At 68.3% G+C, this 114190-nt stretch carries 104 protein-coding genes and 1 riboswitch (1 of these 105 cut by a window edge); of the genes, 49 read left to right on the forward strand and 55 right to left on the reverse strand.

Annotation, left to right across the window (positions count from 1 at the left end):
* Positions 1-185: 185 nt before the first annotated feature.
* Entirely contained in the window at positions 186-1631 is a 1446-nt protein-coding gene (locus ACVK00_RS11720; RefSeq protein ID WP_228905597.1) for a DEAD/DEAH box helicase, read from the forward strand.
* Here ACVK00_RS11720 and ACVK00_RS11725 read toward each other — a convergent pair.
* From ACVK00_RS11725 to ACVK00_RS11735, 3 genes are all read right to left on the reverse strand, one after another.
* Complete coding sequence (locus ACVK00_RS11725) at positions 1625-2134, reverse strand: hypothetical protein (RefSeq protein ID WP_284894742.1); 510 nt, start codon at positions 2132-2134, stop codon at positions 1625-1627. The genes ACVK00_RS11720 and ACVK00_RS11725 overlap by 7 nt on opposite strands.
* Positions 2135-2200: 66 nt before the next feature.
* The gene (locus ACVK00_RS11730) at positions 2201-3028 is read right to left on the reverse strand and encodes a ferritin-like domain-containing protein (RefSeq protein ID WP_006751307.1); all 828 of its coding nucleotides are present in this window, start codon (positions 3026-3028) and stop codon (positions 2201-2203) included.
* 315 nt (positions 3029-3343) lie between these two features.
* Positions 3344-4984, reverse strand: coding sequence for a gamma-glutamyltransferase family protein (locus tag ACVK00_RS11735; protein WP_284894740.1), 1641 nt, complete (start codon positions 4982-4984; stop codon positions 3344-3346).
* Positions 4985-5208: 224 nt separating this feature from the next.
* On the opposite strand from ACVK00_RS11735, the gene ACVK00_RS11740 reads away from it, so the two are divergent.
* Both ACVK00_RS11740 and ACVK00_RS11745 read left to right on the forward strand, forming a co-directional pair.
* Entirely contained in the window at positions 5209-5988 is a 780-nt protein-coding gene (locus ACVK00_RS11740) for a DeoR/GlpR family DNA-binding transcription regulator (RefSeq protein ID WP_012364650.1), read from the forward strand.
* Between the two features lie 300 nt (positions 5989-6288).
* Positions 6289-6486: a hypothetical protein gene (locus ACVK00_RS11745; RefSeq protein ID WP_228905601.1), complete on the forward strand. Its 198-nt coding sequence runs from the start codon at positions 6289-6291 to the stop codon at positions 6484-6486.
* An 89-nt stretch (positions 6487-6575) separates the two neighbouring features.
* Here the strand turns inward: ACVK00_RS11745 and ACVK00_RS11750 are convergent, their stop codons facing one another.
* Positions 6576-6944 (reverse strand): hypothetical protein, encoded by a 369-nt coding sequence (locus tag ACVK00_RS11750; protein WP_006751303.1) that lies wholly within the window; start codon positions 6942-6944, stop codon positions 6576-6578.
* 161 nt (positions 6945-7105) lie between these two features.
* Here ACVK00_RS11750 and glpD point away from each other — a divergent pair, with 161 nt between their 5' ends.
* The 3 genes from glpD to ACVK00_RS11765 all read left to right on the forward strand — a co-directional run bounded on the left by glpD (position 7106) and on the right by ACVK00_RS11765 (position 11038).
* Positions 7106-8629, forward strand: coding sequence for a glycerol-3-phosphate dehydrogenase (gene glpD / locus ACVK00_RS11755; RefSeq protein ID WP_284894739.1), 1524 nt, complete (start codon positions 7106-7108; stop codon positions 8627-8629).
* Positions 8630-8734: 105 nt separating this feature from the next.
* Complete coding sequence (glpK, locus tag ACVK00_RS11760) at positions 8735-10237, forward strand: glycerol kinase GlpK (protein ID WP_006751301.1); 1503 nt, start codon at positions 8735-8737, stop codon at positions 10235-10237.
* 84 nt (positions 10238-10321) lie between these two features.
* Entirely contained in the window at positions 10322-11038 is a 717-nt protein-coding gene (locus ACVK00_RS11765; RefSeq protein ID WP_014896123.1) for an MIP/aquaporin family protein, read from the forward strand.
* Positions 11039-11157: 119 nt separating this feature from the next.
* On the opposite strand, the gene ACVK00_RS11770 is transcribed toward ACVK00_RS11765, so the two are convergent.
* The 3 genes from ACVK00_RS11770 to ACVK00_RS11780 are packed head-to-tail and all read right to left on the reverse strand — an operon-like array spanning position 11158 to position 13843.
* Positions 11158-12408: an NAD(P)/FAD-dependent oxidoreductase gene (locus tag ACVK00_RS11770; protein WP_284894738.1), complete on the reverse strand. Its 1251-nt coding sequence runs from the start codon at positions 12406-12408 to the stop codon at positions 11158-11160.
* A 4-nt stretch (positions 12409-12412) separates the two neighbouring features.
* On the reverse strand, positions 12413-12721 hold the full coding sequence (locus ACVK00_RS11775) for a non-heme iron oxygenase ferredoxin subunit (protein WP_011657860.1): 309 nt from the start codon (positions 12719-12721) through the stop codon (positions 12413-12415).
* Between the two features lie 36 nt (positions 12722-12757).
* Positions 12758-13843, reverse strand: coding sequence for a fatty acid desaturase family protein (locus ACVK00_RS11780; RefSeq protein WP_435521210.1), 1086 nt, complete (start codon positions 13841-13843; stop codon positions 12758-12760).
* Positions 13844-14016: 173 nt separating this feature from the next.
* Here ACVK00_RS11780 and ACVK00_RS11785 point away from each other — a divergent pair, with 173 nt between their 5' ends.
* The 6 genes from ACVK00_RS11785 to ACVK00_RS11810 all read left to right on the forward strand — a co-directional run bounded on the left by ACVK00_RS11785 (position 14017) and on the right by ACVK00_RS11810 (position 19236).
* Positions 14017-15081: a LacI family DNA-binding transcriptional regulator gene (locus tag ACVK00_RS11785; protein ID WP_175656329.1), complete on the forward strand. Its 1065-nt coding sequence runs from the start codon at positions 14017-14019 to the stop codon at positions 15079-15081.
* Positions 15082-15224: 143 nt separating this feature from the next.
* On the forward strand, positions 15225-16259 hold the full coding sequence (locus ACVK00_RS11790) for a xylose isomerase (RefSeq protein WP_284894735.1): 1035 nt from the start codon (positions 15225-15227) through the stop codon (positions 16257-16259).
* A 35-nt stretch (positions 16260-16294) separates the two neighbouring features.
* Positions 16295-17125 carry a TIM barrel protein gene (locus tag ACVK00_RS11795; protein WP_284894734.1) on the forward strand — a complete coding sequence of 277 codons (831 nt, stop codon included), beginning with the start codon at positions 16295-16297 and terminating at the stop codon, positions 17123-17125.
* Positions 17126-17163: 38 nt separating this feature from the next.
* Positions 17164-17361: a hypothetical protein gene (locus ACVK00_RS11800; RefSeq protein WP_284894732.1), complete on the forward strand. Its 198-nt coding sequence runs from the start codon at positions 17164-17166 to the stop codon at positions 17359-17361.
* Between the two features lie 44 nt (positions 17362-17405).
* The gene (gene iolG / locus ACVK00_RS11805) at positions 17406-18392 is read left to right on the forward strand and encodes an inositol 2-dehydrogenase (protein WP_284894731.1); all 987 of its coding nucleotides are present in this window, start codon (positions 17406-17408) and stop codon (positions 18390-18392) included.
* A gap of 157 nt (positions 18393-18549) precedes the next feature.
* Positions 18550-19236, forward strand: a complete 687-nt coding sequence (locus ACVK00_RS11810; RefSeq protein ID WP_284894729.1) for an HAD family hydrolase — start codon at positions 18550-18552, stop codon at positions 19234-19236.
* A 90-nt stretch (positions 19237-19326) separates the two neighbouring features.
* Here ACVK00_RS11810 and ribB read toward each other — a convergent pair whose 3' ends face one another.
* The 3 genes from ribB to ACVK00_RS11825 form a co-directional block, all read right to left on the reverse strand.
* Positions 19327-20037, reverse strand: a complete 711-nt coding sequence (ribB, locus tag ACVK00_RS11815; protein WP_124621335.1) for a 3,4-dihydroxy-2-butanone-4-phosphate synthase — start codon at positions 20035-20037, stop codon at positions 19327-19329.
* Between the two features lie 118 nt (positions 20038-20155).
* Positions 20156-20304: riboswitch (FMN riboswitch) on the reverse strand.
* Positions 20305-20507: 203 nt separating this feature from the next.
* Positions 20508-21191, reverse strand: coding sequence for a helix-turn-helix domain-containing protein (locus ACVK00_RS11820; RefSeq protein WP_284894727.1), 684 nt, complete (start codon positions 21189-21191; stop codon positions 20508-20510).
* Positions 21192-21323: 132 nt separating this feature from the next.
* Positions 21324-22562: an MFS transporter gene (locus ACVK00_RS11825; RefSeq protein ID WP_284894726.1), complete on the reverse strand. Its 1239-nt coding sequence runs from the start codon at positions 22560-22562 to the stop codon at positions 21324-21326.
* 146 nt (positions 22563-22708) lie between these two features.
* Here ACVK00_RS11825 and ACVK00_RS11830 point away from each other — a divergent pair, with 146 nt between their 5' ends.
* The 8 genes from ACVK00_RS11830 (at position 22709) to lnt (ending at position 31103) form a co-directional block, all read left to right on the forward strand.
* Complete coding sequence (locus ACVK00_RS11830; protein WP_011657870.1) at positions 22709-23641, forward strand: LysR family transcriptional regulator; 933 nt, start codon at positions 22709-22711, stop codon at positions 23639-23641.
* A 271-nt stretch (positions 23642-23912) separates the two neighbouring features.
* Complete coding sequence (miaB, locus tag ACVK00_RS11835; protein WP_011657871.1) at positions 23913-25286, forward strand: tRNA (N6-isopentenyl adenosine(37)-C2)-methylthiotransferase MiaB; 1374 nt, start codon at positions 23913-23915, stop codon at positions 25284-25286.
* Between the two features lie 33 nt (positions 25287-25319).
* On the forward strand, positions 25320-26366 hold the full coding sequence (locus tag ACVK00_RS11840) for a PhoH family protein (RefSeq protein ID WP_284894724.1): 1047 nt from the start codon (positions 25320-25322) through the stop codon (positions 26364-26366).
* A 157-nt stretch (positions 26367-26523) separates the two neighbouring features.
* Positions 26524-27309: an rRNA maturation RNase YbeY gene (ybeY, locus tag ACVK00_RS11845; protein ID WP_284894723.1), complete on the forward strand. Its 786-nt coding sequence runs from the start codon at positions 26524-26526 to the stop codon at positions 27307-27309.
* 14 nt (positions 27310-27323) lie between these two features.
* Entirely contained in the window at positions 27324-27956 is a 633-nt protein-coding gene (locus ACVK00_RS11850; RefSeq protein ID WP_006755525.1) for a gamma-glutamylcyclotransferase, read from the forward strand.
* Positions 27957-28024: 68 nt separating this feature from the next.
* The gene (locus ACVK00_RS11855) at positions 28025-28174 is read left to right on the forward strand and encodes a hypothetical protein (protein ID WP_166725418.1); all 150 of its coding nucleotides are present in this window, start codon (positions 28025-28027) and stop codon (positions 28172-28174) included.
* A 300-nt stretch (positions 28175-28474) separates the two neighbouring features.
* A complete protein-coding gene (locus tag ACVK00_RS11860; RefSeq protein ID WP_006755523.1) occupies positions 28475-29362 on the forward strand; it encodes an HlyC/CorC family transporter in 888 nt (295 codons plus the stop codon).
* Between the two features lie 52 nt (positions 29363-29414).
* Positions 29415-31103, forward strand: coding sequence for an apolipoprotein N-acyltransferase (lnt, locus tag ACVK00_RS11865; protein WP_284894720.1), 1689 nt, complete (start codon positions 29415-29417; stop codon positions 31101-31103).
* A 16-nt stretch (positions 31104-31119) separates the two neighbouring features.
* Here lnt and ACVK00_RS11870 read toward each other — a convergent pair whose 3' ends face one another.
* Positions 31120-32757 (reverse strand): tetratricopeptide repeat protein, encoded by a 1638-nt coding sequence (locus ACVK00_RS11870; protein WP_284894718.1) that lies wholly within the window; start codon positions 32755-32757, stop codon positions 31120-31122.
* Positions 32758-33102: 345 nt separating this feature from the next.
* On the opposite strand from ACVK00_RS11870, the gene glyQ reads away from it, so the two are divergent.
* Genes glyQ through ACVK00_RS11895 form a run of 5 tightly spaced genes read left to right on the forward strand, consistent with a single transcriptional unit; the run spans position 33103 to position 38569 of the window.
* Positions 33103-34107, forward strand: coding sequence for a glycine--tRNA ligase subunit alpha (glyQ, locus tag ACVK00_RS11875; protein ID WP_228905629.1), 1005 nt, complete (start codon positions 33103-33105; stop codon positions 34105-34107).
* Between the two features lie 22 nt (positions 34108-34129).
* The gene (gene glyS / locus ACVK00_RS11880; RefSeq protein ID WP_456826950.1) at positions 34130-36229 is read left to right on the forward strand and encodes a glycine--tRNA ligase subunit beta; all 2100 of its coding nucleotides are present in this window, start codon (positions 34130-34132) and stop codon (positions 36227-36229) included.
* A 10-nt stretch (positions 36230-36239) separates the two neighbouring features.
* A complete protein-coding gene (gene gmhB, locus ACVK00_RS11885) occupies positions 36240-36803 on the forward strand; it encodes a D-glycero-beta-D-manno-heptose 1,7-bisphosphate 7-phosphatase (protein WP_228905635.1) in 564 nt (187 codons plus the stop codon).
* A gap of 43 nt (positions 36804-36846) precedes the next feature.
* Positions 36847-37611 carry a lysophospholipid acyltransferase family protein gene (locus ACVK00_RS11890; protein WP_284894717.1) on the forward strand — a complete coding sequence of 255 codons (765 nt, stop codon included), beginning with the start codon at positions 36847-36849 and terminating at the stop codon, positions 37609-37611.
* Between the two features lie 46 nt (positions 37612-37657).
* Positions 37658-38569 (forward strand): M48 family metallopeptidase, encoded by a 912-nt coding sequence (locus ACVK00_RS11895; RefSeq protein ID WP_228905642.1) that lies wholly within the window; start codon positions 37658-37660, stop codon positions 38567-38569.
* A 108-nt stretch (positions 38570-38677) separates the two neighbouring features.
* Here the strand turns inward: ACVK00_RS11895 and gloA are convergent, their stop codons facing one another.
* Positions 38678-39067, reverse strand: a complete 390-nt coding sequence (gene gloA, locus ACVK00_RS11900) for a lactoylglutathione lyase (RefSeq protein WP_006751482.1) — start codon at positions 39065-39067, stop codon at positions 38678-38680.
* A 363-nt stretch (positions 39068-39430) separates the two neighbouring features.
* Between gloA and ACVK00_RS11905 the strand changes: the two genes are divergently transcribed.
* Positions 39431-40366 (forward strand): DMT family transporter, encoded by a 936-nt coding sequence (locus ACVK00_RS11905; RefSeq protein ID WP_105785010.1) that lies wholly within the window; start codon positions 39431-39433, stop codon positions 40364-40366.
* A 155-nt stretch (positions 40367-40521) separates the two neighbouring features.
* Here the strand turns inward: ACVK00_RS11905 and rsmA are convergent, their stop codons facing one another.
* The 4 genes from rsmA to ACVK00_RS11925 are packed head-to-tail and all read right to left on the reverse strand — an operon-like array spanning position 40522 to position 46179.
* Complete coding sequence (gene rsmA / locus ACVK00_RS11910; protein ID WP_284894716.1) at positions 40522-41352, reverse strand: 16S rRNA (adenine(1518)-N(6)/adenine(1519)-N(6))-dimethyltransferase RsmA; 831 nt, start codon at positions 41350-41352, stop codon at positions 40522-40524.
* 55 nt (positions 41353-41407) lie between these two features.
* Positions 41408-42397 (reverse strand): 4-hydroxythreonine-4-phosphate dehydrogenase PdxA, encoded by a 990-nt coding sequence (pdxA, locus tag ACVK00_RS11915; protein ID WP_284894715.1) that lies wholly within the window; start codon positions 42395-42397, stop codon positions 41408-41410.
* A gap of 11 nt (positions 42398-42408) precedes the next feature.
* Entirely contained in the window at positions 42409-43767 is a 1359-nt protein-coding gene (locus ACVK00_RS11920) for a peptidylprolyl isomerase (protein WP_228905648.1), read from the reverse strand.
* A gap of 51 nt (positions 43768-43818) precedes the next feature.
* Complete coding sequence (locus tag ACVK00_RS11925) at positions 43819-46179, reverse strand: LPS-assembly protein LptD (protein ID WP_284894714.1); 2361 nt, start codon at positions 46177-46179, stop codon at positions 43819-43821.
* A 225-nt stretch (positions 46180-46404) separates the two neighbouring features.
* Between ACVK00_RS11925 and ACVK00_RS11930 the strand changes: the two genes are divergently transcribed.
* Entirely contained in the window at positions 46405-47454 is a 1050-nt protein-coding gene (locus tag ACVK00_RS11930) for an aminoglycoside phosphotransferase family protein (protein WP_284894713.1), read from the forward strand.
* 25 nt (positions 47455-47479) lie between these two features.
* Complete coding sequence (gene murU / locus ACVK00_RS11935) at positions 47480-48199, forward strand: N-acetylmuramate alpha-1-phosphate uridylyltransferase MurU (protein WP_284894712.1); 720 nt, start codon at positions 47480-47482, stop codon at positions 48197-48199.
* A 104-nt stretch (positions 48200-48303) separates the two neighbouring features.
* Here the strand turns inward: murU and ACVK00_RS11940 are convergent, their stop codons facing one another.
* Positions 48304-50175: an ABCB family ABC transporter ATP-binding protein/permease gene (locus ACVK00_RS11940; protein WP_284894711.1), complete on the reverse strand. Its 1872-nt coding sequence runs from the start codon at positions 50173-50175 to the stop codon at positions 48304-48306.
* A gap of 175 nt (positions 50176-50350) precedes the next feature.
* On the opposite strand from ACVK00_RS11940, the gene ACVK00_RS11945 reads away from it, so the two are divergent.
* A complete protein-coding gene (locus tag ACVK00_RS11945) occupies positions 50351-50746 on the forward strand; it encodes an acyl-CoA thioesterase (protein WP_105785017.1) in 396 nt (131 codons plus the stop codon).
* Positions 50747-50795: 49 nt separating this feature from the next.
* On the opposite strand, the gene ACVK00_RS11950 is transcribed toward ACVK00_RS11945, so the two are convergent.
* Positions 50796-51278, reverse strand: coding sequence for a nitrate reductase associated protein (locus ACVK00_RS11950; protein WP_284894710.1), 483 nt, complete (start codon positions 51276-51278; stop codon positions 50796-50798).
* 114 nt (positions 51279-51392) lie between these two features.
* Here ACVK00_RS11950 and fdhD point away from each other — a divergent pair, with 114 nt between their 5' ends.
* A complete protein-coding gene (gene fdhD, locus ACVK00_RS11955) occupies positions 51393-52223 on the forward strand; it encodes a formate dehydrogenase accessory sulfurtransferase FdhD (protein ID WP_284894708.1) in 831 nt (276 codons plus the stop codon).
* A gap of 51 nt (positions 52224-52274) precedes the next feature.
* Here fdhD and ACVK00_RS11960 read toward each other — a convergent pair whose 3' ends face one another.
* From ACVK00_RS11960 to ACVK00_RS12045, 18 genes are all read right to left on the reverse strand, one after another.
* Positions 52275-53042 carry an enoyl-CoA hydratase gene (locus ACVK00_RS11960; protein ID WP_284894707.1) on the reverse strand — a complete coding sequence of 256 codons (768 nt, stop codon included), beginning with the start codon at positions 53040-53042 and terminating at the stop codon, positions 52275-52277.
* 91 nt (positions 53043-53133) lie between these two features.
* On the reverse strand, positions 53134-54333 hold the full coding sequence (locus ACVK00_RS11965; protein WP_175672433.1) for an acetyl-CoA C-acyltransferase: 1200 nt from the start codon (positions 54331-54333) through the stop codon (positions 53134-53136).
* Between the two features lie 75 nt (positions 54334-54408).
* Entirely contained in the window at positions 54409-56844 is a 2436-nt protein-coding gene (locus ACVK00_RS11970) for a 3-hydroxyacyl-CoA dehydrogenase/enoyl-CoA hydratase family protein (RefSeq protein WP_354122862.1), read from the reverse strand.
* 113 nt (positions 56845-56957) lie between these two features.
* Complete coding sequence (locus ACVK00_RS11975; RefSeq protein ID WP_166724280.1) at positions 56958-58745, reverse strand: acyl-CoA dehydrogenase C-terminal domain-containing protein; 1788 nt, start codon at positions 58743-58745, stop codon at positions 56958-56960.
* Between the two features lie 58 nt (positions 58746-58803).
* The gene (locus ACVK00_RS11980; protein ID WP_006751498.1) at positions 58804-59403 is read right to left on the reverse strand and encodes a TetR/AcrR family transcriptional regulator; all 600 of its coding nucleotides are present in this window, start codon (positions 59401-59403) and stop codon (positions 58804-58806) included.
* Positions 59404-59593: 190 nt separating this feature from the next.
* On the reverse strand, positions 59594-60868 hold the full coding sequence (clsB, locus tag ACVK00_RS11985) for a cardiolipin synthase ClsB (protein ID WP_228905662.1): 1275 nt from the start codon (positions 60866-60868) through the stop codon (positions 59594-59596).
* The gene (nudB, locus tag ACVK00_RS11990) at positions 60865-61359 is read right to left on the reverse strand and encodes a dihydroneopterin triphosphate diphosphatase (RefSeq protein WP_284894704.1); all 495 of its coding nucleotides are present in this window, start codon (positions 61357-61359) and stop codon (positions 60865-60867) included. Before nudB ends, clsB begins: the two co-directional genes overlap by 4 nt.
* Before the next feature lie 156 nt (positions 61360-61515).
* Complete coding sequence (aspS, locus tag ACVK00_RS11995; RefSeq protein ID WP_011657896.1) at positions 61516-63318, reverse strand: aspartate--tRNA ligase; 1803 nt, start codon at positions 63316-63318, stop codon at positions 61516-61518.
* Positions 63319-63385: 67 nt separating this feature from the next.
* On the reverse strand, positions 63386-64036 hold the full coding sequence (locus tag ACVK00_RS12000; RefSeq protein WP_006751501.1) for a DUF502 domain-containing protein: 651 nt from the start codon (positions 64034-64036) through the stop codon (positions 63386-63388).
* 61 nt (positions 64037-64097) lie between these two features.
* Positions 64098-64433: an FmdB family zinc ribbon protein gene (locus ACVK00_RS12005; protein ID WP_284894701.1), complete on the reverse strand. Its 336-nt coding sequence runs from the start codon at positions 64431-64433 to the stop codon at positions 64098-64100.
* A 94-nt stretch (positions 64434-64527) separates the two neighbouring features.
* Positions 64528-65154 (reverse strand): class I SAM-dependent methyltransferase, encoded by a 627-nt coding sequence (locus tag ACVK00_RS12010; protein WP_284894699.1) that lies wholly within the window; start codon positions 65152-65154, stop codon positions 64528-64530.
* 17 nt (positions 65155-65171) lie between these two features.
* Positions 65172-66749 (reverse strand): ubiquinone biosynthesis regulatory protein kinase UbiB, encoded by a 1578-nt coding sequence (gene ubiB / locus ACVK00_RS12015; RefSeq protein ID WP_228905674.1) that lies wholly within the window; start codon positions 66747-66749, stop codon positions 65172-65174.
* A 12-nt stretch (positions 66750-66761) separates the two neighbouring features.
* A complete protein-coding gene (locus tag ACVK00_RS12020; protein WP_175730449.1) occupies positions 66762-67388 on the reverse strand; it encodes a ubiquinone biosynthesis accessory factor UbiJ in 627 nt (208 codons plus the stop codon).
* 162 nt (positions 67389-67550) lie between these two features.
* On the reverse strand, positions 67551-68585 hold the full coding sequence (locus ACVK00_RS12025) for a Tim44 domain-containing protein (protein ID WP_228905678.1): 1035 nt from the start codon (positions 68583-68585) through the stop codon (positions 67551-67553).
* 41 nt (positions 68586-68626) lie between these two features.
* Positions 68627-69358: a bifunctional demethylmenaquinone methyltransferase/2-methoxy-6-polyprenyl-1,4-benzoquinol methylase UbiE gene (ubiE, locus tag ACVK00_RS12030; protein WP_006751940.1), complete on the reverse strand. Its 732-nt coding sequence runs from the start codon at positions 69356-69358 to the stop codon at positions 68627-68629.
* 52 nt (positions 69359-69410) lie between these two features.
* Positions 69411-69824, reverse strand: a complete 414-nt coding sequence (locus tag ACVK00_RS12035) for a gamma-butyrobetaine hydroxylase-like domain-containing protein (RefSeq protein WP_059915371.1) — start codon at positions 69822-69824, stop codon at positions 69411-69413.
* Positions 69821-70264 carry an HIT family protein gene (locus tag ACVK00_RS12040; RefSeq protein WP_011657904.1) on the reverse strand — a complete coding sequence of 148 codons (444 nt, stop codon included), beginning with the start codon at positions 70262-70264 and terminating at the stop codon, positions 69821-69823. The genes ACVK00_RS12035 and ACVK00_RS12040 overlap by 4 nt, the downstream gene beginning before the upstream one ends.
* 85 nt (positions 70265-70349) lie before the next feature.
* Positions 70350-74372: a DUF3683 domain-containing protein gene (locus ACVK00_RS12045; protein ID WP_228905680.1), complete on the reverse strand. Its 4023-nt coding sequence runs from the start codon at positions 74370-74372 to the stop codon at positions 70350-70352.
* Between the two features lie 575 nt (positions 74373-74947).
* On the opposite strand from ACVK00_RS12045, the gene ilvA reads away from it, so the two are divergent.
* Both ilvA and queF read left to right on the forward strand, forming a co-directional pair.
* Positions 74948-76471 (forward strand): threonine ammonia-lyase, biosynthetic, encoded by a 1524-nt coding sequence (gene ilvA / locus ACVK00_RS12050; RefSeq protein ID WP_166725167.1) that lies wholly within the window; start codon positions 74948-74950, stop codon positions 76469-76471.
* A 12-nt stretch (positions 76472-76483) separates the two neighbouring features.
* A complete protein-coding gene (queF, locus tag ACVK00_RS12055; RefSeq protein WP_284894697.1) occupies positions 76484-77308 on the forward strand; it encodes an NADPH-dependent 7-cyano-7-deazaguanine reductase QueF in 825 nt (274 codons plus the stop codon).
* 496 nt (positions 77309-77804) lie between these two features.
* Here the strand turns inward: queF and ACVK00_RS12060 are convergent, their stop codons facing one another.
* The 5 genes from ACVK00_RS12060 to ACVK00_RS12080 form a co-directional block, all read right to left on the reverse strand.
* Positions 77805-78407, reverse strand: coding sequence for a peptidoglycan recognition protein family protein (locus tag ACVK00_RS12060; protein WP_456826951.1), 603 nt, complete (start codon positions 78405-78407; stop codon positions 77805-77807).
* A gap of 102 nt (positions 78408-78509) precedes the next feature.
* Complete coding sequence (locus ACVK00_RS12065; RefSeq protein WP_284894694.1) at positions 78510-78863, reverse strand: DUF1493 family protein; 354 nt, start codon at positions 78861-78863, stop codon at positions 78510-78512.
* Positions 78864-79161: 298 nt separating this feature from the next.
* Positions 79162-79548, reverse strand: a complete 387-nt coding sequence (locus tag ACVK00_RS12070) for a RidA family protein (protein ID WP_006751946.1) — start codon at positions 79546-79548, stop codon at positions 79162-79164.
* Between the two features lie 122 nt (positions 79549-79670).
* Entirely contained in the window at positions 79671-81152 is a 1482-nt protein-coding gene (locus ACVK00_RS12075; protein WP_228905685.1) for an N-acyl-D-amino-acid deacylase family protein, read from the reverse strand.
* 2 nt (positions 81153-81154) lie between these two features.
* Entirely contained in the window at positions 81155-82090 is a 936-nt protein-coding gene (locus tag ACVK00_RS12080; protein ID WP_284894688.1) for a MurR/RpiR family transcriptional regulator, read from the reverse strand.
* A 116-nt stretch (positions 82091-82206) separates the two neighbouring features.
* Between ACVK00_RS12080 and ACVK00_RS12085 the strand changes: the two genes are divergently transcribed.
* Complete coding sequence (locus tag ACVK00_RS12085; RefSeq protein ID WP_284894687.1) at positions 82207-83487, forward strand: amino acid deaminase; 1281 nt, start codon at positions 82207-82209, stop codon at positions 83485-83487.
* Positions 83488-83652: 165 nt separating this feature from the next.
* Entirely contained in the window at positions 83653-84234 is a 582-nt protein-coding gene (locus ACVK00_RS12090; protein ID WP_006751950.1) for a DJ-1/PfpI family protein, read from the forward strand.
* A 139-nt stretch (positions 84235-84373) separates the two neighbouring features.
* Here the strand turns inward: ACVK00_RS12090 and ACVK00_RS12095 are convergent, their stop codons facing one another.
* Together ACVK00_RS12095 and ACVK00_RS12100 are read right to left on the reverse strand one after the other, a co-directional pair.
* Positions 84374-84820, reverse strand: a complete 447-nt coding sequence (locus ACVK00_RS12095) for a MarR family winged helix-turn-helix transcriptional regulator (protein WP_284894686.1) — start codon at positions 84818-84820, stop codon at positions 84374-84376.
* A gap of 35 nt (positions 84821-84855) precedes the next feature.
* Complete coding sequence (locus tag ACVK00_RS12100; RefSeq protein ID WP_228905689.1) at positions 84856-86451, reverse strand: MDR family MFS transporter; 1596 nt, start codon at positions 86449-86451, stop codon at positions 84856-84858.
* 107 nt (positions 86452-86558) lie between these two features.
* Between ACVK00_RS12100 and ACVK00_RS12105 the strand changes: the two genes are divergently transcribed.
* The gene (locus tag ACVK00_RS12105) at positions 86559-87401 is read left to right on the forward strand and encodes an EcsC family protein (protein ID WP_011657912.1); all 843 of its coding nucleotides are present in this window, start codon (positions 86559-86561) and stop codon (positions 87399-87401) included.
* On the opposite strand, the gene ACVK00_RS12110 is transcribed toward ACVK00_RS12105, so the two are convergent.
* The 5 genes from ACVK00_RS12110 to ACVK00_RS12130 all read right to left on the reverse strand — a co-directional run bounded on the left by ACVK00_RS12110 (position 87371) and on the right by ACVK00_RS12130 (position 92718).
* Positions 87371-88333 (reverse strand): alpha/beta hydrolase, encoded by a 963-nt coding sequence (locus ACVK00_RS12110; RefSeq protein ID WP_284894685.1) that lies wholly within the window; start codon positions 88331-88333, stop codon positions 87371-87373. The two genes, ACVK00_RS12105 and ACVK00_RS12110, sit on opposite strands and share 31 nt — an antisense overlap.
* 102 nt (positions 88334-88435) lie before the next feature.
* The gene (locus tag ACVK00_RS12115) at positions 88436-88870 is read right to left on the reverse strand and encodes a CHRD domain-containing protein (protein ID WP_284894684.1); all 435 of its coding nucleotides are present in this window, start codon (positions 88868-88870) and stop codon (positions 88436-88438) included.
* Between the two features lie 289 nt (positions 88871-89159).
* The gene (locus ACVK00_RS12120) at positions 89160-89933 is read right to left on the reverse strand and encodes a class II aldolase/adducin family protein (protein ID WP_228905692.1); all 774 of its coding nucleotides are present in this window, start codon (positions 89931-89933) and stop codon (positions 89160-89162) included.
* Positions 89934-90177: 244 nt separating this feature from the next.
* Entirely contained in the window at positions 90178-91800 is a 1623-nt protein-coding gene (locus ACVK00_RS12125) for a phospholipase D family protein (RefSeq protein ID WP_284894683.1), read from the reverse strand.
* A gap of 204 nt (positions 91801-92004) precedes the next feature.
* On the reverse strand, positions 92005-92718 hold the full coding sequence (locus ACVK00_RS12130) for a FadR/GntR family transcriptional regulator (protein ID WP_166726735.1): 714 nt from the start codon (positions 92716-92718) through the stop codon (positions 92005-92007).
* Positions 92719-92858: 140 nt separating this feature from the next.
* On the opposite strand from ACVK00_RS12130, the gene ACVK00_RS12135 reads away from it, so the two are divergent.
* Genes ACVK00_RS12135 through ACVK00_RS12150 form a run of 4 tightly spaced genes read left to right on the forward strand, consistent with a single transcriptional unit; the run spans position 92859 to position 97574 of the window.
* Positions 92859-93659 (forward strand): (Fe-S)-binding protein, encoded by an 801-nt coding sequence (locus tag ACVK00_RS12135; protein WP_284894681.1) that lies wholly within the window; start codon positions 92859-92861, stop codon positions 93657-93659.
* On the forward strand, positions 93656-94381 hold the full coding sequence (locus ACVK00_RS12140) for a LutC/YkgG family protein (protein WP_284894679.1): 726 nt from the start codon (positions 93656-93658) through the stop codon (positions 94379-94381). The genes ACVK00_RS12135 and ACVK00_RS12140 overlap by 4 nt, the downstream gene beginning before the upstream one ends.
* On the forward strand, positions 94378-95823 hold the full coding sequence (locus ACVK00_RS12145; protein WP_284894678.1) for a LutB/LldF family L-lactate oxidation iron-sulfur protein: 1446 nt from the start codon (positions 94378-94380) through the stop codon (positions 95821-95823). Before ACVK00_RS12140 ends, ACVK00_RS12145 begins: the two co-directional genes overlap by 4 nt.
* A 50-nt stretch (positions 95824-95873) precedes the next feature.
* Positions 95874-97574 carry a lactate permease LctP family transporter gene (locus tag ACVK00_RS12150; RefSeq protein WP_284894677.1) on the forward strand — a complete coding sequence of 567 codons (1701 nt, stop codon included), beginning with the start codon at positions 95874-95876 and terminating at the stop codon, positions 97572-97574.
* A gap of 113 nt (positions 97575-97687) precedes the next feature.
* Here ACVK00_RS12150 and loiP read toward each other — a convergent pair whose 3' ends face one another.
* From loiP to ACVK00_RS12175, 5 genes are all read right to left on the reverse strand, one after another.
* A complete protein-coding gene (gene loiP / locus ACVK00_RS12155) occupies positions 97688-98449 on the reverse strand; it encodes a metalloprotease LoiP (RefSeq protein WP_006751965.1) in 762 nt (253 codons plus the stop codon).
* A 150-nt stretch (positions 98450-98599) separates the two neighbouring features.
* On the reverse strand, positions 98600-99406 hold the full coding sequence (locus ACVK00_RS12160; RefSeq protein WP_228905699.1) for a glycosyltransferase family 2 protein: 807 nt from the start codon (positions 99404-99406) through the stop codon (positions 98600-98602).
* A gap of 125 nt (positions 99407-99531) precedes the next feature.
* A complete protein-coding gene (locus tag ACVK00_RS12165) occupies positions 99532-100824 on the reverse strand; it encodes a chorismate transformation enzyme, FkbO/Hyg5 family (RefSeq protein WP_284894676.1) in 1293 nt (430 codons plus the stop codon).
* Between the two features lie 97 nt (positions 100825-100921).
* Entirely contained in the window at positions 100922-101638 is a 717-nt protein-coding gene (gene fabG / locus ACVK00_RS12170; RefSeq protein WP_284894675.1) for a 3-oxoacyl-ACP reductase FabG, read from the reverse strand.
* A gap of 107 nt (positions 101639-101745) precedes the next feature.
* Positions 101746-102006, reverse strand: a complete 261-nt coding sequence (locus ACVK00_RS12175) for a phosphopantetheine-binding protein (RefSeq protein ID WP_034177242.1) — start codon at positions 102004-102006, stop codon at positions 101746-101748.
* Between the two features lie 589 nt (positions 102007-102595).
* Here ACVK00_RS12175 and ACVK00_RS12180 point away from each other — a divergent pair.
* The 10 genes from ACVK00_RS12180 to ACVK00_RS12225 all read left to right on the forward strand — a co-directional run bounded on the left by ACVK00_RS12180 (position 102596) and on the right by ACVK00_RS12225 (position 112984).
* Complete coding sequence (locus tag ACVK00_RS12180; protein ID WP_284894673.1) at positions 102596-103240, forward strand: COG4648 family protein; 645 nt, start codon at positions 102596-102598, stop codon at positions 103238-103240.
* Between the two features lie 65 nt (positions 103241-103305).
* The gene (locus ACVK00_RS12185) at positions 103306-105066 is read left to right on the forward strand and encodes an AMP-binding protein (protein ID WP_284894672.1); all 1761 of its coding nucleotides are present in this window, start codon (positions 103306-103308) and stop codon (positions 105064-105066) included.
* Complete coding sequence (locus ACVK00_RS12190; protein ID WP_228905705.1) at positions 105063-106037, forward strand: LpxL/LpxP family acyltransferase; 975 nt, start codon at positions 105063-105065, stop codon at positions 106035-106037. The genes ACVK00_RS12185 and ACVK00_RS12190 overlap by 4 nt, the downstream gene beginning before the upstream one ends.
* Entirely contained in the window at positions 106034-106678 is a 645-nt protein-coding gene (locus ACVK00_RS12195) for an outer membrane lipoprotein carrier protein LolA (RefSeq protein WP_354122863.1), read from the forward strand. The genes ACVK00_RS12190 and ACVK00_RS12195 overlap by 4 nt, the downstream gene beginning before the upstream one ends.
* Complete coding sequence (locus tag ACVK00_RS12200; protein WP_284894667.1) at positions 106678-109158, forward strand: MMPL family transporter; 2481 nt, start codon at positions 106678-106680, stop codon at positions 109156-109158. Before ACVK00_RS12195 ends, ACVK00_RS12200 begins: the two co-directional genes overlap by 1 nt.
* A complete protein-coding gene (locus ACVK00_RS12205) occupies positions 109155-110039 on the forward strand; it encodes a polysaccharide deacetylase family protein (protein WP_284894666.1) in 885 nt (294 codons plus the stop codon). The genes ACVK00_RS12200 and ACVK00_RS12205 overlap by 4 nt, the downstream gene beginning before the upstream one ends.
* A 63-nt stretch (positions 110040-110102) precedes the next feature.
* On the forward strand, positions 110103-111326 hold the full coding sequence (locus ACVK00_RS12210; protein WP_284894665.1) for a beta-ketoacyl-[acyl-carrier-protein] synthase family protein: 1224 nt from the start codon (positions 110103-110105) through the stop codon (positions 111324-111326).
* A complete protein-coding gene (locus ACVK00_RS12215) occupies positions 111323-112141 on the forward strand; it encodes a beta-ketoacyl synthase chain length factor (protein WP_354122864.1) in 819 nt (272 codons plus the stop codon). Before ACVK00_RS12210 ends, ACVK00_RS12215 begins: the two co-directional genes overlap by 4 nt.
* The gene (locus ACVK00_RS12220) at positions 112138-112671 is read left to right on the forward strand and encodes a hotdog family protein (RefSeq protein ID WP_284894663.1); all 534 of its coding nucleotides are present in this window, start codon (positions 112138-112140) and stop codon (positions 112669-112671) included. Before ACVK00_RS12215 ends, ACVK00_RS12220 begins: the two co-directional genes overlap by 4 nt.
* A gap of 22 nt (positions 112672-112693) precedes the next feature.
* Complete coding sequence (locus ACVK00_RS12225) at positions 112694-112984, forward strand: hypothetical protein (RefSeq protein ID WP_228905712.1); 291 nt, start codon at positions 112694-112696, stop codon at positions 112982-112984.
* Positions 112985-113065: 81 nt separating this feature from the next.
* Here the strand turns inward: ACVK00_RS12225 and ACVK00_RS12230 are convergent, their stop codons facing one another.
* Positions 113066-113266, reverse strand: coding sequence for a hypothetical protein (locus ACVK00_RS12230; protein ID WP_006755826.1), 201 nt, complete (start codon positions 113264-113266; stop codon positions 113066-113068).
* A 198-nt stretch (positions 113267-113464) separates the two neighbouring features.
* A protein-coding gene (phbB, locus tag ACVK00_RS12235) for an acetoacetyl-CoA reductase (protein ID WP_228905715.1) crosses the window boundary here: on the reverse strand, positions 113465-114190 show its 3' portion. Its footprint extends 18 nt past the window's final position; 726 of the gene's 744 nt are visible here — the last part of the coding sequence; the start codon falls outside the window, past its right edge; its stop codon occupies positions 113465-113467.

The raw sequence follows: 114190 nt of genomic DNA on the forward strand, positions 1-114190 counted from the left end.
GCTGGCGGCAACGTCTCATGATCTGGCTGATGGCTTGAGCTTCCCCCGAACTCGGGCGGCGGCCCCCCCCCCGGGGGGGCGGGGGGGGGGCCACCGCGCAGCCGCGCCCCTTTGCTTTTTGCGACGCCATTCCCCGCGCAGGCCGCGCGAGGCGTCGCAGATCATAAAACTCCAGAGTGGTATCTATGTCTTTCGAATCTCTCGGCTTGGCCGAACCGCTGGTCAAGGCGGTCAATGAGCTCGGCTACACATCGCCGACCCCCATCCAGCAGCAGGCCATCCCCGCCGTCCTCGGCGGCGGCGACCTGCTCGCCGGCGCACAAACCGGCACCGGCAAGACCGCCGGCTTCACGCTGCCGATCCTGCAGCGCCTGCACACGTACTACGCCGAGCATCGCGGTGCGAAGCGCGCGGTGCGCGCGCTGATTCTCACGCCAACGCGCGAACTCGCCGCCCAGGTCGAGGAAAGCGTGCGCGCGTACAGCAAGTACGTGAAGCTGCGCTCGACCGTGATGTTCGGCGGCGTCAGCATCAATCCGCAGATCGACGCGCTCAAGCGCGGCGTCGACATCGTCGTCGCGACGCCGGGGCGTCTGCTCGACCACATGCAGCAGAAGACGATCGACCTGTCGAATCTCGACATCCTCGTGCTCGACGAAGCCGACCGGATGCTCGACATGGGCTTCATCCACGACATCAAGCGCGTGCTGGCGAAGCTGCCGCCGCAGCGCCAGAACCTGCTGTTTTCGGCTACGTTCTCCGACGAGATCAAGTCGCTGGCCGACAGCCTGCTCGATTCGCCGGCGCTGATCGAAGTCGCGCGCCGCAACACCACCGCGGAAAGCGTCGCGCAGAAGATCCACCCGGTCGATCGCGATCGCAAGCGCGAGCTGCTGACGCACCTGATTCGCGAACACAACTGGTTCCAGGTGCTCGTGTTCACGCGCACCAAGCACGGCGCGAACCGGCTCGCCGAACAGCTGACGAAGGACGGCATCAGCGCGATGGCGATCCACGGCAACAAGAGCCAGTCGGCCCGCACGCGCGCGCTCGCGGAGTTCAAGAGCAGCACGCTGCAGGTGCTGGTCGCGACCGACATCGCCGCACGCGGGATCGACATCGACCAGTTGCCGCACGTCGTCAACTTCGACCTGCCGAACGTGCCGGAAGACTACGTGCACCGGATCGGCCGCACGGGCCGCGCAGGCGCGACCGGTGAAGCCGTGTCGCTCGTATGCGTCGACGAGAAGCAACTGCTGCGCGACATCGAGCGGCTGATCAAGCGCGAGATTCCGCAGGAAGTGATCGCGGGCTTCGAACCCGATCCGAGCGCGAAGCCGGAACCGATCCAGCAGCGCCGCGGGCAGCAGCCGCGTGGCGGCAATGCCGGCGGCGGCGGCGGCAATCGCCAGCCGCGTGCAGGCGGCTCAGGCCAGCCGGCCGCGAAGCGCGAAGGCAGTGCACAGCCGAAGGCCGCGAAGGCAGCCAAGCCGCGCACGGCCGGCGGCGCGGGCGGCAATGCCGGCGGCGGCGCTCGTCCGTCCGGCGGCAATAGCGCACGCCCCGCGAGCGGCAACGCCGCGCACCCGAACCGCAACCGTTCGTCGCGCAGCGGCCAGCGCGGTCACTGAGCCCGCGCCGCCGCGCGCCGCAGGTGCTCGACCTGGCTTTGCCAGCGCGCGAGCACCTCGGCGCGCGCATCCCCTTCCAGCGCAAACGTGACGCCGGTCGCGAGACGCGCATAGCCGACCCGCTGCGCATCGCCGTGCGCGATCGTCGCAGCGAATCCGGCCAGCCCGCCGAAGTCTCCTTCGAGCGGCTCGATCCTCAGTTGTGCCTGAAAGAATGCGCCGTCCGCGACGAGCGTCAGCGCGGCCGCACGCCGTTGCGCGATCGCACGCGCCGCGCGCGATTGCGGCCATAGCGCGAGCAGCAGCGTATGCGCGTCGCGCGCATGGATCTCGCCGACGCTAAGCAGCGTCGTGCGCAACTGGCCGTCGTCGGTCGCGACGATCAGCGACGCGGCGAAGTCGGCGTGGCGCTCGAGCGCGGTGCCGTCGAACAGAGCGACGACGGCCGGCGGCCACGCGTCGAACGTCCATTGCTCGAGCGCGTGGCGATGGGAATCGGTCATGATGGCGGCCCCGGTGAAAAGCAGACGATGATGCCGCAGCATACGCGCTGGGCCGCGCGGTGACGATCAGCGCATGAACACGTGCCGCGTGATCTTCGTCAGCGGATAGTGGACGCCCGGCTGGATCTTCGCGGGCAGGTCGAGCGGCTTGAGCAGCATCTTCACGCACATGTCGGCCGACAGGTTGCGCCGCACGAGCGAGCTGATGCGGGCGACGCGCTCGCGGTTGTACTGGCTGTCGCCGACGCGATCCGGATAGCGGATCGCGAACACGTGGCGCAGCGCGATCTCCGAATCCTCGTTCTTGATTTCCATCACGCGGCGCATCAACGCGCCGAGCACCGCGAGCCGGCCGTTGCCTTCGAGCTTGTTGTACTTCTTGAAGAACTTGAAGAAGTGCTTGTAGTGACGCACTTCGTCGGTGCGGATGTTGTCGGTGATTTCCTTCAGCACCGGCTCGTCCGAGCATTCGTTGATCGCGCGATAGAGCGTGGCCGTGCCCGTCTCGACGACGCAGCGTGCGACCATCTCGAGCGCGCGGGTCTTCTCGAATGCGTCGACCGAGCAGGTCTTCGAATACTCGGCGAAGAAATTCGCGAACGCGGTATCCCAGTCGAACTCGGGCCACACGTGCGCGATGTACGCCTTCAGCGCGCGCCCGTGCTGCAGTTCCTCGGGCTCCCACGCACTGTTGAGCCACGCAGACACTTCCGGGTCGTCGTTGAAGAACTCGCTCAGGTTGCTCGTGTAGAGATCCGAGCCGCTTTCGATGAACGACGACGCGCACAGCAGCAGCAGCAGATCCTCGTTTGCGGCGGCACGCTGACGATCGATCCGGTTCAGGTCGATGTCCTCGATACGCCACGGCATGACATGCGTCGTTTCAGTAGGCATGGTGGTGCGCTCCCAGTCGTCGCGCGGCCGCGCGGCCGATGCCTTCGGCACGGGCCCGGCGCGCCCGCAGGCGACGTGTTGCTTGCATTTTTAGTGGATTGGTCCGGCCGAACCATGCTGGCATCTTAGCCGCACTTGAATGTTCGTGCTTCAAAGCACTGACCATGCCCAACAGGCGCAGTTCCGCCGCGGATGTTGCGGTTCGTTAGACGAGTTCTTCGAACCGGTTGCGCACGCTCGACGGTAGGCGCGGCACCAGGCAAAACGGGCGGCCATTCGGCCGCCCGTCGCGCGCAACAAACTGGAAGCGTTCCGTCAGAAACCGGCCGCGAGGCCATCGCGACGGCTGTCGCTCGCGGCCACGTAGCCGCGGTCGGGATCGTCGGGATCGAGGCGCCACACGAACTGCCCCGAGCCGAAATCCATATAAGGATCGTCGATCGACTTGATCGTATGGCCGCGCGCGGCAAGCGCCTCGACCGTCTCGCGGTTCATCGTCGCCTCGACGTCGAGCGTGAAGTCGCGATTGACCTTCCAGCGCGGCGCGCAGCAGGCGGCCTGCGGCTGCTGTCCATAGCCGAGCATCCGCACGATGGTCTGCAGATGGCCCTGCGGCTGCATGTCGCCGCCCATCACGCCGAAGCTCATCACGGCCTCGGTGCGGCCGTCGATCTCCTCGGTGACGAACGCCGGGATGATCGTATGGAACGGCCGCTTGCCGCCCGCGACGACGTTCGGCGAGCCCGGGTCCATCGAGAAGCCGTGCCCGCGGTTCTGCAACGCAATGCCCGTCCCGGGCACGACGAGCCCCGAGCCGAAGCCCATGTAGTTCGACTGAATGAAGCTCACCATCATCCCGCGCTCGTCCGCCGCCGACAGATAGATCGTGCCGCCCGAATGCGGGCGGCCGGCGGCGAAGTGCGTCGCGCGCGTGCGATCGATCAGCTTCGCGCGTTCGGCGAGATACGCGTCGTCGAGCATCTGCTCGGGCGTCAGTTCCATCGCACGCGGATCGGCGACGTAGCGATAGACGTCCGCGAACGCGAGCTTCATCGCCTCGATCTGCAGGTGCTGCGAGTCGACCGAATCGACGGGCCATTCGGTCACGCCCGCATGCTCGGCGATCCCGAGCGCGATCAGCGCGGCGATGCCCTGCCCGTTCGGCGGGATCTCGTGGATCGTGTGGCTGCCGAAGCGCTTGCCGATCGGCTCGACCCATTCCGGGCGGTACCCGTGCAGATCGGCTTCGGTCAATGCGCCGCCGCCTTCGCGCGCGAACGCCGCGAGCTGCCCGGCGAGCGCGCCCTCGTAGAAGGCGCGCGGGCCGTCCTTCGCGAGCGTGCGCAGCGTCCGCGCATGGCCCGGCAGGCATATGCGCTCGCCGACGAGCGGTGCCCGCCCGCGCGGCATGAAAGTATCGGCGAAGCCCGGCAGCCCCTGCAGCTCGGGCACCGCGGCCGCCCACTTGTGCGCGACGATCGGCGACACCGAATAGCCGCGCTCGGCGAGCTCGATCGCCGGCTCGAGCAGGTCCGCGAACGGCAGTGAACCGAACTTCGCATGCAGCGCCTCCCAGCCCGCGATCACGCCCGGCACCGTCACGGTGTCCCAGCCGCGCGTCGGCTTGTTCGCGATGCCGTGCGCGTCCTCGCCGTGGCGCTTGCGGAAGTAGTCGGGGTTCCACGCGGCCGGCGCGACACCCGACGCATTCAGCCCGGACAACCGCTCGCCGTCCCATACGAGCGCGAACGCATCGCCGCCGAGCCCGCACGACACGGGCTCGACCACGGTGATCGCGGCCGCGGCGGCCAGCGCCGCATCGACGGCATTGCCGCCCTTCCACAGCATCCGCAGCCCGGCCTGCGCGGCGAGCGGGTGCGACGTCGACACGACGTTGCGCGCAAACACCGGAATGCGGATCGTCGGATACGGGTTGTGCCAGTTGAAGCCAGTCATCGGTTCCACCTCGTCGAAAGCTGAATGAACGCGCCGCGCGCAAGCTCGGCGTGCGCGGACAGTCCGCCATTGCAGCGCGATCCGCACGATCGCGCAAATTCATTTGTCAAATGAATCCATGCACTTTCCGCATGAATGAAGGGCCACCGTGCGGCCTGCGCCGGCCGAACGCCCTTCCCGCCCCTTACAATACGCGCTCCGCCTCACGATCCGACCGCCCAGCCATGACCCGAGATCCCCGCCTCACCCTCAACGCGCGCCAGCAGGAATTGCTCGAATGGGTGCAGCGCGACGGCTTCGTGACCGTCGACGATCTCGCCGCGCACTTCGCGGTCACACCGCAGACGATCCGCCGCGACGTCAACTGGCTCGCGGACCTGAACCTGCTGCGCCGCTACCACGGCGGCGCAAGCCTGCCGACCAGCTCGGAGAACGTGTCGTACACCGCGCGCCAGCGGATGTTCCACGACGAGAAGCGGCGCATCGCGGCGCTGGCGGCGTCGCACATCCCCGACCAGGCCTCGCTGTTCATCAACCTCGGCACGACGACCGAGGAAGTCGCGCGCGCGCTGAATCGCCATCACGGGCTGCACGTGATCACGAACAACCTGAACGTCGCGTCGATGATGAGCGGCTATCCCGACTGCGAGGTGCTGATCACGGGCGGCATCGTGCGGCCGTGGGACAAGGGGATCGTCGGCGAACTCGCGATCGACTTCATCCGCCAGTTCAAGGTCGACTACGCGATCATCGGCACGTCGGCGATCGAGGCCGACGGCACGCTGCGCGACTTCGACACGCGCGAGGTGCGCGTGGCCGAGGCGATCATGCAGCATGCGCGCACGGTCTATCTCGTCGCCGACCACTCGAAGGTCGGCCGCCCGGCGCTGGTGCGCCAGGGGCATCTGAGCCAGGTCCATGCGCTCTTCACCGACAAGCCGCTGCCGCCGGAGATGGCCGACGCGGTGGCCGCCGCGGGCACCGAAGTGTACGTCGCCGAATGACACTTCCGATGCTGCACCGCACCCGAAACTTCAAGTGAAATCAAGAAGTTGGCGCACCGACCGAACCGCTAGCGACCCGCGTGCCTGTCAAACTGAAAATTAACGGGGCACGATTTGTCGTTGCCCGCGCGCTCGACTAGACTCCAGTTCCCCGGCCCGTTCGCACGATGCCCGTGCCAAGGCGTGTGCGAATCCCAAGGCCGGCGAATACAGCTTTCCCCCCAAGCCATACCCCGCGGGGTATCGCGCAGCGGCGTTCGCGCCAGCCGCGCGGGCATACTGGTCGCCATGGAGAGAACGATGCTGAGTCCGCATGAATTCGCCACGCTATTGCTTGTGAAGGATGCTCCCGATCAAACCAACATGGATCGGGACGAAATCGACGCACTGCTCGAGCAGCAGCTCGTCCGCCTGGAAGGGCTCGGCTCGGGACGCAAATACTGCGTGACCGAGACCGGCGACGCCGCGTTGCGATCTATCAGATACCGATATTCCTGAAACACCACTGATCCTGACCTGAGCGCGCCGGCCGGATTCCCGGCCGCGCCGCTTATCCCGCTTTTCCCGCCTCCCTCAGCTTTCCCGCGTCATCCGCCGCGCAACGTCGGATCGACCGCGGCCCGCCAGCTGACGGCCTGTGCGCGTGCGCCGTTGAAATACGCGACCCAGCCGGCGCGCCCCGCCGCATCGGGTGCCGCATAGCGCGCCGAAAGTTCGTTTACGAACGCGCAATAGTTCGCTTGCGTGAGTCCGCGATACCGTTTCGCCACGTACGCGTCGTACAGCGTCGAGTAGACCGGCTGCGCGTCCGCGCCCCAATCGTGGGCGGTGCCGCCGCACGACGTCTGCAGGTCGACGAATGATGGCGCACGCCAGTTGCCGGCAAGCGGCGGCGTGCCAGCGCTGCACCCTGCCAGAACGACGGCGCAAACGCCGGCCCACATCCCAATACGCATGATTCACCTCGCGAAACGGTCGATTCCGCCAGTATCGTCCGGGATCGCCGCGCGCGCTACTGGCCCCGCTTTTTCGAACTTTACTTTTTCGATTTCGTTCGTTAAATTTCGAATTCGAACATTTCATGTTCGCCCTTTCCATCAGACGATAAGGACAGCAGGTGACCCAACCGAATCGCTACGATCTGCTCGTCGTCGGCGGCGGCATCAACGGCGCGGGCATCGCGCGCGACGCGGCCGGCCGCGGCCTGTCGGTCCTGCTCTGCGAGCAGGACGACCTCGCGTCGCACACGTCGTCGTGCAGCACGAAGCTGATTCACGGCGGCCTGCGCTACCTCGAATACAACGAATTCGGACTCGTCCGCAAAGCGCTGCAGGAGCGCGAGACGCTGCTGCGCGCGGCGCCGCACATCATGTGGCCGCTGCGCTTCGTGATGCCGCACATGCCGAACCTGCGGCCGGCCTGGCTGATCCGCATCGGCCTGTTCCTCTACGATCACCTCGCGAAACGCGAACTGCTGCCCGGCTCGCGCGGCATCGACATGCGCCGCCACGCGGCCGGCACGCCGCTGATCGACTCGATCAAGCGCGGCTTCGTGTATTCGGACGGCTGGGTCGACGATGCGCGCCTCGTCGTGCTGAACGCGCTCGATGCGAAGGAGCGCGGCGCCGAGATCCTCACGCGCACGAAGCTCGTGTCGGCGGAGCGTCACGGCGACGAATGGGAAGCGCGGCTGCAGCACGCGGACGGCTCGATCCGCGTCGTGCGTGCGCGCGCGGTCGCGAACGCGGCCGGGCCGTGGGTCGGCGACGTGCTGCACGGCGCGCTCGGCCGCGGCGCGCAGCACAGCGTGCGGCTCGTGAAGGGCAGCCACATCATCACGCGGCGCCTGTTCGATCACGACCACGCGTACATCTTCCAGAATCCGGACAAGCGGATCATCTTCGCGATTCCGTACGAGCACGACTTCACGCTGATCGGCACGACCGACGTCGAATACACGAACGATCCCGCGAAGGTCGCGATCGATCGCGACGAGACGCAGTATCTGTGCGATTCGATCAACCGCTACTTCAAGCGCAAGATCTCGCCGGCCGACGTGCACTGGACCTATTCGGGCGTGCGCCCGCTGCTCGAGGACGAGAACGCGGCGAACGCATCGGCCGTCACGCGCGACTACCGCCTCGAGCTGGACGACGGCGCCGGCGCGCCGCTGCTGTCGGTGTTCGGCGGCAAGATCACGACCTTCCGCAAGCTCGCGGAAGAAGCCGGCGACCTGCTGTGCGGCGCGCTCGGCCGCGATGCGAAGACCTGGACCGCCGGCGCGCCGCTGCCGGGCGGCGACATCGCGAATGCGAAGTTCGACGTGTTCGCCGATGCGTTCGCGAAGCGCCATCCGTGGCTGCCCGCCGCGCTTGCGCGCCGCTATGCGCGTGCGTACGGCACGCGTGCCGAACGCGTGGTCGACGGCGCGCGCTCGCTCGCCGATCTCGGCACCGAAATCGCGCCGGGCCTGCACGACGCCGAACTGCGCTACCTGCGCGACGTCGAATGGGCGACCTGCGCGCAGGACGTGCTGTGGCGCCGCTCGAAGCTCGGCCTGCACGTCGCGCCCGGCACGCTCGACGCGGTGACGGCCGCGGTCGACGCATGGTTCGCGGCCGCGCACGCGCCGCACGCGTGATCCGTTTGCAGTTGCAGTTGCCTTACCGATGTTGATTCACCGACGCGCCGCCCGACATGCGGCGCGCATCACAACTACGCCGATCCACGGATGGAGATGAGAGACATGCAGGACCAGTACATCCTCGCGCTTGACCAGGGCACCACGAGTTCCCGCGCAATGCTGTTCGATCGCCAGGGCAATATCGTATCGATCGCCCAGAAGGAATTCGAACAGATCTACCCGCAACCCGGCTGGGTCGAGCACGACCCTCAGGAAATCTGGTCGACGCAAGCGGGCGTCGCGGCGGAAGCCGTCACGCGCACCGGCCTGAACGGCACGTCGATCGCCGCGATCGGCATCACCAACCAGCGCGAGACGACGATCGTCTGGGATCGCGAGACGGGCCAGCCCGTCTACAACGCGATCGTCTGGCAGGACCGCCGCACCGCCGACTTCTGCGATTCGCTGAAGAAGCAGGGCCTCGAAGCGAAGGTGCGCGCGAAGACCGGCCTGCCGATCGACTCGTACTTCTCCGCGACGAAGATCCGCTGGATCCTCGACAACGTGCCGGGCGCGCGCGACAAGGCGCGCCAGGGCAAGCTTGCCTTCGGCACCGTCGACAGCTGGCTCGTGTGGAACTTCACGAAGCACGAGCTGCACGTGACCGACGTGACGAACGCGTCGCGCACGATGCTGTTCAACATCCACACGCGCGAGTGGGACAGCGAGCTGCTCGAACTGCTCGACATCCCGCGCAGCATGCTGCCTGACGTGAAGGCGTCGTCGGAAATCTACGGCCACACGAAAACCACCGTGTTCGCATCGAAGATCCCGCTCGCGGGCATCGCCGGCGACCAGCACGCGGCGCTGTTCGGCCAGATGTGCACGACGTCGGGCATGGTGAAGAACACCTACGGCACCGGCTGCTTCCTGATGATGAACACCGGCGACAAGCCGATCGAGTCGAAGAACAACCTCGTCACGACGATCGCCTGGCAGATCGGCGACGACGTGCAGTACGCGCTCGAAGGCAGCATCTTCATCGCGGGCGCGGTCGTGCAGTGGCTGCGCGACGGCGTCGGCATCATCAAGACCGCCGCCGAAATCGAAGCGCTCGCCGCGAGCGTGCCGCATACCGACGGCGTCTATCTCGTGCCGGCGTTCGCCGGCCTCGGCGCGCCGCACTGGAACGCGCGGGCGCGCGGCTCGGTGTTCGGCGTCACGCGCGGCACGACGTCCGCGCACCTCGCGCGTGCGGCGCTCGATGCGATCGCGTACCAGTCGCTCGACGTGCTGGCCGCGATGGAGGCCGACTCGGGCATCAGCATCGGTGAGCTGCGCGTCGACGGCGGCGCGAGCGCGAACGACCTGCTGATGCAGTTCCAGGCCGACCTGCTCGGCGTCGACGCGGTGCGTCCGCAGATCACCGAGACGACCGCGCTCGGCGCGGCCTACCTCGCCGGCCTCGCGATCGGCTACTGGAAGAACCTCGACGAAGTGCGCAGCCAGTGGCAGCTCGATCGCCGCTTCTCGCCGTCGATGCCGAAGGAGCAGGTCGAGCAACGCATGGCCGGCTGGCAGCGCGCGGTGCGCGCCGCCAAGGCATGGGCCGACGACACGCAGTAACCGCAGCACACCTATACAAACGAAATACAACAACACCGGCGGACCGCGCGGCGCGCGAGTCCGCCGTCATCTACGAGAGACAACATGTCACCTTATATTGCGGAATTCATCGGCACGGCGATCCTCGTGCTGCTCGGCAACGGCGCGGTCGCAAACGTGCTGCTTGCGAAGACCAAGGGCAAAGGCGCGGATCTGATCGTCATCGTGATGGGCTGGGCGATGGCGGTGTTCGTCGCGGTCTACGTGACGGCTTCGTTCAGCGGCGCGCACCTGAACCCGATCGTCACGATCAGCCTCGCGCTCGCGGGCAAGTTCGCATGGTCGAAGGTCGGCGGCTACATTCTTGCGCAGATGCTCGGCGGGATGGCGGGCGCGTTGCTCGTGTGGCTCGCGTATCGCCAGCACTTCGCGAAGGAAGTCGATGCGGACCTGAAGCTCGCGGTGTTCTGCACGGCGCCCGCGATCCGCAGCGTCACGCACAACGTGCTGACCGAAGCGATCTGCACGTTCGTGCTGATTCTCGGCGTGCTGTACCTCGCGTCGCCGCAGGTCGGCCTCGGCGCGCTCGACGCGCTGCCCGTCGGCTTGCTCGTGCTCGGCATCGGCATCTCGCTCGGCGGCCCGACCGGCTATGCGATGAGCCCGGCGCGCGACCTGTCGCCGCGCCTGATGCATGCGCTGCTGCCGATCCCCGGCAAGCGCGACAGCGACTGGCGCTATGCGTGGGTGCCGGTGATCGGCCCGCTGCTCGGCGGCGCCGCCGCGGCCGGCCTGTATCTGCGTCTGCACGCGATGGCCTGAGCAACGTTTCACTCGAGTTCGAGCGCGCGGCGGCAGTTGCCGCGCGCTTCCGGTTCCTCCGCCCTTCTCCCTCTTCCCTCCTGGCACGGCCGCCGCTGCGCCGGCACTCCACACCGCCGCTAGCGCTCGCCCGCGGCCAGCACTAGCGACTTCAGCTTCACCCCCGCATCCGCGACCGCGGCCGGGCTCACGCCGATCCCGCGCTCGACCAGCAGGCGCGCGACACGCATCTCCTTCACGAATCCCGACGCACGGCCGAAGCCGCTCGCCGCGACGAGCCGCTCGCCCGCATCGAAGTGGAAATGGATTTCCGCGTCGTCGCCGAGCACGCGCGCGACCGTCCGCTCGCCGAGCGCAGGCTCGCCGGCGACCTGCAGCTGCGCGTCGTATTGATCGGACCAGAACCACGGCAGCTCGCGATACGGTTCGTCGGCGCCGAGCATGTTGCGGGCGGCGACGCGCGCCTGCGTTTCGGCGCCGTGCCAGGTTTCCTGACGCACGAGCCGCCCTGACGCCGCGCTCGGAAACACCGCGACATCACCGGCCGCATAGATGCCGCGCGCCGACGTCTCGAGCCGCGCGTTCACGACGATCCCGCGCTCGACGACGAGGCCCGCGTCGCGCGCCAGCTCGTCGGCCGGTTCGATCCCGATGCCGGCGACCACCGTATCGGCGATCAGCGTGTCGCCGTCGTCGAGCACGACGGCCAGCGTGCCGTCCGCCATCCGCTCGATCGCGACGGGCCGGCGGTTCAGGACGATCGACACGCCCCGCTGCACATGCAGCGCCTGCACGCGTGCCGCGATCGGCTCCGGCACCGCGCGCCCGAGCAGGCGCGGCGCCGCATCGAGCACGCTCACGCGCGCGCCGCGCGAGCGCGCCGACGCCGCGACCTCGAGGCCGATGAAGCCGCCGCCGATCAGCACGATCCGCGCATCGGGCACGAGCCGCGCGCCGAGCACTGCCGCATCGTCGAGCGTGCGCAATGCGAATACGCCGTCGAGTTGCGCACCCGGAATCGCGAGGCGGCGCGCGCGGCCGCCGGTCGCGAGCAGCAGTGCGTCGTAGGCGAAGCCGCGGCCGCCGGATACGTGTACCTCGCGTGCAACGGGGTCGATCCGCTCCACCGTCGCGACGAGCGGCTCGATGCCGTCCGCGCGCCACGCCTCCGGATCGCGCAGCCCGCATTGCGCCGCGCTGCGCTCGCCGGTCAACACCCCCTTCGACAACGGCGGCCGCTCGTACGGCAGGTGCGCCTCCGCGCCGATCAGCACGATGCGCCCGCGCCAGCCGCCCTCGCGCAGCACCTGCGCCGCTCGGCCGCCCGCATGTCCCGCGCCGACGATCGCCATCACCCGGTCGTTCGCCATCGCGTCACACCTCGATCAGGATGCGGCCGTCCTCAACCTTCGCGCGGTAGGTGCGCAGTTTTTCGCAGGCCGGCGCCGACAGCGCGCGGCCGTCGCGCACGTCGAAACGCCCGTTGTGCTTCGGACATTCGATCACGTGGTCGATCACGAGCCCGTCCGCGAGATGCACGTGCTCGTGCGTGCACAGCCCGTCGCTCGCATACACGTTCCCGTCGATCCGGTAGATCGCGTACGTGCGGCCGTCGTGGTCGAAGCGGGCGACGTCCTCGTCGTCGATATCGTCGAGGGCGCCGGTGTCGATCCATTGCGTCATGATGCGTGTCTCCTTCGTTGGAATCTTCGATGCCGGTCATGCACGCGCGGCGTCCGGCACCGGCCGCACGACGTGATGGGACGGGTCGCGCGTCTGCCGGACGAGCGCCGGCACGATCTCCGCATACGCGGCCAGCGTGCTGGGGTACGGCGGCGGCATGTCGGCCTTCACGGCGTCGTGCAGCTTCGGCAGCGCGTGGAACGGCACCATCGGGAACATGTGGTGTTCGACGTGGTAGTTCATGTTCCAGTACAGGAAGCGGAACACCGGATTCATCATCACGGTCCGGCAGTTGCGCCGGTGATCGAGCACGTTCTCGGGCATGCCCGCGTGCTGCGTGAGGCCGAAGTACAGGTACAGCCACGCGCCGTAGAGGCTCGGCAACCCGATATAGAGCAGCGGCAGGATCGTGTGCCAGTACAGCGCCGCGGCGATCACGACGGCATAAACGGTCAGATGAATCCGCGCTTCGCGCACGACCTTCGGCCACTCCGATTCGGGCACGTAGGTGCGCTCCGCGTCGTCGAGCCGGCCGGCGAACGCGAGCACGATCATCTTGCGCAGCTCGCTCGCCACATGCTTGAGCGCAATCACGTTCAGCGCGAGCCCGAGCCAGTCGGTCGGCTTCGGCGCGGCAATCTCCGGATCGCGCCCGACGACGAGCGTGTCGGTGTGATGGCGCGCGTGGCTCCAGCGCCATACCGTCGCGCGGCGGAACACCTGGAACGACGCGACCTGGTACAGCACGTCGTTCATCCAGCGCGTGCGGAACGCGGTGCCATGCCCGCACTCGTGCCAGCGCGAGTCGGCCGGGCTGCAGTAGAGCGTGCCGTACACGAAGAACGCGGGAATCGCCCACGCGGAATGCGCACGCCATGCGAGCCACGCGAGCACGCCGCTCGCGACGATCGCCGTGTACCAGACCAGCGTGTCGCGGATCGCGCGCGCGTCGTCGCGCTGCATCAGCTGCTTCATCAGCGGCCGCGGCACCGGGCACCGGTACCACTCGGCGTTGACGAGCCCCGCCGCCCGCGCGCGCTCGCCGGCGCCGCCGATCATTCGGTATTCCTGACGGCGCGCCGCCGCGCTGCGATCGTGCGCTTGGTCGTCCGTATGGGCCACGCGTGTCTCCTGGTTTATTCGTTCGCGGGAAGCGCGGCGAGCGCTTCGTCATGCATTCAAAATTAGGCGACGGCCCTGGCCCGCTCAATCGAAACGTTGACGAAATTTCGCCATCGCTTTAGCGTTCCGGACAGCGCCACGCATCGATGGCGACGACCCACATGGAGACGACCATGACCGACCCGTCCGGTCCGCGCTGGCGCAAGCGCACCGCGCGCTTCGACGAGATCGCGGCACTCGCCGGGGTCAGCACGACCACCGTCGACCGCGTGCTGAACGAGCGCGGCAGCGTGTCCGCGCAGGCGCGCGAACGCGTGGTGGCGGCCGCGCGCCAGCTCGGCGTGCCGCGCCAGTTGCCCGACACGCGGCACGGGCTGCTCCACGTCGACGTCCTGCTGCCGGACACCGACGCACCGTTCTTCCGGCGGCTGCAGCAGGCGCTGCAACGCTCGCTCCAGATGCTCGACCGGCGCGTGGTCGTGCACCGGACCATCCTGCCCGCCGCGGACGACGAACGCGCCGCCGCGCTGATCGAGCGGCCCGCCTATCGGCGCGCGGCGCTGATCGTCACGGCACGCGACACGCCGCGCGTGCGCGATGCGCTGGCCGGCGCGATCGCGCGCGGCGAAACCGTCGTCACGATGGTCACCGACATCGGCGGCGGCGCGCGCGTGCACTACGCGGGCATCGACAACTATCGCGCCGGGCGCACCGCCGGCTACTACATCGGCCGCCTCGCGGCGCGCCCCGGCCGCGTGCTGTTGCTGGGCGGACGCATGGGCTATCGCGCGCACGCCGACCGGATGGCCGGCTGCGTCGACCAGCTGAAGGAGGCGTTCGCCGCCCTCGCCTGCGACGATGCGCCGGTCGAAACGCTCGACCAGGACGACCGCTGCTACCGCGCGGTCACGAACGCGCTGCACACGTACGACGATATCGTCGGGATCTACAACAGCGGCGCCGGCTCGGCCGGCATCGAGGCGGCGCTGCGCAAGGCGGGAGCGGCCGGACGCGTCGTCTGGGTCGGGCACGAGATGATCGACCTGCACCGCACCTACATCGAGGCCGGCTCGATGGACATCGCGATCGACCAGGATCCGGACGGCCAGGCGATCTCCGCGCTGCAGCATGTGCTGCATGCGTGCGGCATCGTCGACCAGCCGCCGCCGGGCGACCCTGTCGAATTCCGCGTGTTCTGCTCGGCCAACGTGCGCACCAGCGCGTATCTGCAGACCTGACGCCGCGTCGCGCGTCGCGCGCAGGCGCGGCGCGAAAAAATCGACCGCCGCATTGGCGATTTTTCGTCAACGTTTGTCATGCGGCGCGCGCGGCATGTCCGTACATTTGGCAGCCATCCAGGGACCAGGACGGACGGGAGACGATGGCTGAAGCGATCCTCATCGGCGTGAACCTCGACGGCGTGCTCGAACACGACGGCCTGCCGCTGCCCACGCCCGCCGAGCGGTTCCGGATGATCGCCGGCGCCGGCGTGTTCGACTATGTCGAAAAGAATCCGGTGCGCGGCGAGGATCTCGCGCCGTACTTCGCGCTGGTCGACCGGCATGCGCTGCCGATTCGCGTGATCGGCGGCATCTGGTGCGCCGGCCGCGACGAAGCGCACGTCGACGCGATCATCGACGCCGGCGCGCGGTTCGGCAGCACGGTGCTCAACTGCCAGCTGTACGCTCATCATGCGGACGGTCATCCGTTGTCGGACCGCGAAGTCGCCGCCTTCTACCTGCGCGCGTACGAACGCGGCGAGCCGGTCGGCTGCCTGCCGAGCCTCGAAGTGCACGTCGACATGTGGAGCGAGGATTTCCGGCGGGTCGCGCGCGTCGCGCAATGCGTCGAGCAGGCCGGCGCGCCGTTCAGGATCACGCTCGACCATTCGCACCTGCTGTTCAAGATCGGCAATCGTGGCGAACTCGACGCGTCGGGCCTGCACGAGCCGGCCGGCAGCGCGCGCCACTTGCTCGACCCGGCGTCACCGTCGGCCGTCTACGCCGACTGGATCGCACGCGGCTGGGTCCGGCACGCGCATGCGCGCAGCGTGATCCCGAACAATCCGGCGAACCGCTGGATGCGCCGCGCGGACGGCCGGCCCGGCCGCGGAATCCAGTACCCGTTCGTCGAACCGGCGCCCGGCGCCTATCACGGCGATTGGCATGCGGCGGCGCTCGACACGTGGAAGACGGCGCTTCGGCAGTTGCTGCAGTGGCAGGTCCAAACACGACCGACACGGCTCGGGCAGATCAGCTGCGAGTTCATCCCGTTTCCGGACTACGGCGGCGGCGCCCGCTATTCGATCTTCGACAACAACGTCGCGTGCGCGCAGTGGCTGCGCGCCACGTGGCACGCGCTTGCCGCGCAGCCGCCGGACACGCCGGCCGGCGGCAGCGCGCGCAGCTTCACCTGATTCGCCCGCCCCACCCGAGACCTGAGGACCGAACGATGACGCAACCAGCATTCCATTTCTCGCTGAACCGGATGAGCGCGCCGCGCCTGCCGCTCGACCGCTATGTCGCACTGTGCCGGCGGCTCGGCGTCGACTCGATCGAGATCCGCAACGATCTCGACGGCGTCGAGATCACCGACGGCACGCCTGCGTCGGCCGTGCGCGCGACGGCCGAGGCCGGCGGCGTGACGATCCTGACGATCAACGCGCTGCAGCGCTTCGAGCAATGGAATGCCGAGCGCGCGGACGAAGCAACCGTGCTCGCCGACTACGCCGCGCAATGCGGCGCACGCGCACTGGTGCTGTGCCCGACCAACAGCCGCGCCGACACCCGCGACGCCGACACGCGCCACGCGGATCTCGTGAAGGCGCTGAACGCGCTCAAGCCGATCCTCGCTGCACGCGGCCTCCTCGGCTTCATCGAGCCGCTCGGCTTCGAGGAATGCGCGCTGCGCCGCAAGTCGGACGCGGTGAAGGGCATCTACGCCGCGGCCGGCGAACAGGTATTCCGCCTCGTGCACGACACGTTCCACCATCACCTGTCGGGCGAGGACATCTTCTTCCCGAACCTGACGGGCCTCGTGCACATCTCGGGTGTCGAGGAAAGCGACCTGCCGGTCGACCGGATGCGCGACGGCCATCGCGTGCTGGTCGGCATGGCCGACCGGCTCGGCAACGTCCGACAGCTGCGCGAACTGCTCGCACGCGGCTATCGCGGCGCGTTCTCGTTCGAGCCGTTCGCGAACGAGATCGCCGAAGCGGATGACATCGAACAGCGGCTGCGCGCCAGCATCGATTACCTCCGCGGCGAACTCACGGCTCGCTGAGCGTCGCGGCGGCGCACGATCCGTCCGGCCACGCGCCGATGTTCGCGCTCGGCGGCGCATACAGCCTGTCGAAGCGCACGCTGCGCTATGCGACGGTCGCGCAGGTGCGCAACGCGAGCGGCTCGAATTTCTCGGCCGCAAACAACAACCCCGGCACGGACAACGACAACCTCGCGAATCCGCTGCCGGGCCGTTCGCGGACCGGCGTGAACATCGGCATCAACCATTCGTTCTGACGCCGCGCGCTGTCGGAACCCAACGGAGTCAACAGGAGAACGGCATGATCGAATTCGCTTTGTTCGGTGCGGGAAGAATCGGGAAGATCCACGCGGCGAATCTGGCGCGCCACCCGGGCGCGAAACTCAAGTACGTGGTCGATCGGCATGCGCCGTCGGCCGATACGCTTGCGCACACGCACGGCGCGCAGGTCGCCGACATCGAACGCGCGCTCGGCGACACGTCCGTGCAGGCCGTCGTGATCGCATCGAGCACCGATACGCACGCGGACCTGATCGTCGCGGCGGCGAACGCGGGCAAGGCCGTGTTCTGCGAGAAGCCGGTCGACCTGAGCGTCGCACGTTCGCGCGAATGCGCGGAGGTCGTGCGCCGCCGCGGCGTCACCTGCATGATCGGTTTCCAGCGCCGCTTCGACCCGACCTTCGCCGCGCTGAAAGCGCGCGTCGAGCGCGGCGACATCGGCGTTCCGGAAATGCTGGTCGTCACGAGCCGCGACCCTGGCGCGCCGCCCGTCGACTACATCCGCAGCTCGGGCGGCATCTTCAAGGACATGCTGATCCACGACTTCGACGTGTTCCGCTGGATCCTCGGCGACGAAGCGCAGACGCTGCATGCGACCGGCAGCTGCCTGACCGATCCGGCCGTGCGCGATGCCGGCGATATCGATTCGACCGCCGTGACGATCCGCACGCGGCGCGGCCTGCTGTGCCAGATCAATACGTCGCGCCGCGCGGCGTACGGCTACGACCAGCGCTTCGAGCTGCTCGGCAGCACAGGCATGCTGCAGGCCGGCAATGTGCGGCCGACCGAAGTGACCGCGTGGTCGGCGAACGGCATCGCCACCGACGTGCCGGAGCCGTTCTTCCTCGAGCGCTACCGGCACGCCTACGCGGCCGAAATCGCGCACTTCGTCGATGCGCTGCGCGATGGCACGCCGGTCAGGACGACGATCGACGACGGGCTCGCCGCGCTCGAGCTGGCGGAGGCCGCGATGAAGTCGTGGCAGACGGGGCGCGTGATCGAGGTGTGACGCGCGCAGCGGCGCCGTGCGGCGATACCGGGCCGGATCCGGTACGCCGGCTCGGCCCGACCGCGCAAGCGGCTCGCCGAACGGTGCGCGGCACGGCCGCGAAAGCACGTATCATGGCGGCATGATCGGCGTCGCCGACACCCGCCTTTTCACCACCATGCTCGATCACCTTATCTGCGACTGCGACGGCGTGCTCGTCGACAGCGAAGTCATTGCCGACCGCGTGCTGTTCGAAACGCTGTCCGCCACCTTCCCCCACCTCGATTTCGAAGACGCCGCGAAGTCCGCGTTCGGCCAGCAGACGTCGCGCTTTCTCGCCGGGCTCGAAGCACATTTCGGGATCCGGATGCCGGATGACTTCATCGAGACCATCGAGCGCAACATCGAGACCGGTCTCGCGCAATCGCTCGCGCCGATCACCGGCGTGCGCGACGCGCTGCTGAAGGTCGGCCTGCCGGCCGCGGTGGTATCGAACAGCCGGCTCGTGCGCGTGCGCAGCTCGCTGAAGCGCGCGTCGCTCACCGAAATCTTCGGCGATCGCGTGTTCAGCTCCGAGCAGGTCGCGCGGCCGAAGCCCTACCCCGACGTCTACCTGCATGCGGCGCACACGCTCGGCGTCGCACCGGAGCGCTGCATCGTCGTCGAGGACAGCGTGTCGGGCCTGAACGCCGCGCGCGCGGCGGGCATGAAGACGATCGCGTTCGTCGGCGCGAGCCACATCCCCGACAACTACGCGGACGCGCTGCGCGCGATGGGCATCACGCGGATCATGCGCAGGATGGACGAACTGCCGGCGCTCGTCGCGGCCGGCCTGCGCGGCGAATTCGGCGACGTGCAGTCCTGACGAGCGGCCGCGCCGCAGCGACAGAACCGGCGTGCGGCGCGATGCGCACGCCGTACCGCGGGCGCATCGGCGCGCCCGCCACACCGGCTGTCAGGCCGGTTCGCAGCAGCGCTCGCGCGCGGCCGCAAGCGCCTCGCGGAATTCCACCAGCTCCGCGATCGTCAGCATCGGCAGCCCATGCTGCTGCGCGAAACGCTCGACGTCGTCGCCGCGCGTCATCGTGCCGTCCGGATTCATCAGCTCGCACAGCACGCCGGCCGGCTTCAAACCCGCGAGGATCGACAGGTCGACCGTCCCTTCGGTGTGACCGCGGCGCGCCAGCACGCCGCCCGGTTGCGCACGCAACGGAAACACGTGGCCGGGGCGCACGATGTCGTACGGCTTCGCGTCGTCGGCGATCGCCGCGCGAATCGTCGTCACGCGGTCGGCCGCGGACACGCCGGTATGCACGCCTTCGCGTGCCTCGATCGATACGGTGAACGCGGTGCCGTTGCGGCTTTCGTTGGTCTGCACCATCGGCGGCAGCTCGAGCGCGCGGACCTTGTCGTCGGTCAGGCACAGGCACACGATGCCGCTGCACTCGCGGATCAGGAGCGCCATCGTCTCGGGCGTGATGCGCTCGGCGGCGACGATCAGGTCGGCCTCGTTTTCCCGGTCGTGATCGTCCTGCAACACGACCGCGCGGCCCGCGCGCAACGCGTCGAGCGCGGCGGCGATGCGCGGCGGCACCGGTTCGGAGTCGAGCAACGGGAGATCGGCAAAGGCGTCGGCGGGTGCCGACGAAACGGACATGAAGGACATGTGAAACGCTCCTCGCAATTTCGATTTGGGCGAAAAACGTTTCAGGGCATTGCAAACAGACAGAACGACAACCCGCCTCGCACGCACGGCAAAGCGGCCCTGACGGACATGACTATCTGCACATCTTCTCTCATCCGGACTATGACCGTCGGCTCTGGCATTCGACCAGATCTGCTGACCCCGCGCGGATGCGCGGGCGCTCGCGGGCTCGCCGGCTTTCGCCAGCCTACCGCCGGTGGGGAATTTCGCCCCGCCCTGAAGACGCACTGATTACCGGCCGGGAACTGCCCCGGAACCGGCGGGCCAAGCATACATCAGCTGCGCGCGCCGCGCAGCGAACCACACCTAAAACCTTACTGACGACTCCGTCTAACGGCATCGTCCGAACGGCCGACACCAAGCCGACGCCAGGCCGGCGCGGCCGTCCCGAACGACACCGGCGCCGGTCCGACCCGGCAACCCGCACGCGCTCAGCCGGCCACGTGCGCGGCGTCGGGCACGAGCCAGCGCGGCGGCACTTCGGGGCTCACCGTCACGCGGAACGCGCGCGCCTCGGTGTCGCCCGGGTTGCGCAGGCTATACGGCTGGTCGGCATCGAACACGATCGCGTCGCCGGTCGCGAGCAACTGGCGGCGATCGTGCACGCTGACTTCGAGCGTGCCCTCGCTGACGACCAGGTTGACCGTCGTGCCGGGCGCGCGGCGGGTGCCGGGCTCCGTGTGCAGCGGCGCGATCCGCAGCTCGTGGAATTCGGCCGCGGCCGGCTCGCCCTCCGGATACAGCGCACGCGCCGAGAAACGGCCGCTCGAGCTGACGACGCGCGCCGCGCGCTCCGCCGCCAGATGCTCGAAGCCGTTCACCGCGTGGCGGCGCAGGAAGGCGGCGACCGACACCTTCAGCGCCGCGGCGATCTTGCAGAGCACCTTGATCGACGGCACGCTGCGCGCGGATTCGATCTGCGCGAGCATCGCGCGCGATACGCCGGACAGACGCGCAAGCGCATCGAGCGACAACTGCCGCTCGGCGCGCAAGCGCGCGAGGTTCACGCCGACGACCTGCTCGAGGACGTCGAGCGACGCGGACGTCCGCGCGCCGGCGGCCTCGCCGGACTCGAAGGAAGACACGTCGCGCACCAGCGCCAGGGATGAAGACATAGCATGGCCTCCGGGCCGCCGTGCGGCCCTGCGAATGGGGTGAGCCGGAATCGGGTTGCGCCACGAACGGCGCGTATCGAGACGCTATCACCCGGCCCTGCCCCGGCAAACGAAGTTATCTTCACACCGTTATCAGCATCGCGGAGGAATGCGTTCCTCGCGAACGTTTTCCCGTCGCCATGGCGTCGGCGCAGCGCCGCTCAATGCGCGGCCGGCGCCGCGCGCCGGCGCGCGCGCATCGAGCCGCATCGCGAACCACGTGACGACCAGCGCTGCGAACGTCACCGCCACGGCGACCCACGGCAGCGCATCGAGCGCGAAGCCGTGCTGCAGCGCCAGTCCGCCGAGCCACGCACCGCCCGCATTGCCGACGTTGAATGCGCCGATGTTCAGCGTCGACGCCAGATGCGGCGCGCTCGCGGCCTTCTCGACGACGCGCGCCTGCAGCGGCGGCACCGTCGCGAACGCGGCGATCCCCCACACGAACACCGTCGCCGCGGCCGCGACCGGCAGGTGGCTCGTCTTCGCGAACACGGCCATCACCGCCATCAGCGCGACCAGGATCGCGATCAGCGACGGCATCAGCGCGCGGTCGGCAAGCTTGCCGCCGAGCGTGTTGCCGACCGTCAGCCCGGCGCCGAACAGCACGAGGATCAGCGCGACCGCCCGTGGCGAATAGCCGGTGACGGTTTCGAGGATCGGCGCGATGTACGTGAACACGACGAACACGCCGCCGAAGCCAAGCACGGTCATCAGCAGGGCGAGCCAGACCTGCGGCTCCTTCAGCACGCGCACTTCGTGGCCGAGGCCGACGGGCCCGCCGTCATGACGGTTCGGCACCAGCAGCGCGACGCCGCCGAGCGACAGCACGCCGAGCGCGGCGACGATCCAGAACGACGCGCGCCAGCCGAGCAGCTGACCGACGAACGTGCCGAACGGCACGCCGAGCACGTTCGACAGCGTGAGGCCCGTGAACATCAGCGCGATCGCGCTCGCGCGCTTGTCGGCCGGCACGAGCGACGCGGCGACCACCGCGCCGATCCCGAAGAACGAGCCGTGCGCGAACGACGTGACGACGCGCGCGACCATCAGCATCGCGTAGCCGGACGCGGTCGCGCACAGCACGTTGCCGACGATGAAGATCGCCATCAGCAGCAGCAATGCGGCCTTGCGCGGCATGCGGCTCGTCAGCACCGCGAGCAGCGGCGCACCGACCGCGACGCCGAGCGCATAGCCCGTGACGAGCAGGCCGGCCGACGGCAGCGACACGGCGAGGTCGCGCGCGACTTCAGGCAGGAGCCCCATGATGATGAATTCGGTGGTGCCGATGGCGAAGGCGCTGATCGCGAGCGCCAGTAACGGGATGGGCATGACGTTCTCCGGAAGGCGGCGGACGCGGCGCCCGGTCGGTGCCGCACCGCACAAAAAGCGGGATGTGCGCGCATTGTCCCGAATACGCCTATCTTTGATAATTGGCGTGGCATTTGAACCATTTTCAAAAGATTCTGGAAAATCCAATGGATCGACTGGGCGACATCCGGCTGTTCGTCGAGGCGGCGGAACTGGGCAGCCTGTCCGCGGCCGGGCGCAAGCTGAACCTCACGCCGGCCGCCGCGAGCGCGCGCCTCGCGAAACTCGAGGCAAAGGTCGCGACGCGACTGTTCGAGCGCTCCACCAGGCAGCTGCGGCTCACCGACGAAGGCCGGCTCTACCTGAACTGCTGCCGGCAAGCGCTGCAGGCGCTCGACGACGCGCACGCGCTGCTGCAGGAAGGCCGCAACGTGGTGGCCGGCAAGGTGCGGCTGTCGTCGACGTCCGATTTCGGCCGCAACCAGCTACTCGACTGGCTCGACGAATTCACCACGCTGCATCCGGGCGTCACGTTCTCGCTGACGGCGTCCGATTCGGCGTCGAACCTGTGGCAGGACGAAATCGACCTCGCGATCCGCTTCGCCGCGCCGCCCGACGGCGCGTTGATCGCGCGCCGGCTCGCCGCGAACCGGCGCGTGCTGTGCGCGGCGCCGTCGTTCGTCGCGCGCCACGGCGTGCCGGCCGATCCGCACGATCTGGCCCGCTTTCCCTGCAACGTGATCACGATCGCGTCGGGCCCGATGAACACGTGGCGCTTCACGCGCGGCGACGAAGTACAGACTCACACGGTGCCGGTGTCGACCGCGTTCGAGACCAACGACGGCGGCCTCACCCGCGAATGGACGCTGCGCGGCCACGGCATCGCGCTGAAGTCGCTGTGGGACATCGCCGACGACGTGCGCGCCGGCCGGCTGCGCGTGCTGCTGCCCGACTGGCGGCACCAGGACGCGCCGCTGCACGCGATCTATCACAGCAAGCGCTACATGGCGCCGCGCGTGCGCGTGCTGCTCGACTTCCTCGCCGAACGCTTCGCGCGCGAGGAAGCGGCGCTCGACGATCTGCTCAACGCGTGCCGCTGACGCTGACACTGACACGCGCCGCCCTATCGGGGTCGGAGCGCGGCGAATGGCGTCGCGCGGCTGCAACCCGCCAGCCGCCCGGGACGGCGCGTAAAGCTATAATGGAAGGCTTGCCCGACGGCTTTTCACGAGTTCACGACAGGCTCGCTCGACGCGCACCGCGCGCCCCGGTCCGCCACGCGGCGCCGGCACGAGCCGCTGCACCGCTGCAGCCGTCCCGATACACCCTTGACGACGCCCCCAGGTCAACCACTGCGAACGGCGAATCCCCATGACGAAAAAAGTTTACGTAAAGACCTTCGGCTGCCAGATGAACGAGTACGACTCGGACAAGATGGTGGACGTGCTCAATGCGGCCGAAGGCCTCGAAAAGACCGATACCCCGGAAGACGCGGACATCATCCTGTTCAACACGTGCTCGGTGCGTGAGAAGGCGCAGGAAAAGGTGTTCTCCGACCTCGGCCGCGTGCGCGAGCTGAAGGAAGCGAAGCCGGGCCTGCTGATCGGCGTCGGCGGCTGCGTCGCCAGCCAGGAAGGCGCGTCGATCGTGTCGCGCGCACCGTACGTCGACCTCGTGTTCGGCCCGCAGACGCTGCACCGCCTGCCGCAGATGATCGACCAGCGCCGCGCGAGCGGCCGTGCGCAGGTCGACATCTCGTTCCCCGAGATCGAGAAGTTCGACCACCTGCCGCCCGCGCGCGTCGAGGGGCCGAGCGCGTTCGTGTCGATCATGGAAGGCTGTTCGAAGTACTGCAGCTACTGCGTCGTGCCGTACACGCGCGGCGACGAAGTGTCGCGCCCGCTCGACGACGTGCTGACCGAAGTGGCCGGCCTCGCCGACCAGGGCGTGCGCGAAGTCACGCTGCTCGGCCAGAACGTGAACGCGTACCGCGGCGCGCTGACGGCCGGCTCGACGGAAATCGCCGATTTCGCGACGCTGATCGAATACGTCGCCGACATCCCCGGCATCGAGCGCATCCGCTACACGACGTCGCACCCGAAGGAATTCACGCAGCGCCTGATCGACACCTACGCGAAGGTGCCGAAGCTCGTGAGCCACCTGCACCTGCCGGTCCAGCACGGCTCCGACCGCATCCTGATGGCGATGAAGCGCGGCTACACGGTGCTCGAATACAAGTCGGTGATCCGCAAGCTGCGCGCGATCCGCCCGGACCTGTCGCTGTCGACCGACATGATCGTCGGCTTCCCCGGCGAGACCGAGGAGGATTTCGACAAGATGATGGCGCTCGTGCACGAGATGAGCTACGACACCAGCTTCTCGTTCATCTACAGCCCGCGCCCCGGCACGCCGGCCGCGAACCTGCACGACGACACGCCGCGCGAGGTCAAGCTCAAACGCCTGCAACATCTGCAGGCGACCATCGAGGAAAACGTCGCGCGCATCAGCCGGTCGATGGTCGGGAAGGTCGAGCGGATCCTCGTCGAGGGCCCGTCGCGCAAGGATCCGAACGAACTGTCGGGCCGCACCGAGAACAACCGGGTCGTGAATTTCCCGGCGCCGCTCGCGTCGCACCCGCGCCTGATCGGCCAGATGATCGACGTGAAGATCAACCATGCGTACCCGCATTCGCTGCGCGGCGAGCTGCTGCTCGTGAGCGACGACGCGAGCGCGGCCACCCACTGACCGACTGACGCTCAACAGGAGCCCGACGCTACTTTGAAGACCGTCCAAGCACTGGAATTCACCGCGCCGCGCGAAGACAACGCGCGCCTCGCCAACCTCTGCGGCCCGCTCGACGAGAACCTGCGGCAGATCGAACAGGCGCTCGACGTCACGCTCGCGCGGCGCGGCCACCGGATCACGATCCGCGGACGCGGCGCGAAGCTCGCGCTCGCGGCGCTCGAGAACTTCTACAACCGCTCGCGCGATCCGCTGTCGGTCGACGATATCCAGCTCGCGCTGGTCGAAGTGCGTCACACCACCGGCAACGGCCGCCAGGACACGCTCGACGTGCGCTTTCGCGGCGACCCGGACCATCCGTTCGACGAACCGGCCATCCAGCTCGACGAAGCGGGGCCCGACGAGGAACCTGGGCCGAAGCTGTACACGCGGCGCGCCGACCTGCGCGGCCGCACGCCCGCGCAGCGCGAGTACCTGAAGCAGATCCTGTCGCACGACGTGACGTTCGGCATCGGGCCGGCCGGCACCGGCAAGACCTACCTCGCGGTCGCATGCGCGGTCGACGCGCTCGAGCGCGACCAGGTCAAGCGGATCGTGCTGACGCGCCCGGCCGTCGAGGCCGGCGAGCGGCTCGGCTTCCTGCCGGGCGATCTCGCGCAGAAGGTCGACCCGTACCTGCGGCCGCTGTACGACGCGCTGTACGACCTGCTCGGCTTCGACAAGACCGCGAAGATGTTCGAGCGCCAGATGATCGAGATCGCGCCGCTCGCGTATATGCGCGGCCGCACGCTGAACCACGCGTTCATCATCCTCGACGAGGCGCAGAACACGACGCCCGAGCAGATGAAGATGTTCCTCACGCGGATCGGCTTCGGCTCGAAGGCCGTCGTTACCGGCGACACGAGCCAGGTCGACCTGCCGCGCGGGCACAAGAGCGGCCTCGTCGAGGCGCAGCAAGTGCTCGGCGGCGTGCGCGGCATCGCGCTCACGCGCTTCACGAGCGTGGACGTCGTGCGTCATCCGCTCGTCGCACGCATCGTCGAGGCGTACGACGACTTCCACGCACAGCACAAGGACGCGTGACGCACGGGCGGCGCCCGCGCGCCGCACCGGCCCACGGCCCGGCCCGGCCCGCCCGACGGCGCGCCGGGCTTTTTTTCGCCCGCGCGCGGCCGGTCCGAATTCGGGAGCGATCGGCCGTTTGGTGTATCCTCAACGCGTTCCAATCGCCGCACCCGTCATGAAATCTTCCCGTTCTCGCAAGTCCGGGCGCGACCAGTCCGCCGCGCCCGATTCCCCCCGTCTTTCGCTGTTCGATGCGAAGGGCAAGGCCAGAACCGTCGACGCGCAAGGGCTGCGAATCGACTTCCCGGACGGCCGCAGCCTGATGTTCGACCTGTCGGGCAGCTCGGGCGACGCAGCCGTCGCGATCGTCGCGCAGCACAACGATCCGGCGATGCGCGCGAAGCTCGCACTGCAGCCCGAGCATTACGACAGCGTGACCCTGCACGTGGGTGCCGAGCCCGCGCCGCGCGATGAGGAAATCGCGGAAATGGCGGACGAGCCGCTCGAGCTCGAGCTCGACCTGTCCGTGCAGTACGGCGACGAAATCACCGGCGACGTCCGCAAGGCTTGCCCCAAGCGCAAGCTGATCGCCGAATGGATCGAGCCGGCGCTGTTCGCGAGCGCGCAGCTCACCGTGCGCTTCGTCGGCGAGGAAGAAGGCCGCACGCTGAACGACGGCTACCGCCACAAGGACTACCCGACCAACGTGCTGACCTTCGCGTACGATCCGGCGCCCGACGGCACCGTGATCGGCGACCTCGTGCTGTGCTGCCCGGTCGTCGAGAAGGAGGCGCACGAACAGGGCAAGCCGCTCGCGGCCCACTACGCGCACCTGCTGGTGCACGGCGCGCTGCACGCGCAGGGCTACGATCACGAGACGAGTGAAGAAGACGCCGCCGAAATGGAAGCGCTCGAAGTCGCCATCCTCGCGAAGCTGGGCTTCCCGAACCCGTACCAGTAAGAGCCGTCCGCGCCATGCGCCACGCCGCAATGCTGCCGCCTGTCTACCCGCCGTCGATCGGCGAGGGACGGCTGCTGACGCAAGACGAGCTCGCGGCGTCGCTCGCGCACACGATGCGCGACTGGGACGGCCAGCAGGATCTCTGGCTGTTCGGCTATGGCTCGCTGATCTGGAACCCTGGGCTGCCGACCGTCGCCGCCGTGCGCGGCAAGGTACACGGCTACCATCGCGGGCTCTACCTGTGGTCGCGCGTGAACCGCGGCACGCCCGAACGTCCGGGCCTCGTGCTCGCGCTCGATCGCGGCGGCTCGTGCTCGGGCATCGCATTCCGGCTCGCGGGCCCGACCGCGCAGCCGCATCTCGAGACGTTGTGGAAACGCGAGATGCCGATGGGCTCGTACCGGCCCGCGTGGCTGCCGTGCTCGCTCGAGACCGGCGAACGCGTGAACGCGCTGGCCTTCGTGATGCGCCGCGACGCGCCGACCTACACGGGCAAGCTGACCGACCCCGTCGTGAAGGAGGTGTTCGGCTGCGCGGCCGGCCGCTACGGCACGACGCTCGACTACGTGAGCCGCACCGTGGAAGCGCTGCGCGCGAGCGGCATCCCCGATCGCGCGCTCGAAGGGCTGCTCGCGCGATGCCGGTGACGTTCGACAGGCCGACTCGCGCCACGCCCACGCATGCGAAAGGAGGCCCCGCGGGAGGCCCCGCGCCCATGAAACCGTCACGCAGATCGCGCGGCGCGCTGGCCGCGCTGCTCGTCGCCGCGAGTGTCGCGTTGTCCGGCTGCGGCATCCTGGGCTGCGGCGGCGCCGCGACCAACGGCGCGGCGGGCGGCGGCTGTTCGGCCGGCATGCGCTTCTGAATTTCCGGGCCCACCCGCGCCGGCCCGGCCGCCCCGACCCGCGACGAAATGCCGCCGGCACCGACCGGCCGGCCGGTCGCCGTTGCGCCCCGCTTTTTTGCCGCCGCTGCCCCGACGCCTCGTTCTGAGATAGGATGGATACGACGGACGGCGGCGCCCGGCGCGGCCGTTCCCGAGCGGGGCTTGCGCGCGCCGCCTGCTCCCGGCCGGACGGCCGGGGTGACACGGCCGCGCCATGCCCTTGGTGTATCCTTGCCTACTCCGTGACCGCGCGCCCCGGCATGACCCGGGCGCACCACCATGAACGATTCGTATCCCAGTCGTAAGCTCACCGACAAACCGCAAGAAAAGCGCTCGCTGCTCGAGCGCCTGACCGACTTCATCTCGCCCGAGCCGGAATCCCGGACCGAGCTGCTGGAAATCCTCCAGGACGCCCACGAACGCAACCTGATCGACGCCGATTCGCTGTCGATGATCGAAGGCGTGTTCCAGGTGTCCGACCTGTGCGCCCGCGACATCATGGTGCCGCGCGCGCAGATGGACGCGATCAACATCGCCGACAAGCCTGAAGACTTCATCCCGTTCGTCCTCGAGAAAGCGCACTCGCGCTACCCCGTGTTCGAGGAGAACCGCGACAACGTGATCGGCGTGCTGCTTGCGAAAGACCTGCTGCGCTTCTATGCCGAAGAAGAATTCGACGTGCGCGGGATGCTGCGCCCCGCCGTGTTCATTCCCGAATCGAAGCGCCTGAACGTGCTGCTGCACGACTTCCGCGTGAACCGCAATCACCTCGCGATCGTCGTCGACGAATACGGCGGCGTCGCGGGCCTGATCACGATCGAGGACGTGCTCGAACAGATCGTCGGCGACATCGAGGACGAATACGACTTCGACGAAGAGGCCGGCAACATCATCTCGGGGCCGGATGGCCGCTACCGCGTGCGCGCGCTCACCGAGATCGAACAGTTCAACGAATCGTTCGGCACCGACTTCCCCGACGACGAGGTCGACACGATCGGCGGGCTGATCACCCATCATTTCGGCCGCGTGCCGCACCGCGGCGAGAAGCTGCAGCTCGGCAACCTCGTGTTCGAGATCCAGCGCGGCGATGCGCGCCAGGTCCACGTGCTGCTGGTGCGCCGCAACCCGCACGCGAGCCGCCGCGCCGAAACCTCGCACGAAGACTGACCGTCTCGCGCCGGCCGCGTCTCCTTCAACCGCTCGCCCCCTTTCGCTTCACATGGACGATCCGATTCCGTCCCGCCCGGCTGGCGGCCTTCTCGCGCCGGCGCCCGGCCGCGCGCTGCCGCGCTGGCACTATCCGGCCGCGCTGCTCGCCGGCGCGGCCAATACGCTCGCCTTCGCACCGACCCCGCATGGCGGCTGGCTGCAGCTCGTCGTATTCGTCTGGTTTTTCGCGCAGCTGACGCGCACGTCGAGCTGGCGCGGCGCCGCGCTCACCGGCGGCGCGTTCGGCTTCGGCAACTTCATCACCGGCATCTGGTGGCTCTACATCAGCATGCACGTGTACGGCGAGATGGCCGCGCCGCTCGCGGGTGGCGCGCTGGTGCTGTTCTCGCTGTACCTATCGCTGTACCCGGCGTTCTCGGCCGGGCTGTGGTCGTTCTGCGCGGGCCATGCGTGGCATCGCCGCGAAGCCGACCCGCGGCCGTTCTCTCCGACCTGGCACGGCGCGTTCGCGTTCGCGAGCGCATGGGCGCTCGGCGAATGGCTGCGCGGCACCGTGTTGACCGGCTTTCCGTGGCTCGCGAGCGGCTATCCGCAGGTCGACGGCCCGTTCGCGGGCTTCGCGCCGGTGGTCGGCGTGTACGGCATCGGCTGGGTGCTCGCGCTGTTCGCCGCGCTGGTCGTGCAGGCGCTCGTCGCCGCGCGCCGGTCGCCCGCCGCTGAACGCGCCGGCGGCAACGCAAGCATCCGCATCGCCGCGCCGGCCGGCGTCGCCGTCGCGCTCGTCGCGGCCGGCATCGGGCTGTCGCAGGCCACGTGGACCGTGCCCGCGAACGCGCCGCTCAGCGTGCGGCTGCTGCAGGGCAACGTGAAGCAGGACATCAAGTTCGAGCAGGAGGGCATCGACGCGGCGATCAAGATGTACCAGCAGATGATCGTCGAAAAGCCCGCCGACCTGATCGTCACGCCGGAGACCGCGATCGCGGTGATGATCCAGGAGCTGCCCGAGCCGTTCGCCGTCGCGATCCGCAAGTTCAGCGACACGACGGGCACGGCCGTGCTGTTCGGCGCGGTCGGCGCGTCGGTGACGCCGGAGGGCCGTTACGTCGACTACACGAACAGCCTGTACGGCGTGACGCCGCATTCGCGCGACATCTATCACTACGACAAGCACCATCTCGTGCCCTTCGGCGAATTCATCCCGTGGGGCTTCCGGTGGTTCGTCGACCTGATGAAGATGCCGCTCGGCGACTTCGCGCGCGGCGCGCCGGTGCAGAAGCCGTTCCTCGTGCACAACCAGCCGGTGATGGCCGACATCTGCTACGAGGACTTGTTCGGCGAGGAAATCGCCGCGACGATCCGCGACAATCCGCAGCCGCCCGGCGTGCTCGTCAACGTGACGAACCTCGCGTGGTTCGGCGACACGATCGCGCTCGACCAGCACCTGCAGATCGCGCGGATGCGCGCGCTCGAGACGGGCCGGCCGATGCTGCGCTCGACCAATACCGGGATGACGGCCGCGATCGACGCGCACGGCCGCGTGCTCGGCCAGCTGAAACCCTTCACGATCGGCTCGCTCGACGTGCGGATCGAAGGCACGAGCGGCTTCACGCCGTACGTGACGAGCGGCAACAACGTCGTGCTCGCGGTATCGCTGGTGCTGCTCGCATTCGGCTTCACGTTCGGGCCGGCCCTGCGCCGCCGCAACGACTCGAAGGCCGGCGACAACCCCAACGTGTGACGCATCGGCCGGCCGCTCAGGCCGGCCGCTTGGCCTCCGCGGCCATGCCGCGCAGATCCCGCCCGAGCGCTTCCATCACCGGCGCCCATGCGCCGAACGTCGGCTGCCGGTACAGCGTGGCGGTCGGATACCACGGGCTGTCGGTGCGTTCGAGCAGCCACGGCCAGTGCGGATTCACGTCGAGCAGCACCCAGGTGCGCGCGCCCAGTGCGCCCGCCAGATGCGCGACCGACGTGCACACCGTGATCACCAGATCCAGCGCGCCGATGAACGCGGCCGTATCGTCGAAACTCTTCAGTTCGGCCGTGCGGTCGTCGATCGCGAAACCCGCCGCGCGCGCCGCGGCGACATCCGCGTCCGCGCCCGGCTGCAGCGAATGGAACGTGACGCCGTCGATACCGCGAAACGCATCGGCGTAGCGATCGAGCCCGACGCGCCGGAACGGGTTGCGCTGGTGTCCCGGACTGCCCGTCCAGACGAGCCCGACCTTCAGCCGGCCATCGCCCGCGAGCCGCGCGCGCCACGCGTCGCGCGCGTGGCGGTCGGCATGCAGGTACGGCACCGACTCGCCGAGCGTCGACGTCTCCATCCCGAGCATCAGCGGCAGCCCGATTAACGGCACTTCGTAGTCGAAGGCAGGCAGTTCGTCGACGCTGCCGCCCGCGCTGAACGCGTCCGCGTGCGCACCGAGGCTGCGCTGCATCAGCGTGCCCACCTGCGGAAACGTGTTCCACACGAGCCGGCCGCCCTCGCGGTGCACGCGCTCGGCGAGCGGCGCGACGAAGCGCGCGAACTGCAGCACGTCGCCGAGCCCCTGCTCGCCCCACACGAGCAGCGTCTTGCCCGCGAGCGGCTCGCCCTGCCAGCGCGGGCCCGGCAGCGCCGGCCGACGGCCGCGCAGCTCGCCCGCGCCGTCCCAGCGCGCCTCGTGGCCGCGCCAGCCAGCCGCGTAGTTGCCGCGCACGAGTTGAATGATCGCGAGGTTGAAACGGAACGACGCGTCGTCGGGCGCCAGCTCGCACGCACGCGCCGCGTAGCGCTCGGCGTCGTCCCAGCGCTGCGCTTCCTTCATCGCCATCGCGATGTTGTTCAGCGCGAGCGCATTGTCGGGCGCGATCTGCGCGAGCCGCGCCGCACACGCGAGCGCGCCGTCGAGGTCCTGTGCCGCGAGCCGCGCGACGACCAGGTTGATCCATGCCTGCACGTCGTGCGGATCGGCCTCCACGGCCGCGTCGAGCAGCGCGATTTCCTCGTTGCGGTCGCCGCCCGACAGTCGCAGCGCGATCGCGAGGTTGTTGCGCAGCGACGGCCAGCGCGGATCGAGCGCATAGGCGGCGCGATACGGCGCGACGGCCTCGGCGTGACGGCCCAGCATCTGCAGCACGTAGCCGTGATTGAAACGGGCACCGGCACCCGGATGCACGCGCACCGCGCATTCGGCCAGCGCGAGCGCGTCGGCCGTGCGCTGTCGCGCGACGAGCGCCGAGGTGAGCTGCGCGAGCGCGGCCATGTCGACCGCGTGCAGATGGCCGGCGGCGGCAAGCCACAGCGCGTGCGCATCGTGCTCGCCGCGCGCGTGCGCGTCGGCGGCCTGCCCGAGCAGTGCGAGCAGCGGCGGGATCAGCGGAATGAGGAGGTCGTTCGAATCGTCCATGCGGTCCGGAGTGGGCAATCGGTCACGCGGCAGGCGTCGCGCGCGCCGCAATACGCGCATCTTAACGCCCGCGCAAAACGGTGCGGCAGCCGACGCGACACGCGCATCGCGACGCCGCAGGCGCGAGCGCGCCGCGCGCGCCGGCACCCCGCGCACAAGCCGCGCACGGGTCGCCGGAACACCGCCGACGGCCCCTTCGTCCGCGTTCCGGCCGCATCCGGTCGCCGATCCGGTAAAATTGCACGTTTCAGCACACTAACAAGCCGCGCCGCCGCGCGAGCCGACCCTCCGGGCCCCGCCCGGAGTGCCGTTCGCAACGGAGCGCCAGCGCCACGAAGGCTCTTCATGCTTACGTTTCAGCAAATCATCCTGACGCTGCAGTCCTACTGGGACAAGCAGGGTTGCGCTCTGCTCCAGCCCATCGACATGGAAGTCGGCGCGGGTACGTCGCACGTCCACACGTTCCTGCGCGCGATCGGCCCCGAGCCGTGGCGCGCCGCCTACGTGCAGCCGTCGCGCCGCCCGAAGGACGGTCGCTACGGCGAGAACCCGAACCGCCTGCAGCATTACTACCAGTACCAGGTCGTGCTCAAGCCGGCGCCGGAAAACATCCTCGACCTGTACCTCGGCTCGCTGGAAGCGCTCGGCTTCGACCTGAAGCAGAACGACGTGCGCTTCGTCGAGGACGACTGGGAGAACCCGACGCTCGGCGCGTGGGGCCTCGGCTGGGAAGTGTGGCTGAACGGGATGGAAGTCACGCAGTTCACGTATTTCCAGGAAGTCGGCGGCCTCGAATGCAAGCCGGTGCTCGGCGAAATCACGTATGGCCTCGAGCGCCTCGCGATGTACCTGCAGAAGGTCGAGAACGTGTACGACCTGGTCTGGACCGAGTGGGAAGAGCATGGCCCGAACGGCCCCGAGCTGCGCCGCCTGTCATACGGCGACGTCTACCACCAGAACGAGGTCGAGCAGTCGACCTACAACTTCGAGCACGCGAACGTCGACCTGCTGTTCACGTTCTTCAACAGCTACGAAGCGGAAGCGAAGAAGATGATCGACGCGCAGCTCGCGCTGCCCGCGTACGAACTCGTGCTGAAGGCCGGCCACACGTTCAACCTGCTCGATGCGCGCGGCGCGATCTCGGTCACCGAACGCGCGGCCTACATCGGCCGCATCCGCGCGCTGTCGCGTCTCGTCGCGCAGGCTTACTACGACTCGCGCGAGAAGCTCGGCTTCCCGATGCTCGGCAACCCGCCGGGCGTGCCGGGCCTCACCACCGACGCCCAGGACGCCGCGCAACCGGCATGGGCGCCGCCGCTCAAGGTCGAACGCAAGATCGATCAGGACTGACGAGACGAGATTTATTCCAGACATGACGCATAACCATCCCGCCCCCCTGCTCGTCGAACTGCTGACCGAAGAGCTGCCGCCGAAGGCCCTCGCGCGCCTCGGCGACGCATTCGCCGAAGGTCTCGCGCAACGCCTCGCGGCGCGCGACCTCGTCGAAGGCGAACTCGTGTTCGAACGCTACGCCACGCCGCGCCGCCTCGCCGTCGTCGTGCAGAACGTGCGCGCCGTCGCGCCTGAAAAGCAGGTCCGCGAAAAGGTCCTGCCCGTCTCGGTCGCGCTCGACGCCGAAGGCAAGCCGACGGCCCCGCTCGCGAAGAAGCTCGCGGCGCTCGGTCACCCGAACCTGTCGATCGCCGATCTCGAGCGCGCGCAGGACGGCAAGGCCGAAGCGTTCTTCGTCAATTACTCGGCAGCCGGCGCGACGCTCGCCGACGGCCTGCAGGCAGCGCTCGACGAAACGCTCGCGAAGCTGCCGATCCCGAAGTTCATGACCTACCAGCGCCCGGACGGCTCCGACGTGAAGTTCGTGCGCCCGGTGCACCGCCTGACCGTGCTGCACGACGATCGCGTCGTGCCCGTGACCGCGTTCGGCATCGACGCCGGCGACACCACGCTCGGCCACCGCTTCCTGTCCGACGGCCTCGTCGCGATCCAGCATGCGCACGCGTATGCCGACACGCTGCGCGACAAGGGCCGCGTGATCGCGCACTTCGCCGATCGCCGCGAAACGATCCGCACGCAGCTGAACGAACACGCGAACGGCGACACGGTCGTGATGCCCGAAGCGCTGCTCGACGAAGTGACGTCGCTGGTCGAATGGCCGGTCGTCTATCCGTGCCGCTTCGAGGACGAATTCCTGCAGGTGCCGCAGGAATGCCTGATCCTCACGATGCAGACGAACCAGAAATACTTCGCGCTGACCGACGTCGGCGGCAAGCTGCGCTCGCGCTTCCTGATCGTGTCGAACATCGACACGAAGACGCCGGGCGAGATCATCGAAGGCAACGAGCGCGTCGTGCGCCCGCGCCTCGCCGACGCGAAGTTCTTCTTCGAGCAGGACAAGAAGAAGCCGCTCGCCGACCGCGTGCCGCTGCTCGCGAACGTCGTCTATCACAACAAGCTCGGTTCGGCGCTCGCGCGCGTCGAGCGCCTCGAAGCGCTGGCCGGCGAGATCGCGCCCGCGATCGGCGCCGACGCCGCGCACGCGAAGCGCGCCGCGCGCCTCGCGAAGGCCGACCTGCTGACCGACATGGTCGGCGAGTTCCCGGAACTGCAGGGCACGATGGGCACGTACTACGCGCGTCACGACGGCGAGCCCGACGACGTCGCGCTCGCGTGCGCCGAGCACTACCAGCCGCGCTTCTCCGGCGACGCGCTGCCGACCACGGCGGTGTCGACCGCCGTGGCGCTGGCCGACAAGCTCGAGACGATCGTCGGCATCTGGGGCATCGGCCTCGCGCCGACGGGCGAAAAGGATCCGTTCGCACTGCGCCGCCACGCACTCGGCGTGCTGCGCCTGCTGCTCGAGAAGCAGCTGCCGCTCGACCTCGTGGCGCTGCTGCGCACGGCCCATGCGCGCTTCGAAGGCGTGACGGGCGTCGCCGAATCGACCGACGCGATCTTCGCGTTCTTCATGGACCGCCTGCGCGGCCTGTTGCGCGAACGCGGCTACTCGGCCGGCGAAGTCGACGCGGTGCTGAGCCTGAACCCGACGCGCGTCGACGATCTCGTCGCGCGCCTCGACGCGGTGCGCGAATTCACGCGCCTCGCGGAAGCCGAAGCGCTCGCGGCCGCGAACAAGCGGATCTCGAACATCCTGAAGAAGTCGGAAGGCGGAGCAAACGGCACGGTGCAGCCGACGCTGCTCGTCGAGCCCGCCGAAAAGGCGCTGCACGAACAGCTCGAGGCCGTGACGCCCCACGTGCAGTCGCAGCTCGAGGCACGTGCGTACACGGGCGCGCTGTCGGCGCTCGCCGCGCTGCGCGCACCGGTCGATACGTTCTTCAACGACGTGATGGTCAACGCCGAGGACCCCGCGCTGCGCGCCAACCGTCTCGCGCTGCTGTTCGCGCTGCATCAGCAGATGAACTGTGTCGCCGACATCTCGAAGCTCGCCGCATAAAGGCCGAACGATGCCGATCAGCCCCAACCGCAAGCTCGTCGTCCTCGACCGGGACGGCGTGATCAACGTCGATTCGGACGCGTTCATCAAGACGCCCGACGAATGGATCGCGCTGCCCGGCAGCCTCGAGGCGATCGCACGGCTCAACCACGCAGGCTATCGCGTGGTCGTCGCGACCAACCAGTCCGGCATCGGCCGCGGGCTGTTCGACATGGCCGCGCTCAACGAGATGCACCAGAAGATGCATCGCGCGGCGGCCGCGGTCGGCGCGCGCATCGACGCGGTGTTCTTCTGCCCGCACGTGTCGGAAGATCGTTGCGAGTGCCGCAAGCCGAAACCCGGCATGATGCAGATGATCGCCGAGCGCTTCGAGATCGATCCCGGTCACACGCCGGTCGTCGGCGATTCGCTGCGCGACCTGCAGGCCGGCGTCGCGGTCGGCTTCCGGCCGCACCTCGTGCTGACCGGCAAGGGCAAGAAGACGCTCGCCGCGGGCAATCTGCCGGACGGCACGAAGGTCCACGACGACCTGCGCGCGTTCGCGCTCGACTTCCTTTCACACGAACACGAGTGATGCGGCCGCCGCGCGCATCCTCCTTACAACCAGACCCACGCCGATGCGCTTCGTCCGCTCCCTGCTGCTGCTGATCTACTTCATCCTGTACACGGTGCCGTACGCCACCGCGTGCTTCATCGCGTTCCCGTTCATGCGTCCCGACGCGCGCTACTGGATGGCGGCCGGCTGGTGCAAGTCGACGCTGTGGGTCGTGCGCTGGCTGAACGGCATCCACTACCGGATCGAAGGGATGGAAAACCTGCCCGACGGCCCGGTCGTCCTGCTGTCGAAGCACCAGTCGGCGTGGGAGACGCTCGCGTTTCCGGCGCTGATGCCTAAGCCGCTCTGCTACGTGTTCAAGCGCGAACTGCTCTACGTGCCGTTCTTCGGCTGGGCGCTCGGGCTGCTGCACATGGTCAACATCGACCGCAAGGCAGGCAAGAACGCGTTCACGTCGGTGATCCGCCAGGGCAAGAAGCGCCTGTCGGAAGGTGCCTGGATGATCATGTTCCCGGAAGGCACGCGCACGCAGGTCGGCAAGCAGGGCAAGTACAAGACGGGCGGCGCGCGCTTCGCGATCGAAACCAATACGCCGGTCGTGCCGATCGCGCACAATGCAGGTCGTGTGTGGCCGCGCAATTCGTTCACGAAATTCCCGGGCGTCGTCACCGTGTCGATCGGCAAGCCGATTCCCGTCGAGGGCAAGACGCCCGACGTATTGAACTCGCAGGTCGAAGCGTGGATCGAAGCGGAAATGCGCCGCATCGATCCCGATGCATATCGCCAGCCCGGCAATGCCGGCACGCGCGATGCCGCGCGCGTCTGAATCACCCGGATTGCAGCCGTTGCGAACGACGAAACGAAGCGAACTGATGAAAAAGCGTCCGCGGCCACGGCCTGCCGTCGTGGCCCTCGATCATCGCCAGATGGACCTGCCGCTCTTCGACGGGCCGGCAGCAGCCGCGCCGGCAGCGTCGGCGCCCGCCGCGCCGCCCACGCCACCTGAAGCGGCTGCGGCGCCCGCGGTGCCCACCGCGCCGCTCGATCCAGGCCCTCCGCGCGATCGCTCCCGCATCCGTACGTTCGCACTCGACAGCCGCGTGCTCGAATACCGGCTCAAGCGCTCCGCGCGCCGCACGATCGGCTTCACGATCGACGGCAGCGGCCTGTCGATCACCGCGCCGCGCTGGGTCACGCTCGCCGACATCGAAGCGGCGATCGCCGAGAAGCAGCGCTGGATCTTCGCGAAGCTCGCGGAGTGGAAGACCCGCACCGAGCAGCGCGCGCTGCCGCAAATCGACTGGCGCGACGGCGCGCAACTCCCGTATCTCGGCAAGACGATCACGATCGCGCTCGGCGCGGGCGCCGTCGCATTCGACGCCGACGCGCTGCGGCTGTCGCTGCCGCTGCCCGTGCAGGCGGACATGCAGCAGATCAAGGATCGCGTGCAGGGCTGGCTGCAGGGCGAAGCGAAGCGGATCTTCGGCGAACGTCTGGTGGTCTACGCGGAAAAGCTCGGCGTCACGTATTCGATGTACGCGCTATCGTCGGCCGCGACGCGCTGGGGCAGCTGCTCGAGCGACGGCAAGATCCGGCTGAACTGGCGGCTGATCCATTTCCCGATGTCGATCGTCGACTACGTCGTCGCGCACGAGCTGTCGCACCTGCGCGAAATGAACCACAGCCCGGCCTTCTGGCAGACCGTCGAATCGATCTTCCCGGAATTCCGCGAAGCACGGCACACGCTCAAGCATCACCCGCCCGAACTGCTGCCGTCGCTGTAACGCGATCAGTCGCACCCACAATGCAAACGGGCGATGCGGATTCCTCCGCATCGCCCGTTTGCGTTGCCCGCGACGCCCATCGTGCGCCGCGAGCCGCTCATCCCGCGCTCAATGCGCTTTCTTCTGGATGAACTCGATCTTGTAGCCGTCCGGATCCTCGACGAATGCGATCACGGTCGTGCCGTGCTTCATCGGGCCCGCTTCGCGGGTCACCTTGCCGCCTTGCGCCTTGATTTTGTCGCAGGCCGCGTACGCGTCGTCGACTTCCAGCGCCAGGTGGCCGAAGCCGTTGCCGAGATCGTAGGACGGCGTATCCCAGTTATGGGTCAGCTCGATCACGGTGCCCGTGCTTTCCGCTTCATAGCCGACGAACGCGAGCGTGAACTTGCCTTCCGGATAATCCTCGCGACGCAGCAGCTTCATGCCGAGCAATTCGGTGTAGAACTTGATCGAGCGGTCGAGATCGCCGACTCGCAGCATCGTATGCAGCAAACGCATTGTTGTACTCCTGTGGGGACTTTCCAGAGCCGGAAATTCTACCGGAGTCACGTGAATCTCGCCGCCGGCGCCCCGTCTGCCGCCGACTGATACCGCGCATCCGCGCAATGGGCCCGACGCCCGTGCGCCGGTGGAAGCCACCCCGTTCGACGATTCCCGCCCTCCCGGCCGATCGGGTAACATCCTCCCACTTCGCACCAGAAGCGGGCATGCCGGCCGCCGCCGGAACGCGACCACCACCCATTCAGCCACACTGCCTGCCGTGCGAAACCGCCGATTCGGGCGTGCCGGACACGCCGTCCGTCCGCCGCTGCCCCTGCCAATGTCCGTGCCCCTTCCCCGCCGCATCGGCGAGGTCCGCCGATGACCGCGCTTGCCGGCTCGCCCGTGCGCCGCGCGCTCGACACGCGCGCCATCGGCGTGATGCTGCTGCTGTGCGCGATCTGGGGCTTCCAGCAGGTCGCGATCAAGAGTACGAACGCGGCGATCCCGCCGATGTTCCAGGCCGGGCTGCGCTCGGTGATCGCCGCGCTCCTGCTGTGGGGGTGGGCGCACTCGCGCGGCACGCCGCTGTTCCGCGCGGACGGCACGCTCGGCGCGGGCATCGCCGCCGGCGCGCTGTTCGCCGGCGAGTTCATCTGCGTGTTCTTCGGGCTGACGCTGACGAGCGCATCGCACATGGCGATCTTCCTGTACACGGCGCCGTGCTTCACGGCGCTCGGCCTGCACCTGTTCACGCCGGGCGAGCGGCTGCAGCGCGTCCAGTGGGCCGGCGTCGGCCTCGCGTTCGCCGGCATCGCGCTCGCGTTCGCGGACGGCTTCCTCAAGCCGCGCGCGCCCGGCGCATCGGTCCTGGCCGGGCTCGCCGGCGACGCCCTCGGGATCCTCGGCGGCGCGATGTGGGCCGCGACGACGGTCGTCGTGCGCTCGACGTCGCTCGCGCGGGCCAGCGCGAGCAAGACGCTGTTCTACCAGCTCGCGGTCTCGGCCGTCGTGCTGGTGGCGCTCGCCGCGCTGCTCGGCCAGATGTCGTTCGCGCAGGTCACGCCGGTCGCGCTCGCGAGCCTCGCTTACCAGTCGGTGATCGTCGCGTTCGTCAGCTATCTGTCGTGGTTCTGGCTGCTGACGCGCTACAGCGCGTCGCGGCTGTCCGTATTCACGTTCCTGTCGCCGCTGTTCGGCGTCGCATTCGGCGTGCTGCTGCTCGGCGAATCGGTCGGCTGGCGCTTCATGTCGGCCGCCGCGCTGGTGCTGACCGGGATCGCGCTCGTCAACGCGCCGCCGCGCCGGCGCGCGTAACACGGCGCGGCCGCGGTCCGTCATCAACGAAAGCGACGAAATCAACGAAAACGGATCGGGAAAATAAAAAGGCTGCCCGTCAGGACAGCCTCATGAAACTCGAGCCGGCGCGCGCGTTGCCCGGGAGTTGCCCCGGACTTGCCCGAGAGTTGCCGTTACTCCGCGCCCTTGCGCACGGCCGCCAGCGCCTGCGCGACACCGACATATTCGGCCACGCTCACATCCTCCGCGCGTCGCGCGAGATCGAAGCCGAGCCCGTCGAAATCGATCGTCTCGCGGTAGTCGCCGAGCGTATTGCGCAGCATCTTGCGGCGCTGCGAGAACGCGGCCGTGACGACTTCGCCGAGCAGCACCGGATCGACTTCCGGCAGCTCGTGCGGTTCGTACGGAATCATCCGGACGATCGCCGAATCGACCTTCGGCGGCGGCTGGAACGATTCCGGCGGCACGTCGAGCATCTTCTCCATCACGTAGCGATACTGCAGCATCACCGACAGCCGCGAGAACGCCTTCGTGCCCGGCTCCGCGACCATCCGTTCGACGACTTCGTTCTGCAGCATGAAATGCTGGTCGATGACCGCATCGGCGAACGTCATCAGGTGAAACAGCAGCGGGCTGGAAATGTTGTACGGCAGGTTGCCGACGATCCGCAGCGACGGCTTGTCGCCGGGTGCCGCGAGCGAGCGGAAGTCGAACGCGAGCGCGTCGCCCGCGTGCAGCTCCAGCAGCGGGCCGAAGCGCTGCTGCAGGCGACCGATCAGGTCGCGGTCGAGTTCGACCGCATGCAGCGGCGACTCGGGCGTCGCGAGTCGCGCAATCAGCGGCTCGGTCAGCGCGCCAAGCCCTGGGCCGATCTCGACCATTCGCTGGCCGCGCGCGGGGCCGATCGTCGTGACGATCGAGTCGATCACGCCGTGATCGACGAGGAAGTTCTGCCCGAAGCGCTTGCGCGCGAAGTGGCCTTGGTGCTGTCTGCTGTTCGACATCGACTGAGAAAAACGAAAAATACGACGAGTTAGGTCAGGCCTGCGCCTGTGTGCGTCACGACGCGCGGCGATGGCGCGCCATCGCGACGGCCGTGTCGAGGGCGGCGACCATGCTGCCCGGATCCGCGCGGCCCGTGCCGGCCAGATCCAGTGCGGTGCCGTGATCGACCGACGTGCGGATGATCGGCAACCCGAGCGTGACGTTGATGCCCTCGCCGAACGTCGCATACTTCAGCACGGGCAAGCCCTGATCGTGGAACATCGCGAGCACGCAATCGGCGCCCTCGAGATGGCGCGGCTGGAACAGCGTGTCGGCCGGATACGGGCCGCGCGCGTCGATGCCCTGCCCTTGCGCGCGTGCGAGCGCCGGAGAGATCACGTCGATCTCCTCACGCCCGAGATAGCCGTTCTCGCCCGCGTGCGGGTTGAGCCCCGTCACGAGGATGCGCGGCGCCGCGAGACCGAAGTCGCGCCGCAGGTCGCGATCGACGATCGCCAGCGTCTCGACGAGCCCGTCGATCGTCAGCGCGGCCGACACGTCCTTCAGCGGCAGGTGCGTGGTCGCGAGCGCGACGCGCAGCGGCCGCTCGCCCGTGCCCGCCAGCATCATCACGACGCGCGGCGTGTGCGTGCGCTCCGCCAGGTATTCGGTATGGCCGGTAAACGGCACGCCGGCATCGTTGATCGTGCTCTTCTGCAGCGGTGCGGTGACGATCGCGTCGAACCGACCCGCCAGCGCGCCGTCGATCGCGGCATCGAGCAGTCCGAGCACGTAGCGGCCGTTGGCCGCGTCGAGCTTGCCCGCCTGCGCGGGCGCGGCGAGCGGATGATGCTCGACCGACACCGGCCCGCCGCCGCCGAGCAGCGCCCGGTCGGCCCCGACGGCCGCCGCGCGCGCGTCGAGCAGCGCGGCGTCTCCTAGCACGGTGAAATGCGCGCCGGGCCAGCGCCGGGCGGCATCCTGCAACGCCTGCACGGTCAGCTCCGGGCCGACACCCGCGGGTTCGCCGGTCGTGATCGCGATCTGCAGCGCGGATGCCGTCATGTGAAGCTCGCTCAGTTCGCCGGGCCGACGCCGCCGATCTTGTACTGCACGTAGGACGAATCGCGCAGCTCGCGCAGCCAGTCGGCATACGCCTGCTCGGCCTTGCGCTGGCCGATCGCCTGGCGTGCGATATCCATCTGCTGCTGCACCGAGCCTTCCGCCTCGCGGCGATCGATCACCTGGATCAGGTGATAACCGTACTCGCTACGCACCGGCTGGCTGATCTGGCCGTCCTGCAGGTTGTTCATCGCGCGCTCGAATTCCGGCACGGTCTCGCCCGGGCTGATCCAGCCGAGATCGCCGCCCTGCGACGCCGAACCGTCCTGCGAGTAGGTGCGCGCGAACTTCGCGAAATCGCCGCCGGCCTCGACCTGCCGGCGAATGTCCTGCAGCTGCTGACGGGCCTGGCCTTCCGACTTGCCCTCGCCGACGCGCAACAGGATGTGGCGCACGTGCGTCTGGACGATCTTCGGTGCCGCGGCGCTCGCGCCCTGGCTTTGGCGGCGGTCGACGAGACGCACGATCTCGAAGCCGTCCGGCACGCGGATCAGCGTCGGGTTGACCTGGCCCGGGCGCAGCTTCGATGCGGCGTCAACGACTTCGGGCGGCAGCGCACCCGGCGCCTTGAAGCCGAGGTCGCCGCCCTTCTTCGCGTCGTTCGCTTCCGAATTGTTCTTCGCGAGCTTCTCGAAATCGGCGCCCGACGTGGCCTGCTGCAGCAGCGCTTCGGCCTTCTTCTGTGCGACTTCGATCTCGTTCTGCGGCGCGTTGGTCGGCGCCTTGATGAAGATGTGCTGGAAGCGCAGGTCCTGCTGCTGCGACGCGCTCGGCCCGCGCTGGCTCGCGATGTAGTTCACGACCTCGGCGTCCGACACGGTGATCTTGCCGTCGACCTCGCGCTCGCGCAGCTTCGACAGCATCAACTCGGTGCGGGCGTCGCTCGTGAACACGCTCCAGGGCACGCCTTGCGCCTCGAGACGCGCGCGATACTGTTCGAGCGTCATCCCGTTCGCCTGCGCGAGGCGCTGCAGCGTGGACTGCACGGTCGCATCGTCGATACGGATCCCGTCGTCCTTGGCCTTCTGCACCTGGATGCGTTCGAGGACCATCTGATTCAGCACCTGCGCACGCAACTGGTCGGCCGGCGGCACGGGTGCGTTCTGCTGCTGCAGCCGGCGCGCGATCAGGCCGACGCGCTGGTCGAGTTCGCGACCCGTGATCACGTCGTTGTTGACGACCGCGACGACTTCGTCGGCGAGCTGCGCGCCTCGCGAACCAAGCGCCTGCGCCGCGGCCGGCGCGGCGGCGAGCAGCGCGGCGGACGCGGCGAGGCTGGACACGACTGCCGCGAAACGAAGGGTTTTCTTCATTGCCACTGATACTCCATTGAAATCGTGCTGACCGGTGCAGACAAGCCGGCGTTACTCGTAGTTACTGAAGCGGGACATCGGCGGCGGCGCGGACGGCAGCGGCGTATAGCCCGGCACCCCGGCGCGGAATGCCGCCACCAGACCGTTGTCGATGCTCGACAGCCCCTTCAACGTCAGCTGCATCATGAATCGCGTCGACGAGTTCTGCTGCCCCGACGAGTTCACGCCGTTCGCGAACCGCTGGGCACCGACGCCGAGCGCCCAGCAATCCGCGTCGTATTGTAAGCCGAGCAGACCGTCGACGACCCGGTTGGCGGCCAGGTCGTAGTTGAAGCGGCCGACCGCGTACAGGCGACGCGTGAGCGGCCATTGCGCGGACACCAGGAACTGGTTGATCGGCTGGTTGTCGAGCGTCGTGTTCGCCCGCGTATAGCGGTAGCCGACGTTGACCACGCGGCGCTCGCCCGGGCTGTAACCGAAACCGATGCTCGACTTCACGAGCTGGTTGTTGTTCTGGTTGTACTGGAACGCCGTTTCCGACATGAAGCCGGAGCCGAGCTTCAGCGCGGCCCCGACGATCAGGTCCGAGTGGCGCGCCTGCACGGCGGACTGCCCCGAGTTCAGCGTCACGCGCTGATCGGCGAAGTAGTACTGCTGCGCGATCACGAAGCGCGCGCGTTCGTCGCCGGTGCGCGGATCGATGAAGCGCGACGTGAGGCCGGCCGTGATCCGGTTCGCGTCCGCGATCCGGTCGTTGCCGACGAACGTGTTCGGCTGGTAGATCTCCGCGAGGCCGAAGTCCGATTCCGCGGTGTCGAACAGCGGCGCGTTCGACTGGTCGCGATACGGCGTGTACACGTAGTACAGGCGCGGCTCGAGGGTCTGGATGAAGTCCTGGCCGAACAGGCGCACCGAGCGGTCGAAGATCAGGCCCGTGTCGAAGCTCACGGTCGGGATCGACTCGGTGAAGCGCTTCGGGCTGTTCGGCGTGCTCGACGACAGGTGGTTCAGGTCGTACGACGCGAAGTGGTACTGGACCTTCGGCACGACGAAGTAGCCGGGGCCGTACACGCCGTACGCGATGTACGGGTTGAAGACGATCCGGTCGCCTTCGGTCGCATCGGCGGTCGTGATGCGGAACCGCGAATAGTCGGCTTCCGCGCCGAAGTCGAAGCCGCCGACATTGTACTTCGTGTACTTCACGTTCAACTGCGGCTCGCGACTGTACGGCGCGATCGACGGCGGCAGCGTCTGCCAGTGCTGGTAGCGCGCGAGCACCGACCACGGGCCGTTGTTGTACGTGAGCCCGGCTTCCTGCTGGTACAGCGTCTGCGTCCCGTTGATGAACTCGTTCGTCGACCCGAGATCTTCCGGATACGTGTTGTCCGAGACCTTGTTGAAGTAGACGTAGCCGCCGAAACCGCCGCCGAAGTTCTGCTGGTGCTGCCAGTAGATCGCGTAGCGGTTGCGGTGCGCGAGCCGGTCATCCGGCAGGTAATTGGCCGTCAGCGTGCCCGAATACGTCGGCGACAGGTAGCGGAACGTCGCTTCGGTCTGCACGCCGCGCCGCGAGATGATGCGCGGCGTGATCGTCAGGTCGCGGTTCGGCGCGATGTTGAAGTAGTACGGCAGCGTCAGCTCGAACCCGTTGTTCGAGTTCATCGAGAACGTCGGCGGCAGCAGGCCGCTGCGCCGCTCGCCCGACAGCGGGAACGTCAACCACGGGCTCGCGAAGATCGGCACGCCCTGGAAGAACAGCACGCCGTTGCGCACGGTGCCTTCGTCGGCACCCGTATCGAAGTCGAAGCGGCTGCCCTTGATGTACCACGCGGGGTTCGTCGAGCACTGGCACGCGGTGTAGGTGCCATTGACGAACACCGAGCGCTCGCTGTCGAGCAGGTCGACGCGCTCCGCGCTGCCGGACCCGCCCGTCACGTTGAAGTGATACTTCGGCGCCGTCATGACGCCCTGGTTCGCCTCGACCTTCAGATGCGCTTCGGGGCCCGCGAACGACGTGCCGCCGTTGATCACCCGGACCTGGCCGTACGCATCGGCCATGTCGGTATCCTGATCGTAGTGGAGCGCGTCGGCCTTCACGACGGCGTCGCCGCGGCGCAGCTCGGCCGAGCCCTTCGCGGCCAGGTCCTGCTCGGCCGTGCCGCTCGTATGGTCGGCAATCACGAAGGCGGCCGGCTTCGCGCCGTCCTTCAGCGGATGATCCTCGAGCTGCGGGGCGAGACGCAGATCCCACGGCGAGTCGAGCGGCTGCGGCTGCGCGGCCGCGCCCGACAGCTGCGCGTACGACACGGCCGGCACGAGGCCCGGCACGGCCAGGAGCGCGAGCGCGAGCCGCCGTTTGCGCGGCGCCCCGTCACCGGGGAAAACATTCGGGAATAGCGGTTTGGGCGGCATCTATCGTTTGGCGAATCGCCCCTTGTCAACCGCACCTGCGGCACATTCATTCGCGCGCGGCGGGCCACGCCGTCGCACCGCGACTGCGGCTGAGCGCAAACCGGGGAGGCGATCGGGCGGACGGCGCGACAGGCGGCGGGCCTGCGCGGCGCAAGCTGACGCGGGGCGCGTCAAAAAAGTCGTGGGGTATTATATGGCAAGACGTTCCCCCCTCCGCCGAGTTTCATGACGCCCCCATCCGCCGCATCCCAGCCCGACGCCCGCCTCGAAGCACTGACCGCGTGGCTGCGCCCGCTCGCCGAGCGCTTCGCCCTCGACCTGTCGACCCTCGCACCCGCGTCGTCGGACGCCAGTTTCCGCCGTTATTTCCGTGTCGCGTCGGCCACGCGCCCCGGCGGCTCGCTGATCGCGGTCGACGCGCCGCCGCCCGAGAAGTGCCGTGAATTCGTCCAGGTCGCGCAGCTGCTCGCCGCGGCCGGCGACCACGTGCCGGACGTGCTGGCCCACGATTTCGACGCGGGCTTCATGCTCGTGACCGACCTCGGCGGCACGTCGTACATCGCGGTGCTCGATCCGGCCGATCCGGTCGCGGCACGCCCGCTGATGCGCGACGCGCTCGATGCGCTGATCCGCTTCCAGCTGACGTCGCGGCCGGACGTGCTGCCGCCGTTCGACGAGGCGTTCCTGCGCCGCGAGATGGAGCTGCTGCCCGAATGGTTCGTCGGCCGGCACCTCGGCAGGCCCGTCACCGACGCGATGCGCGGCACGCTCGATCGCACCTTCGCGCTGCTGGTCGCGAGCGCCCATGCGCAGCCGCAGGGCTTCATGCTGCGCGATTTCATGCCGCGCAACCTGATGGTCTGCGAGCCGAACCCGGGCGTGCTCGACTTCCAGGACGCCGTGTACGGGCCGCTGACGTACGACGTCGTGTCGCTGCTGCGCGACGCGTTCATCAGCTGGGACGAGGAGTTCGAGCTCGACTGCTTCGCGTACTACTGGGAACGGGCGAAGAAGGCCGGTCTGCCGGTCGATCCGGACTTCGGCGAGTTCTACCGTCAGCTCGAATGGATGGGGCTGCAGCGCCACATCAAGATCCTCGGCCTGTTCGCGCGCATCAACTACCGCGACGGCAAGCCGCACTACCTGAACGACCTGCCGCGCTTCGTCGCCTATGCGCGCAAGGTCGCGCTGCGCTACCGCCCGCTCGTGCCGTTCGCGAAGCTGCTCGACGAGTTCGAGGGCAAGGGCGCGGCCGACGTCGGCTATACGTTCTGACCGCTCTCTCATTCAGCCGAACAACATGAGCACTACCCTCACCACGGCGATGATCTTCGCCGCCGGGCGCGGCGACCGGATGCGCCCACTGACCGACGCCCGCCCGAAGCCGCTGCTCGAAGCCGGCGGCAAGCCGCTGATCGTCTGGCAGATCGAAGCACTCGCCCGCGCGGGCATCGAGACGATCGTGATCAACCACGCGTGGCTCGGCGAACAGTTCGAGGCGACGCTCGGCGACGGCTCCCGCTGGGGCGTGCGGCTCGCGTATTCGGCCGAAGGCGAAGCGCTGGAAACCGCCGGCGGCATCGCGCAGGCGCTGCCGCTGCTCGAGCGCGACGGCCGGCCCACGGTGTTCGCGGCGGTCGCGGGCGACGTGTACTGCGCGTTCGACTACCGGACGCTCGCCGCCCGCGCGGCTCAAATGGCCGCGCTCGACACGCCCGCGATGCATCTCGTGATGGTGCCGAACCCGCCGTTCCATCCGGCCGGCGATTTCGTGCTCCGCGACGACGGCCGGCTCGCGCTCGCCGGCGCCCCACGCGTCACGTTCGGCAGCATCGGCGTGTACGACACGCGGATGTTCCGCGACATCGTGCCCGGCGCGCACCGGGCGCTGTCGCCCTACTTCAGGGCGACCATCGAGGCCGGCCGCGCGACCGGCGAATTGTATGAAGGTATCTGGGACAACGTCGGCACGCCCGCGCAGCTCGGCGAACTCGACGCGCGGCTGCGCGCCGCGGGCTGATCGTTTCGCGGCCGACCGCCGGGCCATCCGGCGGTGACCGCGCAACGCCGCCCGATACCGGAGCGCCGGCAAACCACCCGCTCGCGCCGCGCGGGCAGTCACGCTCACGCGGCCTCGGCCGCCTCTCCGCCCGCCGCCGCGCGCTGTTGCTGCAGCGCCCACATCTGCGCATACAGTCCGTCCGCGCGCACGAGCTCGTCGTGGGTGCCGCGCTCGACGATCCGCCCGTGGTCCATCACGAGAATCTGCTGCGCATGCACGACCGTCGACAGCCGGTGCGCGATCACGAGCGTCGTGCGGTGTCGCGCGATCTGCTCGAGCTCGTGCTGGATCGCGCGCTCCGAGCGTGAATCGAGCGCCGACGTCGCCTCGTCGAACAACAGCACCGGCGGATCCTTCAGCAGCGTGCGCGCGATCGCGACGCGCTGCTTCTCGCCGCCCGACAGCTTCAGCCCGCGCTCGCCGACCGGCGTGTCATAGCCCTTCGGCAAGCTCTCGATGAAGTCGTGGATGTGCGCGGCGCGCGCGGCCGCGATCACTTCGTCGCGGCTCGCGGTCGGCCGGCCGTACGCGATGTTGTAGTAGATCGAATCGTTGAACAGCACGGTGTCCTGCGGCACGATCCCGATCGACGCGCGCAGCGAGTCCTGCGTGACGTCGCGGATGTCCTGGCCGTCGATCCGGATCGCGCCGCCCGCCTGCCGGTCGAGATCGTAGAAGCGGAACAGCAGGCGCGACAGTGTCGACTTGCCGGAACCGCTGTGACCGACCACCGCCGTCGTCGTGCCCGCGTCGATCGTAAACGTCACGTCGTGCAGGATCTGCCGCGACGCTTCGTACGAGAAGTTCACGTGCTCGAAGCGCACCTGTGCGCCGGCCACCGCGAGCGGCCGCGCGTCGGGCGCATCCGGGACTTCCTTCGCGGCCGACAGCAGCCCGAACATCCGGTCCATGTCGGTGAGGCTCTGCTTCAGTTCGCGATACACGACGCCGAGAAAATTCAGCGGAATGTACAACTGCAGCATGAACGTGTTGATCAGCACGAGATCGCCGAGCGTCAGCTTGCCCGCCAGCACGCCCTGCGTCGCGCGCCACAGGATGAACACGAGCCCGGTGCCGATGATCGCCTGCTGGCCGAAGTTCAGCACCGACAGCGAGTTCTGCGAGCGGATCGCGGCCTTGCGGTAGCGCTTCAGGTTCTCGTCGTAGCGCTGCGCCTCCCACTCCTCGTTGCCGAAGTACTTCACCGTCTCGTAGTTGATCAGCGAATCGATCGCCCGCGAATTCGCGCGCGAATCGAGCTCGTTCATCGTGCGGCGAAAGTGCGTGCGCCAGTTGGTGACCTTCACGGTGAACACGATGTACGTGACGAGCGCCGCGAACGTCACGTACGCGTAGTACGCCTCGTACTTGACCACGAAGAAGCCGAGCACGAGCCCGACCTCGACGAGCGTCGGCAGGATGCTGTACAGCGAATAGGAAATCAGCTGCTGGATGCCGCGCGTGCCGCGCTCGATGTCGCGCGACATGCCGCCCGTCTGGCGTTCGAGATGGAAGCGCAGCGACAGCCCGTGCAGATGCCGGAACACCTGCAGCGCGAGCTGGCGCACCGCGCTCTCGGTGACCTTCGAGAACAGGATCTCGCGCAGCTCGGTGAAGAGCGACGTCGACAGCCGCACGAACGCATACGCGACCACCAGCAGGCCGACGCCGCCCGCGAGCACGATGCCGGCCGACTGCTCGGCGCGGCCGAGCGCGGTGAGCTGCTGCACGGCGGACAGGTGATCGACGATGCGCTTCATCACGACCGGCACGCCGAGGTTCGCGACCTTCGCGCCGACCAGGCAGCCAAGCGCGAGCGCGACGCGCCATTTGTAGGTGGCCAGGTACGGCAGCAGCGACCGGATGGTCTGCCAGTCGTTGCGTGGCCCGGTCGGAGCCGGCGCGGGCTCGCCGGAAGCGGAATATCGGCGCATGGGGGGAAGGATCGGCGGTGCTGCCGGACGCGTGCTGCGGCGGCCGACTCGCCCGCTTTCTCGTACAATTTGCGAACGTTGTATTGTCGCAGAAGCCGCTTCGCGCCGCTGCCGGCGCCCTCGCCGGCTGGGCTGCGCGCGGCGGCGCATTTATTACAGGATGAAAGCCCCCGCCATGACCGATTCGACCCTCGAACTTCCGCAAAACCAGCCCGCGCTGCGCGTCGTCCCGCAACCGCACGACGCCAACGTCCACGGCGACGTGTTCGGCGGCTGGATCATGTCGCAGGTCGACATCGCCGGCTCGATCCCCGCGAGCCAGCGGGCGAACGGCCGCGTCGCGACGGTCGCGGTCAATTCGTTCGTGTTCAAGCAGCCGGTGTTCGTCGGCGACCTGCTGAGCTTCTACGCGACCATCACGCGCACCGGCAACACGTCGGTGACGGTCGACGTCGAGGTGTACGCGCAGCGCATGCGCCTGATGGGCGAAATCGTGAAGGTGACCGAAGCGACGCTCACCTATGTCGCGACCGGCCCCGACCGCAAGCCGCGTCAACTGCCGCCGCTCTGATCCGCACGCGCCGCGCCGCGGCGCCGCATGCGGCGCTCCCCGGGGCCCGTCAGTGCGTGGCCGTCAGCCCGAACTCCCGCATCGCCGGCACGAAGTCGTGATTGAGCTTCGGCTTGCGCGACAGCTTCATCAGCACGTAGCGCTGGAACGGCGCGAGCCGCTGCCACTGCGCGAGCGCGGGCGCCGGCAGCCCGGCCAGCGCGCTCTGCTGCACGAGCGCGTCCGGCACCGTGTCGGTCGCGCGCCAACTCGGCTGCTCGTCCGGCTGGAACCACGAGGGTTCGAGATCGGCATGCGTGCGCAGCATTTCGAACAGCGCGTGATCGAAATTGGGCTCGATCAGGGTGTCGTCGTCGGCCGGAAAGCGCGCGAGCAGCTTGCGGTCCTCGAGCGGCAGCAGTTGCCACTGCTCCAGTGAAATCCGCAGACCGAAGCGGTCGAGATTGAAACGCACGATCATCGGAATGTACGTCAGGTTTTCCGACGAATCGTGTTCGAAATTGAATAGCAGCGGAGCGTCGCTGAGTCCCATGGTCATTACCCGAGTGGCGGATGCCGGCGCGGCCGGCCTGCCTGGGGTATTTTAGAACCTCTGCGCGCAAGCGGCGGACACGATCGTCGCCGCCCCTGCCTCGAATCAACGGGAGTGCTCGTGAATCCGACTGAAACAGACGAACCGCGCGGCGCGATCGAGCTGTCCGTGCGCCGCACGCGCGGCGGCGCGGTTGAGACCGCCCACGACTACGTTGGCCAGGAATGGCCGGTCGCGCTGGTCTTCAACGGCATCTCGCACGCGGTGATGATGTGCACGCCGCGCGACCTCGAGGCGTTCGCGGTCGGTTTCGCGATCTCGGAAGGGATCGTCGAACGCGGCAGCGACATCAAGGACATCGACGTGATCCTGCACGTCGACGCACCGCTGCCGCACGCGGAGGTGCATCTGGAGGTCGTCCAGCAGGCGTTCGCCGCGCTGAAGGATCGGCGCCGCGCGCTCGCCGGGCGCACCGGCTGCGGCGTGTGCGGGATCGAAAGCATCGACCTGCTCGATCTCGCGCCCGAACGGGTGCCCGACACCGGCTTTCTCGCGCGCCTCGCGCCCGACGCGCTCGCGCGCGCGGCCCACGCGCTGCCGGCCCATCAGGCCCTCACGCGGCTCACCGGCGGCCTGCACGCGGCCGCATGGTGCGACGCAACAGGCACGATCCGGATGGCGTTCGAGGATGTCGGCCGCCACAACGCGCTCGACAAGCTGATCGGCTCGCTCGTGCTGGCACGCGCCGACGCGACCGACGGCTTCGTGTTCCTGTCGAGCCGGGCAAGCTACGAGCTCGTGCGCAAGTCGGCCAGGGTCGGCATCCCGATGGTCGCGACAATCTCCGCGCCATCGTCGCTCGCGATCGAGATCGCAAAGGCGGCCGGTCTGCGGCTCGTCAGCTTCTGCCGCGAAACCGGCCACGTCGATTACGGCACGGCCTGACGCCGGCCATCCGGGCGCGCCGGCGGGTCGGTGCCGGCGCGGCCCACCGCGTCAGTCGAACTGACGGAAATCCGGCTTGCGCTTCTCGAAGAACGCCGTCATCGCCTCGCGCGCTTCCGGCGCGCGCAGCATCGTGGAGAAGTGGCCGGCTTCCTCGGCCATCCGCGCGGCAACCGCGACCCCGCCCGTATCCTTCAGCAGCGCCTTCGTCACGCGCAGCGACGACGCCGGCAGCGCCGCGAGCTTCGCGGCCTGCTTCGCCGCGAATGCGTCGAGCTCGGCGGCCGGCAGCACGCGATTCACGATGCCGATCCGGTGCGCTTCCAGCGCATCGAACGCTTCGCCGAGCAGCAGCTTCTCGGCCGCGACCTGATGACCGGCCAGACGCGGCAGCAGCGCGCTCGAGGCGGCTTCCGGGCACAGCCCGAGCTGCGCGAACGGCAGCGAGAACGTCGCGACGTCGGCCGCGTAGACGAGGTCGCAGTGCAGCAGCATCGTCACGCCGACGCCGACCGCGACGCCCGGCACCGCGGCGACGATCGGCTTGCTTGCCTGGCTGATCCGCGCAAGAAACTGGAACACCGACGCGTTCTCGTCCTTCGGCGGCGTCTTCAAGAAATCCTCGAGATCGTTCCCCGCGCTGAAGTTGCCATCGCTGCCGCGCAGCAGGATCACGCGGATCGCCTTGTCTTCCTGCGCGTCGGCGAGCGCATCGGCCATCGTCTGGTACATCGCCGCCGTCAGCGCGTTCTTCTTCGCCGGGCGTGCGATCGTGATCGTCATCACGCCGTCGGCGCGTTCCACTTGAATTTCGGCCACAACCGTCTCCTTTGACTTCCTCTACCGGAATGAAAAAACGGTGCGCGAGCTCGTGGCCCGCGCACCGTCGTCGCTTGTCGTCGCGTCCCGCTTACAGGCGTTCGATGATGCCCGCCGCACCCATGCCGGTGCCGACGCACATCGTGACCATCCCGTACTTCAGGTTGCGGCGGCGCAGGCCGTGCACGACGGTCGCCGCGCGGATCGCGCCGGTTGCGCCGAGCGGGTGGCCGAGCGCGATCGCGCCGCCGACCGGATTGACCTTCGACGGGTCGAGGCCGAGATCGCGGATCACCGCCAGCGACTGCGCGGCAAATGCCTCGTTCAGCTCGATCCAGTCGAGATCGTCCTGCTTCAGGCCCGCGGCCTTCAGCGCGGCCGGAATCGCTTCCTTCGGACCGATGCCCATGATTTCCGGCGGCACGCCGCGCACCGCGAAGCTCACGAAGCGCGCGAGCGGCGTCAGGTTGAATTCCTTGAGCACCTTCTCCGACACGACGAGCAGCGCACCCGCGCCGTCCGACGTCTGCGAGCTGTTGCCGGCCGTGACCGAGCCCTTGTTCGCGAACACCGTGCGCAGCTTCGCGAGGCCTTCGATCGACGTATCCGCGCGCGGACCTTCGTCGAGCGCGATCTCGCGCGTCTTCACGTCGACTTCGCCCGTCGCGAGGTTCGGGAAACGCTCGGTGAGCGTGTACGCGGCGATTTCGTCGCCGAACTCGCCAGCCTGCTGCGCGGCGAGCGCCTTGCGGTGCGATTCGACCGAGAACGCGTCCTGGTCTTCGCGGCTCACCTTCCACTGCTCGGCGACGCGCTCGGCGGTCAGGCCCATCCCGTACGCGATGCCGAAGTCTTCGCTGCGATCGAAGATGTGCGGCGACATCGACGGCTTGTTGCCCATCATCGGCACCATGCTCATCGATTCGCAGCCGCCCGCGAGCATTGCGTCGGATTCGCCGACGCGGATGCGGTCGGCCGCCATCGCCAGCGCCGTGATGCCCGAGGCGCAAAAGCGGTTGACCGTCACGCCGCCGACCGTCTGCGGCAGGCCCGCGAGCAGCGCGCCCATCCGCGCGACGTTCAGGCCCTGCTCGGCTTCCGGAATCGCGCAGCCGATGATCGCGTCCTCGATCAGCTTCGTGTCGAAGCCGGGCACCTGCGCGACCGCCGACCGGATCGCGTGAACCAGCAGCTCGTCGGGGCGCGTGTTCTTGAAGACACCGCGCGGGGCCTTGCCGATCGGGGTGCGGCTGGCGGCGACGATGTATGCATCTTGCAGTTGTTTGCTCATTTGAAACTCCTTGGCCTGTCGACCAGAGTTGGCGCTTCAGCGCTTACTCTGGTCCCATGCTATGCACTCGCTCACTCAGTTGCGCACCGGCTTGCCGGTCTGCAACATGCCCATGATCCGTTCCTGCGTCTTCTGCGTGCCGAGCAACTCGACGAACGCACGGCGCTCGAGCGCGAGCAGCCACTGCTCGTCGACGAGGCTGCCGGCTTCGACGTCGCCGCCGCACACGGCTTCGGCGATGCGGCTCGCGATCAGGTAGTCGTGATCGCTGATGAAGCGACCGTCACGCATGTTGACGAGCGATGCCTTGATCGTCGCGATCGCCGAGCGGCCCGCCACCGGCACGTCCTTTGCGCGCAGCGGTGCGCGATAGCCGACGGCGGCCAGCGCACGGGCTTCCTTCTTCGCGGCGTCTAGCAGTTCGAACACGTTGAAGACGATCGTGTCGGACGGCTTCAGGTAGCCCATCGCGCGCGCATCGTGCGCCGACGACGACACCTTCGCCATCGCCGCGTTCTCGAACGACTTCGTGACGAACTTCAGGATGTCGGTGGTCGCGTTCGCGGCCGTGGCCGCCTCCGCCGCGCGCAGCGCCGCTTCCTTCAGGCCGCCGCCCGCCGGCACGAGGCCGACGCCCACTTCGACGAGACCGATGTAGCTCTCGACGTGCACGACGCGCTTCGCGCTGTGCAGCATCAGCTCGCAACCGCCGCCGAGCGCGATGCCCGACACGGCCGCGACGACCGGCACGTTCGCGTACTTCACGCGCAGCATGCCTTCCTGGAACTTCTTCACGAACGGCTCGATGCCCTTCGCGCCGCCCATCATGAACGCGGGCATCGCCTCTTCGAGGTTCGCGCCGGCCGAGAACGGGCCGCCCGGCGTGCCGAGCTTCAGCGACGTCGGCTGCCAGATCACCACGCCCTTGTAATCCTTCTCCGCGAGTTCGATCGCCTGCACGAGGCCGTCGATCACGCTCGGCCCGATCGTGTTCATCTTCGACTTGAACGACACGATCACGACGTCGTCCTCGCCCGCGCGATCATCGACCCACGCACGCACCGCGTCAGTCTCGAACAGCGTCTTGCCGTACGACTTCGGATCGGCGCCGGTTTCGCCGATGAGCGGCGCGCGGAACACCTGCCTGCCGTAGACGGCCAGATCGGAACGCGGCACGAAGCGCTTCGACGCCGGCGCCCACGAGCCTTCGGCCGTGTGCACGCCGCCCTGCTCGGCGACCGGGCCTTCGAGCACCCACGACGGCAGCGGCACGTTCGCGAGCGCCTTGCCGGCCGCGATGTCTTCCTGCACCCACTCGGCGACCTGCTTCCAGCCGGCGGCCTGCCAGCCTTCGAACGGGCCTTCGTTCCAGCCGAAGCCCCAGCGGATCGCGAGGTCGACGTCGCGCGCGTTGTCGGCGATCGACTCGAGATGCACGCCGATGTAGTGGAACACGTCACGGAAGATCGACCACAGGAACTGCGCGTGCGGATGATCCGTCTCGCGCAGCAGCTTCAGGCGTTCCGCCGGCGGGCGCTTCAGGATGCGGCCGACGGTTTCGTCCGCCTTCGCGCCCGCATCCACGTAGGTGCCCGTCTTCGCGTCGAGCACCTTGATCGCCTTGCCTTCCTTCTTGTAAAAACCGCCGCCCGTCTTCTGGCCGAGCGCGCCCTGCTTCACCAGCTCGGCGAGCACGGCAGGCGTCTGGTAGACCGGGAAGAACGGATCGTCGGCGAGGTTGTCCTGCATCGTCTTGATCACGTGCGCCATCGTGTCGAGGCCGACCACGTCCGCGGTGCGGAACGTCGCCGACTTCGCGCGGCCGAGGCGGCTGCCCGTCAGATCGTCGACTTCGTCGAAGCGCAGGCCGAACTTGGCTGCTTCGGTGATCACCGCGAGGATCGAGAAGATGCCGACGCGGTTCGCGATGAAGTTCGGCGTGTCTTTCGCGCGCACGACGCCCTTGCCGACGATGCTCGTCAGGAACGTTTCGAGCTGGTCGAGGATGTCGGGACGCGTATGCGCGGTCGGGATCAGCTCGACGAGGTGCATGTAGCGCGGCGGGTTGAAGAAGTGCACGCCGCAGAAGCGCGACTTCAGTTCGTCCGAGAAACCTTCGGACAGCTTCGTGATCGACAGGCCCGACGTGTTGGTCGCGAAGATCGCATTCGGCGCGATGTGCGGCGCGACCTTCTTGTACAGGTCGTGCTTCCAGTCCATCCGCTCGGCGATCGCTTCGATCACGACGTCGCACTCGGCGAGTTTCGCGATGTCGTCTTCGTAGTTCGCTGCCTCGAGGTATTTCGCGTCGTCCTTCACGCCGAACGGCGCGGGCGACAGCTTCTTCAGGTTCTCGATCGCCTTCAGCGCGATCGCGTTCTTCGGGCCTTCCTTGGCCGGCAGGTCGAACAGCAGCACCGGCACGCGCGCGTTGACGAGGTGGGCGGCGATCTGCGCGCCCATCACGCCGGCGCCCAGCACGGCGACCTTGCGAATCAGGAAATTGCTCACGGGATGTCTCCGGATAGTGTCGTGCAGCGCGGGTTGTGAGGGCTGCACGGCGAAGTGAGTACCAGGAACCGTTGCGTCGGGGCGGCGCGCGGCGCGCACCGCCCCGACTCGCATCAGAACAGCGATTCGTCGACTTCCATCAGCGTCTTCGAACCGGCGCGCGCGGCGCGGATCGTCGCTGCCGTCTCGGGCAGCAGGCGCGCGAAGTAGAAGCGGGCCGTCGCGAGCTTCGACTTGTAAAACGGGTCGCCCGACGCTTCCTTGTCGAGGGCGAGGCGCGCCATGCGCGCCCAGAAGTACGAGAACACCAGATGGCCGACCGTGCGCAGGTACGGCACGGCGGCGGCGCCGACTTCGTCCGGGTTCTGCATCGCCTTCATGCCGATTTCCATTGTCAGCTTCTGCACCTTGTCGCCGATGTCGGCGAGCGGGTTGATGAACTCGGCCATCTCCGGCTTCACGCCTTCGGCTTCCGCGAATTCGGTGACGAGCTTGCCGAACTTCTTCAGCTTCGCGCCCATGTCGCCGAGCACCTTGCGGCCCAGCAGGTCGAGCGACTGAATCGAGTTCGTGCCTTCGTAGATCATGTTGATCCGCGCGTCGCGCACGTACTGCTCCATGCCCCACTCGGAGATGAAGCCGTGGCCACCGTAGATCTGCATGGCGTGGTTGGTCGACTCGAACGCGTTGTCGGTCAGGAACGCCTTGATGATCGGCGTGAGCAGCGCGACGAGGTCGGCCGCTTCCTTGCGCACCGCTTCGTCACCGTGCGACAGTTCCTTGTCGATCTGCAGCGCGGACCAGTACGTGAAGGCGCGCGCGCCTTCCGCGTAGGCCTTCTGCGTGAGCAGCATGCGGCGCACGTCCGGGTGCACGATGATCGGGTCGGCCGGCTTGTCCGGTGCCTTCGGGCCCGTCAGCGAGCGCATCTGCAGGCGTTCCTTCGCGTACGTCAGCGAGTTCTGGTAGGCGACTTCCGTCAGGCCCAGGCCCTGCATGCCGACGCCGAGACGCGCGGCGTTCATCATCACGAACATCGCGTTGAGGCCCTTGTTCGGCTCGCCGACCATCCAGCCCTTCGCGTTGTCGAGGTTCATCACGCACGTCGAGTTGCCGTGGATGCCCATCTTGTGCTCGATCGAGCCGCACTTGATGCCGTTGCGCTCGCCCGGCTCGCCCGCGGCGTCCGGCACGAACTTCGGCACGATGAACAGCGAGATCCCCTTCGTGCCTTGCGGCGCGTCCGGCAGGCGCGCGAGCACGAGGTGGACGATGTTCTTCGACATGTCGTGCTCGCCGCTCGAGATGAAGATCTTCGTGCCGCTGATCGAGTACGAGCCATCGCCGTTCGGCTCGGCCTTGGTGCGCAGGATGCCGAGGTCGGTGCCGCAGTGCGGCTCGGTCAGGCACATCGTGCCCGTCCATTCGCCCGACACGAGCTTCGGCAGATATTGCTGCTGCAGTTCCGGCGCGCCGTGCGCGTGCAGGCATTCGTAGGCGCCGTGCGACAGGCCCGGATACATCGTCCACGCCTGGTTCGCCGAGTTCAGCATTTCGTAGAGCGCGTTGTTCACGAACGCGGGCAGGCCCTGGCCACCGTAGTCCGGATCGCAGCCGAGCGCCGGCCAGCCGGCCTCGACGTACTGCCGATACGCTTCCTTGAAGCCGGTCGGGGTCTTCACGACGCCGTCGCCTTCATACGTGCAGCCTTCGCGGTCGCCGACCTGGTTCAGCGGGAACAGTACCTCGGAGCAGAACTTGCCCGCCTCCTCGAGAACCTGGTTGATCGTGTCGGCGTCGAGGTCCGCATGCCGCGGCATTTGCTTGACCTCGGCTTCGACGTTCAGAAGCTCGTGCAACACGAATTGCATGTCGCGCAGCGGCGCGGCGTACTGTCCCATGACTCTCTCCAAAGGTGGGCAAAACGGCTCGAGCTCCTGGCGGGCGGTTCACGCGCCGCTAACGGCTCTCGCTCTGATACGAAACGATCGTCTTTTCCAGCGCGGCCCACGTGAGGCGCACGGCATCCGGCGAATGCAGGAATCGTGCGTCGTGATGCAAACCGAGCGTGAAGCTGTACAACTCGAAGAGCATCAGGTCCGGATCGGTATCCGCACGCAGATGGCCTTCTTCCTTCGCCTGCGAAATGGCACGCAGCATCGCGGCACGCCAGGCCGTCACGCTTGCGATCAACTGCTCGCGCACGGGGCTGTCAGGCCGGTCGTCGTACTCGACGGCTCCGCTGATGTAGATGCATCCGGTCGTCACCTCCTGGATGCGCTTCTCCGTCCAGCGAGCCAGCATCGCCCGAAGGCGCGGCAAGCCTCGCGGCTCGCGCAGGCTCGGAAAGAACACCTCGTTTTCGAAACGATGGTGATATTCGCGGACGACCTCGACCTGGAGGTCTTCGCGCGATCCGAAGTGCGCGAACACACCGCTCTTGCTCATCTGCATGCGCTCGGCCAGCAGGCCGATCGTCAGCCCCTCCAGCCCGTCACGGCTGGCGAGGTCCAAAGCAGCTTCGAGTATCGCGGCACGCGTCTGTTCGCCTTTTCGCATAGCTTTTTCTTAACCGTTCGGGGGGGTCGAATAAAATCGAACGGCCGTACTATTATTGAGTGCGGCCGCTCGCGAAACAAGGAAATTATTAGAAACCGGTGTCTAACCGAGCCGCTATTTTGCGCGATTCCGGCGGGGCCGGAGCGGCTTTTCCGCACGAACGTGCGGACAGATTTTTTGAAGCGAATGCTTAGTCGTAACCGCCGACCGTCAACGCCTTCATCACGACGCGGTACGTGTTGTACGCAAGCCAGTTCAGCATACGCTCGATGCGCGGCCGGGCGGCGTACCGGGTGGCGTCGATTTCGCGGCCTTCGGCGAACGCGATCGTGATCGCGTCGCGCAGCTCGTTGGTGAGCGCATCGTAGCGCACCAGCACGACATTGGCCTCATTGTTGAGCATCAGGCTCAGCGCGTCCAGATTCGACGAACCGACCGTCGCCCAGTTGTCGTCGATCACCGCGACCTTGCCGTGCAGGATCGTCTTGTCATATTCCGCCACGCGCACGCCCGCGCGCAGCAGTGCGTGATACAGGAAAGGCACGGCCGTATCGAGCGCGGTGAACTCGTTGCGGCCGATCAGGATCCGCACGTCGACGCCGCGCCGCGCGGCGCCCGTCAGCGCACGGCGCAGCTTGCGGCCCGGCATGAAATACGGGTTCGCGAGCAGGATCCGCTGACGCGCCTGGCCGATTGCAGCGAGATACGCCTTCTCGATCGCGCGGCGGTTCACGACGTTGTCGCGCGCGACGAACGCGACGCTCGGCTCGGTGACGACCCGCAGCGCACCGGCCTTGATCCATCGGTGGCTGCGCATCCAGCGCCGGAACATGTCCGGGAACGCCTCGCCGCCGTGCAGGCCGGCCGCGTACTGCGCGTACGGCTTGTGGCCGAACTGGATGCGGTGCCACTGCAGCTCGAACGCGGCGCGCACGTCCGACACCGCCGGCCCGGCCATCTCGACCGCGAAATCCCAGCGCGGATACGGCAGCGTCGCGCTGCCCTGCGTGAAGTCGTCGACGATGTTGATGCCACCGCAGTACGCGACCGCCTGATCGATCACCGCGAGCTTGCGGTGCGTGCGCGAGAAGCCGAAGCGGCCGAACAGGAAGCGGTTGTAGATGCAGTGCTCGACGCCGGCGTCGGCCCACGTGTCGAACAGCGGCAGGCGCGCGGTGCCGATGCCGTCGGTGATCACGCGCACGCGCACGCCGCGCTGCGCCGCGCGGATCAGCGCATCCGACACCGGGCGGCCGGCCGCATCGTCGCAGAAGATGTAGGTTTCGAGCATCACCTGCTCGCGCGCCGCATCGATCCGCTCGATCAGCGCGTGGAAGAATTCGCCGCCGGTCGTGCACAGTCGCACCGTGTTGCCTGCCGTGAACGCGAGCCGCGACGCGGAGCCGCGTTCCTGCAGGAACATCTGCCGCAATTGCGCGAAGCGCTTGCGGGTTTCCGCATTCATGCGGACGAGCCGTGCGGCGCCCGCGCGAGCGACACGCGCACGGGCAGTTGCAGGATCGCCTCGGCGTTCGACGGCGAGTAGCAGCGCGCGGCCGCTTCGCGGTACGGCAGCCACGCGTGGTCGACATGCTCGCGCGGCGACAGCGTCACGTCGACGCGGTGCGGCACGCACAGGCCGAACCAGTGCTCGACGTTGCGCGTGACGCCCGGCGCATAGCGATGCAGGTATTGCGGATAGATCGTGTATTCGATCCGCTGATGCCAGTCGATCAGCGCGGAGGCCGGCACGTCGTGCGTACCGACCGAGATGCCGGTTTCCTCGGCGACTTCGCGCGCGGCTGTGAGCGCGAGCGGCTCGTCGAGCGCGTCCTTCGATCCGGTCACCGATTGCCAGAAATCGGGCTGGTCGGCGCGCTTGATCACCAGCACGTCGAGTTCGGGCGTGTAGATCACGACGAGAACGGATTCGGGAATTTTCGGCGGCTTCGTCATCTTTGTTTCATGCGACACAGGGCCGTGCGCCGGGCCTGTGCCCGAACGTGCGGCAAGTGGTGCGACTGTACCGCAAAAAACGAAACAGGCGCATCGCGGCGCCTGTTTCGTTGGGCGTCGTGCGCGCGTCGCCGCGCACACGACCTGCGACAGGCGTTACGCCTTCGGCTGTTCCGGCTGACGCAGACGGATGTGCAGTTCGCGCAGCTGACGCTCGTCGACCGGGCTCGGCGCCTGCGTGAGCAGATCCTGCGCACGCTGCGTCTTCGGGAACGCGATCACGTCGCGGATCGAGTCGGCACCGGCCATCATCGTGACGATGCGGTCGAGACCGAACGCGATACCGCCGTGCGGCGGCGCGCCGTACTGCAGCGCGTCCAGCAGAAAGCCGAACTTCAGCTGCGCTTCTTCCGCGCCGATCTTCAGCGCGCGGAACACCTTGCTCTGCACTTCCTCGCGGTGGATACGCACCGAGCCGCCGCCGATTTCCCAGCCGTTCAGCACCATGTCGTACGCCTTCGCGAGGCAACGGCCCGGATCGGTCTCGAGGTATTCGAGGTGCTCGTCCTTCGGGCTCGTGAACGGGTGGTGCGCCGCGACGTAGCGCGCGTCTTCGTCGTCGTATTCGAACATCGGGAAATCGACGACCCACAGCGGCTTCCAGCCGGCCTGGACGAGGCCGTTCGCCTTGCCGAATTCCGAATGGCCGATCTTCAGGCGCAGCGCGCCGAGGCTGTCGTTGACGACCTTCGCGCGGTCGGCCGCGAAGAAGATGATGTCGCCGTCTTCAGCACCGGTGCGCTCGAGGATCGCCGCGATCGATGCGTCGTGCAGGTTCTTGACGATCGGGCTCTGCAGGCCGTCGCGGCCCTTCGCCTTCTCGTTGACCTTGATCCATGCGAGGCCCTTCGCGCCGTAGATGCGCACGAATTCCGTGTAGCCGTCGATGTCGCCGCGCGACAGCTCGCCGCCCTTCGGCACGCGCAGCGCCGCGACACGGCCGTCCTTCGCGTTGGCCGGCGTGCTGAACACCTTGAAGTCGACGTCCTTCATCGCGTCGGTCAGCTCGGTGAATTCGAGCTGCACGCGCAGGTCCGGCTTGTCCGAACCGAAACGCGCCATCGCTTCCGAGTACGGCATCACCGGGAATGTCGCGTCGAGTTCGACGTCGATCGTCGTCTTGAAGATGTGACGGATCATGTCTTCGAACAGGTCACGGATTTCCTGCTCGCCGAGGAACGACGTCTCGCAGTCGATCTGCGTGAATTCCGGCTGGCGGTCGGCGCGCAAGTCTTCGTCGCGGAAGCACTTGGTGATCTGGTAGTAACGGTCGAAGTTCGCGACCATCAGCAGCTGCTTGAACAGCTGCGGCGACTGCGGCAGCGCGAAGAACTGGCCCGCGTTCACGCGCGACGGCACCAGATAGTCGCGCGCGCCTTCCGGCGTGCTCTTCGTCAGCATCGGCGTTTCGATGTCGATGAAGCCCTGCTCGTCGAGGTACTTGCGCGCTTCGATCGCGACGCGGTAGCGCAGGCGCAGGTTGTGCTGCATCTGCGGACGGCGCAGGTCGAGCACGCGGTGCGTGAGGCGCGTCGTTTCCGACAGGTTGTCGTCGTCGAGCTGGAACGGCGGCGTGACCGACGCATTCAGCACGTTCAGTTCGTGACACAGCACTTCGATCTTGCCGCTCTTCAGGCCGGCGTTGACCGTGCCTTCCGGACGGTTGCGCACGAGACCCTTGATCTGCACGCAGAACTCGTTGCGCACGCCTTCGGCGGTCGCGAACATTTCCGCGCGATCCGGGTCGCACACCACCTGCACGAGGCCTTCACGATCGCGCAGGTCGATGAAGATCACACCGCCGTGATCGCGGCGGCGCTGCACCCAGCCGCACAGCGACACGGTTTGGCCCAGCAGGTGTTCGGTCACGAGACCGCAGTATTCAGTACGCATCGACATGATGTTTGCTTTCGTTCGGTTTGATCAACGGGTGCCGCAACGCGCGGCCCGGGCGATGATTCTTTACTTACAGCGGCGGCTCGACGGGGCGGCGGGCGGGCACCGGAGCCGGCGCCGAAGGCGCCACGACGCCCATCGAGACGATGTACTTGAGCGCGGCATCGACCGACATGTCGAGTTCGATGACTTCGCTCTTCGGGAGCATCAGGAAGAAGCCCGACGTCGGGTTCGGTGTCGTGGGCACGTACACGCTCACGTACTCTTCCGTCAGATGGTTGACCACGTCGCCGCCGGGCGCGCCGGTCAGAAACGCGATCGTATACGAGCCGCGACGCGGGTATTCGATCAGCAGCGCCTTGCGAAACGCGTTGCCGCTGCTCGACAGCAGCGTGTCCGACACCTGCTTGACGCTCGTGTAGATCGGCCCGACGACCGGGATGTGACGCACGACCGCGTTCCACCACGTGACGAGCTTCTGGCCGATGAAGTTCTGCGTGGCCAGCCCGACGACGAAGATGAACGCGAGCGTCAGCACCGCGCCGAGCCCCGGCAAGCGGAAGCCGAGCGCCCGCTCCGGCTGCCACGATTCGGGCAGCAGCAGCAGCGTCTGGTCCATCGTGCCGATGATGAGACCGAGCACCCACAGCGTGATCGCGAGCGGGACGAGAACCAGCAGGCCGGTCAGAAACACCGATTTCAGGGTCGTCTTTTTCATCATCTGCCGTCAATGAACCGCGCCGGAAGCGCGGTGTGGACGCGGCCCGGACGGGCCGCGACTGTCAACTGCCGGCGGCGGGCGCCGCAGCCGGGGCCGGCGCGGCGCTCGTCGTCGTACTCTCGGAACTCGTGGCGGCTGCCGCCGGCGCCGCGGCGGCAGGTGCCGCAGCCCCCGCTTCGCCAGTCGCCGTCGACGGCGCGCTGGTGCCGCCCGAGCCACCGCGGAAATCGGTGACATACCAGCCGGAGCCCTTCAGCTGGAAGCCGGCGGCGGTGACCTGCTTGCGAAAAGCATCCTTCCCGCATTCGGGGCACTGCGACAGCGGCGCATCGCTCATCTTCTGGAGCATGTCCTTGGCGAAACCGCACGCTTCGCATCGATAGGCGTAGATCGGCATGATATTTTTCCCGCGGAAACTGGAAACGGCTTGCAAAACCTTGAATTATATCCGAAACCCCGGCGCGCTCCGGCAACGGCCGCGACGCCCGGCTTCAGCGACGGCGCCACGTGAGCCAGCGCTCGTGCCCTTCGAACACGGCCAGCGAATCGGTCACGGGCAGATCCTCGATCAGCTCGAAGTGCGGCGCGAGCAGCGCATCGAGTTCGGCACGCTCGATGCCGAACGGCGGGCCCTTCGGTTTCTTCGCCACGAAGAAATAACCGGCCAGCAACGCGCCGGCGGGCAGCAGTTCGGCCATCCGCGCCGCATAGCCGGCGCGCAGGCTCGGCGGCAGCGCGCACAGGAACGCGCGCTCGTACACCCACTGCACGTCGAACGGCGGCCGGTACACGAAGAAATCGGCCTGCTCGACGACGTCCGCATGCGCGCCGAGCTGCGCCTTCGCGGCCGCCACCGCCTGCGCGGCGAAATCGATCGCGCGCACGGGCCAGCCGGCCTGCGCGAGCCAGCCGGCCTCCTGCGCACTGCCGCAGCCGGGAATCAGCACCGCGCACGGCCCGAGCCGCTGCGCAAACGCGCGAAAGCCGTCCGGCACGCCGCCGAATTCCCACGGCGTCACGCCGCGCGCGAAACGCTCGTCCCAGAACGATGCGCTGCCGGGGTCGCGCGTCGCGAAATCGGCGGCGCCCGGCGCGGACGGTTGCTTCGGTTCGGACATCGCACGGCTCCTTTCGGTCACGCGCCGTACGCGAGCGCGAGCAGCACGCGCGCGACGAGCGCCCCGACGCCGACGGCAAGACCGAAGATCAGCAATGCCTGCAACAGCCGGTTGGTCCGTTTCTGCTCGACGAGGACCTGACGCATCAAGTCCTCGCTCGCCGCACGCGGCGCATCGTGGCGCGCCGCCATCGCGTGGTGGATCAGGCGCGGCAGTTGCGGCAGCGTCTTGCTCCATTGCGGCGCCTCGACCTTGAAACGCTCGTACCAGCCGCGCAGGCCGATCTGCTCGGTCATCCAGCGCTCGAGATACGGCTTCGCGGTCTTCCACAGGTCGAGTTCGGGGTCGAGCGAGCGGCCGAGCCCCTCGACGTTCAGCATCGTCTTCTGCAGCAGCACGAGCTGCGGCTGGATCTCGACGTTGAAGCGGCGCGACGTCGAGAACAGGCGCATCAGCACCTGGCCGAGCGAGATGTCCTTCAGCGCGCGGTCGAAATACGGCTCGCACACCGCGCGGATCGCGCTTTCGAGTTCCTCGACGCGCGTCTCGGGCGGCACCCAGCCCGATTCGAGGTGCAGCGTCGCGACGCGGTGGTAATCGCGCTTGAAGAACGCGAGGAAGTTCTGCGCGAGGTAGTTCTTGTCGAAATCCGACAACGCGCCGACGATCCCGAAATCGAGCGCGATATAGCGACCGAAAGTCTTCGGGTCGAGACTCACCTGGATGTTGCCCGGGTGCATGTCCGCATGGAAGAAACCGTCGCGGAACACCTGCGTGAAGAAGATCTCGACGCCTTCGCGCGCGAGCTTCTTGATGTCGACGCCCGCGGTGCGCAGCGTCTCGACCTGGCTGATCGGCACGCCGGTCATGCGCTCCATCACCAGCACCTGCGACGTCGAGAAATCCCAGAACATTTCGGGCACGAGCAGCAGGTCGAGGCCCGCGAAGTTGCGGCGCAGCTGGCTGCCGTTCGCGGCCTCGCGCATCAGGTCGAGCTCGTCGTGCAGGTACTTGTCGAATTCGGCGACGACTTCGCGCGGCTTCAGGCGCCGGCCGTCGGCCCACATGCGCTCGGTCCACGTCGCGATGTCGCGCATCAGCGCGAGGTCGGAATCGATCACCGACAGCATGTTCGGGCGCAGCACCTTGACCGCGACGGCCTTGCCCGCGTGCACGCCCTGCTTCAACTTCGCGAAATGCACCTGCGCGATCGACGCGCTCGCGATCGGCTCGCGCTCGAATTCGTCGAACAGCTCGTCGACCGGCGCGCCGAGCGACTTCTCGATGATCGCTATCGCGACAGCCGAATCGAACGGCGGCACCTGGTCCTGCAGCTTCGCGAGTTCGTTCGCGAAATCGACCGACAGCAGGTCGCGGCGCGTCGACAGCACCTGGCCGAACTTCACGAAGATCGGGCCGAGGCTTTCGAGCGCGTGACGCAGCCGCACGGCGGGCGGATCGGAATAGCGGCGGCCGATCGTCGTGATCCGCAGCAGCAGCTTCACGCGCCGGTCGTCGATCCGGGACAGCATCACCTCGTCGAGGCCGAAGCGGATGACGGTGTAGACAATCTTGATGAAACGGAAAATGCGCATGCCCTGCGGCCCTCAGTGCGCGCCGCGCGGGCCGGAACCCGTGCGCGCGCCGATTTTTTGTTCGAGTCGCTCGATCCGTTTTTCGACCCGCGCGAGCGCATCGCGCGCACGCGCCAGTTCGGCGTCGAAGCCGCCGAGCACCGTGCGCCGAACGACTTGCGGGTTCTCGTCGAGCCAGTACTCGGCGACGGAATCGAGCACGTTGCGGCCGGTGCGGCGCGCGCGCGCGCCGGCGTCGCGTACGACCGTCGCGATCCGGTGCGCCGCCGCGTCGCCGACCAGCTTCGCGAGATCTTCTTCAGGTTCCCAGCGCAGGTGCTCGGCCAGCTTCGCGATCTGCGTCGCGAACTCCGCGTCGCCCTCGATCTTCACGTGCTTCATCACGGCGGGCTGACCGCCCTGCAGGAATGCGGCGACCGTGTCGCCCGCGAGCGCGATCGACACGTCGACGTGTTGCGCATCGTGCGCGTCCACCGCGGACAGATAACCGTCGGGCTGCACGAGCAGCGTGAGCGTGACGGGCGGCACGTCGAGCCGGGCGGTCTTGCCCGCGTAGGGGATCAGGCGGTCGCGCGCCCACGATTCGCGCGCGAGCAGGTGATTGACAGCAGCAGCAAAAGGCTTGGCGGCAAAGGTCATCGGGCTGGGAAAGAAAAACCCGCGCAGGCCGGGCGCCTACGCGGGTTTCTATTGTAACGTCGGATCGTCGGCAGACCGCGGCCAACCGCACACCCGGGCGGCAAGCGGTCGCAGTGCGGCGACCATCGCCCGGGCAGCCGGCAAGCCGGCCGCCGGTCACGCTCAGTGCGTGTTGATCTGCTGGATACCCGCGAGCAGCCAGCCCTGGCTGCCCGACTTCGACAGGTTCCACACCTCGTCGAGCGGCGCGGCCGGCGCATTCGCCGACTCGCGGATCAGCCCGTGGAAGCGCACGCTCGCCGACTGCTCGATACCGCGATCCTCGATCGCGACCAGCTCCGCGTCGAGCTGCACGACATCGGTCTGGTTCGCGTCGTTGCCGCGCGAATCGAGATCGATCTTGATCTCGGCGAACATTTCCGGCGTCGTGAACTCGCGGATGTCGGCCAGGTTGCCCTGGTCCCATGCCGCCTGCAGGCGCACGAAGTAGACCTTCGCGCTACGCAGGAACGCTTCGGTGTCGAAGCCGGCCGGCACCTGCAGCGGTGCGGCCGCCATCGCGCCCGCCGCACCGGCAGCCGCTGCGCCGCCGCCGAACACGCCTTGCGCTTCGTTCGCATAGCTGCTGCCGCTGCCCGCATAGTTGTTGCCGGTGCTGCCCTGCTGGAACGACGGGCTTTGCGAGTAGCTGCCCGACGACGATGCCGAGCCGCCGACCGAATACGCCGGCTCCTGCGAACGGCGGCGGTTCATGAACTTGCGGACCAACCAGATGCCGACCATCGCGAGCAGTGCGATCACGATGACGTTCGCCATCATGCTCGCGAACGCGCCGCCCAGGCCGAAGTGCGACAGCAGCGCCGCGATGCCGAGGCCGGCCGCGAGACCGGCGATCGGCCCGAGCCAGCGCGAGCGGTTCGGCTGCGCGGCCGGTGCCGGTGCGGCCGGGTTCGCGCGCTGCGCCTGCGCCGGTGCGGCCTGCTGCATCGGCTGCTGCGCGGGCGGCGTGGCCTGGCGCTGCGTGACGGTGGAATTCTGACGGCCGATGCTGCGCCCGCCGCCCATGCGCTTGGCCTCGGCGTCGAGCGATGCGAACGTGCCGGCCGTGAGCAGGCCGACCATCAGCAGCGTGCCGGCCCGTCGAGCCCACGGCTTCGACGGCTTGCTACGGTTGAACAACGAACGCGATGCGGACATCAGCTTCTCCAAATGTAAGGCGAATGTATGGGAAGAACCCCTTAGTACTTGGTTCCTAGGTGTAAAGCTACCACGCCACCTGACAAATTGTAATATTTGACGGCATCGAGGCCCGCTTGTTCCATCATCGTCTTCAGCGTGTCCTGATCGGGGTGCATCCGGATAGATTCAGCAAGATACCGGTAACTTTCAGCATCTTTCGCGAACTTGTCGCCAAGCCACGGTAATACTTTGAAAGAATACAGATCGTACGCTTTTTTCAGCGGATCCCACACTTTCGAGAATTCCAGCACCATCACGCGGCCGCCGGGCTTCGTCACGCGGCGCATCTCGGCGAGCGCGGCGTCCTTGTGCGTCATGTTGCGCAGCCCGAACGCGACCGTGACCACATCGAAGTAGTTGTCCGGAAAGGGCGTTTTCTCCGCGTCGCACAGCAGCGACGGCGTCACGATGCCCTTGTCGAGCAGCCGGTCGCGGCCGACGCGCAGCATCGATTCGTTGATGTCGGTGTGCCAGACTTCGCCCGTCGGCCCGGCCGCCTTCGCGAACGACTTGGTCAGGTCGCCCGTGCCGGCCGCGATGTCGAGCACCTTGAAGCCGGGGCGCACGTTCGCCTGCGCGATCGTGAATGCCTTCCACGCGCGGTGCATGCCGGCCGACATCAGGTCGTTCATCAGATCGTAGTTGCTCGCGACCGAATGGAACACGCCCGCCACTTTCTTCGCTTTTTCGGTTTCCTCGACGCTTTCGAAGCCGAAGTGGGTTTTACTCATCGCGTTGATCCTCAGTAAATGGCAAGACGGCGCCGAGCGGGCGCCGTCGCTTTCAGTGGCAGTGGCCGTGCGGCGCGGGTGCCGCCTGCATCGGCGCGTCGCGCTCGACGCCCGCCGCCTTCAGTTTGTCGAAATAGTCGCGCCACAGCGCGTCCTGCTGCGTCGCCAGTTCGTACAGCAGATCCCACGAGTAGATACCGGTCGAATGGCCGTCGGAGAACGTCGGCTGCAGCGCATAGTTGCCCACGCCCTCGAGCGCGGTGATCGTCACCTCGCGCTTGCCGGTCTGCAGCGTCTCCTGGCCGGGCCCGTGGCCGCGCACCTCGGCCGACGGCGAATAGACGCGCATCAGCTCGAACGGAATCCGGAAGCTCTCCCCGTTCGGGTACTGCAATTCGAGCACGCGCGACACCGCGTGCACGACGACGCCGGACGGAATCGGCGTCGTGGAAGTCAAACCGCTCATGGCTGCCTCGAATCGGTCGTTCGTTGAATTTCCTCGCGCACCGCATTGTGCAGCAGCGAGGCCTGCGCCGCGCGCGAGCGCAGCAGCGCCTCGGACACGCTGCGCTGGCGCGGCGCCCAGACGGGCTGCGGGAAATGGGCGTCATTCGAGAAGCGCGGGATCACGTGCCAGTGCACGTGCGGCACCATGTTGCCGAGGCTCGCGAGATTCACCTTGTTCGGCTGCATCACGCGGCGCACGGCACGCTCCACCGCGTACACGATGCGCATCAAATGTGCCCGCTCGGGCTCGCCGAGATCGGAGAACTCGGCCACGTGCGCGCCCCAGATCACCCGGCAGAAGCCCGGGTAGTCGTGCTCGCCCGCCGCGAGGACGACGCGCAGCATGTCGTCCTGCCAGAGCACTTCGCCGCCGTCTTCACGGCAAAACACGCATTCCATCGTCGCTCCCATGTGGACGGGCGCCGGCGCTGGTACGCCGGCGCCCGCTCATCCCAAGCCCGGCCGGGCGGTCGTCATGCCCGCATTAGACCAGCACGCGCTCGATCCCGCCATTGTTCGCGTGGGCGACATAGTCGGCCATCCAGTTCTCGCCGAGCACCTGGCGCGCGATTTCGACCACGATGTAGTCGGCCTCGACGTTCGCGTCCTCGTTGTAGCGCGACAGGCCCTGCAGGCACGACGGGCAGCTCGTCAGGATCTTCACGTCCGGGCCGTTCGCGGCCGCGGCCGGCGCCGGCGCGTTGCCGGCCACGACCGGGATGCTGCGCAGCTTCGCGGCACCCTTGCGGATTTCCTCTTCCTTGCGGAAGCGGACCTGCGTGGAGATGTCCGGACGCGTGACCGCGAGCGTGCCCGATTCGCCGCAACAGCGATCGTTCTTCTCGATCTTGTAGCCGTCCTTCTCCGCGCCCATCAGCTCGTTGACGAGCTTGACCGGATCCATCGTCTTGATCGGCGTGTGGCACGGGTCGTGATACATGTAGCGCGTGCCCGTCACGCCGTCGAGCTTCATCCCCTTCTCGAGCAGGAACTCGTGGATGTCGATGATCCGGCAGCCCGGGAAGATCTTGTCGAATTCGTAGCCTGCAAGCTGGTCGTAGCAGGTGCCGCACGACACGACCACCGTCTTGATGTCGAGGTAGTTCAGCGTGTTGGCGACCCGGTGGAACAGCACGCGGTTGTCGGTGACGATCTTCTCGGCCTTGTCGTACTGGCCCGAGCCGCGCTGCGGATAACCGCAGCACAGGTAGCCCGGCGGCAGCACCGTCTGCACGCCCGCTTCCCACAGCATCGCCTGCGTCGCGAGGCCGACCTGCGAGAACAGGCGCTCGGAGCCGCAGCCCGGGAAGTAGAACACCGCTTCCGAATCGACCGTGGTCGACTTCGGGTTGCGGATGATCGGCACGATCTTGTTGTCCTCGATGTCGAGCAGCGCGCGCGCCGTCTTCTTCGGCAGGTTGCCCGGCATCTTCTTGTTGACGAAGTGGATCACCTGCTCGACGACAGGCGGCTTGCCGACCGTCGCCGGCGGGTGCTGCGTCTGCTTCGTCACGACCTTCTTCAGCATGTCGTTCGCGAAGCGCTGCACCTTGTAGCCGACGCCCATCATCGCGCCGCGCGCGATGTTGATCGTCTGCGGGTTGGTCGCGTTCAGGAAGAACATGCCCGCCGCATTGCCGGCGTTGAATTTCTTCTTGCCCATCTTGCGCAACAGGTTGCGCATGTTCATCGTGACGTCGCCGAAGTCGATCTTCACCGGGCACGGCGTCGCGCACTTGTGGCACACCGTGCAGTGGTCGGCCACGTCGTTGAACTCGTCCCAGTGCTTGATCGACACGCCGCGGCGCGTCTGTTCCTCATACAGGAACGCCTCGACCAGCAACGAAGTCGCGAGGATCTTGTTGCGCGGGCTGTACAGCAGGTTCGCGCGCGGCACGTGGGTCGCGCACACCGGCTTGCACTTGCCGCAGCGCAGGCAGTCCTTCACCGAATCGGCGATCGCGCCGATGTCGGACTGCTGCATGATCAGCGACTCGTAGCCCATCAGCCCGAAGCTCGGCGTGTACGCGTTGCGCAGGTCGGCGCCGTCGAGCAGCTTGCCCTTGTTGAAGCGGCCGTGCGGGTCGACGCGCTGCTTGTACGCGCGGAATTCGGCGATCTCGTCGTCGGTCAGGAACTCGAGCTTCGTGATGCCGATCCCGTGTTCGCCGGAGATCACGCCGTCGAGCGAGCGCGCGAGCTTCATGATGCGTGCGACCGACGCGTGCGCGTCCTGCAGCATCTCGTAGTTGTCGGAGTTGACCGGGATGTTGGTGTGGACGTTGCCGTCGCCCGCGTGCATGTGCAGCGCGACGAACACGCGGCCGCGCAGCACGCGCTTGTGGATCGCCTGCGCTTCGTCGAGGATCTGCTTGAACGCGCCGCCGTTGAAGATCGCGCGCAGCTCCGCGCGGATCTCCTGCTTCCACGAGATGCGGACCGTGCGGTCCTGCGTGATGTGGAACACGGTCGCGCCCGGCTGCTCGTCCGCCCGATCGGCGAACTTCTCGGCGAGCGCCTCGTAGCCGAGCTGCACGAGGTAGTGCTGCGCCTCGCGCAGCGGCTGGTCGAGCCGGTCGCGCACGAATTCCCAGCGTGCACGCACGCGCTTGAGCAACTCCAGCGCCTGCTGGACGCGATCCTCGAGCAGTTCGGCGCTCGGGATCTCGTTCGCGTCGTCGGTCTTGCCGAGCGGCAGGTTGCCGGCGCGGAAGAACGCCTCGAGCGCGTCGACCAGTTGCAGCTTGTTCTTCAGCGACAGCTCGATGTTGATCCGCTCGATGCCGTCGGTGTACTCGCCCATCCGGTTCAGCGGGATGACGACGTCCTCGTTGATCTTGAACGCGTTCGTGTGCTTCGCGATCGCGGCCGTGCGGCTGCGGTCGAGCCAGAAGCGCTTGCGCGCCTCCGCGCTGACCGCGACGAAGCCTTCGCCGCTCTTGCCGTTCGCCATCCGGATCACTTCGGACGTCGCTTGCGCGACCGCATCGGCGTCGTCGCCGACGATGTCGCCGATCAGCACCATCTTGGGGAAGGCGTTGCGCTTGCTCTTGGTCGCGTAGCCGACCGCGCGCAGGTAGCGCTCGTCGAGGTGCTCGAGGCCCGCGAGGATCGCGCCGCCCTGCTTCGACGTCTCGAACAGGTAGTCCTTGATTTCGACGATGCTCGGGATCGCCTCGCGCGCCTGGCCGAAGAATTCGAGACAGACGGTGCGCGTGTGCGCGGGCATCTTGTGCAGCACCCAGCGCGCGGACGTGATCAGCCCGTCGCAGCCTTCCTTCTGCACGCCCGGCAGGCCGGCGAGGAACTTGTCGGTGACGTCCTTGCCGAGGCCTTCCTTGCGGAACCGGCGGCCTTCGATCTCGAGCATCTCGCTCTTCAGCAGCTTCTCGCCCGGCGCATACGCGCCGTCGAACCACTTCAGCTCGAAGCGCGCGACCGGGATGTCGTGGATCTTGCCCTGGTTGTGCTCGTGGCGCGTGACTTCGAGCCAGTTGCCGTCCGGGTCGACCATCCGCCACCAGGCCAGGTTGTCGAGCGCGGTGCCCCACAGCACGGCCTTCTTGCCGCCGGCGTTCATCGCGACGTTGCCGCCGATGCACGATGCATCGAGCGAGGTCGGATCGACCGCGAACACGTAGCCGGCCGCTTCGGCCGCTTCCGTCACGCGGCGCGTGACGACGCCCGCGCCGGAGAAGATCGTCGGCACCTTGTGCGCGACGCCCGGCAGTTCGGTGAGCTCGACCGCGCCGAGCTGTTCGAGCTTCTCGGTGTTGATCACCGCGGAGAACGGCGTGAGCGGCACCGCGCCGCCCGTGTAGCCGGTGCCACCGCCGCGCGGGATCACGGTCAGGCCGAGCTCGAAGCAGGCCTTGATCAGTGCCGCGATCTCGGCTTCGGTATCGGGGGTCAGCACGACGAACGGGTATTCGACGCGCCAGTCGGTCGCATCGGTCACGTGCGACACGCGCGACAGCCCGTCGAAGCGGATGTTGTCCTTCTGCGTGCAGCGGCCGAGCGCCTTGGTCGCGCGGCGGCGCAGGTCGGCCATCTTGTCGAATTCGTCGGCAAATTCGTCGACCGCGCGCTGCGCGGCGGCCTCGAGCATTTCGACACGTCCCGCGCGTTCGCGGCCCGCGTCGTCGTGGTGCGCGGTGAGGTCGGCGCGGCGGCGCTTGCCGATCTCGGTCAGACGGTGGTTCAGCGCCTCGATCAGGAGCGCGCGGCGCTTCGGGTTGTCGAGCAGGTCGTCCTGCAGGTACGGGTTGCGGCGCACGACCCAGATGTCGCCGAGCACTTCATACAGCATCCGTGCCGAGCGGCCCGTGCGGCGTTCGGCGCGCAGCTCGTCGAGCACCGACCACGCCTCCGCGCCGAGCAGGCGGATCACGATCTCGCGGTCGGAGAAGGACGTGTAGTTATAGGGAATCTCGCGCAGTCGGGGCGCGGGTTCGGCGGCGACGGCGGCGGCCGCGCCATGCGGATCGAAAACTTGTGGTGCGTTCATGTTCGGACGACTCGGAGGGCCGATACACCGTGCACGGGCGTCGGCAAGCGCGTAGGCGCAATCTTGGGGAAATCTGTTCTGGTGCCAGGCGCGCGACTATCTCGCATGGGGCCGGAGCGGGTCTGGACTCACCGTTCCGGGTTGGCAGGGCCTGGCGGCACTCGGAGCCATCAGCACGATCGCGCGCGGCGCGCATGCCGCTCCGCCGCAGGGCTGGCTGCGCGCGGCGTCGGCTTCAACGGGGCGATCCGAGGGTGCCTCTGCATCTTCCGATCCTTGATTCAAAACAGAATTCTAACCCATGATCGGCCCGTCCGTGACAGGCCGGACAGGTCGTGGGGCTTTCGCCGCAACCCGCACCAGGCCTGGTTCGGCACGATTTCGCGGCGGCATTTGCCGTCCGTCCGGTCGGTAACCATGCGGTTAAGCCGGTAAACAGGGACGCGTCGCGCGGCAAACACGCCCGCCGGCGCGGTTTCGCGACGGGGCGCCCGGCATGCCGCTTGCATGCGGGCGGACCCTTGGCGCTATCATTGATCCTTTACCGTCTGCTTCCGCACCGCACGCGAGCGCCCATGGCATCCCACGATTACCTGAAGAAAATCCTCACCGCGCGCGTCTACGACGTCGCGCTCGAGACGGAACTCGAACCCGCCCGCAACCTGTCGGCCCGGCTGCGCAACCCCGTGTACCTGAAGCGCGAGGACAACCAGCCGGTGTTCTCGTTCAAGCTGCGCGGCGCGTACAACAAGATGGCGCACCTTCCGGCCGACGCGCTCGCGCGCGGCGTGATCACGGCATCGGCCGGCAATCATGCGCAGGGCGTCGCGTTCTCGGCGGCCCGGATGGGCATCAAGGCGGTGATCGTCGTGCCCGTCACGACGCCGCAGGTGAAGGTCGACGCGGTGCGCGCGCACGGCGGCCCGAGCGTCGAGGTGATCCAGGCGGGCGAGTCGTACAGCGATGCGTACGCGCACGCCGTGAAGGTACAGGCCGAACGCGACCTCACGTTCGTCCACCCGTTCGACGATCCGTACGTGATCGCCGGCCAGGGCACGATCGCGATGGAAATCCTGCGGCAGCACCAGGGCCCGATTCACGCGATCTTCGTGCCGATCGGCGGCGGCGGCCTCGCGGCCGGCGTGGCTGCGTACGTCAAGGCGGTGCGGCCGGAGATCAAGGTGTTCGGCGTGCAGGCCGAGGATTCGTGCGCGATGGCGCAGTCGCTGCAGAAAGGCGAGCGCGTCGAGCTGAGCGAGGTCGGGCTGTTCGCGGACGGCACCGCGGTGAAGCTGGTCGGCGAGGAAACCTTCCGGCTCTGCCGCGAATTCCTCGACGGCGTCATGACGGTCGACACCGACGCGCTGTGCGCGGCGATCAAGGACGTGTTCCAGGATACGCGCAGCGTGCTCGAGCCGTCCGGCGCGCTCGCGGTCGCGGGCGCGAAATGCTACGCGGAACGCGAAGGGATCGAGAACCAGACGCTCGTCGCGGTCACGTCCGGCGCGAACATGAACTTCGACCGGATGCGTTTCGTCGCTGAACGCGCGGAAGTCGGCGAGGCGCGCGAGGCCGTGTTCGCGGTCACGATCCCCGAGGAGCGCGGCAGCTTCAAGCGCTTCTGCTCGCTCGTCGGCGAACGCAACGTCACCGAGTTCAACTACCGGATCGCCGATGCGCAGGCCGCGCATATCTTCGTCGGCGTGCAGATCAAGCGGCGCGGCGAATCGGCCGAGATCGCCGCGAATTTCGAGTCGCACGGCTTCAAGACCGTCGACCTGACGCACGACGAGCTGTCGAAGGAACACATCCGCTACATGGTGGGCGGCCGCTCGCCGCTCGCGCTCGACGAACGCCTGTTCCGCTTCGAATTCCCGGAACGGCCGGGCGCGCTGATGAAGTTCCTGTCGTCGATGGCGCCGGACTGGAACATCAGCCTGTTTCATTACCGTAACCAGGGTGCGGACTACAGCTCGATCCTCGTCGGGCTGCAGGTGCCGCAGGCCGATCGCGCCGAGTTCGAACGCTTCCTCGCGGCGCTCGGCTATCCGTATGTCGAAGAGAGCGCCAATCCGGCGTACCGGCTCTTCCTGTCGTAAAGGCTTCGCGCAATGAATCCCGAACACTCCCCGCTCGGCAAGGCCACCGTCTATGCCGCCCAGTACGACGCGTCGCTGCTGTTCCCGATCCCGCGCGCCGGCGCGCGCCAGCAGCTCGGCATCACGTCGGCGCCGCCGTTCTTCGGCACCGACATCTGGAACGCGTACGAACTGTCGTGGCTCAACGCGCGCGGCAAGCCGCAGCTCGCGGTCGCGACGTTCTACGTGCCGGCCGAATCGCCGAACATCGTCGAATCGAAGTCGTTCAAGCTGTATCTCGGCTCGCTCGCCCAATCGAAGTTCGACTCGGTCGACGCGGTGCGCGACACGCTGAAGCGTGACGTGTCGGCCGCGTGCGGCGCGAGCGTGTCGGTGCAGCTCGTGTCGCCGCACGACTTCGGCAAGCTCCAGATGGAAGAGCTCGACGGGCTGTCGCTCGACCGGCTCGACCTCGACACCGACGTGTACGAACCGGATCCGTCGCTGCTGTCGGCCGCCCAGGACGAAGCGCCGGTCGAGGAGACGCTCGTGTCCGACCTGCTGCGCTCGAATTGCCCGGTCACCGGCCAGCCCGACTGGGGCAGCGTGCAGATCCACTACGTCGGGCCGCAGATCGACCATGCGGGCCTGCTGCGCTACATCATTTCGTTCCGCAATCACACGGGCTTTCACGAGCAGTGCGTCGAGCGCATCTTCCTCGACATCCTGCATGCGTGCAAACCGTTGAAGCTGGCGGTGTATGCGCGCTATACGCGCCGCGGCGGGCTGGACATCAACCCGTTCCGCACGAACTACAACCAGCCGATGCCGGACAACGCACGGACTGCGCGGCAGTAAATGGGTGGATTTGGCGGGCATTCGTCGGCCCGCCAATACCTACTGCTTGCGGAACAGGCGTCTGTCTAATTCGGTGCGAACACGTCGGCTCGGCACTTCGGACAATACAAGTAGATGGTTCGACCATCGGGCATCGAAATGTAGCCGCGCCTTGCTTGGTCTATCTTCCATTTCGCAGTGCCCCCATCCGCAAGACGTGCTTGACCTTCGGCATAGCAATTCGCGGCGTCCAGGTCATGGCTGTACGCCCGTTCCGTTACGCGGTTCGCACGCTTGAAAAACGCGCTGACATCCGCCTGCCGAAGAACGAACGTACGGCACATATCCGCGGTTTCGTCCCCACTGATGTCGGCCGACCACGCACCGTTCCTGACGATTTCGACCGACTCCGGCCCAACAGTGGGGACGGCCCGGCGGGGCATCACCCGATCGGATTGCGCGCCCGCAACCGCACTGTGGGTGAGCAAGAACGTCAACATAAAAACTGCGATCCGAGTCACCATTGCGCCCCCGCCGCCTCCGTCCGGTTTTTCCGCGATACTGTCGGGTGGCGAAAGACCTCGGACATCGGAACCTGCAGCGTTACCGAAAGTTCATGGATGAGCCAGCGAAGCGAATCATTCTGAGCCTCCGGCGCCGCGATGTAAGTTCGTCGATCCGGATTCGGCTCATTCAGCGGTAACGCTTCACCGACCAGCTCCACGCCAATGCTGTCTGTATTGGAAGGGTAACGGTCCGGAACCGCCTTGCGCATCTCCCGCTGGTTTTCACCACGTGGGTCAAAACGGCGAAGTTGCTCCAGTTCGACTGGCGTGCAACGCAATTCGGCAACGCAGCGCGCCTTGATTCGACCAACATGCCAAGCCTGCTTCTTCAAAGAAGCAGTCTGGTAAATCGTCCCGTCTTTTTCAATCAAGAAATGCGCCCCGGTAGCAAATGCATTCTGATAGCTATTGAGCGCAGAGGCGGCGGTTGAACCGCCCGTTTGATGGACGACGATCCCGCTGATTCTCTGCATCGCACCGCGCTCGATCTGAACCTTTCTGACACGTGCTACGCGTGGGCTCACAACCATCCCAGTGGAATCAATCAAAAGCATTCAATACCCCATGGTTCGATTACATCATATCGCCGCAATCGCTCCGCCAATCGCCTGCGTTCCTGTCGTCACCCGTCACGCACGCTCCCCTCGCCCGGACTTTCACGGCAACTCGGCCAATCGTCCGGCATCCCATTTACGTTCAACCGCTGCGTGGTACAGCATCGCAAGCGTGACCGATTCCCGTTTGAGATCGTGCGGTTTCCGAAGCATCCAGCGCCGGAACAACGAATAGAGCATCCCCTCGCCTTCCATCAGGAAATAGCGATGAAAATCGAAGTCGCCTGTATCGATGGAAAAGCGCTCGAAAAAATGCCCCATGAAATCGTCGGCTTCGTCGCCGGTCTGACCGAGATCCTCCCAAAGCCGTGTGGCCGGAGACAACCGCACCGATTTGCCAAGCCCGGCCGCTGATCGAACGAAAACCTCTATCTCGTCCCAACGCACCTTCTCCATCAAAACACCTTACCTCCGGGTCTGACCAGACTGTCGTACCTCGCGATCGTGCCATGCAGCAGCGCAAATCGCCGTCACCGCCCACCATACGGATCCGTCACGTTAAGCACGCTGAAAAAAATTCGTCACACAATGCAAAATTCCGGTGGGGTTCCATCCGGCTTCGGCCCAACCGTACGTGAACACCTCCGCTTATCCGCTCACCAGTTCCTCCGCCACGCGTCGACTTCGCCATAATGAAAAAGGCCGGTGCATACCAATGCACCGGCCCTGTCGTACCACTTTGGCGCTTGCCGCGTTACTTCGCCGGCGCCTTGTAAGCGATGCAGTCGACCTCGACCTTGCAGTCGATGACCATGCTCGACTGCACGCACGCGCGTGCCGGCGGATGCTCGCCGAAGTACGACACGAACACCTTGTTGAACGACGCGAAATCGCGTGCGTCGTCGAGCCACACGCCGCAGCGCACGACGTGCTCGAGGCCGTAGCCGGCTTCCTTCAGGATCGCGATCACGTTCTCGATCGTCTGCTTCGACTGCGTGACGATCCCGCCTTCGACGACCTCGCCGTTCACCATCGGCGTCTGGCCCGACACGTACAGCCAGCCGTCGGCCTCGACCGCGCGTGCAAACGGCATCACCTGGCCGCCGGTACCCTTCGCTTCGCCCACGCCATATCGCTTCATCGTTTCACTCCTGGTTTGTCGACCGGCATCGGCACGTCAGCGCCCGCGCCAGCCCATGCAACGCACGGTTGCGGATGCGCGCGCCGACATGGCGCACGCGGCAAATCGGTTGGAGACCGCGCTCAGAACGCGGCGTCGGCACTCGCCGGCACGCGCTCGCCGCGCGCGACGAAACCGCCGGCGCGCTCGCCGGTCGGCTGGCCGTTCTCATAGGTCAGCACGCCGTTCACCCACACCGCGTCGATCCCGTGCGCGGGTTGCTGCGGCTTGTCGAACGTCGCGGCATCGATCACGCGCGCCGGATCGAACAGCACGAGATCCGCGTGGTAGCCGACATGCACTTCGCCGCGCCCCGCGATCCCGTAGCGGCGCGCGGACAGCGACGTCATCTTGCGGATCGCTTCCTCGAGCGGCAGCAGGTTCGTGTCGCGCACGTAATGGCCGAGCACGCGCGGGAACGCGCCCCACAGCCGCGGGTGCGGCAGCGGATCGTTCGGCAGGCCGTCCGAGCCGACCATCGTCGCCGGGTGCGACAGGATCCGGCGCACGTCGTCCTCGGACATGTTGTGGTACACGGCGCCGGCCGGGCGGATCCGCTGCGCGGCCTCCTGCTCGGTCACGCCCCAGTCGGCCGCGATCGCCTTCAACAGCTTGCCGGCGACTTCCGGATGCGGCTCCGACCACGTGATCGTGATGTCGATGTCGCCCGTCACCTGCTTCAGGTCGAGCGTCGACGAACTGCGGCTGTACGGATAGCAGTCGCAGCCGACCGGCTGGTAGCGGCGCGCGCCCTCGAGCGACGCGAGCACCTCGGTGCTGCGCCCCCAGTTCGACGGGCCCGCGCACTTCAGGTGCGAGATCACGACCGGCACCTGCGCGTGACGGCCGACGCGATAGGCCTCGTCCATCGCGTCGAGGATCGCGTCGAACTCGGTCCGCATGTGCGTCGTGTACAGCGCGCCCGCATTCGCGAGCGGCTCGGCGAGCGCCATCACTTCCTCGGCCGGCGCCGCGAACGCGGAGCCGTAGGCCAGGCCCGACGACAGCCCGAGCGCCCCGTTCGCGAGCGCCTCCTCGAGCTGCGTGCGCATCCCGGCGATTTCGCCGTCGGTCGCCGCGCGGTCGAGGCGATCCATCTGGTTGTTGCGCAGCGCGGTGTGCCCGACGAGCGCCGCGACGTTGACGGCCGGACGCGCATCGTTCACGGCCGCGACATAGGCGGCGAAGGTCGGGTAGCGGAACGCGTCGCGATCACCGAGCAGGTTCATCGGATCGGGCGGATCGCCCGCGAGCGTCACCGGCGACGCGCTGATCCCGCAGTTGCCGACGATCACGGTCGTCACGCCCTGCGAGATCTTCGGCAGCATCTCCGGCGCGCGGATCACGTGCGTGTCGTCGTGCGTGTGCACGTCAACGAAGCCCGGCGCGAGCGCGCGGCCGTTCGCATCGACGACGGTTTCGGCGAGCCAGTTCGACAGGTTGCCGATCGCCGCGATCACGCCGTTGCGGATCGCGACGTCGCGCGTGACGGGCGGTGCGCCGGTGCCGTCGTACAGCTGCGCACCGACGATCAGCGTATCGGCGGCTTCGGGATGCGAATGCATGGTCAGTCTCCTACCGGTTGACGGTCTCCGCCGCCGCGGTGCGCATCGAGCGCATGCTTGATGCGGCGCAGCGATTCTCGGCCCGCATCGCCGAGCCGCAGCGCGACTCCGGTGACGAGCACGTCGATCGCCATCATCATCGCGTAGCGCGATGTCGAAGGCTTGTAAATGAAATCGGTTTCGAACGCGACGACCGGGATCAGGTGGTCGGCGAGCTTCGCGAGCGGCGAAGCCGGCGCGGTGATCGCGATCAGCGTCGCGCCGTAGCGCTTCGCGAGGCGGCAGCTCTCGAGCAGCTCGGGCACGCGCCCGCTCACCGACAGCGCGACGACCACGGCGTCGCGCGACAGCGTCGCGGCCACCATGCGTTGCAGCAGGCTGTCCTGGTAGCTCGCGACCGGCCGGCCGAAGCGCACGAGCCTGAAGCGCAGTTCGTCGGCGAGCGCGGTCGAACCGCCGCCCTGCCCGTACACGTAGACCATCTTCGCGCCGGCCAGCCGGTCGGCCGCCGCGTCGAACGACGTGTTGCGCAGCAGCTGGTGGTTGCGCGCGAGCGCCACGCGGATCTCGTCGTAGACGACCGACGCCGGGCTCGCGTCTTCTTCGGGATGCTCGTCTGACGGCACGAGGAAGCGCTGGCCGACGGCCGCGGCCTGCGCGACGAGCACCTTCAGTTCGCGCACGTCGCGGCAGCCGACGGCCTTCGCGAAACGCGTGACCGTCGCGACGCTGACCCCCGCGTCGCGCGCCAGCGCGCCGATGCTCGCATGCGCGGCGCGCGCGAGATCGGCGAGGATGAATGCCGCGACCTTGCGTTCGGCTTCGCGCAGCTCGGGCGCGCATTCGGCGATCCGCGCGACGATGTCGAGGAGCGGCTGGGCGGCCGGAGCCGGGTGCTCGGCGGCGAACGGCGCTGACGGGGTGGCGGGCGAATTCATCTGCTGAAAGGTGGGCGCTTTATGTTACTAAATAACATCACCGCGCCGATGCTACTTTCTGTACCATCGGCATGTCAACTTTAGTGCAATGCATAGTAATGATGGAGCGGGATGACATGAAAGTTACAAACTATCAGGAACCGACAATCAATCCGTTGGGCAAGGGCCTCGGCAACCTGCCGAGCGCGAGCGTGCCGCTCGGCGACGCAAGCCGCCTCGAGTGGAACCTGCTCGCGGAAGACGTCAGCCTGCCGGCCGCGGTGCTGTACGCGGACCGCATCGAACACAATCTGAACTGGATGCAGGCGTTCGTCCAGCAGTACGGCGCCCAGTTCGCGCCGCACGGCAAGACGACGATGGCGCCGCAACTGTTCCGCCGCCAGCTCGCCGCCGGCGCATGGGGCATCACGCTCGCGACCGCGCACCAGACGCAGGCCGCGTATCACGGCGGCGTGCGGCGCGTGCTGCTCGCGAATCAGCTGGTCGGCCGCCAGAACATGACGATCATCGCGGAGCTGCTGTCCGACCCCGACTTCGAATTCTTCTGCCTCGTCGATTCGGCCGACAGCGTCGACCAGCTCGGCCGCTTCTTCGGCGACGCGAAGAAGACGCTGAACGTGCTGATCGAGCTCGGCGTGCCGGGCGGCCGCGCGGGCGTGCGCGATGCCGCGCAGCGCAAAGCCGTGCTCGACGCGATCGCGCGCTATCCGGACACGCTGAAGCTGGCCGGCATCGAACTCTACGAAGGCGTGCTGAAGGAGGAAGGCGAGATCCGCGCGTTCCTGCAGGACGCGGTCGCGCTCACGCGCGAGCTGGCCGAAGCCGGCCGTTTCGCGCGCACGCCGGCGATCCTGTCGGGCGCCGGCTCGGCGTGGTACGACGTGGTCGCGGAGGAATTCGCGAAGGCGTCCGACGCCGGTTTCGCGGAAGTCGTGCTGCGTCCGGGCTGCTACCTGACGCACGACGTCGGCATCTACAAGAAGGCGCAGACCGACGTGTTCGCGCGCAACCCGATCGCCCGCAGGATGGGTGAAGGGCTGCTGCCGGCACTGCAGCTGTGGGCGTACGTGCAGTCGGTGCCGGAGCAGGATCGCGCGATCATCGCGCTCGGCAAGCGCGACGCGGCGTTCGACGCGGGCCTGCCCGAGCCGGCGCGCCACTTCCGCCCGGGCCGCGACAGCGCACCGCGCGACGTCGCCGCGAGCGAAGGCTGGGCCGTCACCGGGATGATGGACCAGCACGCGTACCTGCAGATCCCGCCGGGCGCGGACGTGAAGGTCGGCGACATGGTCGCGTTCGACATTTCGCACCCGTGCCTGACGTTCGACAAGTGGCGCCAGCTGCTCGTCCTCGATCCGCAATTCCGCGTGACGGAAATCGTCGAAACCTTCTTCTGACACATTTGCGCACGCCGCCCCGCCGCCGCGCGGGGCGGCCGTCACGCGCGCTTCAATCTGCCGGAGTACACTGCGCTTTCGTCCTCGGGGCCGCTTCGCCGCCGTAGCGCCCGTCTGCCGCACACGGCGCGAACGGACCCTCAACGCTGTTCAATGGAGAAAGCCATGGCCGCGAAGAAGATCCTGTTCCTGACCGGTGATTTCGCCGAAGACTACGAAACGATGGTGCCGTTCCAGGCGCTGCAGGCCGTCGGCCATCACGTGGATGCAGTCTGCCCGGGCAAGCGCGCGGGCGACAAGATCAAGACCGCGATTCACGATTTCGAGGGCGACCAGACCTACACCGAAAAACCCGGCCACCAGTTCACGCTGAACGCGACGTTCGACGACGTCGATGCGTCGGGCTACGACGCGCTCGCGATCGCGGGCGGCCGTGCGCCCGAATACCTGCGCCTGGATTCGAAGGTGATCGCGCTGGTGCGCGCGTTCGCGGAAGCCGGCAAGCCGATCGCCGCGATCTGCCATGCGGCGCAGCTGCTCGCGGCCGCCGACGTGATCCGCGGCAAGCGCATCTCGGCCTACCCGGCCTGCGCGCCCGAAGTGAAGCTCGCGGGCGGCGAATACGCGGACATCCCGGTCGATGCGGCCGTGACCGACGCGCCGTTCGTCACCGCACCCGCGTGGCCCGCGCATCCGGCATGGCTCGCGCAATTCCTCGTGCTGCTCGGCACGCGCATCGAGCTGTAAATGAAGTTGCAATGAGATGAAGTGAAACGCTGGGCGGCGGCGGGTTGGTGCGCCCTGTGCGCCCCGCCCGCCCCAGGTGCCGCGCCGGCCGCGATCTGCCGACGCGTGCGCGCCGTCGCGTTGCTTGCCGCGCGGCGCTTCAATGCGATGCCGGCGGCGAGCCGACATCCGCGATCCGCGACTCCAGCATCGCCAGCGCGCCCGACAGCGCATTCAGCACGTCGTCCGGCAGTTGCGCCATCGTCTGTTCGAGGAACGCCTTGCGACGCGGCAGGCACGCGTCGAACGCGGCGCGGCCGGCGTCGGTCAGCGTGACGTTGGTCACGCGGTTGTCGCGGGCATCGGACGCGCGCTCGATCCAGCCGAGCGCATCGAGCGATTTCAGCTGGCGCGTGAGCGCGCCCGGATCGATGCGCAGCACTTCGACGAGCTTCTTCTGCGACGCATGCCCGCCCATCGTGTGCAGCGCGACCATGATCCGCCAGCGCGGCATCGGCTGCCCGACGTTCGTTTCGAACGCGGTCATGAACGCGCGATACGTGCGTCCGAATTGCTGCAAGATCGCGACGCGGTCCTGTTCTTCCATGCGCTGAATTCGTGTCCGGTGAATCGTTGAATCGGTCAATCGGCCGCGACATGCGGCTCGATCTTGTGCCGCAGCGCGATCGGCGGGACGCGGCGGCACTGCCACACCGACACCACGGCGACGACGGCCGCCATCGCGACCCCCAAGTGAATCGCGCCGACCAGCGATTCGCGGGCCGCTTCCAGCAGCAGCGCGCCATTATGCCCGGCGCGGGTCAGCTCCGCGACGAGACCGCCTTGCGCGGCGCGGTCGATCAGGATCTGCGGATCGGCGAGCCGCGCATGCCATTGCAGCGCGTGGTCGCCCGACAGCGCATCGCGCACGCCGCTCGAATACATCTGGTTGACGAGCGTGCCCGTCAGCGCCGTGCCGAGCATCCCGCCGACCATGCGCAGCGACTGCAGCAGCGCGGTCGCGATGCCGAGGTGCTCGCGGCCGGCCGTCTGCTGCGCGAACACGGTGAGGTTGGGCAGCACGAAACCGAGACCGATGCCGCCGGCGACCATCAGCGCCATCAGCATCCAGGTCGGCGTCGCGTGCGTCGACACGACGATGCCCGCGCATGTGATCGCGAACAGCACGAAACCGACGTGCAGCATGGCGTTCGGATTGCGGATGCGCGTGACGACGCGGCCGTTCATGATGCTGCCGATCGTGATGAACACGACGAGCGGCGTGATCACGAGCCCCGCCTCCTTCGGCGACATCCCGAAGCCGCCCTGGAACAGCAGCGGCGCGTAGAACAGCAGCGAGAACATCGAGAAGCCGGCGAGGATCGCGAGCACGAACAGCGCCGACAGCGCGCGGTTGCCGAACATGTCGAACGGCAGGATCGGCTGCGCGCAGCGCTTCTCCCAACGCCACAAACCAACCCCGGCGCCGACCGCGACGACCAGCAGCAGCGACGCCCAGCTCATGACGCCGTACTTCGGCAGCCATTCGACGAACAGCTGCAGCGCGCCGAGCGACAGCGCGATCAGCAGCGCGCCGGGCCAGTCGAGCCGCATCTTGCGGTCGTGCTCGACATGCCGCAGGTGCGGCAGGTAGCGCCACACGAAGAACAGCGACAGCAGGCCGACCGGCAGGTTGACGTAGAACACCGAACGCCAGCCGAACGACTGGGTCAGGATCCCGCCGAGCGACGGCCCGACCGCGTTCGCGATGCCGAACGCGGAACTCATCAGCACCTGCCAGCGCAGCCGCACGACGGAATCGGGGAACAGGTCGGGAATGCATGCGAACGCGGTGCCGACCAGCATCCCGCCGCCGATCCCCTGCAGCCCGCGCGCGAGCACCAGGTACAGCATGTCGTTCGCCATTCCGCACAGCACCGACGCGCAGGTGAACACGACGATCGACACGACGACAAACGGCTTTCTGCCGTAATAGTCGCCGAGGCGGCCGAAGATCGGCACGGTGATCACGGAACTGAGCAGGTACGAGGTCGCGACCCACGCGTACAGGTCGAAGCCCCTGAGTTCGGCGACGATGGTCGGCAACGCGGTGCCGACGACCGTCTGGTCGAGCGCGACGAGCATGGTGACGAACGAGATTCCGATCATCGCCAGCAGCGATTCGCGGAACGGCAGGACTTGCCCGCTCGAATGGTGGGCGGCAGTATGGACGGCCATTTTTTGCTGATGCAACTTTTGACGAGTCAAACAATCTCAAAATTCTAGCACGCCGGAGTAATCTAGGCTGGCGACGGTTCAACCCGCCCCGGCCGCCAAGGAGAAAGATGGAACCGATTTCAATCACGCCTGCCGCGACGCTGTCGCCGGAAGATCAGGACGCCCTGCGGCGCGCGAAGCAGGTGCTGGAAAGCCCGTCGCTGACGATGAAGCTGACGGGCATGCTGGGCGCGCCGGTCGAGAAGATGATCGCGCGGCTGCCGGACTTCGCGACCGGCAAGATCAACGACGCGACGCAGCTCGCGTTGCGCAAGTGCCTGAACATCGCGCTGCGCACGCTCGGCAAGCCGCAGACGCCCGATGCCGAGCCGGACAAGCCGAGCAACCTGCTGCACAAGCTCGCGGTCGCGACCACAGGCGCGGCGGGCGGCGCATTCGGCTTCCTCGCGCTGCCGGTCGAGCTGCCGGTGACGACCACGCTGATCTTCCGCTCGGTCTGCGACATCGCGCGCAGCGAGGGCGAGGACCTTGGGTCGGTGGATACGCAGCTGCAGTGCCTGGCCGTGCTCGGCATGGGCGGCAACCCGGACAAGGACGAAGAGGACGCCGATCTCGGCTATTTCGTGCTGCGCGGCGCGCTCGCGCAGGCGATTTCGAAGGCGTCGTCGGACATCACGACGAAAGGGATCGCCGCGCACAGCTCGGCGGCCGTGTTCAAGCTCGTGCAGACGGTCGCGTCACGCTTCTCGGTGCAGGTCACCGAGCAGATGGCCGCGAAGTCGATCCCGGCGATCGGCGCGGTGCTCGGCGCGACCGTCAACACGCTGTTCATCGACCACTTCCAGCAGATGGCGCACGGCCACTTCACCGTGCGCCGGCTCGAGCGCAAGTACGGCTCGGTGGCCGTGAAAGCCGCGTATCAGGCGATCGACGGCTCGCCGACGCGCTGAACCGCCCGCTCGACCGCGACGCGGCGCAGGAACGCGGCCGCCCGGTCGAGCGCGTCGCGCGCCTCGGGCACCATCGGCGCGTACAGCTGCCACACGTGCGGCATGTCGGGCCACACCTCGATCTCCACCGGCACGCCGGCCGCCTTCGCCTTGTCGGCGACGCGGCGCGAATCGTCGAGCAGCACCTCGGTGCTGCCGACCTGGATAAAGAGCGGCGGCAGCCCGGTGAAATCCGCATAGAACGGCGACGCGTACGGTTGCGTCGCCGAGGCATCTCCAAGATACAGCTTCGCCGCCTTCGGCAGCGCCGCGCCCGCGAACATCGGATCGGGGCCGTCGTTGCTGCGCATCGTGCCGCCCGTGCCGGCCAGGTCGGTCCACGGCGAGAACAGGATCGCGCCGGCCGGCAACGGTTCGCCGCGATCGCGCAGCGCAACGAGCGTCGCGAGCGCGAGGCCGCCGCCTGCCGAATCGCCGCCGAACACGATCGATTCGGGCGGCGTGCCGAACGCGAGCAATTGCCGGTAGGCGGCCAGCGCGTCGTCGAGCGCGGCCGGGAAGCGGTTTTCGGGTGCGAGCCGATAGTCGAGCGAGAAGGAGCGCACGCCCGCGCGCTTCGTGAGGCCGAATACGAGCGGCCGATGGGTTTTCGTCGAACAGAAGTAGTAGCCGCCGCCGTGGAAGTACAGCAGCGTGCGGCCGGGCCCGCGAGCGGCGACGGCGTCGGTGCGTTCGAGCCATTCGCCCCGCAGCGGCGCGTCGCCGGGACCGTAGCACTCGCGCAGCCGGTAGCCCGCCGGCGCGCGACGCGGCACGATCATTCTCAGGTCGGTGAAGCGCCGCGCGCGGGCAGGATCGAGCACCGGGCGCGTGGTCTCGGGACGAAACTGCCAGCGCAGCAGCCAGCACGCGAACTTGCTTTGCCAACTCATCGAACACACTCCGTCATCGCAGTGTGACGATGGTACGTGCGATCGCCGCCGCGCCGCTCGACGGGAGCCTCTATATCAAACGCCGGCGCGCGCCCGGCCGGCTCAGTTCGCCGGCATCATCTGGCCGCGGATCTCGCCGGACGGATGCTCCTTCGTGTGCACGTTGAAGTACCACTTGCCGCCCATCAGGTCGGTCACCTGCGCGTCGGTGAGCTCCTTCGCGCCCTTCATCGGGCTCGCAAGCTCGTCCTTCGGGACCGGCACCTGCACGCCGGCGTTCTGGCCGACCGGCGCGGGCCCGTGGAAGTGCGCGGCGGTCGCCGGCCCCGTGAGGTGTTCGTACCTCGCCGTCCAATGCAGCATGTGGGTGGCGGTGTCGTAGGTGGCGTCGACGGCGCCGGAGCCCTTCGTCGCGGTGGGCGGCACTTCGCTCGACGGCTGCAGGTTGGCGGACAGGCGCACCGTTTCGGCAGCGGCACCGCCGGCAGCCAGCACGCCCGCGAGCAACGCCACCTGGAGCAAACGCAGCTTCGGCATGAATCCTCCTTGTACGACGTGGTACGCCACCCGGACGGGGACGTGACATGATGGTAGTCGATCGCCGCCGATCCGGCAGCCCCGCGCGTCGTCGGCGAGCCTGCCGGAACCTGGAAGAGACCTTTGCAGCGGGAGCCCTGAATCCGCGCACGGCCTTTCGCTACACTTCGTCTCACAGTTGCTTGTTTCCTTCGTCCGAAGGAGTCTGCGAGTATTCACGCGGCCATCCGGCCGCGTTTTTTTTGCCTGCACGGCATGCGCGCATCGTCACCGGCGCGCGCCGCCTGCATCACGCGCGATAGCCGGGATCGATGCGATCGACGATGCGCTGCAATGCGTCGAAAGCGTCCTGCCCCGCACCGTGCTTCGGATCGAAATTCAGCGAATCGCGCACGCAGCCCTCGAGCACCGGCGGCGCGATCGGCAGTGCGTCGCCGATCGCATGGGTCGCGACCTGCACCTCGCACGCGCGATTGAGCAGCCACATCAGCGAGAAGGTCTGCGCGAGCGTCGCGCCGATCGTCACGGGCCCGTGGTTGCGCAGCAGCAGCACGGGCCGCCCGCCGGCGCTCTCGACGATGCGCCGCCCTTCCTCGAGATGCACGGTGATGCCCTCGAAATCGTGATACGCGATCTTCCCGTACAGCTGCGCCGAATAGAAGTTCGAGAACGACAGCCCGTCGCGCGAGCAGCACACGGCCATCGTCGGCGTCGTATGCACGTGCATCACGCAGTGCGCGTCGGGCAGCGCCGCATGGATCGCGCTGTGGAACGTGAAGCCCGCCGGGTTGATCGGCCAGTCGGAATGGCCGATCACGTTGCCGTCGATGTCGATCTTCACGAGGTTCGACGCGCATACCTCGCGGTAATGGAGCCCGAACGGATTGATCAGGAAATGGCCGTCCTCGCCCGGCACGCGCAGCGAGATATGGTTGTAGATCAGCTCGGTCCAGCCGAGATGGTCGAAGATCCGGTAGGCGGCCGCGAGCTGCACGCGCGCCTGCCATTCGGCGTCGGAGAAACGGGCGGGACGCGTGAACGGCTGGTTCGGTACACGTTGCATGGGGCACTCCGGTGGCGGACGGGCGTGGCCGCGCGGGCGGCTGCACGCATCGTCGGTCGTCTGGTGGCGTCGCACGCGGCGCGGGCTGCGTGGCGGCTCGTTCGGCGTCGTTCGGCGCCGGTCCGGCCCGCATTGCGCGAGCCGTCCGCCGGTGCCGTCACGATGCGTATATCGTTGCGCACACAACCATATCACCTTTCCCCGCGCACCGGAATCGCGGGTTTGGCCTGAGTCGTTCCGGCCCTTACAACTGGTCGTCGACCGGCAGCAACATGAAGATGCCGGTCATCACGTTGCGCTTCAGCCCGGCATGCGGATCGACGTGATAGGTGGCCGGCTGACCGCCGTCGACGCCGGTCCATTCGAGCGCGGGCCGGCCGCCGTCAGTCTGCTTCGCGAGCGTGACGCGATAGCTTTCGTCGGGCTGCGTCACGCGCGCGAAGATCGCCGCGGCCTGCTGCGCGAGCACCGGGCTGTGGATCACGAGCGCGAGCTCGGTGTTGAGGTGCGCCGAGCGCGGGTCGAGGTTCAGCGACCCGATCACGAGGATTTGCCGGTCGATCACGTACGCCTTCGCATGCAGGCTCGCCCGCGAGCGCGAGCCGAACAGCCGGGTCGGCTGCTGGTCCGGCTGCGCCTTGAATTCATACAGCTCGACGCCGCGCTGCAGCAGCGGGACGCGATAAGGCGCATAACCGGCCTGCACCGCGACCGCGTCGGTCGCCGCGAGCGAATTCGTCACGATCGCGACGCGCACGCCGCGCGCGGTCGTATCGCCGAGGATCTTCACGCCGGCGTCGTGCGGCACGAAGTACGGCGAGAACGCGAGGAATTCCTTGCGCGCGCCGCGCGTCAGCTCGGCCAGGCGCTGCATCGGCGGGCTCACGTACGTGTCGGTCGGCCGCGCAACCTTGTCCGGCGCATCGACCTTGAATTCGGCCGGCGCCCACACGAGTTCGAGTTCGTTGCGCGCGATCTGCTGCGCGAGCGGCGTCGCGTTCAGCGGCTTCGCGTTGTACGGATCGGCGTTCTTGCGCCAGTGGTCGCGCAGCTCGTCGCGCATCGCGTCGAGATCCTTCGGATCGAACTTCTGATGATTCAGCGCGCGCAGCGGATAGCTGCTCGCGCTCGCCCAGTAGTCGTCGAAGCTCTTCGAGATGTCGTTCGTCACGGGGCCGGCCGCGAGCACGTCGAGATCGCGGAACTGCAGCGTCGGGCTCGCGCTGAAGTATTCGTCGCCGAGATTGCGGCCGCCGACGATCGCGAGCTGGTTATCCGCGATCATCGCCTTGTTGTGCATCCGGCGCGTGAAGCTGTCGATCCGCGTGAAGAAGTTGGCCGTGCGCTCGGCCACGCCGCGCTGCGACGCGCCGAACGGGTTGAACACGCGGATCTCGATGTTCTGGTGCGTATTCAGCGCGGCCATCACGCGGTCGATGTCGTGGAAGTTCAGGTCGTCGACCAGCATCCGCACGCGCACGCCGCGATCGGCCGCGTACAGCGCCGCGCCGAGCAGCAGCTTGCCGGTCGTATCCTCGGTCGCGATGTAGTACTGCATGTCGAGCGTCTTCGTCGCCGCGCGCGCGAGCGCGATGCGCATCTGCAATGCGGTGGCGCCGTCGGCCAGCAACCGGAAGCCCGACTGCCCCGCATGCGCGGCTTCCGGCGCGGCCAGCGCATCGCGCAGCGGGGTCGCGGTATCGGCAGACAACGCGTGGGAGACGGGGCGATCGAGCGAGGTGGCGGGCGGGTGCGTCGCGCAGGCGACGAGCGGCAGCAGCGCGCAGACGATCAGCGCGCGGGCCGGACGGCACACGGCGCGCCACGACAGCGCGGCCGGCGCGCGCCGAATCAAAGACGTAAGCACGGAAGCTTCCTCGACAGGCGGATCAACGGGTCCGCGATCGCCGCGGCGCGCGGCTGACAGGCGGTTCCAGCCGATTCTAGTGGGCGCCGGATGAACCGGTCAATCGCGCGGCCGGCGCAGGCGGCGCCGCGCAGCAGCCAAACGCGCGTCGCCCGCGGCGCGCGCCCGGCACGGCGGCCTGCGGCGGCCATGGTCCAACCAATCTCACGGCGCGTCGCCGCTTCGCTCGAAGTGGCTGCGCACGTAGTCGATATGCGTCTGCATCGCGGTGCGCGCCTCCTCGGGCCGCTGCGCGCAGATCGCGTCGCAGACCACCCGGTGCTGCTGCAGCAGCAGCTCCGATGCCTGCTCGTGCGTCGTCATCCCCGCGACGTTGATCGAGATGTGCTCGCGCAGCATCCCGATCACGCTCGTGTGCAGGTGCAGGAACATCGTGTTGTGCGACGCGAGCGCGATCGCCTCGTGCAGCTTCGCGTCGGCCGACGCCTCGACGGCCGCATCGTCGTTCGCGTGCGCGGTTTCGAGCTCGCGCAGCAGCGTGCGGATCCGGCGCCGGTCGTTCGCGTCGGCGCGCAGCGCCGCGAAATACGCGGTCGCGCCTTCGAGCACGCGACGGAATTCGAGAATGTCGTCGCGCAACGCCGGGTGGTCGGCGACCAGCTGGCCCCACGGCGACGCGATGCCCGCGCGCAACTGGTCCGTCACGTACACGCCCGCGCCGCGCCGGCTCTGCAGTAGCCCACGCGCGACGAGCCGCTGAGTCGCCTCGCGCACCGTATTGCGCGCGACGCCGTACTGCTGCGCGAGCACGCGCTCGGCCGGCAGCCGCGCGCCGGCCTGCCACGTGCCGTCGAGCAGCGCCGTCTCGATCTTGCGCATCACCACTTCGGTCCGGCCCCGTGCCGTCATCGCCGCCATCACCGTCTCCCCATCCGCCATACCCGTCGCGCCGATTGGCCCAACCAATTTGAGCTTCGGCGTCGTCGCGGGAATTATGCAGCGAAAGCGAAATCGTCGTCCCGCATGTGCATGCCGGGCCGCCGCCCCTGGAGCGAGACATGAACGAAAGGCACTACCCCACCGCCGCCCCCGCGCACGTCTACCTGTTCGCGACCTGCCTGGTCGACCTGTTCGTCCCCGAAGCCGGGCTCGACACGGTGCGCCTGCTGGAACGCGAAGGTCTGACCGTGCACTATCCGCGCGGCCAGAGCTGCTGCGGGCAGCCTGCCTACAGCAGCGGCAATCCCGACGAGGCGCGCCGCGTCGCGGCCGCGCAGCTCGACCTGTTCGCCGAGCCCTGGCCGGTGATCGTGCCGTCCGGCTCCTGCGCGGGCATGATCCGGCACCATTGGCCGGCGCTGTTCGCCGACGATCCCGTGCACGGCCCGAAGGCCCGCGCGATCGCGGAGCGCACCTATGAACTCGCCGAATTTCTCGTCCATGTGCTCGACGTGCGGCTCGACGCCGTGACCGCGAACGCCGGCCCGGACGAACGCGTGGTCCTGCACACGTCGTGCGCGGCCCGCCGCGAGATGGGCACCCGCGTGCACGGCGTCGCGCTCGTCGACGCGCTGCCGGGCGTCACGCGCATCGAACACGAACGCGAATCCGAATGCTGCGGCTTCGGCGGCACGTTCTCGCTGAAACATCCCGACATCTCCGGCGCGATGGTGAGCGACAAGGTCGCATCGGCCTGCGCGACGGGTTGCGAGCGGCTCGTGTCGGCGGACTGCGGCTGCCTGCTGAACATCGGTCACGCGGCCGAGAAGGCCGGCGCCGCGCTGCCCGTCGAGCATCTCGCGAGCTTCCTGTGGCGCCGCACGGCAGGTGCCGGCTCGCTGCGCGGGGATTCGCAATGAGCGCGCGCGACGCCATCCTCGCGCGCCTGCGCGCCGCCGCGCCCGGTGTCGCCACGAACGCCGCACCGGCGCTCGATACGTGCATCGACACGCATTACGCCGCGCGGCGCGCGCCCGCCGCACCCGACCCGCTTGCGCTCGCGCAGACGATGCAGGCCGCGCTCGCCGCGTCGCATGCCGACGTCTGGTGCGCCAGCGCCGACGCGTGGCCCGCGCAGCTTGCCGCGCGTCTGGCCGACGCCGGCGTGCGCCGCCTGCTGCTGGACCCGGCCCGCCCCGAATCCGCGGCGCTCGCGCGGGCGCTGCCCGACGCGGTCGCGCCGGTGCCGTTCGACCGGCCGATCGATGCGTGGAAAGCCGAGCTGTTCGACACGATCGACGCGGGCTTCACCGTCGCGCGCTCGGGCATCGCGACGACCGGCACCGTGGTACTCGCGCCCGATGCCGGCACGCCGCGCACGGTGTCGCTGGTGCCGCCGCTGCACGTCGCACTCGTCCATGCGAACACGCTGCATGCCGACCTTCACGCGGCCGTGCACGCGGAGCGCTGGCACGCCGGCATGCCGACCAATGTCGTGCTGGTGTCGGGCCCGTCGAAGACGTCCGATATCCAGCAGACCCTCGCGTACGGCGCACACGGCCCGCGCCACCTCTGGGTCGTGATCGTCACCGAACCGGCCGCCGAACCGACCGCAACCGCCTGCCAGGAGCTGCCGCGATGAGCGACCAACCGCTGCAATTCGTCGCCCCCGGCGACTTCAAGGCCCGTGCGCGCGCCGCGCTCGACGATCCCGCGCTGCGCCAAAGCTTTCGCGGCGCGATGGACTTCCTGCAAGGCAAGCGCGCGACCCAGTTCCCCGACGACACCGAGCTGCAGCAGCTGCGCGATCTCGGCGAAGCCGTGCGGCAGCATGCGCTCGCGCAACTGCCGGCACTGCTCGAACAGCTGGAGGCAAAGCTCACCGCCGCCGGCGTGCAGGTGCACTGGGCGGAGACGGCCGCCGACGCGAACGCGATCGTGCTCGGCATCGCGCAGGCGAACCACGCGCGCCGCGTGATCAAGGGCAAGTCGATGGCGAGCGAGGAAATCGAGCTGAACCATTACCTCGCGGATCACGGCGTCGACTGCATCGAGTCCGACATGGGCGAGTTCATCGTGCAGCTCGCGGGCGAGAAGCCGTCGCACATCGTGATGCCGGCGATCCACAAGACGCGCGGCGACATCGCCGAGCTGTTCGAGCAGCACATCCCGGGCACGCGCTACACGGAGGACGTCGACGAGCTGATCCAGACCGGCCGGCGCGCGCTGCGCCGCGCGTTCGCCCAGGCCGACATCGGCCTGTCCGGCGTGAACTTCGCGGCGGCCGACACGGGCACGCTGTGGCTCGTCGAGAACGAGGGCAACGGCCGGCTGTCGACCACCGTACCCGACACGCACGTCGCGATCATGGGGATCGAGAAGGTCGTCGAGAAGCTCGAGCACATCGTGCCGCTGTCGAGCCTGCTGACGCGTTCGGCCACCGGCCAGGCGATCACGACCTACTTCAACCTGATCTCGGGCCCGCGCCGCGACGGCGAGCTCGACGGCCCGCGCGAGCTGCATCTCGTGCTGCTCGACAACGGCCGCACGCAGGCCTACGCGGACGAACAGCTGCGCGCGACGCTGCAGTGCATCCGCTGCGGCGCGTGCATGAACCATTGTCCCGTCTATACGCGCATCGGCGGCCACGCCTACGGGACGACCTATCCCGGCCCGATCGGCAAGATCATCTCGCCGCACCTGCTCGGCCTCGACGCGACGGCCGACCTGCCGACCGCGTCGACGCTATGCGGCGCGTGCGGTGAGGTGTGCCCGGTCCGGATTCCGATCCCGCAGCTGCTGGTGCGGCTGCGCACCGAGGCGAACCGCAAGCCCGACGAACCCGTCGCGCATCCGCTGCGCGGCCAGGGCGCGAACTACAACCGCGCGGAAGACCTCGTGTGGCGCTTCTGGTCGGGCGCGTTCGCGCATCCGCGCGCGTATCGCGCGTTCCGCTGGACCGCGACCCGGCTGCGCGCGCTGACGCCCGCGAAGCAGTTGGGCTGGACGCAGCATCGCACGCCGCTCGCGCCGGCGCCGCGCAGCCTGTCCGACCTGCTGCGCGCGCGCGGCCAGCCCGAATAGACACCCCGCTTTCAAACCCGTACCCCGATAAATCCATGGAGGAGACAACCATGCAGGTTTGGCATCAGATCTACACGCCGCTCGGCAGCCTCGGGCTGTCGGCGTTCGTCGCCGCAATTCCGATCATCTTCTTTTTCATCGCGCTCGCCGCCCTGCGGATGAAGGGGCACGTGGCCGCGGCGATCACGCTGCTGCTGTCGCTCGGCGTCGCGATCCTCGCGTACGGGATGCCCGTGCCGCAGGCGCTCGCGGCGGCCGGCTTCGGCTTCGCGTACGGCCTGTGGCCGATCGCGTGGATCATCGTCGCGGCCGTGTTCCTCTACAAGATCGTCGTGAAGACCGGCCAATTCGACATCATCCGCGCCTCGGTGTTGTCGATCACCGACGACCAGCGGCTGCAGATGCTGCTGATCGGCTTCTCGTTCGGCGCGTTCCTCGAAGGCGCCGCCGGCTTCGGCGCGCCCGTCGCGATCACGGCCGCGCTGCTCGTCGGCCTCGGCTTCAAGCCGCTGCACGCGGCCGGACTGTGCCTGATCGCGAACACCGCGCCGGTCGCGTTCGGCGCGATGGGCATTCCGATCATCGTCGCCGGGCAGGTGACGGGCATCGACCCGCTCCACATCGGCGCGATGGCCGGTCGCCAGTTGCCGCTGCTGTCGCTCGCGGTGCCGTTCTGGCTCGTGTTCATGATGGACGGGCTGCGCGGCGTGCGGCAGACGTGGCCCGCCGCGCTCGTCGCGGGCGGCAGCTTCGCGATCACGCAGTACTTCACGTCGAACCACATCGGGCCCGAGCTGCCGGACATCACGTCGTCGCTCGTCAGCCTCGTGTCGCTGGCCGTGTTCCTGAAGGTGTGGCAGCCGAGCAGCGCGAAGCAGACGACAGGCGGCCTCGTCGCGTCGGGCGGCGGCGCGGCGCTCGCGGGGTTCGGCGCGGGCGGCAACGGTTCGGGCGCAAGCCGCCAGGCGTCGCCGTACACGCTCGCGCAGACCGTGCGCGCGTGGTCGCCGTTCCTGATCCTGACGGCCGTCGTCACCGTGTGGAGCATCACGCCGTTCAAGGCGCTGTTCGCCGCGCACGGCGCGCTCGCGTCGACCGTCCTGAAGTTCCACGTGGCCGGGCTCGACCAACTCGTCGTGAAGACCGCGCCGATCGCCGCGACGCCGAAGGCACTCGACGCGGTGCTGAAGCTCGACCTCGTGTCGGCAGTGGGCAGCGCGATCCTCGTGACCGCGCTGATCTCGATGGCGCTGCTGCGGATGAAGCCGCGCGACGCGCTCGTCACGTTCGGCGAGACGCTGAAGGAACTGACGCGCCCGATCCTGTCGATCGGCCTCGTGCTCGCATTCGCGTTCGTCGCGAATTACTCGGGGATGTCGTCGACGCTCGCGCTGATGCTGGCCGGGACCGGCGCCGCGTTCCCGTTCTTCTCGCCGTTCCTCGGCTGGCTCGGCGTGTTCCTGACCGGCTCGGACACGTCGTCCAACGCGCTGTTCTGCTCGCTGCAGCAAGCGACCGCGCACCAGCTCGGCGTGCCCGAGACGCTCGCGGTCGCCGCGAACACGACGGGCGGCGTAACCGCGAAGATGATCTCGCCGCAGTCGATCGCGGTGGCATGCGCGGCGACCGGCCTGGTCGGCAAGGAGTCCGATCTGTTCCGCTTCACGGTGCGCCACAGCCTGCTGTTCGCGGTGATCGTCGGCGTGATCACGCTCGTGCAGGCCTACGTGCTGCCGGGGATGGTGCCGTAAGCAAGCGGCGCGGCCGCTTTCCGGAGCCCCCGAAAAACAAAACCCCACGCCCGAAAGAGCGTGGGGTTTTGTTCATCCGGGGCGCCGGACGAAGCCGGCGCCTCGATCGGCGATCAGCTGCCCTTCGCGATGCGATCCTGGATGTGCTGCGCACGGCTCGACGACGACGGGTGCGAGCTCATCATCGAGCTCTTGCCGCCATCGAGCTGCGCGAGTTTCTGGAACGCGGTGACGAGGCCCTTCTGGTTCATGCTCTTTTGCTTCATCAGGTCGAACGAGTAGTCGTCGGCCGCGCTTTCCTGCGTCTGCGAGAACTGCGCGTTGATGAACTTCTCGGTGATGTCGCCGAGCTGCGAGCTCGTCAGGGTCGCGACGCCCGGCGATGCCGCGCCGGCCGCGGTGCGCGCCGCGCTGACCGCGTAGGCGGTCTGCATCGCCTTCTTCGAGTGACCCAGTGCGACGTGGCCCATTTCATGACCGATCACGCCGCGCAGTTCGTCGTCGTTCATCATGTCCATCAGGCCGCTGTACACGCGCACGCAGCCGTTGCCCATCGCCCACGCGTTGACGTCCTTGGTCATGTAGACCTTGTAGTTGATCTTTTGGCCGTTCAGCGTCATGTCGCCGAAGCCCTTCATCACCTTCGTCAGGCGCTTCGCGTACGCGCTGTTCGGCGCGGCGATCTTCGATTCGGCGTCGCTCGTCTTGCACGAGTCGTTCGACAGTGCCGCGATGTCGCTGTCCGACAGCGTCGCCGCCTTGTACAGGTTGGTCCCCGCCGACGTCAGGCTGTTCGCGTCGAGATTCTGCACGCCGCCGCATGCGCTCAACAGGAACGCCATGCCACATGCTGCCGCCGCTTTCTTGATATGCATCCCGGATCCCTCGGTAGTTGTAGTTGGGAGCGGCGATTTTGCATAATCCGGCAGAAAATTACCAGATGTTTACATCGAATGACAGGTTGATTACCGACCGATACGGCATGAACGGCGTGATTGCTTAACGGATTGATGACAAAAGGGTAGTCAATCGCCGCGGCCGTGTGACCGGCTGAACGCGGAACGCGGCCGGCGCATCAACCGCCGCGCGGCCAGCATCGGCAGCCGCACCACGAAACCGGCGAACAGCCGCAGGTGCATCCACGCGAGCAGCGCGTTGTCGCGGCCGTAGTGGAAATGCGACACGCCGCCCTCGTGCGCGCCGAAGTAGCGCACCGGCGCCTCGATGCGGATCGGCCGCACGCCGGCCCAGCACAGCCGCACGGCCGCTTCCGGATCGAAGTCGAAGCCGCGCATCCACGGCTGCCGATGCATGATCGCGGCGAGCGGCGCGACCGGATACACGCGAAAGCCGTACAGCGAATCGCCGATCCCGGCCCACAGCGTCTCGAGGTCGGCCCATCCGTTCGACAGCCGCCGGCCCTGCACGCGCAGTTGCGGCGCGCTCGCGTCGAACTTCGGCAGGCCCAGCACCATCGCGTCCGGGCTCGCCTGCGAGGCGGCCATGAATTCGGGAATCAGCTCGGCCGGATGCTGGCCGTCGGAATCCATCGTCAGCACGTGCGTGAAGCCGCTCGCAGCCGCCGCGTCGAGGCCGGCCAGCACCGCCGCGCCCTTGCCGCGGTTCTCCGGCAGGACGATCACGCGCAGCCCCGGATCGCGCTCGGCCAGCGCCTGCAGCCGCTCGGCGCTGCCGTCGGTGCTGCCGTCGACGACGACCCACACCGGGTTCCACTGCGCGCGGGCGTTGCGCACGGTCGTATCGACCTTGATGCCCGGGTTGTAGCTCGGAATCAACACGAGATGGGTGGACGAGGCGTGCAGCTTGGACATGGGAACGGCCGATTGCGAAGACGATGATCCTGACAAAAGTTTATGACCTGCGGGTGAGCGCCGACAGGCTTCCTCGACGTCGCCCGCATGCGGCGACGGTTCGCGCAGCGACAGGCCCGCGCGCTTCACGACAGTTGCTCCAGCGGATGGCCGGCGCTCGCCTCGATCTCGACCAGCAGATCGTCGCGGCACACGTGCGCGTGGACGAACAGGGTCCGCACGTCGGAGCCGGCCGCATCGCGCAGCGCGCGTTCGATCGCGGCGAGCGCCGCGGCATCGCCGGCGTCGCGCACGTAGACGCGATAGCTCAGGTCCGCGAGCGCGAACGGGCCGTGGCCCTGCCGCGCGGCCTGCTCGAGCACGGCCGCCAGGTTCGCGATCGTCTCGCGCGTTTGCGCGACGACATCGCCACGATGCAGGGTGCGGTGCCCGACGATACTGGCGGTGCCCGACACGAACAGCAGCGGTGCCGCAGCGCCGTCGGTCCATGCGGCCGCGCGCGCGAACGTCGGCGCACGCGGGCCGTACTCGGCCGGGTAGTGATACGCGCTGACCTGGCGCGGGTTCTCGACCGGATCGGCCGGCGTGCGGCTCGCGATGAAATGGATCGCGAGCGGCGCGGCCGGCGGCGCGTCGCCCGCGACCGGCACGACCGAACCGAGCGCGCAGGCGGCCGGCACGCCGCCCGTCAGCGCGCGGCGGCACGCGTCGAACGCGCGCTGCCGGCCGATATTGAACTGACGATAGCGTTCGATCCCGAACTGCTGCGCATTGATCGCCGGCACTGTATTCCAGATCCGCAGCGGATGCGGGAGACCAAGCGTATCGAGCACGTCGAACAGCGCGCGGTAGGCATCGTATGTCGCGCGTTCGAGCGGCGTGCCGCCGTCGCGATCCATGTCGGTCGTTTCCGGCGTTTCCTGCACGACGATGCTGCCGAACACGAGCCCCGCGGTTTCGCTGTAGCGGTATTGCAGCGGGCCGTGTCGCGCGCTGCGCAGATCGGGCGCGTCGCACTGCCAGATTTCGCAGACCGCGCCGCCGCGTGCGTGGCCGCCGGCGTCAAGCAGCGTCATCGGCATCGGTGCGAGCGGCAGGTGGGGCGCGGCGACGGCAAGCATGCGTGCCATCGCGTCGGCCGGCGATCCGGCCGCGCCGATGCACACCGCGCCCAGCGCGCCGGGAAACAGGTGGTCGAATGCATCGCCCCGCTGCTGCGCAGCAGCCTGCAGCAGCGCGGCCAGCCGTGCGTGATCGATCCGGGTGAGCCGAAGCGCACGGCTGCCGCCCTTCGCCGCGCGCGGGATGCCCGCTCGCGAGGCGGCAGGCGCGGCTGCCGTGTGTCCGGGCGCGACCACGGTCGGGGCGGACGACAGGGAACACGCTCGCCGTTCGGCGTCGACTGGATGCACTGACACTTCGATTTCCTCACTATGCGGCGCAGGCTCGCGGCACCGGGGCCACGCGCCGCGTTGCGCGCCGTTGCTTCGCGTCAGGCCGACGCTGCGCGCGTCGTCATGCGAGCCCGCCGTTGACGGACAGCACCTGTCCCGTCACATAGGCGGCCGCATCGGACACCAGATACGCGACCATCGCCGCGACTTCGTCGGGCCGGCCCGCGCGTTGCGCCGGCACGAGCTGCTTGATCCGTTCGGCGGGAAACGCATGGTCGGCCATCGGCGATTCGATGATGCCGGGCGCGACCGCGTTCACCGTGATGCCGCGCGACGCGAGCTCCAGCGACAGCGACTTCGTCGCGCCGATCAGCCCCGCCTTCGCGGCCGCGTAGTTGACCTGCCCGCGGTTGCCGGTCACGCCCGCGACCGACGCGATGTTGACGATCCGTCCGCGCCGCGTGCGGATCATCGGCAGCAACAGCGGCTGCGTGACGTTGAAAAAACCGTTGAGCGTCACGTCGATCACGCTGTGCCATTGCCCGCGCGACATGCCGGCCATCGGCGCGTCGTCGTGAATGCCCGCGTTGTTGACGAGGATCTGCACCGGCGCGTCGTCGACGAACGGCGCAAGCGCGGCGAGCGTCGCGTCGCCGTCGGTCACGTCGAACGCGATCGCGTGCGCGGTACCGCCGGCCACGACGATCTGCTGCGCAACCGCCTGCGCCTGCGCGAGGTTCCGGTTCGCGTGCACCCAGACTTCGTGACCGGCCTGCGCGAGCGCCGTGCAGATCGCCTGCCCGAGTGCGCCGCTGCCGCCCGTTACGAGCGCCCGCATCGAATTGCTCCGTTCATCGCGTTTCACCTCGATCGACGCGGCGGCATGTCGTCCAGCGACGGCCACCGCATGCCGTAATCATCCGTGTGCCGCGGCGTGTACGCCCGTCACTTCGTGCGATGCGCGGCGACGTACGCGGCAAGCGCGCCGAGCGTCGCGAAGATCTGTTTGTTGTCCGGATTGTCCGAGCGCAGCTCGAAGCCGTATTTCTTCGAGATCAGCAGCGCGATTTCCAGGATGTCGATGGAGTCGAGCCCGAAGCCCTCGCCGTACAGCGGGGTCCCGGCCGTCACCGTTTCGAGCGGGACGTCTTCGAGATTCAATTCGCCGATGATCAGCGTGGCGAGCTCTTGTTCCAGTGCGTTCATCATGCTTGCGGGGCAGGCGGCCCATGGCAGCGGGAGGCACCCGGAAACGGCAACCGTCATGCATGCCCGGCGCGTGCGAAGCACGCGCGAATCTCCGTCCCTCCGGCGTCTGCCGGCTTCCCCGCCTGCGTTATTGGGGGTCATTTGTAAAAGTTACGCGGATTCTAGACGATGGGTATCGGTGCGTATACCGCGAATGGTTACAGACTGAAGGGCCGCGCCGCGGCCGGTTTCGGGCCCCGATCGCAGCAGACGCTTGAGCCGCTTCGGATGGAAATGGATCGCCGCTGCGAAAGCGTCAGTGCGCTGCCATACATTCGGTTACAAAACCCGGCCGCGCCCCTCTCGAACCGCCACGCCGCGGCCCTAAAATGGCGTGCACGACAGCCGGCCCGGACAAGCGTCCCGGCCGCCATTCATATGATGTTTGACGGCCCGACGAACGCGTCCGGCCCCCGATACGCCCGATGTTTCCAGCACCCATGCCGCGCCCGTCCGTTTGCCTCGCCGCCGTTTGCCCGCCCGTGCGCTGCCCTGCCGCGGCCGCCGGCGGCGATGCGCGCCCGCATCGTGCGCCTGGAGCGGCGCGATGAGCACGCCGCTCGCCATCGTGCGCGGCGTCGGCGCGGTCGCCGCGGTGGCGGCGTACCAGGTCGGCGCGCATTACGCGGCCGCGACGCCCGGCGCGCATGGCTTCGGCCTCGCGATGGCGCTCGTGCCGCCGCTGCTGCTCGCGCTCAGTGCGGCATGGCGCTCGCCGAGGCGCGCGTGGCTCGTGCCGGCATGGCTATTGATCACCGCCGCGCTGTGGGCCGCGCGCATCCCGCTCGCGCGCCATTTCGAATGGGGGCTGTATCTGGAACACGCGAGCTTCAACCTCGCGATGGCGCTGCTGTTCGGCCGCACGCTCGCGGCCGGCCAGGTGCCGCTGTGCACGCGTTTCGCGACGATGATCCACGGCACGATCACGCCGGCCGTCGCGCGCTACACGCGGCGCATCACGCTCGCGTGGACGCTGTTCTTCGTCGCGATCGCCGCCGTGTCGACGCTGATGTTCGCGACTGCGCCGATCGTCGCGTGGTCGACGTTCGCGAACTACCTGTCGCTGCCGCTCGTCGCCGTGATGTTCGCCGCCGAGCAGGCGTGCCGGCGCTTCGCGCTGCCGCACGAAGCGCGGCCGCGGATGGTCGACGCGGTGCGCGCGTACCGCGCGTCGACGCAACCGTCACGATGAATTCATGGCCGGCGCGGCACCGCATCGCGGCCGCGCAGGTCACTGCTCCCCGCTCTAGCCGATTTATGCCGACTCACCCGCTGGTATTCCATTCCTCGCCGGACCAGACGATCGCCTGGCGCGACGGCACGCCCGTCACCGTGCGCGCGTTCGTCGCCGACGTCGCGCGCGTGGCCGCCGCGCTGCCCGCCGGCGGCCACGTGTTCAACGTGTGCCGCGACCGCTACCGCTTCGCGGTCAGCCTGTGCGCGGCGCTCGTCGCCGGCAGGATCAGCCTGCTGCCGTCGACGCACACGCCGGAGATGGTGCGCCAGCTCGCGTCGTTCGCACCGGACGCGTTCTGCCTGCACGACGCGCCGGACTGCACGATCGACCTGCCGCGCTTCGCGTATCCGGACGCCGCTGCCGGCGACCTCCCCGACGACGCACCCTGCGTGGTGCCGCAGATCGACGCGGCACGGATCATGGCGTACGTGTTCACCTCCGGCTCGACCGGCGCGCCGGTGCCGCACCGCAAGACCTGGGGCTTCCTGGTCGGCTGCGTGCGCGCGGCGGCCGACCGCCTCGGCCTGCTCGACGGCCGCGCGGCCACGCTGATCGGCACCGTGCCCGCGCAGCACATGTACGGCTTCGAGTCGACGGTGCTGCTCGCGTTGATCGGCGGCCTCGCGTTCAGCAACCGCCAGCCGTTCTATCCGGTCGACATTCGCGACGAACTCGACGCGATCCCGCAGCCGCGCGTGCTCGTCACGTCGCCGATCCACCTGCGCGCGCTGCTGTCGGCCGGCCATGCGCTGCCGCCGGCCGCGCTCGTGCTGTCGGCCACCGCGCCGCTGTCGGAAAAACTCGCGTGCGAAGCCGAGGCCGCGCTCGGCGCGCCGCTCGTCGAGATCTACGGCAGCACCGAGACCGGCCAGATCGCGACGCGCCGCACGTCGCAGGGCGCGACCTGGCAACTGTTCCCGGGCATCCGGCTCGACGCGCGTGATGCGCATGACACGCCGGATCGCGACGCCGCGAGCGACGACAGCAGCCCGACCGTGTGGGTATCGGGCGGACACGTCGAGGCTCCCGTGCCGATGGGCGACGCGCTCGAGTTGCTCGGCGACGGCCGGTTCCTGCTGCACGGCCGCAAGGCGGACCTCGTCAACATCGCCGGCAAGCGCACGTCGCTCGCCTATCTGAATCATCAATTGAATGCGATTGCCGGCGTCGTCGACGGCGTGTTCTTCATGCCGGACGAAGCCGCGCCGGCCGACGCCGATGCGACCCGCGAACCGGTCACGCGCCTCGTTGCGCTCGTGGTCGCCCCGACGCTCGCCGCGGCCGATCTGCAGCGCGCGCTGCGCGAACGGATCGATCCCGCGTTCATGCCGCGTCCGCTCGTGTTCGTCGATGCGTTGCCGCGCAACGAAACGGGCAAGCTGCCGCGCGACGTGCTCGCCGCGCTCGTCGCACGGCACACGCGTGCCGCCGCGGCCGACGTGCGCGATCGCAGCGAGACGGATGCGCTGCTCGCGTTCACGATTCCCGCCGATCACCCTGCGCTGCCCGGTCATTTCCCCGGTCATCCGATCGTGCCGGGCGTCGTGCTGCTCGATCACGCAATCGCCGCGCTCGGCGCATCGCTGAACCGCCCGCTGGATACGTGGCGGCTGGCTTCCGCGAAATTCCTGAGCCCGGTCGCGCCCGGCGAGCCACTCGATCTCGCGTTCGATGCGGCGGCCGGCGGTGCGATCCGCTTCACGCTGCGCGCCGGCGCGCGCGACGTCGCGACCGGCGTGCTGTCCGCGCCGCCGGCCACACGGGAAGGCGCGCAGCCATGAAGCGCACCGCATGGGCCGAGCGCGAAGAACGCAGCAACGAGGCGCTGCTGCGCGCGATGACCTGGATCTCGCTGCGGTTCGGCCGACGGCCGTCGCGCGTCGTGCTGCACGCCATCGCAACCTATTTCGTGCTGTTCTCGCCGGTCGCCCGCGCGGCGTCGCGCGACTACCTGCGTCGCGTGCTCGGCCGTCCGGCGCGCTGGCGCGACGTGTACCGGCACGTGTTCACGTTCGCGGCGACGATCCACGACCGCATCTACCTGATGAACGGCCGCTTCGACCTGTTCGACATCCGGCTGCACGGCGAAACGCGGGTGGACGACGCGCTCGCCGGCGGGCGCGGCGCATTCCTGATGGGCGCGCACCTCGGCAGCTTCGAAGTCGTGCGGGCGATCGGCCGCACGCGTCCGGACCTGCGCGTCGTCGTCACGATGTTCGAAGAGAACGCGCGCAAGATCAACGCGACGCTCGCCGCCGTGAATCCGGCCGCGAAGCCGGAAGTGATTCCGCTCGGGCAGGTCGACTCGATGCTGAAGGTGCGCGAGCGCCTCGACGCGAACTGCATGGTCGGGATGCTCGCCGACCGCACGCTGCTCGACGACGCGGCCGCGTCGCTGCGGCGGCTGCCGCTGCTCGGCGCGCCGGCCGCGTTCCCGCTCGGGCCGCTCTACATGGCCGCGATGCTGCGGCGCCCGGTGCTGTTCATGACCGGCCTCTATCGCGACGGCAATCGCTACGATGTGCACTTCGAGACGCTCGCCGACTTCTCCGACGTGCGCCGCGACACGCGCGCGGCGGCCGTCGATGCGGCGCTCGCGCGCTACGTCGCGCTGCTCGACCGGTATTGCCGCGCGGCGCCGTACAACTGGTTCAACTATTTCGATTTCTGGCAGACCGGCAACGCCGCCGCGCGCCGCGACGATGCGCGCGCGTGCACCGGGCTGTCCACCCCGAGGGATTCCGACGCATGACCGCCGTTCGCCGCTTCCTGCCGCCGCTCCCGCTGTCGTTCCTGCTTGCGCCGCGCCGCGCCGCGCGCCTGTTCGCCGCCACGGCCGCCGTCGCGCTCGCGCTGCCCGCGCATGCAGCCGACACCGGTTCGGCATGGACCCTCGACCGGCTGATGTCGACGCTCGCGCAGCACAAGTCCGGGCGTGCCACGTTCACCGAGACCAAGACGCTGTCGATCGCCGCGCAGCCGCTCGAATCGTCGGGCGAGCTCGTGTTCGTCGCGCCCGACCATCTCGAGAAGCACACGCTGAGCCCGAAGCCCGAACATCTCGTCGTCGACGGCGACATGCTCACCGTCGAGCGCAACAACCGCAAATTCACGCTCGCGCTCACGCGCTACCCCGAGCTCGGCGCCTTCATCGACAGCATCCGCGCGACGCTCGCCGGCAACCGCTACGCGCTCGAGCAGGTCTACAAGGTCGCGCTCGCCGGCCGTGGCGACGACTGGACGCTGACGCTCACGCCGCTCGATTCGTGGATGCTGAAGGTCGTCAGCACGATCACGCTCGACGGCACGCGCGACGTGTTGCGCAGCGTCGCGATCCGGCAGGCCGACGGCGACCATTCGACGATGCGCCTGCAACCCGTCCCGGCGAACTGATGGACGAACGCACCCGGCCGACCGCCCTCGTCACCCGGCGCCTGCCCGCGTGGCGGCAACGCGCGGTGCTCGCGTGGCTGCTCGCGCTCGTCGCATGCGGGATCGCGATTGCCCGCGCGAATTTCACGGCCGACCTGTCCGCGTTCCTGCCGCGCGCGCCGAGCGCCGGGCAGCGCGTGCTCGTCGATCAACTGCGCGACGGCATCGTGTCGCGGCTGATCCTCGTCGCGATCGACGGCGGCGACGCGGCCGCGCGCGCCGCGCTGTCGCGACGCGTTGCCGGCACGCTGCGCGCCGACCGGCAATTCTCGGCGATCAACAACGGCGAGGCCGTGAACGACGCACGCGACCAGCAGTTCGTATTCGATCATCGCTACCTGCTGAGCCCGGCCGTCACGCCGCGGCGCTTCAGCGCGGACGGCCTGCACCAGGCACTCGGCGACAGCCTCGACCTGCTGGGCTCGTCGGCGGGCCTCGTCGCGAAGGCGATGCTGCCACGCGACCCGACCGGCGAAGTGACCGCGCTCGTCGACCCGCTCGACAGCGGCGCGCAGCCTGCCGTGCGCGACGGCGTGTGGGCGTCGCGCGACGGCACGCGCGCGGTGCTCGTCGTGCAGACGGCCGCCGCCGGCTCCGACACCGACGCGCAGGCACGCGCGATCGACGCGGTGCGCCGCGCGTTCTCCGCCGCGACGCAGACGCTGCCGAACCCGGCCGCGTACACGCTCGCGATGACCGGCCCCGGCGTGTTCTCGGTCGACACGCGCGACACGATCCGGCACGACGTCGAGCGACTGTCGACCGCGAGCATCGTGCTGATCGTCGCGCTGCTGCTGACGCTGTACCGCTCGCCGCGCACGCTCGCGCTGGGGCTGCTGCCGGTGCTGACGGGCATCGCGGCCGGCATCGCGGCGGTCAGCGTCGCGTTCGGCACCGTCCACGGGCTGACGCTCGGCTTCGGCACGACGCTGATCGGCGAGGCCGTGGACTATTCGATCTACCTGTTCGTGCAATCGGCGCAGGCCGGCTCGCGCGGCGCCGCGCGGCCCGCCGACGCGATGCGCGCGTGGCTCGCCGCATACTGGCCGACGATCCGGCTCGGCGTGCTCACGTCCGTGTGCGGCTTCGCGTCGATGCTGTTCTCCGGCTTTCCGGGCCTCGTGCAGCTCGGGCTCTATTCGATCGTCGGGCTGACGGCCGCCGCGCTCGTCACGCGCTACGTGCTGCCGCACCTGCGCGGCGAGCACGTCGCGATTCGCGACGTGTCGCGCATCGGCGCGGTGCTCGCGCGTGCGGCCGCTGCGGCGCCGCGGCTGCGCTGGCCGCTCGCCGTGCTCGTGCTCGCCGCGTGCGCGACGCTCGTGCTGCATCGCGAATCTCTGTGGAGCCGCGAGCTCGCGGCGCTCAGCCCCGTTCCCGCCCGCGCGCAGGCACTCGACGCGCGCCTGCGCGCCGATGTCGGTGCACCGGACGTGCGCTACCTCGTCGTGATTTCCGCGCCGACCGAACAGGCCGCGCTCGAACGCGCGGAACGGGTCGCCGCGCAATTGCAGCCGCTCGTCGATCGCGGCGCGCTCGCGGGTTTCGAAAGTCCCGCGCGCTACCTGCCGAGCGACGCCGCGCAGCGCGCGCGCCAGGCGAGCCTGCCGGAGGCCGACGAGCTTGCCGCGCGCATGCGCGCGGCCGTCGCGAACCAGCCGATCTCGGTCAGGCCCGAGTTGTTCGCACCGTTCGTCGCCGATGTCCAAGCCGCGCGCCACGCGCCGCTGCTCACGCGCGCCGACCTGCGCGGCACGTCGATGGCGCTCGCCGTCGACGCGCTGCTGACCGAGCGCGCGGGCCGCTGGAGCGCGATGCTGCCGCTGCGCGCGCCGGACGCCGCTCGCACCGCGTCAACGGCCGCGCCGGCACTCGATGCGGCGCCGATCCGCGCGGCCGTCGCGCGCGCCGGCGTACCCGACGCGCTGTTCGTCGACATGAAGGCCGAGGCCGACCGCCTGTACGTGAACTACGTGCACGAGGACATCCGGCTGTCGCTCGCGGGTTTCGCGGCGATCGCCGTGCTGCTGCTGATCGCGCTGCGCTCGCCGCGCCGCGTCGTGCGCGCGCTCGCGCCGCTCGTCGCGGCCGTGTTCGTGGTGACGGCCGGCTTCGCGCTCGCCGGCGTGCGGCTGACGATCCTGCACCTCGTCGGGATGCTGCTGATCGTCGCGGTCGGCTCGAACTATGCGCTGTTCTTCTGCAAGCGCGACGACGCGCAACCGGTCACGCCGTACACGCTCGTCTCACTGCTGATCGCGAACCTCGCGACGGTCGCCGGCTTCGGCCTGCTCGCGCTGTCGCGCGTGCCGCTGCTCGAAACTTTCGGGCTGACCGTCGGCCCCGGCGCGATGCTCGCGCTGGCGTTCGCGGCGATTCTCGCGCCGCGCGCCGCGGCCGCGAACGACCGCCCCCATGATCCGACAGGAGCTCGCGCATGAACGCGCCGTCATCCGTTCCACCGCGGCAGCCCGGCGATACACGCCGCTGGAAACCGACGCCGCTGATCGCGGGCACGGCCGCGCTGCATGCGGGCGCGCTCGCGGCCGTCGTCGCGCAGCCGGCCGCGTGGCCGTGGGCCGCCGGCGGCGTGGTCGCATCGCATCTCGCGCTGACGGCCGCCGGCCTGTGGCCGCGCAGCGCCTTGCTCGGACCGAACTGGACGCGGCTGCCGGCCGATGCCGGCCGCCGGATCGCGCTGACGATCGACGACGGCCCGGACCCCGACGTCACGCCGCGCGTGCTCGACCTGCTCGATCGTTACGATGCACGCGCGACGTTCTTCTGCATCGGCGATCTCGCGCGCCGCCATCCGCAGTGGATCGAAGCGATCGTCGCGCGCGGCCACGCGGTCGAGAACCACAGCCAGCGGCACCGGCATACGTTCTCGCTGTCGGGCCCCGCCGCGCTGCGGCGCGAAATCGCCGCCGCGCAGCAGACGCTGACCGAGATCGCCGGCACGCGACCGCGCTTCTTCCGCGCGCCGGCCGGCCTGCGCAATCCGTTTCTCGAGCCGGTGCTCTGCGAGCTCGGCCTGCACCTCGCCAGCTGGACGCGACGCGGCTTCGACACGCGCGCGCACGATGCGGACATCGTCACGCGCCGCCTGCTGAACGGCCTGGCGCCACACGACATCCTGCTCGTGCACGACGGCCACGCGGCGCGCGATGCGCGCGGCGAACCGGTCGTGCTCGACGTGCTGCCGGCGCTGCTGCGCGCGGCCGCCGATGCGCGGTTGCAGTGGACCACGCTGCGCGCCGCGCTCGCGCCCGAACCGCCCGGCCAGCCGGGCATGCCGGCACCCCAGTTTGATAAAATCTGACCATGCGCGGCGCGCCCGCCAGCCCTGCTGCGGCGCCCGTTCCGGCCACCGGATGCGACCCTCGTGAAACCTCTGCTGCTCTCGCACTTCACCGCCACCAGCTGCATCGGCCGCGGCCTTGATGAGACCCTCGACGCGCTGCGCCACGCGCGCGGCGGGCTCACGCCGTGCGACTTCGAACGCGCCGAACTCGACACCTGGATCGGCTCGGTGAACGGCGTCGATGCGGAGCCTGTGCGCGCGGATCTCGCCGACTTCGACTGCCGCAACAACCGCCTCGCGCAGCTCGGCCTCGTCCAGGACGGCTTCGACGCGCGCGTCGCGGCGGCCGTGTCGCGCCATGGCGCCGCACGCGTCGGCGTGTTCATCGGCACGAGCACGTCCGGCATCCTCGAGACCGAACGCGCGTACGAGCAACGCGATCCGGCGAGCGGCGCGCTGCCCGCCGGATTCCACTATGCGCATACCCACAACCCGTATTCGCCGGCCGCATTCGTGCGCGCGTATTTCGCGCTGCGCGGGCCGGCGATGGCGATCTCGTCCGCGTGTTCGTCCGGCGCGAAGGTATTCGGCTCCGCGCGCCGGATGATCGAAGCGGGGCTGATCGATGCGGCCGTCGTCGGCGGCGTCGATTCGCTGTGCCTGACGACGCTGTATGGCTTCAATTCGCTCGAACTGTTGTCGCGCCGGCCGTGCCGGCCGTTCGACGTCGCGCGCGACGGCATCTCGATCGGCGAGGCCGCCGCGTTCGCGCTGCTCGAACGCGTGCCGGCGGCACGCGCCGCGCTCGACGATGACGCGATCCTGCTGCTCGGCGTCGGCGAATCGAGCGATGCGCATCACATGTCGTCGCCGCATCCGGACGGGCTCGGCGCGCGCCTCGCGATCGAACAGGCGCTCGCATCGGCCGGCCTCGATGCGAGCGACATCGACTACGTGAACCTGCACGGCACCGCTACGCCCAGCAACGATGCCGCCGAAAGCCGCGCCGTGGGCGCGCTGCTCGCGCGCGCGCCGTGCAGCTCGACGAAGGGGGCGACCGGTCACACGCTCGGCGCAGCCGGCGCGCTCGAAGCGGTCGTCGCCGCGCTCGCGCTGCGCGAGCAGTTCGTGCCGGCCGGCGTCAACACGACGCAACCCGACCCGGCGCTGGCCGCCGACTACGTGCTCGCGAGCCGCGACGCGCACCTGCGTGCGGTCCTGTCCAATTCGTTCGGCTTCGGCGGCACGAATTGCAGCCTGATCCTCGGCCGCGCCGAGCACGCCCGCCGCCGGGAGCCGACATGACACTCACCGCCTTCATCGAAAGCGTCGGCCTCGTCGGGCCGGGACTGAACGACTGGCCGCACGCGGCCGACGTGCTCGCGGGCCGCACAGCCTATGCGAGCGCGCGCACCGTGCTGCCGCCGCCGGCCGGCCTGCCGCCGGCGGAACGTCGCCGCACCGGCCCCGTGGTGCGCGTCGCGCTCGCGGTCGGGCTCGAAGCGGCAGCCGCGAGCGGGCGCGATGCCGCCACGCTCGCGACCGTGTTCAGCGCGTCCGGCGGCGACGGCCAGAATTGCCACGCGATCTGCGAGACCCTCGCCGGCGACGACCGCCACCTGTCGCCCACGCGCTTTCACAACTCCGTGCACAACGCGCCGGCGGGCTACTGGAGCATCGCCACCCGGGCGATGGCGACGTCGAACGTGCTGTGCGCGCACGACGGCAGCTTTGCCGCGGGCCTGCTCGAGAGCCTGTGCCAGGTCGCGGTCGATCGCGTGCCGAGCCTGCTGATCGCCTACGACACCGACTATCCGGCGCCGCTGCGCGCGGTGCGGCCGATCGTCGACGCATTCGGCGTCGCGTTCGTGTTCGCGCCCGACGCAAGCGAACGCACGCTCGCGCGCATCGATGTGCAGCTGACCGACGCGCCGGCGACGACGCTCGCGAACCGCGAACTCGACGCGCTGCGCACCGGCAATCCGGCCGCGCGTGCGCTGCCGCTGCTCGACGCGCTCGCCGCGCGGCGTGCGACGCGCGTTGTGCTCGACTATCTGGAAGACGCGCGCGTGCAGGTCGATATCGCGCTGCCGGATGCCGCCGCGGAGCACGCGCCATGACGACGCCCGTCTCGACGCCGATGCAGCCGCCGACGAAGACGCTCGATCGCGCATGGATCGCCGCGCACATTCCGCACGACGGCGCGATGTGCGTGCTCGATCGAGTCGAAGCATGGGATGCCGCGCACATCCGCTGCAGCGCGACGAGCCACCGCGATCCGCACAACCCGCTACGCTCGCGCGGCCGGCTCGCGTCGGTCTGCGGGATCGAATATGCGGCGCAGGCGATGGCCGTGCACGGCGCGCTGCTCGGCGCGCAACAGGAGCAGACGGAACAAACGCGGCCGCGCGCCGGCTATCTCGCGAGCGTGCGCAACGTCGACGCGTTCGTCGATCGGCTCGACACGTTCTCGCTGCCGCTGATCGTCGACGCCGAACGCATCGGCGGCGACGATTGCACCGTGCTGTACGGCTTCGCGCTGCGCTGCGGCGATCGCGTGCTGCTCAGCGGCCGCGCCGCGGTGATGCTCGATGCATCGGCGGCCGGCGCACTCGTTCCGCCGCTGGCCGGCCACGCAGGCCCCCGATGAATTTGCCCAAGGAAACCAGGTCGTGAAAGCACGTCAGTTCATTTACACCGCAATCGTTCTCGCACTGATCAGCCCGATCGCGCACGCGGACATGTCGGAAGTGAAGCAGGACATCAAGCGCGATTCGAAGGAAGCCGCGCACAAGACCGGCGACGCCGCGCGCAGCTTCGGCCATGCGACCGCGAGCGCCGCGAAGACAGTCGGCCACGGCATCGCGCATGTGTCGCGCGAGGGCTGGGATGCCACCAAGCGCACGACGAAACGAATCTTCCACAAGAACGATTCGGGCGAAGGCGCGCAGAAGGGCGATTGAGTGTGAGCATCCCGCGCACCGCAGACGGGCTGCGCGGGATGCGGCACGACGCTTGAGTACGCCGCTGCCGCACCGCCACCGTCATCGCGCGCCGCTGCGCGTGCGGCGCGCCGGCCTGCGCGCGAGGCACTTGCCGTACGCGACGAACCAGCAATCGCGATGATCGAAGTTTCGCAGCAGCCGCGCGCGGCGCCGCTCGAGCCAGTGAAGCGCGATCGCCATCGTCAGCGCGACGGCCAGTGCCGAGCCGCCGATCGCGAGTCCCATCCAGGTTTCCCCCATGCCTCCTCCGGAATGCGAGGCCGGTGCGGCACGCATGCCGCGACGCGGTGGCCGGAGCGCGGACGCATACGGCCCGCCGCATGTGCGGCGAACCTGCGTCCGTGATCCATCACCGCGTGCGTGCGCGCTGCCCCGGCGCTGGATACAGCGGGAGCACGGCCCGGACGCGCGCGCGAACGCCGCCCGGGCCGTCGCGCGTCAGTGCATGTGCTGGCCGCCGTTGATCGCGATGTTGGAGCCCGTCACGAAGCCGGCCTCCTCCGAGCACAGATATGCGACCAGCGCCGCGACTTCCTCGGGCTTGCCGAGCCGGCCCGCCGGAATCTGCGGGAGGATCTTCGTATCGAGGATGTCCTGCGGGATCGCCGTCACCATCTTCGTCGCGAGATAGCCCGGCGACACGGTGTTCACCGTCACGCCCTTGCGCGCGGTCTCGAGCGCGAGCGATTTCGTGAAGCCATGCATGCCGGCCTTCGCGGCCGCGTAGTTGGTCTGGCCGACCGACCCCTTCGAACCGTTGACCGACGCGATGTTGACGATGCGTCCCCAGCCGCGCTCGACCATGCCCTCGCAAACCGGCTTCGTCATGTTGAACACGGAATCGAGGTTGGTGCGGATCACCGCATCCCAGTTGACCTTGTCGAGCTTGCGCAGCGTCATGTCGCGCGTGATGCCCGCGTTGTTCACCAGGATGTCGACCGGGCCGACTTCCCGGACGATTTTCTCGATGCATTGCTGGCACGAATCGTAATCGGCCACATCCACCGGATACGCGTGGAATTCGCGACCGGCCGCGTGCATCTCGGTCAGCCAGCGATCGGCACCGGTATTGTTCGGCGAATACGTGACAACGACCTGGTAGCCAGCGTCGTTCAACCGGATGCTGATCGCTTCGCCAAGACCGCCCATCCCACCCGTCACAAC

The organism is Burkholderia sp. PvR073, assembly GCF_054055695.1.

Coding starts and splice junctions, on each gene's coding strand:
- ACVK00_RS11895 (WP_228905642.1), top strand. CDS start 37,658: ATGAAAAAGCGTCCGCGGCCACGGCCTGCCGTCGTGGCCCTCGATCAT.
- ACVK00_RS12150 (WP_284894677.1), top strand. CDS start 95,874: ATGCAGGTTTGGCATCAGATCTACACGCCGCTCGGCAGCCTCGGGCTG.
- fabG (WP_284894675.1), bottom strand. CDS start 101,638: ATGCGGGCGCTCGTAACGGGCGGCAGCGGCGCACTCGGGCAGGCGATC.
- ACVK00_RS11860 (WP_006755523.1), top strand. CDS start 28,475: ATGAACGATTCGTATCCCAGTCGTAAGCTCACCGACAAACCGCAAGAA.
- ACVK00_RS11750 (WP_006751303.1), bottom strand. CDS start 6,944: ATGCGTATTGGGATGTGGGCCGGCGTTTGCGCCGTCGTTCTGGCAGGG.
- ACVK00_RS12135 (WP_284894681.1), top strand. CDS start 92,859: ATGAACGAAAGGCACTACCCCACCGCCGCCCCCGCGCACGTCTACCTG.
- ACVK00_RS12205 (WP_284894666.1), top strand. CDS start 109,155: ATGAACGCGCCGTCATCCGTTCCACCGCGGCAGCCCGGCGATACACGC.
- ACVK00_RS12035 (WP_059915371.1), bottom strand. CDS start 69,824: ATGAGCGGTTTGACTTCCACGACGCCGATTCCGTCCGGCGTCGTCGTG.
- ACVK00_RS11745 (WP_228905601.1), top strand. CDS start 6,289: ATGCTGAGTCCGCATGAATTCGCCACGCTATTGCTTGTGAAGGATGCT.
- ACVK00_RS12130 (WP_166726735.1), bottom strand. CDS start 92,718: ATGGCGGCGATGACGGCACGGGGCCGGACCGAAGTGGTGATGCGCAAG.
- ACVK00_RS12080 (WP_284894688.1), bottom strand. CDS start 82,090: ATGAATTCGCCCGCCACCCCGTCAGCGCCGTTCGCCGCCGAGCACCCG.
- queF (WP_284894697.1), top strand. CDS start 76,484: ATGAATCCCGAACACTCCCCGCTCGGCAAGGCCACCGTCTATGCCGCC.
- miaB (WP_011657871.1), top strand. CDS start 23,913: ATGACGAAAAAAGTTTACGTAAAGACCTTCGGCTGCCAGATGAACGAG.
- glpK (WP_006751301.1), top strand. CDS start 8,735: ATGCAGGACCAGTACATCCTCGCGCTTGACCAGGGCACCACGAGTTCC.
- ACVK00_RS12180 (WP_284894673.1), top strand. CDS start 102,596: ATGAGCACGCCGCTCGCCATCGTGCGCGGCGTCGGCGCGGTCGCCGCG.
- gloA (WP_006751482.1), bottom strand. CDS start 39,067: ATGCGTTTGCTGCATACGATGCTGCGAGTCGGCGATCTCGACCGCTCG.
- ACVK00_RS11820 (WP_284894727.1), bottom strand. CDS start 21,191: ATGTCTTCATCCCTGGCGCTGGTGCGCGACGTGTCTTCCTTCGAGTCC.
- aspS (WP_011657896.1), bottom strand. CDS start 63,318: ATGTCGATGCGTACTGAATACTGCGGTCTCGTGACCGAACACCTGCTG.
- ACVK00_RS12230 (WP_006755826.1), bottom strand. CDS start 113,266: ATGGGGGAAACCTGGATGGGACTCGCGATCGGCGGCTCGGCACTGGCC.
- ACVK00_RS12065 (WP_284894694.1), bottom strand. CDS start 78,863: ATGGAGAAGGTGCGTTGGGACGAGATAGAGGTTTTCGTTCGATCAGCG.
- ubiB (WP_228905674.1), bottom strand. CDS start 66,749: ATGCGCATTTTCCGTTTCATCAAGATTGTCTACACCGTCATCCGCTTC.
- ACVK00_RS12105 (WP_011657912.1), top strand. CDS start 86,559: ATGGAACCGATTTCAATCACGCCTGCCGCGACGCTGTCGCCGGAAGAT.
- ACVK00_RS12160 (WP_228905699.1), bottom strand. CDS start 99,406: ATGTCCAAGCTGCACGCCTCGTCCACCCATCTCGTGTTGATTCCGAGC.
- ACVK00_RS11730 (WP_006751307.1), bottom strand. CDS start 3,028: ATGCCTACTGAAACGACGCATGTCATGCCGTGGCGTATCGAGGACATC.
- ACVK00_RS11945 (WP_105785017.1), top strand. CDS start 50,351: ATGACCGATTCGACCCTCGAACTTCCGCAAAACCAGCCCGCGCTGCGC.
- ACVK00_RS12020 (WP_175730449.1), bottom strand. CDS start 67,388: ATGACCTTTGCCGCCAAGCCTTTTGCTGCTGCTGTCAATCACCTGCTC.
- ACVK00_RS11930 (WP_284894713.1), top strand. CDS start 46,405: ATGACGCCCCCATCCGCCGCATCCCAGCCCGACGCCCGCCTCGAAGCA.
- ACVK00_RS11790 (WP_284894735.1), top strand. CDS start 15,225: ATGGCTGAAGCGATCCTCATCGGCGTGAACCTCGACGGCGTGCTCGAA.
- ACVK00_RS12045 (WP_228905680.1), bottom strand. CDS start 74,372: ATGAACGCACCACAAGTTTTCGATCCGCATGGCGCGGCCGCCGCCGTC.
- iolG (WP_284894731.1), top strand. CDS start 17,406: ATGATCGAATTCGCTTTGTTCGGTGCGGGAAGAATCGGGAAGATCCAC.
- ACVK00_RS11965 (WP_175672433.1), bottom strand. CDS start 54,333: ATGAGCAAACAACTGCAAGATGCATACATCGTCGCCGCCAGCCGCACC.
- ACVK00_RS12090 (WP_006751950.1), top strand. CDS start 83,653: ATGGCCGCGAAGAAGATCCTGTTCCTGACCGGTGATTTCGCCGAAGAC.
- ACVK00_RS12025 (WP_228905678.1), bottom strand. CDS start 68,585: ATGTCCGCATCGCGTTCGTTGTTCAACCGTAGCAAGCCGTCGAAGCCG.
- ACVK00_RS12040 (WP_011657904.1), bottom strand. CDS start 70,264: ATGGAATGCGTGTTTTGCCGTGAAGACGGCGGCGAAGTGCTCTGGCAG.
- ACVK00_RS11980 (WP_006751498.1), bottom strand. CDS start 59,403: ATGCGAAAAGGCGAACAGACGCGTGCCGCGATACTCGAAGCTGCTTTG.
- ACVK00_RS11925 (WP_284894714.1), bottom strand. CDS start 46,179: ATGCCGCCCAAACCGCTATTCCCGAATGTTTTCCCCGGTGACGGGGCG.
- ACVK00_RS11830 (WP_011657870.1), top strand. CDS start 22,709: ATGGATCGACTGGGCGACATCCGGCTGTTCGTCGAGGCGGCGGAACTG.
- ACVK00_RS12220 (WP_284894663.1), top strand. CDS start 112,138: ATGACGACGCCCGTCTCGACGCCGATGCAGCCGCCGACGAAGACGCTC.
- ACVK00_RS12215 (WP_354122864.1), top strand. CDS start 111,323: ATGACACTCACCGCCTTCATCGAAAGCGTCGGCCTCGTCGGGCCGGGA.
- nudB (WP_284894704.1), bottom strand. CDS start 61,359: ATGACGAAGCCGCCGAAAATTCCCGAATCCGTTCTCGTCGTGATCTAC.
- ACVK00_RS12185 (WP_284894672.1), top strand. CDS start 103,306: ATGCCGACTCACCCGCTGGTATTCCATTCCTCGCCGGACCAGACGATC.
- ACVK00_RS12000 (WP_006751501.1), bottom strand. CDS start 64,036: ATGATGAAAAAGACGACCCTGAAATCGGTGTTTCTGACCGGCCTGCTG.
- ACVK00_RS11850 (WP_006755525.1), top strand. CDS start 27,324: ATGCGCCACGCCGCAATGCTGCCGCCTGTCTACCCGCCGTCGATCGGC.
- ACVK00_RS12095 (WP_284894686.1), bottom strand. CDS start 84,820: ATGGAAGAACAGGACCGCGTCGCGATCTTGCAGCAATTCGGACGCACG.
- ACVK00_RS12145 (WP_284894678.1), top strand. CDS start 94,378: ATGAGCGACCAACCGCTGCAATTCGTCGCCCCCGGCGACTTCAAGGCC.
- lnt (WP_284894720.1), top strand. CDS start 29,415: ATGGACGATCCGATTCCGTCCCGCCCGGCTGGCGGCCTTCTCGCGCCG.
- ACVK00_RS11940 (WP_284894711.1), bottom strand. CDS start 50,175: ATGCGCCGATATTCCGCTTCCGGCGAGCCCGCGCCGGCTCCGACCGGG.
- ACVK00_RS12100 (WP_228905689.1), bottom strand. CDS start 86,451: ATGGCCGTCCATACTGCCGCCCACCATTCGAGCGGGCAAGTCCTGCCG.
- glyQ (WP_228905629.1), top strand. CDS start 33,103: ATGCTTACGTTTCAGCAAATCATCCTGACGCTGCAGTCCTACTGGGAC.
- ACVK00_RS11950 (WP_284894710.1), bottom strand. CDS start 51,278: ATGGGACTCAGCGACGCTCCGCTGCTATTCAATTTCGAACACGATTCG.
- glyS (WP_456826950.1), top strand. CDS start 34,130: ATGACGCATAACCATCCCGCCCCCCTGCTCGTCGAACTGCTGACCGAA.
- ACVK00_RS12060 (WP_456826951.1), bottom strand. CDS start 78,407: ATGCTTTTGATTGATTCCACTGGGATGGTTGTGAGCCCACGCGTAGCA.
- ACVK00_RS12190 (WP_228905705.1), top strand. CDS start 105,063: ATGAAGCGCACCGCATGGGCCGAGCGCGAAGAACGCAGCAACGAGGCG.
- ACVK00_RS11975 (WP_166724280.1), bottom strand. CDS start 58,745: ATGGGACAGTACGCCGCGCCGCTGCGCGACATGCAATTCGTGTTGCAC.
- ACVK00_RS11870 (WP_284894718.1), bottom strand. CDS start 32,757: ATGGACGATTCGAACGACCTCCTCATTCCGCTGATCCCGCCGCTGCTC.
- gmhB (WP_228905635.1), top strand. CDS start 36,240: ATGCCGATCAGCCCCAACCGCAAGCTCGTCGTCCTCGACCGGGACGGC.
- ACVK00_RS11765 (WP_014896123.1), top strand. CDS start 10,322: ATGTCACCTTATATTGCGGAATTCATCGGCACGGCGATCCTCGTGCTG.
- murU (WP_284894712.1), top strand. CDS start 47,480: ATGAGCACTACCCTCACCACGGCGATGATCTTCGCCGCCGGGCGCGGC.
- ubiE (WP_006751940.1), bottom strand. CDS start 69,358: ATGAGTAAAACCCACTTCGGCTTCGAAAGCGTCGAGGAAACCGAAAAA.
- ACVK00_RS11770 (WP_284894738.1), bottom strand. CDS start 12,408: ATGGCGAACGACCGGGTGATGGCGATCGTCGGCGCGGGACATGCGGGC.
- ACVK00_RS12070 (WP_006751946.1), bottom strand. CDS start 79,548: ATGAAGCGATATGGCGTGGGCGAAGCGAAGGGTACCGGCGGCCAGGTG.
- ACVK00_RS11800 (WP_284894732.1), top strand. CDS start 17,164: ATGTTCGCGCTCGGCGGCGCATACAGCCTGTCGAAGCGCACGCTGCGC.
- ACVK00_RS12075 (WP_228905685.1), bottom strand. CDS start 81,152: ATGCATTCGCATCCCGAAGCCGCCGATACGCTGATCGTCGGTGCGCAG.
- ACVK00_RS11810 (WP_284894729.1), top strand. CDS start 18,550: ATGCTCGATCACCTTATCTGCGACTGCGACGGCGTGCTCGTCGACAGC.
- clsB (WP_228905662.1), bottom strand. CDS start 60,868: ATGAATGCGGAAACCCGCAAGCGCTTCGCGCAATTGCGGCAGATGTTC.
- ACVK00_RS12110 (WP_284894685.1), bottom strand. CDS start 88,333: ATGAGTTGGCAAAGCAAGTTCGCGTGCTGGCTGCTGCGCTGGCAGTTT.
- rsmA (WP_284894716.1), bottom strand. CDS start 41,352: ATGTCGAACAGCAGACAGCACCAAGGCCACTTCGCGCGCAAGCGCTTC.
- ribB (WP_124621335.1), bottom strand. CDS start 20,037: ATGTCCTTCATGTCCGTTTCGTCGGCACCCGCCGACGCCTTTGCCGAT.
- ACVK00_RS12120 (WP_228905692.1), bottom strand. CDS start 89,933: ATGCAACGTGTACCGAACCAGCCGTTCACGCGTCCCGCCCGTTTCTCC.
- ACVK00_RS11890 (WP_284894717.1), top strand. CDS start 36,847: ATGCGCTTCGTCCGCTCCCTGCTGCTGCTGATCTACTTCATCCTGTAC.
- ACVK00_RS11905 (WP_105785010.1), top strand. CDS start 39,431: ATGACCGCGCTTGCCGGCTCGCCCGTGCGCCGCGCGCTCGACACGCGC.
- ilvA (WP_166725167.1), top strand. CDS start 74,948: ATGGCATCCCACGATTACCTGAAGAAAATCCTCACCGCGCGCGTCTAC.
- ACVK00_RS12115 (WP_284894684.1), bottom strand. CDS start 88,870: ATGCCGAAGCTGCGTTTGCTCCAGGTGGCGTTGCTCGCGGGCGTGCTG.
- ACVK00_RS11735 (WP_284894740.1), bottom strand. CDS start 4,984: ATGACTGGCTTCAACTGGCACAACCCGTATCCGACGATCCGCATTCCG.
- ACVK00_RS12200 (WP_284894667.1), top strand. CDS start 106,678: ATGGACGAACGCACCCGGCCGACCGCCCTCGTCACCCGGCGCCTGCCC.
- ACVK00_RS12085 (WP_284894687.1), top strand. CDS start 82,207: ATGAAAGTTACAAACTATCAGGAACCGACAATCAATCCGTTGGGCAAG.
- ACVK00_RS11720 (WP_228905597.1), top strand. CDS start 186: ATGTCTTTCGAATCTCTCGGCTTGGCCGAACCGCTGGTCAAGGCGGTC.
- loiP (WP_006751965.1), bottom strand. CDS start 98,449: ATGCATATCAAGAAAGCGGCGGCAGCATGTGGCATGGCGTTCCTGTTG.
- ACVK00_RS11825 (WP_284894726.1), bottom strand. CDS start 22,562: ATGCCCATCCCGTTACTGGCGCTCGCGATCAGCGCCTTCGCCATCGGC.
- ACVK00_RS11775 (WP_011657860.1), bottom strand. CDS start 12,721: ATGACGCAATGGATCGACACCGGCGCCCTCGACGATATCGACGACGAG.
- ACVK00_RS11725 (WP_284894742.1), bottom strand. CDS start 2,134: ATGACCGATTCCCATCGCCACGCGCTCGAGCAATGGACGTTCGACGCG.
- ACVK00_RS12005 (WP_284894701.1), bottom strand. CDS start 64,433: ATGCCGATCTACGCCTATCGATGCGAAGCGTGCGGTTTCGCCAAGGAC.
- ACVK00_RS12010 (WP_284894699.1), bottom strand. CDS start 65,154: ATGTCCGAACCGAAGCAACCGTCCGCGCCGGGCGCCGCCGATTTCGCG.
- pdxA (WP_284894715.1), bottom strand. CDS start 42,397: ATGACGGCATCCGCGCTGCAGATCGCGATCACGACCGGCGAACCCGCG.
- ACVK00_RS12140 (WP_284894679.1), top strand. CDS start 93,656: ATGAGCGCGCGCGACGCCATCCTCGCGCGCCTGCGCGCCGCCGCGCCC.
- ACVK00_RS12175 (WP_034177242.1), bottom strand. CDS start 102,006: ATGAACGCACTGGAACAAGAGCTCGCCACGCTGATCATCGGCGAATTG.
- ACVK00_RS11795 (WP_284894734.1), top strand. CDS start 16,295: ATGACGCAACCAGCATTCCATTTCTCGCTGAACCGGATGAGCGCGCCG.
- ybeY (WP_284894723.1), top strand. CDS start 26,524: ATGAAATCTTCCCGTTCTCGCAAGTCCGGGCGCGACCAGTCCGCCGCG.
- ACVK00_RS12195 (WP_354122863.1), top strand. CDS start 106,034: ATGACCGCCGTTCGCCGCTTCCTGCCGCCGCTCCCGCTGTCGTTCCTG.
- ACVK00_RS11855 (WP_166725418.1), top strand. CDS start 28,025: ATGAAACCGTCACGCAGATCGCGCGGCGCGCTGGCCGCGCTGCTCGTC.
- ACVK00_RS11920 (WP_228905648.1), bottom strand. CDS start 43,767: ATGAAGAAAACCCTTCGTTTCGCGGCAGTCGTGTCCAGCCTCGCCGCG.
- ACVK00_RS11740 (WP_012364650.1), top strand. CDS start 5,209: ATGACCCGAGATCCCCGCCTCACCCTCAACGCGCGCCAGCAGGAATTG.
- ACVK00_RS11785 (WP_175656329.1), top strand. CDS start 14,017: ATGACCGACCCGTCCGGTCCGCGCTGGCGCAAGCGCACCGCGCGCTTC.